Origin of the sequence: Stakelama marina (genome assembly GCF_018122655.1) — a bacterium.
In the GTDB taxonomy this organism is placed as follows: Bacteria; Pseudomonadota; Alphaproteobacteria; order Sphingomonadales; family Sphingomonadaceae; genus Sphingomonas; species Sphingomonas marina.
This window is the reverse complement of the sequence record NZ_JAGRQC010000004.1, coordinates 337994-449668: the sequence shown is the minus strand read 5'-3', so window position 1 is coordinate 449668 and position 111675 is coordinate 337994. Positions and strand designations below refer to the sequence as shown.

At 63.5% G+C, this 111675-nt stretch carries 120 protein-coding genes and 1 tRNA gene (2 of these 121 only partly in view); 49 read left to right on the top strand and 72 right to left on the bottom strand.

Features of this window, described 5'->3' with window-relative positions; genetic code table 11:
* Together panC and J7S20_RS14880 are read left to right on the top strand one after the other, a co-directional pair.
* Positions 1 to 825 carry the 3' portion of a pantoate--beta-alanine ligase gene (panC, locus tag J7S20_RS14885; RefSeq protein ID WP_284055026.1) on the top strand. Its footprint begins 24 nt before the window's first position, so the window shows 825 of its 849 coding nt (coding positions 25-849); its start codon lies off the left edge, out of view; the stop codon is at positions 823 to 825.
* Positions 826 to 898: 73 nt separating this feature from the next.
* Positions 899 to 1195: an SEL1-like repeat protein gene (locus tag J7S20_RS14880; protein WP_284055025.1), complete on the top strand. Its 297-nt coding sequence runs from the start codon at positions 899 to 901 to the stop codon at positions 1193 to 1195.
* Positions 1196 to 1344: 149 nt separating this feature from the next.
* On the opposite strand, the gene topA is transcribed toward J7S20_RS14880, so the two are convergent.
* Positions 1345 to 3873, bottom strand: a complete 2529-nt coding sequence (gene topA, locus J7S20_RS14875; protein WP_284055024.1) for a type I DNA topoisomerase — start codon at positions 3871 to 3873, stop codon at positions 1345 to 1347.
* Between the two features lie 236 nt (positions 3874 to 4109).
* On the opposite strand from topA, the gene J7S20_RS14870 reads away from it, so the two are divergent.
* Together J7S20_RS14870 and J7S20_RS14865 are read left to right on the top strand one after the other, a co-directional pair.
* Positions 4110 to 4700, top strand: coding sequence for a DUF4396 domain-containing protein (locus J7S20_RS14870; RefSeq protein ID WP_284055023.1), 591 nt, complete (start codon positions 4110 to 4112; stop codon positions 4698 to 4700).
* 68 nt (positions 4701 to 4768) lie between these two features.
* Positions 4769 to 6094, top strand: a complete 1326-nt coding sequence (locus J7S20_RS14865; protein ID WP_284055022.1) for an amidohydrolase — start codon at positions 4769 to 4771, stop codon at positions 6092 to 6094.
* Here J7S20_RS14865 and J7S20_RS14860 read toward each other — a convergent pair.
* The 3 genes from J7S20_RS14860 to J7S20_RS14850 form a co-directional block, all read right to left on the bottom strand.
* Positions 6083 to 7078 carry a cation diffusion facilitator family transporter gene (locus J7S20_RS14860; protein ID WP_284055021.1) on the bottom strand — a complete coding sequence of 332 codons (996 nt, stop codon included), beginning with the start codon at positions 7076 to 7078 and terminating at the stop codon, positions 6083 to 6085. The genes J7S20_RS14865 and J7S20_RS14860 overlap by 12 nt on opposite strands.
* A 42-nt stretch (positions 7079 to 7120) precedes the next feature.
* Positions 7121 to 7408: a hypothetical protein gene (locus J7S20_RS14855; protein ID WP_284055020.1), complete on the bottom strand. Its 288-nt coding sequence runs from the start codon at positions 7406 to 7408 to the stop codon at positions 7121 to 7123.
* A 130-nt stretch (positions 7409 to 7538) separates the two neighbouring features.
* Positions 7539 to 8288, bottom strand: coding sequence for a Bax inhibitor-1/YccA family protein (locus J7S20_RS14850; RefSeq protein ID WP_284055019.1), 750 nt, complete (start codon positions 8286 to 8288; stop codon positions 7539 to 7541).
* Positions 8289 to 8407: 119 nt separating this feature from the next.
* On the opposite strand from J7S20_RS14850, the gene thpR reads away from it, so the two are divergent.
* Complete coding sequence (gene thpR, locus J7S20_RS14845; protein ID WP_284055018.1) at positions 8408 to 8959, top strand: RNA 2',3'-cyclic phosphodiesterase; 552 nt, start codon at positions 8408 to 8410, stop codon at positions 8957 to 8959.
* A 633-nt stretch (positions 8960 to 9592) separates the two neighbouring features.
* Here the strand turns inward: thpR and J7S20_RS14840 are convergent.
* Positions 9593 to 10021: a cupin domain-containing protein gene (locus J7S20_RS14840; protein WP_284055017.1), complete on the bottom strand. Its 429-nt coding sequence runs from the start codon at positions 10019 to 10021 to the stop codon at positions 9593 to 9595.
* Positions 10022 to 10158: 137 nt separating this feature from the next.
* Here J7S20_RS14840 and J7S20_RS14835 point away from each other — a divergent pair, with 137 nt between their 5' ends.
* From J7S20_RS14835 to J7S20_RS14820, 4 genes are all read left to right on the top strand, one after another.
* Positions 10159 to 10479 carry a glycine zipper 2TM domain-containing protein gene (locus J7S20_RS14835; RefSeq protein ID WP_284055016.1) on the top strand — a complete coding sequence of 107 codons (321 nt, stop codon included), beginning with the start codon at positions 10159 to 10161 and terminating at the stop codon, positions 10477 to 10479.
* Positions 10480 to 10542: 63 nt separating this feature from the next.
* Positions 10543 to 10914 carry a glycine zipper 2TM domain-containing protein gene (locus tag J7S20_RS14830; RefSeq protein ID WP_284055015.1) on the top strand — a complete coding sequence of 124 codons (372 nt, stop codon included), beginning with the start codon at positions 10543 to 10545 and terminating at the stop codon, positions 10912 to 10914.
* A gap of 1 nt (position 10915) precedes the next feature.
* Positions 10916 to 11341: an OsmC family protein gene (locus J7S20_RS14825; RefSeq protein WP_284055014.1), complete on the top strand. Its 426-nt coding sequence runs from the start codon at positions 10916 to 10918 to the stop codon at positions 11339 to 11341.
* Between the two features lie 49 nt (positions 11342 to 11390).
* Positions 11391 to 12563, top strand: coding sequence for a glycosyltransferase (locus tag J7S20_RS14820; protein WP_284055013.1), 1173 nt, complete (start codon positions 11391 to 11393; stop codon positions 12561 to 12563).
* Between the two features lie 130 nt (positions 12564 to 12693).
* Here J7S20_RS14820 and J7S20_RS14815 read toward each other — a convergent pair whose 3' ends face one another.
* The 4 genes from J7S20_RS14815 to yajC are packed head-to-tail and all read right to left on the bottom strand — an operon-like array spanning position 12694 to position 15980.
* Complete coding sequence (locus J7S20_RS14815; protein ID WP_284055012.1) at positions 12694 to 13068, bottom strand: Mth938-like domain-containing protein; 375 nt, start codon at positions 13066 to 13068, stop codon at positions 12694 to 12696.
* Positions 13068 to 14039, bottom strand: a complete 972-nt coding sequence (secF, locus tag J7S20_RS14810; protein WP_284055011.1) for a protein translocase subunit SecF — start codon at positions 14037 to 14039, stop codon at positions 13068 to 13070. Before secF ends, J7S20_RS14815 begins: the two co-directional genes overlap by 1 nt.
* Before the next feature lie 7 nt (positions 14040 to 14046).
* Positions 14047 to 15639: a protein translocase subunit SecD gene (gene secD / locus J7S20_RS14805; protein WP_284055010.1), complete on the bottom strand. Its 1593-nt coding sequence runs from the start codon at positions 15637 to 15639 to the stop codon at positions 14047 to 14049.
* Positions 15639 to 15980: a preprotein translocase subunit YajC gene (yajC, locus tag J7S20_RS14800; protein WP_284055009.1), complete on the bottom strand. Its 342-nt coding sequence runs from the start codon at positions 15978 to 15980 to the stop codon at positions 15639 to 15641. The genes secD and yajC overlap by 1 nt, the downstream gene beginning before the upstream one ends.
* A gap of 144 nt (positions 15981 to 16124) precedes the next feature.
* Between yajC and J7S20_RS14795 the strand changes: the two genes are divergently transcribed.
* Together J7S20_RS14795 and J7S20_RS14790 are read left to right on the top strand one after the other, a co-directional pair.
* Positions 16125 to 16201 (top strand) — tRNA-Pro (locus tag J7S20_RS14795).
* Between the two features lie 142 nt (positions 16202 to 16343).
* Positions 16344 to 18401 carry a hypothetical protein gene (locus tag J7S20_RS14790; RefSeq protein WP_284055008.1) on the top strand — a complete coding sequence of 686 codons (2058 nt, stop codon included), beginning with the start codon at positions 16344 to 16346 and terminating at the stop codon, positions 18399 to 18401.
* Between the two features lie 115 nt (positions 18402 to 18516).
* Here the strand turns inward: J7S20_RS14790 and J7S20_RS14785 are convergent, their stop codons facing one another.
* The 4 genes from J7S20_RS14785 to J7S20_RS14770 form a co-directional block, all read right to left on the bottom strand.
* Positions 18517 to 19149, bottom strand: coding sequence for a MobA/MobL family protein (locus J7S20_RS14785; protein ID WP_284055007.1), 633 nt, complete (start codon positions 19147 to 19149; stop codon positions 18517 to 18519).
* A 105-nt stretch (positions 19150 to 19254) separates the two neighbouring features.
* Positions 19255 to 20160 (bottom strand): 3'-5' exonuclease, encoded by a 906-nt coding sequence (locus J7S20_RS14780; RefSeq protein WP_284055006.1) that lies wholly within the window; start codon positions 20158 to 20160, stop codon positions 19255 to 19257.
* A 75-nt stretch (positions 20161 to 20235) separates the two neighbouring features.
* Positions 20236 to 20988: a hypothetical protein gene (locus J7S20_RS14775; RefSeq protein WP_284055005.1), complete on the bottom strand. Its 753-nt coding sequence runs from the start codon at positions 20986 to 20988 to the stop codon at positions 20236 to 20238.
* Between the two features lie 227 nt (positions 20989 to 21215).
* Positions 21216 to 21506, bottom strand: a complete 291-nt coding sequence (locus J7S20_RS14770) for a hypothetical protein (RefSeq protein ID WP_284055004.1) — start codon at positions 21504 to 21506, stop codon at positions 21216 to 21218.
* Between the two features lie 171 nt (positions 21507 to 21677).
* Between J7S20_RS14770 and J7S20_RS14765 the strand changes: the two genes are divergently transcribed.
* From J7S20_RS14765 to J7S20_RS14745, 5 genes are all read left to right on the top strand, one after another.
* Positions 21678 to 22094 carry a hypothetical protein gene (locus J7S20_RS14765; protein ID WP_284055003.1) on the top strand — a complete coding sequence of 139 codons (417 nt, stop codon included), beginning with the start codon at positions 21678 to 21680 and terminating at the stop codon, positions 22092 to 22094.
* A 14-nt stretch (positions 22095 to 22108) separates the two neighbouring features.
* Complete coding sequence (locus tag J7S20_RS14760) at positions 22109 to 22756, top strand: hypothetical protein (RefSeq protein ID WP_284055002.1); 648 nt, start codon at positions 22109 to 22111, stop codon at positions 22754 to 22756.
* Between the two features lie 109 nt (positions 22757 to 22865).
* Positions 22866 to 23360 carry a hypothetical protein gene (locus J7S20_RS14755; protein ID WP_284055001.1) on the top strand — a complete coding sequence of 165 codons (495 nt, stop codon included), beginning with the start codon at positions 22866 to 22868 and terminating at the stop codon, positions 23358 to 23360.
* A 10-nt stretch (positions 23361 to 23370) separates the two neighbouring features.
* Complete coding sequence (locus tag J7S20_RS14750; protein ID WP_284055000.1) at positions 23371 to 24033, top strand: hypothetical protein; 663 nt, start codon at positions 23371 to 23373, stop codon at positions 24031 to 24033.
* 20 nt (positions 24034 to 24053) lie between these two features.
* On the top strand, positions 24054 to 24638 hold the full coding sequence (locus J7S20_RS14745; protein WP_284054999.1) for a hypothetical protein: 585 nt from the start codon (positions 24054 to 24056) through the stop codon (positions 24636 to 24638).
* 159 nt (positions 24639 to 24797) lie between these two features.
* Here J7S20_RS14745 and J7S20_RS14740 read toward each other — a convergent pair whose 3' ends face one another.
* Entirely contained in the window at positions 24798 to 25115 is a 318-nt protein-coding gene (locus J7S20_RS14740; RefSeq protein ID WP_284054998.1) for a hypothetical protein, read from the bottom strand.
* 112 nt (positions 25116 to 25227) lie between these two features.
* Here J7S20_RS14740 and J7S20_RS14735 point away from each other — a divergent pair, with 112 nt between their 5' ends.
* The 3 genes from J7S20_RS14735 (at position 25228) to J7S20_RS14725 (ending at position 26840) form a co-directional block, all read left to right on the top strand.
* The gene (locus J7S20_RS14735; protein WP_284054997.1) at positions 25228 to 25407 is read left to right on the top strand and encodes a hypothetical protein; all 180 of its coding nucleotides are present in this window, start codon (positions 25228 to 25230) and stop codon (positions 25405 to 25407) included.
* 175 nt (positions 25408 to 25582) lie between these two features.
* Positions 25583 to 25879, top strand: a complete 297-nt coding sequence (locus tag J7S20_RS14730) for a helix-turn-helix transcriptional regulator (protein ID WP_284054996.1) — start codon at positions 25583 to 25585, stop codon at positions 25877 to 25879.
* Positions 25880 to 26543: 664 nt separating this feature from the next.
* A complete protein-coding gene (locus J7S20_RS14725; protein WP_284054995.1) occupies positions 26544 to 26840 on the top strand; it encodes a hypothetical protein in 297 nt (98 codons plus the stop codon).
* 342 nt (positions 26841 to 27182) lie between these two features.
* Here the strand turns inward: J7S20_RS14725 and J7S20_RS14720 are convergent, their stop codons facing one another.
* From J7S20_RS14720 to J7S20_RS14705, 4 genes are all read right to left on the bottom strand, one after another.
* Complete coding sequence (locus J7S20_RS14720; protein WP_284054994.1) at positions 27183 to 28724, bottom strand: hypothetical protein; 1542 nt, start codon at positions 28722 to 28724, stop codon at positions 27183 to 27185.
* A gap of 54 nt (positions 28725 to 28778) precedes the next feature.
* The gene (locus tag J7S20_RS14715; RefSeq protein WP_284054993.1) at positions 28779 to 29009 is read right to left on the bottom strand and encodes a hypothetical protein; all 231 of its coding nucleotides are present in this window, start codon (positions 29007 to 29009) and stop codon (positions 28779 to 28781) included.
* Between the two features lie 23 nt (positions 29010 to 29032).
* A complete protein-coding gene (locus tag J7S20_RS14710; RefSeq protein ID WP_284054992.1) occupies positions 29033 to 29731 on the bottom strand; it encodes a hypothetical protein in 699 nt (232 codons plus the stop codon).
* Positions 29732 to 29796: 65 nt separating this feature from the next.
* Positions 29797 to 30123 (bottom strand): hypothetical protein, encoded by a 327-nt coding sequence (locus J7S20_RS14705; protein ID WP_284054991.1) that lies wholly within the window; start codon positions 30121 to 30123, stop codon positions 29797 to 29799.
* A gap of 169 nt (positions 30124 to 30292) precedes the next feature.
* Between J7S20_RS14705 and J7S20_RS14700 the strand changes: the two genes are divergently transcribed.
* Entirely contained in the window at positions 30293 to 31699 is a 1407-nt protein-coding gene (locus J7S20_RS14700; RefSeq protein WP_284054990.1) for an AAA family ATPase, read from the top strand.
* Positions 31696 to 32490, top strand: a complete 795-nt coding sequence (locus J7S20_RS14695) for an HNH endonuclease (protein WP_284054989.1) — start codon at positions 31696 to 31698, stop codon at positions 32488 to 32490. Before J7S20_RS14700 ends, J7S20_RS14695 begins: the two co-directional genes overlap by 4 nt.
* A gap of 11 nt (positions 32491 to 32501) precedes the next feature.
* Here J7S20_RS14695 and J7S20_RS14690 read toward each other — a convergent pair whose 3' ends face one another.
* The 5 genes from J7S20_RS14690 to yhhA (J7S20_RS14670) are packed head-to-tail and all read right to left on the bottom strand — an operon-like array spanning position 32502 to position 35430.
* On the bottom strand, positions 32502 to 33395 hold the full coding sequence (locus J7S20_RS14690) for an aKG-HExxH-type peptide beta-hydroxylase (RefSeq protein ID WP_284054988.1): 894 nt from the start codon (positions 33393 to 33395) through the stop codon (positions 32502 to 32504).
* Positions 33340 to 33948: a cyclophane-containing peptide 2OG-Fe(II) oxygenase YhhC gene (gene yhhC, locus J7S20_RS14685; protein ID WP_284054987.1), complete on the bottom strand. Its 609-nt coding sequence runs from the start codon at positions 33946 to 33948 to the stop codon at positions 33340 to 33342. Before yhhC ends, J7S20_RS14690 begins: the two co-directional genes overlap by 56 nt.
* Before the next feature lie 6 nt (positions 33949 to 33954).
* Entirely contained in the window at positions 33955 to 34128 is a 174-nt protein-coding gene (gene yhhA, locus J7S20_RS14680) for a YhhA family cyclophane-containing RiPP (protein ID WP_284054986.1), read from the bottom strand.
* Between the two features lie 10 nt (positions 34129 to 34138).
* The gene (gene yhhB / locus J7S20_RS14675; protein ID WP_284054985.1) at positions 34139 to 35287 is read right to left on the bottom strand and encodes a cyclophane-forming radical SAM/SPASM peptide maturase YhhB; all 1149 of its coding nucleotides are present in this window, start codon (positions 35285 to 35287) and stop codon (positions 34139 to 34141) included.
* A complete protein-coding gene (gene yhhA / locus J7S20_RS14670; protein WP_284054984.1) occupies positions 35284 to 35430 on the bottom strand; it encodes a YhhA family cyclophane-containing RiPP in 147 nt (48 codons plus the stop codon). The genes yhhB and yhhA (J7S20_RS14670) overlap by 4 nt, the downstream gene beginning before the upstream one ends.
* Before the next feature lie 479 nt (positions 35431 to 35909).
* On the opposite strand from yhhA (J7S20_RS14670), the gene J7S20_RS14665 reads away from it, so the two are divergent.
* Complete coding sequence (locus J7S20_RS14665; RefSeq protein ID WP_284054983.1) at positions 35910 to 36428, top strand: hypothetical protein; 519 nt, start codon at positions 35910 to 35912, stop codon at positions 36426 to 36428.
* A gap of 127 nt (positions 36429 to 36555) precedes the next feature.
* Here J7S20_RS14665 and J7S20_RS16370 read toward each other — a convergent pair whose 3' ends face one another.
* Positions 36556 to 36768: a hypothetical protein gene (locus J7S20_RS16370; RefSeq protein WP_430980953.1), complete on the bottom strand. Its 213-nt coding sequence runs from the start codon at positions 36766 to 36768 to the stop codon at positions 36556 to 36558.
* A 265-nt stretch (positions 36769 to 37033) separates the two neighbouring features.
* On the opposite strand from J7S20_RS16370, the gene J7S20_RS14660 reads away from it, so the two are divergent.
* Positions 37034 to 37948, top strand: coding sequence for a TIR domain-containing protein (locus J7S20_RS14660; protein WP_284054982.1), 915 nt, complete (start codon positions 37034 to 37036; stop codon positions 37946 to 37948).
* Here J7S20_RS14660 and J7S20_RS14655 read toward each other — a convergent pair.
* Positions 37945 to 39039: an IS630 family transposase gene (locus J7S20_RS14655; protein ID WP_284054981.1), complete on the bottom strand. Its 1095-nt coding sequence runs from the start codon at positions 39037 to 39039 to the stop codon at positions 37945 to 37947. The genes J7S20_RS14660 and J7S20_RS14655 overlap by 4 nt on opposite strands.
* Before the next feature lie 88 nt (positions 39040 to 39127).
* Here J7S20_RS14655 and J7S20_RS14650 point away from each other — a divergent pair, with 88 nt between their 5' ends.
* Positions 39128 to 39541, top strand: a complete 414-nt coding sequence (locus tag J7S20_RS14650) for a hypothetical protein (RefSeq protein ID WP_284054980.1) — start codon at positions 39128 to 39130, stop codon at positions 39539 to 39541.
* A gap of 30 nt (positions 39542 to 39571) precedes the next feature.
* On the opposite strand, the gene J7S20_RS14645 is transcribed toward J7S20_RS14650, so the two are convergent.
* Positions 39572 to 40935, bottom strand: a protein-coding gene (locus tag J7S20_RS14645; RefSeq protein ID WP_284054979.1) for an IS3 family transposase whose coding sequence is annotated in 2 segments (ribosomal slippage) — positions 39572 to 40587 and positions 40587 to 40935 — 1365 coding nt in all. Because the reading frame shifts where the segments join, the coding sequence is not laid out codon by codon here.
* A gap of 94 nt (positions 40936 to 41029) precedes the next feature.
* Between J7S20_RS14645 and J7S20_RS16390 the strand changes: the two genes are divergently transcribed.
* Complete coding sequence (locus tag J7S20_RS16390) at positions 41030 to 41146, top strand: hypothetical protein (protein WP_488578133.1); 117 nt, start codon at positions 41030 to 41032, stop codon at positions 41144 to 41146.
* A gap of 232 nt (positions 41147 to 41378) precedes the next feature.
* Here J7S20_RS16390 and J7S20_RS14640 read toward each other — a convergent pair whose 3' ends face one another.
* Positions 41379 to 44882 (bottom strand): hypothetical protein, encoded by a 3504-nt coding sequence (locus J7S20_RS14640; protein WP_284054978.1) that lies wholly within the window; start codon positions 44880 to 44882, stop codon positions 41379 to 41381.
* Between the two features lie 474 nt (positions 44883 to 45356).
* Here J7S20_RS14640 and J7S20_RS14635 point away from each other — a divergent pair, with 474 nt between their 5' ends.
* Together J7S20_RS14635 and J7S20_RS14630 are read left to right on the top strand one after the other, a co-directional pair.
* Positions 45357 to 46370, top strand: coding sequence for a hypothetical protein (locus J7S20_RS14635; protein WP_284054977.1), 1014 nt, complete (start codon positions 45357 to 45359; stop codon positions 46368 to 46370).
* A 79-nt stretch (positions 46371 to 46449) separates the two neighbouring features.
* Positions 46450 to 47169, top strand: a complete 720-nt coding sequence (locus J7S20_RS14630; RefSeq protein ID WP_284054976.1) for a hypothetical protein — start codon at positions 46450 to 46452, stop codon at positions 47167 to 47169.
* Positions 47170 to 47204: 35 nt separating this feature from the next.
* Here the strand turns inward: J7S20_RS14630 and J7S20_RS14625 are convergent, their stop codons facing one another.
* From J7S20_RS14625 to J7S20_RS14610, 4 genes are all read right to left on the bottom strand, one after another.
* Positions 47205 to 47570, bottom strand: coding sequence for a hypothetical protein (locus J7S20_RS14625; RefSeq protein ID WP_284054975.1), 366 nt, complete (start codon positions 47568 to 47570; stop codon positions 47205 to 47207).
* 411 nt (positions 47571 to 47981) lie between these two features.
* A complete protein-coding gene (locus tag J7S20_RS14620) occupies positions 47982 to 48905 on the bottom strand; it encodes an aldo/keto reductase (protein ID WP_284054974.1) in 924 nt (307 codons plus the stop codon).
* Positions 48902 to 49147 (bottom strand): tautomerase family protein, encoded by a 246-nt coding sequence (locus J7S20_RS14615; RefSeq protein ID WP_284054973.1) that lies wholly within the window; start codon positions 49145 to 49147, stop codon positions 48902 to 48904. The genes J7S20_RS14620 and J7S20_RS14615 overlap by 4 nt, the downstream gene beginning before the upstream one ends.
* Positions 49148 to 49151: 4 nt before the next feature.
* Positions 49152 to 49565, bottom strand: a complete 414-nt coding sequence (locus J7S20_RS14610; RefSeq protein ID WP_284054972.1) for a (R)-mandelonitrile lyase — start codon at positions 49563 to 49565, stop codon at positions 49152 to 49154.
* Between the two features lie 101 nt (positions 49566 to 49666).
* Between J7S20_RS14610 and J7S20_RS14605 the strand changes: the two genes are divergently transcribed.
* Entirely contained in the window at positions 49667 to 50563 is an 897-nt protein-coding gene (locus tag J7S20_RS14605; protein WP_284054971.1) for a LysR family transcriptional regulator, read from the top strand.
* 371 nt (positions 50564 to 50934) lie between these two features.
* Here J7S20_RS14605 and J7S20_RS14600 read toward each other — a convergent pair whose 3' ends face one another.
* The 5 genes from J7S20_RS14600 to J7S20_RS14580 all read right to left on the bottom strand — a co-directional run bounded on the left by J7S20_RS14600 (position 50935) and on the right by J7S20_RS14580 (position 56060).
* Positions 50935 to 52377: an efflux transporter outer membrane subunit gene (locus J7S20_RS14600; protein WP_284054970.1), complete on the bottom strand. Its 1443-nt coding sequence runs from the start codon at positions 52375 to 52377 to the stop codon at positions 50935 to 50937.
* Positions 52377 to 53903 (bottom strand): DHA2 family efflux MFS transporter permease subunit, encoded by a 1527-nt coding sequence (locus tag J7S20_RS14595; RefSeq protein WP_284054969.1) that lies wholly within the window; start codon positions 53901 to 53903, stop codon positions 52377 to 52379. The genes J7S20_RS14600 and J7S20_RS14595 overlap by 1 nt, the downstream gene beginning before the upstream one ends.
* Positions 53900 to 55126 (bottom strand): HlyD family secretion protein, encoded by a 1227-nt coding sequence (locus J7S20_RS14590; protein WP_284054968.1) that lies wholly within the window; start codon positions 55124 to 55126, stop codon positions 53900 to 53902. Before J7S20_RS14590 ends, J7S20_RS14595 begins: the two co-directional genes overlap by 4 nt.
* 140 nt (positions 55127 to 55266) lie before the next feature.
* Complete coding sequence (locus J7S20_RS14585) at positions 55267 to 55677, bottom strand: PaaI family thioesterase (RefSeq protein ID WP_284054967.1); 411 nt, start codon at positions 55675 to 55677, stop codon at positions 55267 to 55269.
* Positions 55674 to 56060 (bottom strand): PaaI family thioesterase, encoded by a 387-nt coding sequence (locus J7S20_RS14580; protein WP_284054966.1) that lies wholly within the window; start codon positions 56058 to 56060, stop codon positions 55674 to 55676. The genes J7S20_RS14585 and J7S20_RS14580 overlap by 4 nt, the downstream gene beginning before the upstream one ends.
* Before the next feature lie 143 nt (positions 56061 to 56203).
* Between J7S20_RS14580 and J7S20_RS14575 the strand changes: the two genes are divergently transcribed.
* The gene (locus J7S20_RS14575; protein ID WP_284054965.1) at positions 56204 to 57181 is read left to right on the top strand and encodes an MlaD family protein; all 978 of its coding nucleotides are present in this window, start codon (positions 56204 to 56206) and stop codon (positions 57179 to 57181) included.
* Here J7S20_RS14575 and J7S20_RS14570 read toward each other — a convergent pair.
* Positions 57147 to 57455 carry a hypothetical protein gene (locus tag J7S20_RS14570; RefSeq protein ID WP_284054964.1) on the bottom strand — a complete coding sequence of 103 codons (309 nt, stop codon included), beginning with the start codon at positions 57453 to 57455 and terminating at the stop codon, positions 57147 to 57149. The genes J7S20_RS14575 and J7S20_RS14570 overlap by 35 nt on opposite strands.
* 171 nt (positions 57456 to 57626) lie before the next feature.
* Between J7S20_RS14570 and J7S20_RS14565 the strand changes: the two genes are divergently transcribed.
* Genes J7S20_RS14565 through J7S20_RS14555 form a run of 3 tightly spaced genes read left to right on the top strand, consistent with a single transcriptional unit; the run spans position 57627 to position 60184 of the window.
* Complete coding sequence (locus tag J7S20_RS14565; RefSeq protein WP_284054963.1) at positions 57627 to 58313, top strand: TetR/AcrR family transcriptional regulator; 687 nt, start codon at positions 57627 to 57629, stop codon at positions 58311 to 58313.
* A 5-nt stretch (positions 58314 to 58318) separates the two neighbouring features.
* Entirely contained in the window at positions 58319 to 59896 is a 1578-nt protein-coding gene (locus J7S20_RS14560) for an ABC1 kinase family protein (protein WP_284054962.1), read from the top strand.
* A 9-nt stretch (positions 59897 to 59905) separates the two neighbouring features.
* A complete protein-coding gene (locus J7S20_RS14555; protein ID WP_284054961.1) occupies positions 59906 to 60184 on the top strand; it encodes a hypothetical protein in 279 nt (92 codons plus the stop codon).
* Positions 60185 to 60836: 652 nt separating this feature from the next.
* Here the strand turns inward: J7S20_RS14555 and J7S20_RS14550 are convergent.
* Positions 60837 to 61745 carry a sugar phosphate isomerase/epimerase family protein gene (locus tag J7S20_RS14550; RefSeq protein WP_284054960.1) on the bottom strand — a complete coding sequence of 303 codons (909 nt, stop codon included), beginning with the start codon at positions 61743 to 61745 and terminating at the stop codon, positions 60837 to 60839.
* A 204-nt stretch (positions 61746 to 61949) separates the two neighbouring features.
* On the opposite strand from J7S20_RS14550, the gene paoA reads away from it, so the two are divergent.
* The 5 genes from paoA to J7S20_RS14525 all read left to right on the top strand — a co-directional run bounded on the left by paoA (position 61950) and on the right by J7S20_RS14525 (position 67544).
* Positions 61950 to 62585, top strand: coding sequence for an aldehyde dehydrogenase iron-sulfur subunit PaoA (paoA, locus tag J7S20_RS14545; protein WP_284054959.1), 636 nt, complete (start codon positions 61950 to 61952; stop codon positions 62583 to 62585).
* A complete protein-coding gene (locus J7S20_RS14540) occupies positions 62582 to 63532 on the top strand; it encodes an FAD binding domain-containing protein (protein WP_284054958.1) in 951 nt (316 codons plus the stop codon). The genes paoA and J7S20_RS14540 overlap by 4 nt, the downstream gene beginning before the upstream one ends.
* A gap of 3 nt (positions 63533 to 63535) precedes the next feature.
* Entirely contained in the window at positions 63536 to 65722 is a 2187-nt protein-coding gene (paoC, locus tag J7S20_RS14535; RefSeq protein ID WP_284054957.1) for an aldehyde oxidoreductase molybdenum-binding subunit PaoC, read from the top strand.
* Positions 65723 to 65802: 80 nt separating this feature from the next.
* Positions 65803 to 67101: an alkaline phosphatase family protein gene (locus J7S20_RS14530; protein ID WP_284054956.1), complete on the top strand. Its 1299-nt coding sequence runs from the start codon at positions 65803 to 65805 to the stop codon at positions 67099 to 67101.
* The gene (locus J7S20_RS14525) at positions 67101 to 67544 is read left to right on the top strand and encodes a MaoC family dehydratase (RefSeq protein ID WP_284054955.1); all 444 of its coding nucleotides are present in this window, start codon (positions 67101 to 67103) and stop codon (positions 67542 to 67544) included. Before J7S20_RS14530 ends, J7S20_RS14525 begins: the two co-directional genes overlap by 1 nt.
* Here J7S20_RS14525 and J7S20_RS14520 read toward each other — a convergent pair.
* The 5 genes from J7S20_RS14520 to petA all read right to left on the bottom strand — a co-directional run bounded on the left by J7S20_RS14520 (position 67541) and on the right by petA (position 71539).
* On the bottom strand, positions 67541 to 68104 hold the full coding sequence (locus tag J7S20_RS14520) for a hypothetical protein (RefSeq protein ID WP_284054954.1): 564 nt from the start codon (positions 68102 to 68104) through the stop codon (positions 67541 to 67543). The genes J7S20_RS14525 and J7S20_RS14520 overlap by 4 nt on opposite strands.
* A gap of 117 nt (positions 68105 to 68221) precedes the next feature.
* Positions 68222 to 68764 carry an adenine phosphoribosyltransferase gene (locus J7S20_RS14515; RefSeq protein ID WP_284054953.1) on the bottom strand — a complete coding sequence of 181 codons (543 nt, stop codon included), beginning with the start codon at positions 68762 to 68764 and terminating at the stop codon, positions 68222 to 68224.
* A gap of 2 nt (positions 68765 to 68766) precedes the next feature.
* A complete protein-coding gene (locus J7S20_RS14510) occupies positions 68767 to 69609 on the bottom strand; it encodes a cytochrome c1 (RefSeq protein ID WP_284055094.1) in 843 nt (280 codons plus the stop codon).
* A 27-nt stretch (positions 69610 to 69636) separates the two neighbouring features.
* Positions 69637 to 70944: a cytochrome b gene (locus J7S20_RS14505; protein ID WP_284054952.1), complete on the bottom strand. Its 1308-nt coding sequence runs from the start codon at positions 70942 to 70944 to the stop codon at positions 69637 to 69639.
* A 4-nt stretch (positions 70945 to 70948) separates the two neighbouring features.
* Complete coding sequence (petA, locus tag J7S20_RS14500; protein WP_284054951.1) at positions 70949 to 71539, bottom strand: ubiquinol-cytochrome c reductase iron-sulfur subunit; 591 nt, start codon at positions 71537 to 71539, stop codon at positions 70949 to 70951.
* A 184-nt stretch (positions 71540 to 71723) separates the two neighbouring features.
* Between petA and J7S20_RS14495 the strand changes: the two genes are divergently transcribed.
* From J7S20_RS14495 to J7S20_RS14485, 3 genes are read left to right on the top strand one after another with little or no spacing between them, the layout of a single operon-like run.
* A complete protein-coding gene (locus tag J7S20_RS14495; RefSeq protein WP_284054950.1) occupies positions 71724 to 72173 on the top strand; it encodes a tRNA (cytidine(34)-2'-O)-methyltransferase in 450 nt (149 codons plus the stop codon).
* Positions 72170 to 73012, top strand: a complete 843-nt coding sequence (gene hemF / locus J7S20_RS14490; RefSeq protein WP_284054949.1) for an oxygen-dependent coproporphyrinogen oxidase — start codon at positions 72170 to 72172, stop codon at positions 73010 to 73012. The genes J7S20_RS14495 and hemF overlap by 4 nt, the downstream gene beginning before the upstream one ends.
* Complete coding sequence (locus J7S20_RS14485) at positions 73003 to 73587, top strand: GNAT family N-acetyltransferase (RefSeq protein WP_284054948.1); 585 nt, start codon at positions 73003 to 73005, stop codon at positions 73585 to 73587. Before hemF ends, J7S20_RS14485 begins: the two co-directional genes overlap by 10 nt.
* Before the next feature lie 10 nt (positions 73588 to 73597).
* Here J7S20_RS14485 and J7S20_RS14480 read toward each other — a convergent pair whose 3' ends face one another.
* A complete protein-coding gene (locus J7S20_RS14480) occupies positions 73598 to 74326 on the bottom strand; it encodes a hypothetical protein (RefSeq protein ID WP_284054947.1) in 729 nt (242 codons plus the stop codon).
* Positions 74323 to 75147 carry a hypothetical protein gene (locus J7S20_RS14475; protein ID WP_284054946.1) on the bottom strand — a complete coding sequence of 275 codons (825 nt, stop codon included), beginning with the start codon at positions 75145 to 75147 and terminating at the stop codon, positions 74323 to 74325. The genes J7S20_RS14480 and J7S20_RS14475 overlap by 4 nt, the downstream gene beginning before the upstream one ends.
* Positions 75148 to 75209: 62 nt before the next feature.
* On the opposite strand from J7S20_RS14475, the gene lipB reads away from it, so the two are divergent.
* The 3 genes from lipB (at position 75210) to J7S20_RS14460 (ending at position 77129) form a co-directional block, all read left to right on the top strand.
* Positions 75210 to 75902, top strand: a complete 693-nt coding sequence (gene lipB, locus J7S20_RS14470; RefSeq protein WP_284054945.1) for a lipoyl(octanoyl) transferase LipB — start codon at positions 75210 to 75212, stop codon at positions 75900 to 75902.
* 89 nt (positions 75903 to 75991) lie between these two features.
* Complete coding sequence (locus J7S20_RS14465; RefSeq protein WP_284054944.1) at positions 75992 to 76246, top strand: hypothetical protein; 255 nt, start codon at positions 75992 to 75994, stop codon at positions 76244 to 76246.
* Between the two features lie 208 nt (positions 76247 to 76454).
* Positions 76455 to 77129, top strand: coding sequence for a hypothetical protein (locus J7S20_RS14460; RefSeq protein ID WP_284054943.1), 675 nt, complete (start codon positions 76455 to 76457; stop codon positions 77127 to 77129).
* Between the two features lie 19 nt (positions 77130 to 77148).
* Here J7S20_RS14460 and queE read toward each other — a convergent pair whose 3' ends face one another.
* From queE to J7S20_RS14420, 8 genes are all read right to left on the bottom strand, one after another.
* Complete coding sequence (gene queE / locus J7S20_RS14455; RefSeq protein WP_284054942.1) at positions 77149 to 77781, bottom strand: 7-carboxy-7-deazaguanine synthase; 633 nt, start codon at positions 77779 to 77781, stop codon at positions 77149 to 77151.
* Complete coding sequence (gene queC / locus J7S20_RS14450; protein ID WP_284054941.1) at positions 77778 to 78467, bottom strand: 7-cyano-7-deazaguanine synthase QueC; 690 nt, start codon at positions 78465 to 78467, stop codon at positions 77778 to 77780. The genes queE and queC overlap by 4 nt, the downstream gene beginning before the upstream one ends.
* Positions 78468 to 78627: 160 nt before the next feature.
* Positions 78628 to 79047 carry a DUF3617 domain-containing protein gene (locus J7S20_RS14445; RefSeq protein WP_284054940.1) on the bottom strand — a complete coding sequence of 140 codons (420 nt, stop codon included), beginning with the start codon at positions 79045 to 79047 and terminating at the stop codon, positions 78628 to 78630.
* A gap of 87 nt (positions 79048 to 79134) precedes the next feature.
* Positions 79135 to 80052 carry an Hsp33 family molecular chaperone HslO gene (gene hslO, locus J7S20_RS14440; protein WP_284054939.1) on the bottom strand — a complete coding sequence of 306 codons (918 nt, stop codon included), beginning with the start codon at positions 80050 to 80052 and terminating at the stop codon, positions 79135 to 79137.
* Between the two features lie 120 nt (positions 80053 to 80172).
* Positions 80173 to 81117, bottom strand: coding sequence for an ornithine carbamoyltransferase (gene argF / locus J7S20_RS14435; RefSeq protein WP_284054938.1), 945 nt, complete (start codon positions 81115 to 81117; stop codon positions 80173 to 80175).
* Positions 81118 to 81203: 86 nt separating this feature from the next.
* Positions 81204 to 82400 carry an aspartate aminotransferase family protein gene (locus J7S20_RS14430; protein ID WP_284054937.1) on the bottom strand — a complete coding sequence of 399 codons (1197 nt, stop codon included), beginning with the start codon at positions 82398 to 82400 and terminating at the stop codon, positions 81204 to 81206.
* A 121-nt stretch (positions 82401 to 82521) separates the two neighbouring features.
* Complete coding sequence (locus tag J7S20_RS14425) at positions 82522 to 84960, bottom strand: zinc-dependent metalloprotease (RefSeq protein ID WP_284054936.1); 2439 nt, start codon at positions 84958 to 84960, stop codon at positions 82522 to 82524.
* Between the two features lie 57 nt (positions 84961 to 85017).
* Entirely contained in the window at positions 85018 to 85854 is an 837-nt protein-coding gene (locus J7S20_RS14420) for an ABC transporter permease (protein ID WP_284054935.1), read from the bottom strand.
* 76 nt (positions 85855 to 85930) lie between these two features.
* Between J7S20_RS14420 and J7S20_RS14415 the strand changes: the two genes are divergently transcribed.
* The 3 genes from J7S20_RS14415 (at position 85931) to J7S20_RS14405 (ending at position 90137) form a co-directional block, all read left to right on the top strand.
* Complete coding sequence (locus J7S20_RS14415) at positions 85931 to 86605, top strand: GcrA family cell cycle regulator (protein WP_284054934.1); 675 nt, start codon at positions 85931 to 85933, stop codon at positions 86603 to 86605.
* 134 nt (positions 86606 to 86739) lie between these two features.
* Entirely contained in the window at positions 86740 to 88716 is a 1977-nt protein-coding gene (gene parE, locus J7S20_RS14410; RefSeq protein WP_284054933.1) for a DNA topoisomerase IV subunit B, read from the top strand.
* 68 nt (positions 88717 to 88784) lie between these two features.
* Positions 88785 to 90137: a serine hydrolase gene (locus tag J7S20_RS14405; protein WP_284054932.1), complete on the top strand. Its 1353-nt coding sequence runs from the start codon at positions 88785 to 88787 to the stop codon at positions 90135 to 90137.
* Between the two features lie 41 nt (positions 90138 to 90178).
* Here J7S20_RS14405 and J7S20_RS14400 read toward each other — a convergent pair whose 3' ends face one another.
* From J7S20_RS14400 to J7S20_RS14380, 5 genes are all read right to left on the bottom strand, one after another.
* The gene (locus tag J7S20_RS14400) at positions 90179 to 90430 is read right to left on the bottom strand and encodes a hypothetical protein (RefSeq protein ID WP_284054931.1); all 252 of its coding nucleotides are present in this window, start codon (positions 90428 to 90430) and stop codon (positions 90179 to 90181) included.
* Complete coding sequence (locus tag J7S20_RS14395; RefSeq protein WP_284054930.1) at positions 90417 to 90962, bottom strand: GNAT family N-acetyltransferase; 546 nt, start codon at positions 90960 to 90962, stop codon at positions 90417 to 90419. Before J7S20_RS14395 ends, J7S20_RS14400 begins: the two co-directional genes overlap by 14 nt.
* Positions 90959 to 91750, bottom strand: coding sequence for a LysR family transcriptional regulator (locus J7S20_RS14390; protein ID WP_284054929.1), 792 nt, complete (start codon positions 91748 to 91750; stop codon positions 90959 to 90961). Before J7S20_RS14390 ends, J7S20_RS14395 begins: the two co-directional genes overlap by 4 nt.
* Positions 91751 to 91895: 145 nt before the next feature.
* Complete coding sequence (apaG, locus tag J7S20_RS14385) at positions 91896 to 92294, bottom strand: Co2+/Mg2+ efflux protein ApaG (RefSeq protein WP_284054928.1); 399 nt, start codon at positions 92292 to 92294, stop codon at positions 91896 to 91898.
* Positions 92291 to 93496 carry a trans-sulfuration enzyme family protein gene (locus J7S20_RS14380; protein ID WP_284054927.1) on the bottom strand — a complete coding sequence of 402 codons (1206 nt, stop codon included), beginning with the start codon at positions 93494 to 93496 and terminating at the stop codon, positions 92291 to 92293. Before J7S20_RS14380 ends, apaG begins: the two co-directional genes overlap by 4 nt.
* A gap of 72 nt (positions 93497 to 93568) precedes the next feature.
* On the opposite strand from J7S20_RS14380, the gene J7S20_RS14375 reads away from it, so the two are divergent.
* Entirely contained in the window at positions 93569 to 94894 is a 1326-nt protein-coding gene (locus J7S20_RS14375; RefSeq protein ID WP_284054926.1) for a phospholipid carrier-dependent glycosyltransferase, read from the top strand.
* Here J7S20_RS14375 and J7S20_RS14370 read toward each other — a convergent pair.
* The 8 genes from J7S20_RS14370 to J7S20_RS14335 all read right to left on the bottom strand — a co-directional run bounded on the left by J7S20_RS14370 (position 94891) and on the right by J7S20_RS14335 (position 106030).
* A complete protein-coding gene (locus J7S20_RS14370; RefSeq protein WP_284054925.1) occupies positions 94891 to 96009 on the bottom strand; it encodes a glycosyltransferase family 2 protein in 1119 nt (372 codons plus the stop codon). The two genes, J7S20_RS14375 and J7S20_RS14370, sit on opposite strands and share 4 nt — an antisense overlap.
* Entirely contained in the window at positions 96006 to 97052 is a 1047-nt protein-coding gene (leuB, locus tag J7S20_RS14365; protein ID WP_284054924.1) for a 3-isopropylmalate dehydrogenase, read from the bottom strand. The genes J7S20_RS14370 and leuB overlap by 4 nt, the downstream gene beginning before the upstream one ends.
* A 56-nt stretch (positions 97053 to 97108) precedes the next feature.
* Positions 97109 to 97843, bottom strand: a complete 735-nt coding sequence (recO, locus tag J7S20_RS14360) for a DNA repair protein RecO (protein ID WP_284054923.1) — start codon at positions 97841 to 97843, stop codon at positions 97109 to 97111.
* A 31-nt stretch (positions 97844 to 97874) separates the two neighbouring features.
* The gene (locus J7S20_RS14355; protein WP_284054922.1) at positions 97875 to 98792 is read right to left on the bottom strand and encodes a GNAT family N-acetyltransferase; all 918 of its coding nucleotides are present in this window, start codon (positions 98790 to 98792) and stop codon (positions 97875 to 97877) included.
* Positions 98789 to 99745, bottom strand: a complete 957-nt coding sequence (locus tag J7S20_RS14350; RefSeq protein WP_284054921.1) for a polysaccharide deacetylase family protein — start codon at positions 99743 to 99745, stop codon at positions 98789 to 98791. The genes J7S20_RS14355 and J7S20_RS14350 overlap by 4 nt, the downstream gene beginning before the upstream one ends.
* A gap of 59 nt (positions 99746 to 99804) precedes the next feature.
* A complete protein-coding gene (locus J7S20_RS14345) occupies positions 99805 to 102603 on the bottom strand; it encodes a tetratricopeptide repeat protein (protein WP_284054920.1) in 2799 nt (932 codons plus the stop codon).
* 81 nt (positions 102604 to 102684) lie between these two features.
* Complete coding sequence (gene uvrC, locus J7S20_RS14340) at positions 102685 to 104625, bottom strand: excinuclease ABC subunit UvrC (protein ID WP_284054919.1); 1941 nt, start codon at positions 104623 to 104625, stop codon at positions 102685 to 102687.
* A gap of 49 nt (positions 104626 to 104674) precedes the next feature.
* Positions 104675 to 106030 carry a BON domain-containing protein gene (locus J7S20_RS14335; protein ID WP_284054918.1) on the bottom strand — a complete coding sequence of 452 codons (1356 nt, stop codon included), beginning with the start codon at positions 106028 to 106030 and terminating at the stop codon, positions 104675 to 104677.
* Between the two features lie 197 nt (positions 106031 to 106227).
* Between J7S20_RS14335 and J7S20_RS14330 the strand changes: the two genes are divergently transcribed.
* Both J7S20_RS14330 and J7S20_RS14325 read left to right on the top strand, forming a co-directional pair.
* Complete coding sequence (locus J7S20_RS14330) at positions 106228 to 106860, top strand: OB-fold-containig protein (RefSeq protein WP_284054917.1); 633 nt, start codon at positions 106228 to 106230, stop codon at positions 106858 to 106860.
* Between the two features lie 23 nt (positions 106861 to 106883).
* Positions 106884 to 108632, top strand: coding sequence for a flotillin family protein (locus tag J7S20_RS14325; RefSeq protein ID WP_284054916.1), 1749 nt, complete (start codon positions 106884 to 106886; stop codon positions 108630 to 108632).
* A gap of 19 nt (positions 108633 to 108651) precedes the next feature.
* Here J7S20_RS14325 and J7S20_RS14320 read toward each other — a convergent pair whose 3' ends face one another.
* The 6 genes from J7S20_RS14320 to J7S20_RS14295 all read right to left on the bottom strand — a co-directional run.
* On the bottom strand, positions 108652 to 109206 hold the full coding sequence (locus J7S20_RS14320; RefSeq protein ID WP_284054915.1) for a hypothetical protein: 555 nt from the start codon (positions 109204 to 109206) through the stop codon (positions 108652 to 108654).
* Between the two features lie 86 nt (positions 109207 to 109292).
* Positions 109293 to 109613 (bottom strand): DMT family transporter, encoded by a 321-nt coding sequence (locus J7S20_RS14315; protein ID WP_284054914.1) that lies wholly within the window; start codon positions 109611 to 109613, stop codon positions 109293 to 109295.
* Between the two features lie 105 nt (positions 109614 to 109718).
* Entirely contained in the window at positions 109719 to 110285 is a 567-nt protein-coding gene (locus tag J7S20_RS14310) for a F0F1 ATP synthase subunit B family protein (RefSeq protein ID WP_284054913.1), read from the bottom strand.
* A gap of 7 nt (positions 110286 to 110292) precedes the next feature.
* A complete protein-coding gene (locus J7S20_RS14305; RefSeq protein WP_284054912.1) occupies positions 110293 to 110775 on the bottom strand; it encodes a F0F1 ATP synthase subunit B in 483 nt (160 codons plus the stop codon).
* A 33-nt stretch (positions 110776 to 110808) separates the two neighbouring features.
* A complete protein-coding gene (gene atpE / locus J7S20_RS14300; RefSeq protein ID WP_284054911.1) occupies positions 110809 to 111036 on the bottom strand; it encodes an ATP synthase F0 subunit C in 228 nt (75 codons plus the stop codon).
* Positions 111037 to 111072: 36 nt separating this feature from the next.
* Positions 111073 to 111675 carry the 3' portion of a F0F1 ATP synthase subunit A gene (locus J7S20_RS14295; protein ID WP_284054910.1) on the bottom strand. It continues 153 nt past the right edge of the window, so 603 of the gene's 756 nt are visible here — the last part of the coding sequence; its start codon lies beyond the right edge, outside the window — the gene reads right to left on this strand; its stop codon occupies positions 111073 to 111075.

Sequence of the window (111675 nt, the reverse complement as noted above, 5' to 3'; positions counted from 1 at the left end):
GAGCTGAACGAACATCTCGCCGCGCTGCGCAGCGACGGCAAGCGCATCGCGCTGGTGCCGACCATGGGCGCGCTCCATGCCGGCCACATGGCGCTGGTCGAAGCCGCCAAGCACGCCGCGGACCATGTCGTCGTGTCGATCTTCGTCAATCCCATGCAGTTCGGCCCGAGCGAGGATCTCGACCGCTATCCCCGCCGTGAACAGGCCGACTCGCGCATGCTCTCAGACGCCAATGTCGATGTGCTGTGGATGCCGACGGTGGAAGAAATGTATCCCGACGGTTTCGCCACCACCGTATCGGTCGGCGGCATTACCGAACTCTATGACGGCGCCGCCCGGCCGGGGCATTTCGACGGCGTCGCAACCGTCGTCGCCAAATTGTTCAATCAGGTCCGGCCCGATGTCGCGCTGTTCGGTGAAAAGGATTACCAGCAGCTCGCCGTCATCCGGAAGATGGTCGCCGATCTGGATTTCGGAATCGACATTATCGGCGTGCCCACGCAGCGCGAGGATGACGGCCTCGCCATGTCGTCGCGCAACATCTATCTGATCGACGAGGACCGCAAGAAGGCGGTCGCCCTGCCCCGGGCGCTCGGTATCGCCGCGCGCGACATCGCCCGCGGCGGCGACGTGCAGGCGGCGCTGGACCAGGCGCGCGAAATGCTGACCAAGGCCGGGTTCGAAATCGACTATGTCGACATTGTCGAGGAAGGCACGCTCGGCCCGCACGATCCCGAAAAGCCGTCGCGCCTGCTTGCCGCCGCGCGGATCGGCGGAACACGGCTGATCGACAACATTCCCGTGGCTCTGGAACACTACGGTTAATCGAATTAACCATTTGTTGAAAACGTAAGGTCAAAACCGTCCCCATGACGAATTGTCAAAAGGGGATGGCGTCATGGGCAACAGCCTCAAGAGCGCACGATTTCTGATTGAAAGCCGGCTGCAGGATGCAGCGCGTGGTAACGTCGAAGCCTGTTTCGAACTCGGGATGGTCTATTCCAGCGGTGCCGCAGGTGCCGATATCGACCTGATCGAAGCGCATAAATGGTTCAACCTGGCAGCGCTCAACGGCAATTCGCGCGCGCAGGAATGCCGCGCGGAGATCGCCGAGGACATGTCTTCGGCCGACATCGCCGAGGCGCAGAAGCAGGCCCGCGCCTGGCTGCAGACCGCGAACCGCCGCGCGGCGTAAATCTTAATCCTCCCGTACCGGGGAGGTGCCCGCGACGCGGGTCGTAGAAGGAAGCGCCGAGCGTGCGTCGGTGGATCGGCGACGCGACCGCGTGCCGCCACGCCTCTCCACCAGGCTGACGGATGGTCCGCTCCCCGTGCGGGGAGGACTTATTCCTTCGGTGCGGCCTTCTTCTTCGCCGGTGCCTTTTTCTTGGGCGCGGCCTTCTTCTTCGCACCCTTCTTCTTCGCTGGACCCTTCGCCGCCTTGTCGTCGATGAGCTGCGCCGCCTCTTCGAGCGTCAGCGCGTCCTTGTCGATCGTCTTGGGCAGCGTCGCGTTGACCGTGCCGTCAGTGACATAGGCGCCGTAGCGGCCCTCCATCAGCTTGATCTCTTCCTCGGTGCGCGGATGCTTGCCGAGCACCTTCAGCGGTTCGCGGCTGCCCCGCGCACGCGGCCCCTTCTCCGCCGCTTCGGCGAGCTTCACCACCGCGGCGTTCATGCCGGTCTCGAACACCTCTTCGGTCGATCCGAGCCGGGCATATTTGCCGTCATGGCGCAGATAGGGGCCGTAGCGTCCGATCGACGCCTCGATCGGCTTGCCGGTCTCGGGATGGTCACCGATGACGCGCGGCAGCGAGAGCAGCTTGAGCGCCCATTCGAGATCGAGATCGCCAGGCAGATCCTTGGGGATCGAGGCACGCTTCGCCTCCTTGCCCTCGCCAAGCTGGATATAGGGGCCGAAGCGCCCCGACTTGCGCTCGACCGGCAGCCCCGTCTCGGGATCGGTACCGAGCGTCTCAGGCCCCGTATCCTCCGCCGCCACGCCCGGCTGGGCAAAGGCGCGGGTGAACTTGCACTCGGGATAGTTGGAGCATGCGACAAACGGCCCGAACTTGCCGCCGCGCAGTGCGAGCTTCCCGTCGCCGCAATTGGGGCACGCGCGCGGATCGCTGCCATCGGCCTTGGGTGGGAAGAGATAGGGTTCCAGGAACTTGTCGAGTTCGGCCGTCACCTCGGACGGCTTGAAATCCATCACCTCGGTCGTGCGCGGCTTGAAGTCGCGCCAGAACTGATCGAGCACCGCCTGCCATTCGGCGCGTCCGCCCGATACGTCGTCGAGTTCCTCCTCCAGATCGGCGGTGAAATCGTAATTCACATATTTCTGGAAGAAGCGTTCGAGAAAGGCGATCAGCAGCCGCCCCGTTTCCTCGGCGAAGAAGCGGTTCTTTTCGGTGCGGACATAGGAACGGTCCTTGAGGACCTGGATGATCGAGGCATAGGTCGAAGGCCGGCCGATACCCAGCTCCTCGAGCTGCTTGACCAGCGACGCTTCCGAAAAGCGCGGCGGCGGCTGGGTGAAATGCTGTTCCGAGCGCACGCCTTTTTTGGCGGGCGAATCGCCCTCGCGCAGCATTGGCAGGCGGCGCGAATCCTCGTCCTGCGAATCGTCGCGCCCTTCTTCGTAGAGCGCCATGAAACCGGGGAAGAGCACCACCTGACCCGTCGCGCGCAGCGCGGTGCGACCCGTGCCGTCCTCGAGTTCGACCGTGGTGCGTTCGAGCCGTGCCGAGGCCATCTGGCTGGCGAGCGCGCGCTTGAAGATCAGGTCGTACAGGCGACCATGATCGCCCGAACCGGCGCGGTCCTTGGAAAAATCGGTCGGGCGGATCGCCTCGTGCGCTTCCTGCGCATTCTTGGCCTTGGTCTGATACTGGCGCGGCTTTTCGGGAACGTAACTGCCGTCATAGCGCGCAGAGATCGCGCGCCGCGCGTCGGAAATGGCGCTGCCGTCCATCTGCACGCCGTCGGTACGCATATAGGTGATCGCACCGTCCTCGTAGAGCGACTGGGCGATGCGCATCGTATGGCTGGCCGAGAAACCTAGCTTGCGCGCCGCTTCCTGTTGCAGTGTCGAAGTCGTGAAGGGCGGCGGCGGATTGCGGGTGCCGGGCTTGGTTTCGACTTTCGCAACCGAGAAACGCCCTGCCTCGACCGCTTCCTTGGCGCGCTTCGCGGTGGCTTCGTCGCCGATCGACAGCCGGTCGATCTTGTCGCCTTCGAAGCGCACCAGCCGCGCCTCGAAGCCGGTGCCGTCCTGTTCCATGTCGGCGGTGACCGACCAGTATTCCTGCGGGACGAAGGCCTCGATCTCGCGCTCGCGCTCGACGATCAGGCGCAGCGCCACCGACTGCACACGGCCCGCCGATTTCGCGCCGGGCAGCTTGCGCCACAGGACCGGCGACAGCGTGAAGCCGACGAGATAATCGAGCGCCCGGCGCGCGCGGTAGGCGTCGATCAGGTCGGTATCGAGCCCGCGCGGATGCGCCATCGCGTCGGTCACGGCCTTTTTCGTGATGGCGTTGAAGGTGACGCGCTCGACCTCCTTGGGGAGCGCCTTCTTCTTCGCCAACACCTCCTGCACATGCCACGAAATCGCCTCGCCCTCGCGGTCGGGGTCGGTGGCGAGGATCAGGCGGTCGGCCTTTTTCGCCTCGTCGGCGATCGCCTTCAGCTGCTTCGACTTGTCGGCATAGGGCTCCCACTGCATTGCGAAGCCGTCATCGGGATCGACCGATCCATCCTTGGGCGGCAGGTCGCGGACATGGCCGTAGCTCGCGAGGACACGGTAGTCCTTGCCCAGATATTTCTCGATGGTCTTCGCCTTGGCGGGCGATTCGACGATGACAAGCTGCATGGGGGTGTGACGCGGTCCTTGACGTGTGTGCGCATGAGGATGGGGAGCCCCCTAGCGCCTAGTCAAGGCGCTGCCTACCGGGATCATCGCGCCGCCTGATGAGTTAGCTATGCAAAAAGGAGGATCATTTGGTCATTTTTCCTGCATGGCTTCATACACTTGCGACGATATCGCTGGTGCTGGGATTCGTTTGCGCGGCATATATTGCAATAGACGAGGTCCGCCATCCCCAGAAAATGTGGATTATGAATCTGGTCTGGCCGCTGACCGCGCTGTTCGGCAGCGTCGTCTGGCTCGCCTTCTACCAGAGCTTCGGCCGCAACGACGGCAGTCAGTCCGATGAACCACCGATGCATATCGCGGTCGCCAAGGGCGCATCGCATTGTGGCGCGGGCTGCACATTGGGCGACATCATCGTTGAATGGGCAGCATTTGCCCTGCCCGCAATCGCGGTATTTTTCGGCTGGCACGGAATCTTCGCCGAAAAGACGTTCGCCGTGTGGATCCCCGACTATATCCTCGCCTTTCTGATCGGTATCGTCTTCCAGTATTTCACCATCGCACCGATGCGCGATCTGGGCGTCGGCGAGGGCATCTGGGCCGCGGTGAAGGCCGACACGCTGTCGATCACCAGCTGGCAGGTCGGCATGTACGGCCTGATGGCCATCGGCCAGTTCCTGTGGTTCAAGCCCGCCTATGGCGGTGTGGCAGAGGTCAACACGCCCGAATTCTGGTGGCTGATGCAGATCGCGATGCTCGCCGGTTTCGCCACCGCCTATCCGACCAACTGGTGGCTGGTGAAGGCGGGACTGAAAGAGAAGATGTAGGCCGCGTGCCCCCTTGCCTTTGTCCGCGGCGCGCGAAAGACTGCGCCGACAAAGACCAGGGGGCACTCATGATCCGTTCTTTCGCACTCGCCGGCGCAGCACTGGCGCTGCTTTCGACCACGCCCGCCGCGGCCGACGCCGTTCACGATGCAACCGCTGCCAAGCTGCCGCAGCTCATCGACATCTACCGCGATCTCCACGCGCATCCCGAACTGAGCCTGCACGAGACGAAGACGGCGGCGAAGCTTGCCGCGATGGCGCGCGCGGCGGGCTATGACGTGACCGAGCATGTCGGCGGCAACGGTGTCGTTGCGGTAATGAAGAACGGCGCCGGCCCGACGCTCCTCATCCGCTCCGACATGGACGCGCTGCCGGTGACCGAGGAAACCGGCCTCCCCTTCGCGTCAAAGGTCATCGCGACCAGTGGCGAAGGCATCGAAACGGGCGTCATGCACGCCTGCGGCCACGACACGCACATGGCGAGCTGGGTCGGCACGATGCGCAACCTTGCCGCGATGAAGGACAAATGGTCGGGAACGCTCGTCATGATCCTCCAACCCGCGGAGGAAGTCGGCAAGGGCGCGAAGATGATGCTCGAGGACGGACTCTTCAAGCGCTTCCCGCACCCGACCCATGCGCTCGCCTTTCACGACAGCGCGTCGCTGCCGGCGGGCACGATCGGCATCCACCCCGGCTACGCGCTCGCCAATGTCGATTCGGTCGATATCACCGTCCACGGCGTCGGCGGGCACGGCGCCTATCCGCAGGCGACCAAGGACCCGATCGTGCTGGGCGCGGCGATCGTCGGCAAACTTCAGACGCTGGTCAGCCGAGAGGTCGATCCGCAGTCGCCCGCGGTCGTCACCGTCGGCAGCTTCCGCGCGGGCGCCAAGCACAACGTCATCCCCGACGAAGCGAAGCTGCTGCTGACCGTGCGCAGCTACACGCCCGAGGTCCGGCAGCAGCTGCTCGACGGCATCCGCCGTATCGCCGAGGGCGAGGCGCTGGCCGCGGGCATTCCGAAGGACAAGCTGCCGACGGTCGAGGTGAAGGACGAATTCACGCCGTCGGCCTATAACTCGCCCGAATTCAGCGAGCACATGCTCAAGCTGTTCGGCAAGCGGTTCGGCGACAAGCGCGTGATAGAGGCGCCGGCGGTAATGGGCGGAGAGGATTTCGGCCGCTTTCACCTGGCCGACAAGTCGATCGACAGCATGATCTTCTGGGTCGGCGGGGTGCCGAAGGACCAATGGGCGGCATCGCAGGCGGGCAAGCTCGACCTGCCGTCGCTGCACAGCGCGAAATGGGCGCCCGACGCCGAGGCCGTCATCGGAACCGCGACCGAGGCGATGACCGCCGCCGCGCTCGACGTGCTGAAACCGTCAGCCTCCTGAGGCGAGCGCCGGACCGCTGCCGCGCAGGCCGTCGCCCGCATCTTCGTGCTCCATCGTGTCCTCGGCCTTTTCCGGCCGGATATAGATGGAGGACAGATGCGGCATGCGGTCGCGCAGCGCCTGTTCGATCGTCTCGATCATGCTTTCCGCCTCGCCCATCGGCAGGTCGTCGTCGAAATCGGCGCTGATCGCGACGAACACGCTTTCGGGCGAGGTGTGGATCGTGCGGACGTGATTGACCGCGGTGATGCCGCGGTGCCCGGCGACGATCTCGCGGATCGCGACAATGGCCTTGGGATCGGCGGGCTCGCCGATCAGCAGCCCCTTGGCCTCACGCGCGAGCAGCGTCGCCACCAGCGCGAGGATCAGGCCGATCACGACCGACGCCATGCCGTCGATCTTCGGCATGTTCAGCGCATGGCTTAAATATACGCCAAGCGCCGCGACGATCAGACCGGAAAGCGCCGCACTGTCTTCGAACAGTACGACGAACCCGCTCGGGTCCTTCGATTCGCGGACCGCCTGCCACCAGCCGACATCGCCCTTCGCCTTGGAAAATTCGCGCACGGCGGTCACCCAGGACGCGCCCTCAAGCACGAACGCGACGCCCAGCACGACGTAATTGACCGTCGCGCTGGTCAGTTCTTCCGGCTCGACGATGTGCATATAGCCTTCGTACATCGAAAAAGCGGCGCCCGCCGCGAAGATCAGGATCGCGACGATGAAGCTCCAGAAATAGAGCTCGCGGCCATAGCCGAAGGGATGACGCCGGTCGGGAGCCTTTTTCGCGCGGTGTTCGCCGTAGAGCAGCAACACCTGATTGCCGCTGTCGACGACCGAGTGAAATCCCTCGGTCAGCATCGACGACGAACCGGTGATGCTCGCGGCGATGAACTTGGCGATGGCGATGCCGATATTGGCCGCCAGCGCCGCATAGATGACGATATGTTCGCGCCAGCCGGCGCCGCCCTGTCTCGCGGCCATCGGTCAGTCGAGGCCGTTCCGGCGGTGGCAGGTCATCAACGGTCAGTCCTTCTGCCGCTTGCGTTCCGCCTCCTCGTCATATCCCGAGGACGGGGCGGGATCGTGCGAGTGAACAGGCTGCGTCGTCGCAGGCGGATCGGAGGCGTCCATCGATTCCTCGACGCCCTCGTCGAGCCGCGCCTGCTTGCTTTCGGGATTGCGCTGGAGGCGCTCCTCGATCGACTTTTCCTTGTGGCGCTTGGCCACATCGGCTTCGCTTTCGGGTTCGGGCGGTGCCACCGACATGCTGTCCTTGGCGCGCTCGTCGATCCCCGTCTTGTCGTCTGCCATGTCGCTTCCTCTCGTGAAGATTCGATAGGTCAACGGCTGGCGCGAGGGCGCGTTCCGGCAAAACGGTTGCGAAATGAAAAGGCCCGGCGAGTTTCCCCGCCGGGCCGGTTCCTTGTTGCTGTTCGGTTGCTCAGCCGCGGTTGTTACCCATCAGGCGAAGCAGGAACAGGAACATGTTGATGAAGTCGAGATAGAGGTTCAGCGCCCCCATGATCACGACCTTGCCCATCATGTCCGTGCCGGCGACATGCGCGTACATGCTCTTGATCTTCTGCGTGTCATAGGCAGTCAGCCCGGCGAAGATCAGTACGCCCAGCATCGAGATGACCAGACCCATCGTGCTCGACTGGATGAACATGTTGAGGATCATCGCGACGAGCAGGCCGACCACACCCATGATGAGGAAGGTGCCCATGCCCGACAGGTCCTTCTTCGTGGTGTAGCCATAAAGGCTGAGACCCGCGAAGCCGGCCGCGGTCGCGAAGAATGCCTGCGCGATCGAGGTGCCGGTATAGACGAGGAAGATCGTCGAGAGCGACGCGCCCATCAGGACCGCAAAGCCCCAGAACAGCAGTTGCAGCGTCGATGTCTGCATGCGTCCCTGGCCAAAGCTCATCGCGAAGACGATACCCAGCGGCGCGAAGGTGACGATCCAGCCAAGGCCGGACGGCGCACCCGTCATCGGGTTGATAAGCGACATCACCGCGCCGCTCATCACCATCAGCATGGCGACGATGCCGGTCAGCAAAACGCCCGACGCCATATAGTTGTAAACCGAAAGCATATAGGACCGCAGCCCGGCATCGTACGCGTCGGAGCGCGTACCTGCGCCCGTCGCATAGTTAGCGGCGGTCGTCCGGGGATCAGACCAATTTGCCATCTTGAACTCCTTTGCCCGACATCAGTGCCGGATGCATTTGAATATCGCTATCCACGCCCGGATTTTCAAGCAAAACCGGTTCGCGATTTCGGCCATGATTGGTTAAGCTTGGACACATTATGCATCGTCTCTTTGTGGCGCTTCGCCCGCCGTCCGAAATGCGCGACACGCTCCTCGCCGCAATGGGCGGGATAGAGAATGCACGCTGGCAATCGGCCGAACAGCTTCATTGCACTCTACGCTTTATAGGAGATGTCGACCGTCCGGTTGCCGAAGATGTCGAGGCGGCGCTCGGTTCGGTGCGCTTTCCGGGCCTCGATCTGGCCCTGTCGGGCGTGGGAGCATTTGGCGCGGACGGCAGGCGCAAGGCGGTCTGGGCCGGCGTGTCGCCGCACGACCAGATCACAAAGCTGCACAAGAAGATCGACCAGGCGCTGGTGCGGGCCGGGCTCGCACCCGAACGCCGCGCCTATCTGCCGCACATCACGCTTGCGCGGCTCAATCGAAGCTCGGGGGCGATCGACCGGTTTCTGGCCGATCAGGCCAGGCTCGCATCGCCTCCGTACCGTTTCACGCATTTCCTGCTTTTCCGCAGCACGCTGGGCAGCGACGGCGCGACCTATGAGGCGATCGCCCGGTACGCGCTCGAACCGGCGGCAGCCGCCGGATAAAGCCTCGGCACGGCAGCGGACGTAAAACGGGGAACGTAAAGTGGAGGGCGTAAAAAGGGGGCCGGCATCGCTGCCAGCCCCCTATGTCGCCGGACCTTTGCATCCCGCATCGCGAACGAAGCGCAGACGCATGGTTTCGGCGGCATCGCTCGGCCCGCGCCGGCAAGCGGCATCGGACCTTGCGTCGGCCCCCGGGCCGGAAACCAGTTCCCGAAGGAACGGCGTCCCGGCCACGGCGGCCTGCTTCGTCCGAACCGAAGTCCGAACTCCGCCGGATCGAATTCCGATCGCGTTTCCATCCGAAGACGGTCGCGCTTCTTCCTTCGATCGACACCATTCCGATCCGAAGAACTTCATGATGCCTGCGAGCCATTTTCGCGTGTCGGTTACTCGTGCCCGCAGCCGAAGCAGCGACCACGCCTCACCGGGCGTTCCGATGGCTCTCGCTTTCGGCGATCTGCGGTTTCCAAAAGGCACCAGCATATCACCTTGGCGTCGTAACCTTCTGTTTCTTCAGCAATTTCTTGCTTCCGATCCGTCCGGCTACAGGAAGGATGGTGTCACCGAATCCGAGTCGCACAAAGCGTTAAATGCACGGCCGACCCTGTTGATAACGTGGATATCGTGGGTAACTCAGCGCCCCGGCGTCCAGTCGGGTGGCGCGAGTTCAAATCCGGAAAAGTCGAAGCCGGGTACGACGACACAACTGACGAGCGTCCATCCCCCGATTGCCTCTGCCGCCTGCCAGTTGCCGGCGGGCACGATTCCCTGCGCCGCATAGCCGCTGACATCCGCCGGGCCAAGCCGTGTCGTTCGCACCGGGCCGCGATCATCCGCAGCGATATGCAGGTCGAGCGGTGCGCCCGCGTGCCAGAACCACAGCTCGGTCGCGTCGACGCGGTGCCAGTGCGAGGGTTTTTCCGCATCGAGCGCGAACAGGATCGCCGTGCCCGCCGAACGGTCTCCCTCCCGCGCCGGTGCGCGCCATGTCTCCCGGTACCACCCTCCTTCGGGGTGCGGAGCAAGACCAAGCTGGGCAACGATCGCTTCGATATCGGGCATCTGTCGTTGTTTCCTCAAAATTTAAGCGCGGTTTCCGGTCGTTTTACCGCCAGCGACCGCTTCCTGTCGTTTCGTTCATGAAACTCTGCGCCGCCTCGGCACGTTCAGGGACCACGTTCGACGAAACGGAGTGTGGAATGCGTAGCTTTGTCATGGCCCTTGCGGCAACGTCGCTGGCGGTTCCCGCCAGCATGGCGCTGCCGACGACAAGCGCCGAAGCCGCCCCGCAGCGGCACCACGAGCATTATCGTTACAAGGAATGGCGCGGCCGCGACGGCCGTCTTCACTGCCGCAAGCCCGACGGAACGACAGGACTGGTGATCGGCGGTGTCGCCGGCGCGCTGGTCGGCCGGACCATCGACACGCATGGCGATCGCACCGCCGGAACGCTGCTCGGCGCAGCGGCTGGCGCGGTTGCCGGACGAGCGATCGAACGCAGTTCGAAACGCTGCAAATAATACGCCCTGAGCGGCGGCAGTACTCCGCCGGAACTTCAAGAACATCTATCGAGGAGACATATTATGAAGAAGCTTGCCATCATGATCGGCGCCGCCGCTATGCTGCCGCTTGGCGCATGCAGCCAGTACGGGCTTGGCGGACAGCCCGCCTATGCCAGCAACGGCTATTCGAGCCAGTATCCGGCCAGCCAGTATAACTATTACACGATGGGCCGTAACGACACGATCTATCGCGGTTCGGACGGTCGCTATTACTGCAAGCGCGATGACGGCACGACCGGTGCGATCGTCGGCGGTATCGGCGGCGGTGTCCTCGGCAACATCATCGCCCCGGGCGGTTCGAAGACGCTCGGCACGATCATCGGCGCTGGCGCCGGTGCGATCATCGGCCAACAGGTCGACAAGGGCGACGTCAAGTGCGCGACGCGTCGCTGATATGACGACCCGGACAGCATCCGCCCGCTATGACGGCCTTGGCAAGGACGGCAAGGGTCACATTTCGACCCAGTCGGGCGTGCTGTCCGATCAGCCCTATGGTTTCGGTACCCGGTTCGAAGACGAGCCGGGTACCAATCCCGAAGAGTTGATCGCGGCAGCGCATGCCAGCTGCTTCACCATGGCGCTCAGCTTCGCGTTGGCGAAGGAGGGCTATGACACAGGGACGCTGGAAACGACCGCGAAGGTCACGCTCGAAAAGGACGGCGACGGCTTCAAGGTCAGCCGTTCCGACCTGACCCTGACCGGCAAGGTCGAGGGCATCGACGCCGACAAATTCGCCGAGCTTGCCAACGGCGCCAAGGCGAACTGCCCGATTTCGAAACTTCTGAACGCGGAAATCACGCTCGAGCACAAACTCGGCTGAACCCGCGAGAGTAAGCGCAGCATTAACCCACTGCTGATAAGGCGGTGGGATGCTGCGCATACTCACGCTTTCGACGCTCTTTCCCGATGCGTCGCGCCCCAATTTCGGCATTTTCGTCGAGCGCCAGACGCTCGGTCTTGCAGCGCATCCCGATGTCGAGCTGAAGATCGTCGCCCCCCGCGGCCTTCCGCCCTTCCCGCTATCACGCCTGTCGCGCTATTCCGCCCTTGCTGAACTTCCCGAGCGCGAGGACTGGAAAGGCGTCGACTGCCATCGCCCACGCTTCGCCAATCTGCCTGGCACTGGCGGACGCTGGCATGGCGATATGCTCGCCCGAGCGGTCGCCCCGCTGCTCGATGAACTGCGCCACGATTTCGCGTTCGATATCATCGACGCCGAATTCTTCTTTCCCGACGGTCCCGCCGCAACGGCGCTTGGCCGGCGCTACGGCGTGCCGGTTTCGATCAAGGCGCGCGGTGCCGATGTCCATCATTGGGGGCACAACCCGGCAACCGCAAAACAGGTGCTCCGCGCCGGGAGGAGTGCCGACGGGCTGCTCGCCGTGTCGCAATCGATGGCCGACGACATGGCGGCGATCGGGTTGCCCCCCGATCGGATTCGCGTCCACAATACCGGCGTCGATCATCGGCGGTTCGGGACTGTCAGCCGCAGCGAAGCGCGAGCGCGGCTCGGCCTGTCGGGACCGCTGATCGTGTCGGTCGGTGCGCTGATAGCGCGCAAGGGCCATGACATCGTCATCGACGCGGTGCGCCACCTTCCCGATGCTCAGCTCGTGATCGCCGGAGAGGGCGACCAGCGCGGACAGCTTGAAGCGCAGATCGAAAGGCTTGACCTTCAGGGCCGCGTTCGTCTGCTCGGCTCGGTCGCGCATGACGACCTTCCGCCGCTCCTCGCCGCGGCCGATGTCATGGCGCTCGCCTCCGCGTCGGAGGGACTGGCCAATGCCTGGGTAGAATCGCTGGCGAGCGGAACGCCAATCGTCATCACCGATGCCGGCGGCGCGCGCGAGGTCGTGTGCGACGATACCGCCGGACGCATCGCCGCCAGAGCGCCGGAAGCCTTCGCCGCAGCCATCGCCGATCTTCTTGAAGCCCCCCCCGCCGCCGACACCGTCCGGCGGGCGGCGGAGCGTTTCACCTGGGAAGCCAATACCGCCGCGCTGTACGATCATCTGGCCGGGATCGTCGGTGACCATCGTTAGAGCTGAGCGTCCGCAAAGCCCGCGCTCAGGCTGAGCTTGTCGAAGCCACCACCGGACAGGCGCCCTGCCCAAACACCCTTCGACAGGTTCAGGGTGAGCGCTGGACATGGAGGCGCACGTCCGCCCGCCGTCAATCGAGCGGGTACAGCGCTCCCGCGACCCAGCGCTGTTCGCTGCGCAAAACGCCCCAGGCGCGCGCGGCGGCGCGGCTGTCCATCGGCTCGATCCCGATCCCCTTCGCCTCCAGCGCGGCGACCAGCGCGCGCGGTGGACGCACCAGATCGTTGCCGGTGCCGAGCAGGATGAATTCCGGTTGCGGATCGAGCGACAACAGCGCGGAAAGGTCGCGCTCGCCCAGCGCCTCGATCGGCGGCGGCGACCAGCCATCGGCGCGTTCGGGCGTAATCGTCAGCCCTTCGTAAACGCCGTCATCGACACGGAAACCCCGCTCGACGATACCGCTGATCGTCGGCCCCGAACCGCGCATCTCGCGGTCGAGCCGCATCAGGGAAGCTCCTTGCTCCCGACGCGCTCGGCCCCTTCCATGCCGCTCTTGGCCTCTGTCGGCACGAAGCTGTGCGTGCCGACCTTCAGCCAGATCAGGATGGGGTTGGCGATGTAGATCGACGAATAGGTGCCGATCACGATGCCGAGCAGCATCGCCGAGGAAAATCCGAAAATGACTTCCGGCCCCAGCAGCACCAGCGTCGTCAGCGCGATGATGAGCGTCAGCGAGGTAACGATCGTGCGCGCCAGCGTCTCGTTCGCCGACAGGTTGAGGAGCGGCGTGATGTCCATCTTGCGGTATTTTCGCAGGTTTTCGCGAACACGGTCGTAGACGACGATCGTGTCGTTCAGCGAATAGCCGATGATCGTCAGGATCGCCGCGATGATGTTCAGGTTGAACTCGAGCTGAGTCAGCGCGAAGAATCCAAGCGTCAGCACCACGTCGTGGAACAGCGAGAACAGCGCGCCGATACCGAACTGCCATTCGAACCGGATCCAGATGTAGAGCGAGATCGCCGCCATCGCGAGCGCGAGCGAGATCGCGCCCTTGCGGAACAGTTCGTTCGACACCTTGCCCGAAACCGCGCTGATCGAGCCGACCTGCGCGCCGGGATAGTTGGTTTCGATCAGCTGGCGAAGCTGGGTCGCGGCCTTGCTTGCCGCGGCATCGCTGCCCTTGGGCACCGGCAGGCGGATCGAAACTTCGTTGGTATTGCCGAATTCCTGAATCGACGCTTCGCCGAGATTGAGCCCGTTCACGCGCTTGCGCAGATCTTCGAGCGGGACCTTCTTGGCGAAGGTCACGCGGGCCATCTGGCCGCCTTCGAAGTCGATGCCGAAGTTGAGGCCGCGCATCGCGACCAGCGCGATCGACGCGATGATGAGCGCGATCGATATCACGGCCGCGATATGGCGGACCCGCAGGAAATCGATGTTGGTATGGTCGGGTACGAGTTTGAGCGGTCGCATGATTACCTCAGATCACCAGCTCGCGCGGGCGTTTTTTCAGCCACTCGGCGACCATCAGGCGGGTGAAGGTGACGGCGGTGAAAACGCTCGTCACGATACCGATGGTCAGCACGACGGCAAAGCCGCGCACCGGGCCGGAGCCGAAGATGAACATGATGAACGCCGCGATCACGTTGGTGATGTTGGCGTCGAAGATCGCGCGGCTGGCTTCCTTATAGCCGACCTCGACCGACTGGATGATCGACCGACCGCGCCGCTGTTCCTCGCGAATGCGTTCGTTGATCAGCACGTTGGCGTCGACGGCCGCACCGATCGTCAGCACGAAACCCGCGATGCCGGGCAGCGTCAGCGTCGCGTTGAACAGCGCCATGATCCCCAGAATCATCAGGATGTTCACGATCAGCGCGATCGTCGCGTACACGCCGAACCGGAAATAGGTGATCAGCATGAACGCGATCACCAGAATCGTCGCGAGCCCGGCGGCAAGCGCGCCCTTCTGCTGCGAATCGATGCCGAGTTCGGGGCTGATCGTCGACTGGTCGATGACGTTGAGCGCGATGGGCAGCTTGCCCGACCGCAGTGCGATCGCGAGTTCGTTGGCCGAATCGACGGTGAATCCACCTTCGATCATCGCGCTTCCGCCCAGAATCTGCTGATTGATGACGGGCGCGGAGATCACGACATTGTCGACGATGATCGCAAAGCGCTTGCCGACATTTTCCTGTGTCGCGCGCGCAAAGCGGCGGCCGCCCTGCGCGTCGAACTTCATCGTCACGATCGGCTGGCCGGTCTGCTGGCTGAATTCCTGCCGCGCATCGGTCAGCATGTCGCCCGAAATCAGGGTCGAACGCTTGAGCGCGATATTCTGGCCGGCACTCGGATAGGGCAGCACGACATCGCCGATCGGCGCATTGCCTTTGGCGACCTGCGCAGGATCGGCATTTTCGTCGACCATCTTGAATTCAAGCTTGGCGGTCTTGCCGAGCAGATCCTTCAGCGCCTTGGGGTTCTGCAGGCCCGGCACCTGGACGACGATCCGGTCATTGCCCTGACGGACGATGGTCGGTTCGCGCGTGCCGAGCGCGTTGATGCGGCGGCTGACGACCTCTCGCGCATCCTTCATCGCGCGGTCCAGCGCGTCGCTGTTGCCCGCCTGGGTCGGCGTGATGACGAAACGCGTCGAATCGACGACCTGAACGTCCCATTCGCGCTGACCGGAAAGCCCGGCGCCGCTGCCCGTGACCTTCAGCAGGCGTTCGCGCGCGGCATCGACCTGGCTCGCGTCTCGCACCATGAAGCTGACCCGGCCTCCGCGCGTCGAGATGTCGCCGATGGCGATACGCGGGCTCGCCCGCATCTCGTTGGCGACGGTGTCGCGCATCTGCTCCAGCCGGTCGCTGGCAAGCTGCTTGGTATCGCCTTCGAGCAGGATATAGCTGCCGCCGGCAAGGTCGAGCCCGAGATTGACCGACGGCGTCGGAATCCAGGACGGCCATTTGGAACGGGCGGTCTGCGGTACGAAGCTGGGAATGGCGAGGACGATCGCGACGATAATCGTCACGAAGACCATCCAGATCTTCCAGCGCGGGAAATCCAGCATCAGTCGTTCGCAGGCTTGGAGCCGCCCGCGGGCAACACCTCGGTCAGCGTCGATTTGACGGCGCGAACCTTGTTACCGGGCGAAAGCTCGATCTCGACGAACTTTTCCTCGACCTTGGTCACCTTGCCGACAAGACCGCCGCCAGTGACGACCTGATCGCCCTTCTTCACCGAAGCGACCGCGTCCTGAAGCGCCTTCATCCGCTTTTGCTGCGGGCGAATCATCAGGAACCAGAAGGCGATGAAGATGAGGACCAGCGGCAGGATGCCGCCGATGAAACCGAGTGGCCCACCGCCCGATTGGGCACCGGCGGTCTGGGCAAAGGCTGGGGTTGCGAACATGTTTTCCTGAACGACTATGTGGAACGGGGCGTGAAACACCCCTGCGTCAAGCGCCGCGCGCTATCACTTGGCGGCGGATTTCGCAACTATTCGGACATGGCTTGCATCGCGCGGCGCATCGGCATACATGCGCGGGCCTTGGTTCGGGACGTAGCGCAGCCTGGTAGCGCATCACACTGGGGGTGTGGGGGTCGCTGGTTCGAATCCAGTCGTCCCGACCAAGGATCTCCTCACCAAAACCAGAAGCCGCAGATTTCCTCGCCAAAGAGGACCTATGCACGGCTATTTGCGTCACCGGAATCCCAGATTGTGCACCTGTGTGTGCACCTCGCTGTGCCAATCGCGCCTCCTTTGGTCACGATCATGAGCGTGTACCGTCGCGGCGCCATCTATTGGTGGCGACGCCAGATTCGCTTGGGCGCAACTCAGGCTCAGCCTATAATGCTCCGGATATCGCTCAAAACTTCGGATCGCGCTGAAGCGAAGAGGCGAGCGCTCGCACTCGATCTGGAGCTGGAAATGGTTGCCGTTAGATTCCCCGACCAGCAGGCCTGCCCGGCACCGGAGAAACTGCGCGCAATCTACAAGGAGGCGCTCGAATATAAGCGCGACCAGATCGTCGCCATTCAGCGCCGCCCTCCGTTCGACGACGCGCAGCACCGCCTTTATAATTCCGCCTATTCGCGAATCTTCGGCGCAATAGCCAGAGTCGGTGCCTGGCCTTCCGATCCGAACATGTGGCGCAGGGAAATGTCTGGTAGCGAAATCGGTGATGAGGAACGCGGCTTGATAGCCGATCTCATCGAATCGCATGCTCCAGCGGCGTTCGCTTTCGAAACCAACTCCGCTGCGCTCGAGCAAACCAAGACCGTCGCGCAAAACGGGATCTCGCCATGTGGTCGCCCGGCTATCGCTCCGAGGATTTTACTGCATCTCATGGCAAATGCTGGCCTCGATGATACGTCCGCGAACAGACGGCTGGCATTATCGATTGTTGCCGCAGCGTATGGACAAGCATGCCGTGAGGCTAACAGGCGACTCGACGAGCACGTAGCCACAGAAATCGGCCCCGACATTCCCCGTGTACTAGCCGAACTCCTTGAAAGCCGCGATCAGGCGAATACGGACTGCGCAAAAACCACGGTGCCCTCGACGGCCCCGGTCGATCTGGTAAGCGCAGCCCTTTCGGCGACATCGTTGGAGCCAACTCCCGCTGCAGATCAGCTTGGCGGCCTGATCGACCTACGCATGTCTCAGCTTTGCGCACTGGTCGTCGAAGAAAATAGCAGAAGTGGCGACTGGCAGGATTCGGCCTGCCGAAACGCCAAGGCCATCAGCGATATCTTCATCGCCGAAAATGGCGACCTGCGCATGAGTCAAATTGATCGGCGCCATCTGCTGGCACTCGACCGGCGGCTCAAACGTCTTCCGGCAATCTGGGGCAAGAGCCGCGAGGATCGTGCCGGCGGACTGAAGCATGTGTTCGCGCGCGGAGAACAGCTTGCGGCGGAGTGGGACGCCGATCCCGAAGCTGCCAACCGCAACAAGGTCCCCAAAGTCGGACTGTCTGCAACCACGCACAATCGGCATATCAATACCTTAAAGCAGCTATTCGACTATGCGCGCGATCTGGAAGATGGCGACGGAAACGCAACACACGTACATCCGCGCGTGGGCTTTCAGAATCTTCGGCAAAAGGACCGCCGAAAGAAAAACGCGCGTAAGCCGGTTCCATCGGAAGAAGATCTGCGCTCGCTAGTCAGCGGTCCGGTCTTCACCGGTTGCGCCGGACAGAACGACCGACTCACACCGGGTTCCAGCGTCATCCACGACAGTTTTTATTGGGGACCGCTGCTGCTCATCGTTTATGGCGCCCGTTCAAATGAACTCTGTCAAATGCCCTTGGCGAATATCTACGAAGATGCCCTGGTCGCGCACTTTAAGATTCGAGCTAGCCGCGATCAGACCATAAAGACAGCGGCGACCGACCGGGACCTTCCGATAGCGCCGAAACTCATTGAGCTTGGGTTTCTCGATTACGTCCGGGCGCTGAGGTCCAAGGGGGAATATTGGCTCTTTCCTGAACTCAACACGACAAAAGTACCGGCGCGAAAGCGGTTTCGTGAGGACGTGTTCGTACCGCTCCTCCAGCATCATTTTCCAGACGGCACATCGAGCCTGCTCGATGGCAAGGACATCGATACCCAGTCGCTGAGAAAATTTGCCACAACCTATCTGCGAAAGGCGACACCGAAGATCGAACTCGGAATTCGTCAGGCATATTTCGGTCACGAACGCGCGACAACGCTGGAGGGCACTTACGAAGACGACCCTTCGCTTGAAGAGTTGATGCCGTGCGTCAAGAGGATGGGACTCCTCATCGAGGCAATCGAGCACTACCCCCTGCGACTTCGGCATTAGTTCGCACAAAGCATAGCCGTCGAGCCTAGCGGACCATGTTCATGCAAAGTCCTTAGATATTAAGCCGGTTAGCAGGTAGCGCGAGGTTCCGAACAGCTCCGGAACCGCGCCCGTTTCACGCTGCGATCGGCATCAGCATATTGCCGGGCGGATAGATACCGGTGATCGCATACCATTTCTCGGCGAGCGAGCGGCAGGCCGCGGGCGTTCGCAGCCAGTTCTGCCTGCGCTTTCCGAACTCCGGGCTCGAAGGATCATAGACCCGGGTCGTGATCAGCATGTGCGCATGCGGATGAACGCCGGGCCGATCATCGCGATCGACGCGATAATGGACCGCCCAGTCCGCGACCATGCCCTGGGCAGCGATATGGTCTTCGAGGAACCCCTCGACCATCTCGCGCCACACGGCCTCGCCCTCATGCTCGGGCAGTGAGCCGACGCAATGTGCCATTATCGCTTCGCTCGGCCGCATCTGTTTGGCGGCGGCGTCGAGCTTCTCCCACAGCGCCACCCCTTCGAGCTCAGGCACCTGCGAACGCTTCGGGCCACAGCGCCCGGCCATAACCAGGTCCTGCTTGTGCGACCAGTCGGGCATCGGCCCGACATCGTCGATGCCATGCAAGCGGTGAATATAGCAATAGCTACATTTACCAGTGCGATGCGTGCTGCGCACGTCCTCGCCGCGGGCGTTGACCGGGTTCCAGACGACATAGCGGATGTTGAACGGACGGTGGATGTGGATGCTCATCGGATCTTCCTTTCTTGTAGGTTGCGCACGGCAAAAGGCCCCGCCGTGCTGGGGATGGGAGATTGGTCTTGATCGGATAGGCGCGGCGCAGACCCCGCGCGGGTGTCAGCGGTGGCGCTCGCGCCAGCTGATCTTGCGGATATCGGGCGAACGGCACTGCGCATCTGCGGCGAGCCAGTCGGTCTCTGCCTCGAGCGCGGCCTGGCGCACCTCGATCCACCAGCATTTGCGCTCGGGCGACCAGCGGTAGCCGCGCGCCTTGAGCCGATCCTTGACTTCGAACGGTGCCCCGGTCGCGCTGACGAGCCAACCGGGTTTCGAAGCGGAAATGAGTAGTTCGGCCATGCCGCTGCGACCGCCGGGGAGCGGGCTCGCCAGCAGCGCGACCAGCGCCTCGACATCGGCGGCAGCACGGTGGCGCGCGTTGAACCAGCCGCATAGTTCGGCAAGCAGATGCCCTAGCTTGCGACTCTCCACCCCGTGCGCCGCCCAGTCGATATCCTTGAGCGAACAGGCCCACGGCTTACCAGCGATGTCCGGATACCTCGCCTCGATCCAGAGCGCGTCGAACGCACAGTGATGCGCGATCATGACGTCCGCGCCTTTAAGCAGCCCGAGCACCGCATCATCGTCGATGCGCTGGCCGGCAAGCTCGGCATCGCTGAGACCGGTCAGCCGTTCGATCGCGGGCTCGAGCGGTTCTCCCGGGTCCTCAAGCCAGCTTTGCGTCTTACCGATCCCGGTGATGCGTCCGCGGCGGTCGAACCGAACCGGACACAAGGCGACCTCGATAATCTTGCCGGTTCGGTGATCGAGCGACGTGGTCTCTATATCGAGGACGATGGCGGTCCGCTCGCGACCCTCGGGCGCGAACCGCGGGAGATAGTCGAGCGGCGGCAGGCTGCGCAGCACCCGATAATCAGGATGGCGGTCGAGCGCTGCGGCAAGCCGCTCGGTTTCTGCCGGCAACCAGGCTGCGGTTCGCTCAAGCTCTTCCAAGTCGGTGATCATAGCATATCTCCAGCGGCAGATACGCAAGACCCCGCCGGAGCGGGGTCTTGCGAGATGGTGCGATCGCGGGATCGGTCAGACGATGCTCAAGCCACTCTCGAACGTGATCCACGGCTCGCCCTGCCCCCTTTTGAGCGCCTGGCGATAGTCATGCTCGAACGACTGGGCGCGAAGGACCGGGCGCGACGTCGCCCATCCGTAAAGCTCGGGCGCGCTGTCGACCTGGCCGTGCATCCAGTCGCGAAGCGCGAGCATCGTTTCGAAGAAAATCCCGGCCTCGGCTTCGCGGAACGCCCCAAAATGCGCCCAGAGCATCAGCCGCGAGACCGCCTCGGCAAGGGCGGCGGTCTTGAGCGGTAGCGTCAACCGCTTGTCCCAGAGCGCGGCGTTGCTGGCATCGCTCCTCGCCAGCGTCGGGATATGGAGCCGCTGGTAGAGCACCGCCTCGTCGCCATAGATGTCGCCGGCAAGCGAGGCCGGGTCGATGACCGTCTCGCCACTCGTGAGGCGGGCAAGGCTGGGTTCGACGAAGAAACGCCGTGCCGACGCATCGGCGGCGAGCACCGCCCGGTCGGCGGGCGACACGATCGTCTCGGCGCCTGCAACAAGCGCTTCGTTGACCAGATAGGGCAGCGGGAACTCGGGATCGCGTGCCGCGGTCGGGCACGATGCAGTGATCGTTGGCCTACCCTCGGCGTCACTGGCGATGCTTACCACCGCCACGGCGACGGAGCGCCGTGCCATGATCTCGACATCGGGCAGATGGTCGACGGGCACGCAGGCAAGTCCGATCGCCTGGACGGGGGTGGCAAACTGGTAATAGGTCATCGTCATACTCCTTGGTTGACGAGAACCAGGGCGCGAGGCGCGTCCTACGCTTTTTCCTCTCTTTCCTGATTCTCGCCCTCCCCGCCCCTCCAGGGCGGCACGCGCGCGCCGGAGCGCTGCGCGTTTTTCCTTCGCCTGCGTACAGGCGGTGGCATTCGCAGGGGTTCATGGGGCTCTCCAATGAAGTCTGGGTTGAGCATGGTCTACTCGACGGGGTCGGCGTCCGGTCACCGCACATGCGTTGGAAACATGCTGCGCAACGCGGTTCGCTTGAGTGCGATGTCGAGGCTGGCACGCAATAGCGCGCGGTCGGCGCGCGATGGCTCCGCCCAAAGATCAGTTCGATCCTGTGCGCCAGCTTCGACGAGCTGCGCCCGCAGTCGCTGCTCGCGGCGGCGATGAAGGTTGGCGCTTACGCGGATGATCGTCTTCGCAAGCCAATACGGCATGGCGGCGACAAGTCTTGCCAGAAGGCACGCTACGCACAGCAGCATCAGTGTCGGCAGTATCTCGCTCATGATGGTCTCCTTTTCCCCGCCCCTGTGCCGGCTACTCAACTTTTCACTTTTTCATTTGCGCGAAGCCGACGGGGTTCGCCTCGCTTGCCGACCCGGCTATGCAGTCCCAAAAGGTCGCGTCCGGGGAGAATCGCATTGGCAAAATCATGGGTGTCGCAGCCGCTTGCCGACTTGCTCCAGCGCACGGACCTGCTGGCCAGCGACGTCGATGCCGAGCTCAGCGCCCGGATCGCACGCAGGGTAGCGGCGGTGCTGGGCCATCGCGATGCCATCCCTACGCGGATCCGCGCAGCTAGCGGGTTCGCCGTCGTCGCGCTCAAAAGACACCACGGAAGACTGCTGGTCGAAATCGAACAACGGGACGGCGACCTGCTGCGTTGGACCTATCGCGAGCGGAGCCGCAACCACTGCATGTTTGCCTGTCGCGGTGATCTGCTTGCGGTCGCCATCCCTGCCCTCGTCGGCAAGTCCCTGGCGGCACTCGCGGATCCCGGCTTTGCCGTTTCCGATACCCGCATCCAGTCGATCGAGCCGTGTTCGGATGGGTGGATCGAAGCCTGTATCGACCCTGGCTGGCAGCAATTTTGAAGGAACGCACTACCGTGACCGAACCCGCCCGGCTCGCCTCCGCGCATCTCGAAGATCTGGCCATCGTCGCGATCACCACCCCGCCGGACGCCGAGACGATCGCGCTGTACCCCGAACTCGGTGCAAGCGAGCGCGGTAAGCTACGCGCGCGGCTGAAACAGCTCCTGCGCTACGGCCTTCCAGCGACTTCCAAGGACGATCCAGGCATTCGCCGTGGTTACACGCTGCGGCAATGCCTTGTCCTGTCGGCGACCCTCTGCCTGATCGACACCCATCTCCCGCTCGGTCTCGTCGTCGATCTGGTGAAGGCAAACGAGCGCGAGATCGTCCGCTGTGGACTCGATGCAATCAAGCGCGGTGCGGTGGACAAGGAACAAGACGATCTCGCGGTTATTGTTACCGGTGAACTCTGGGCGATTCTCGATGCGAACGCATATTCGAGCAGCGAACCCATGCGTCTGCGCTGGATCAAGCGAAACGCACTCACCGACGCTTGGGCCGAGGCATGCGACCTGGAAGCCCGAGGCCAGCGTGTCATCGTCGACCTTGGCTTCGCTGCCCGTACGGTCTGGGGCTGGGTCGCCGAGCGCCGGCTTTTGCCTGGCGATCAGGTCGATCTGCTCTACGCGGCATTGTCAGCCGAAAAGGAGGGTTTGCGCTAAAGTTTAGCGGTCTATCAGACCCACCCCGCGATATCTAGGATAGCGTGCTATCTTTTGTTTTGACTTTCTCTTCCATTCGGCTATGCTGGACGGCAAGAGGAGCAAATCAATGGCCCAGTGCGACCTGACGCTTGCCAATATCCGCCCCTGGGGTGCCAGCCTCAGACCCGTGACGATCGGACGCAGCACCGAAAAGCTCGAAGATCCCGCCGGCCGGTTTTGGGACAGCGTACGCGACTGCCTGTGGGGCGCGCATCTCGACATGTGCATGTGCGAGGATCAGGACGACCAGCTCGAACTGTTGCGCGCTACTTTGCGCTGCATCGCTGAAGATATGCACCGCATCGATCCCGATGCGATGGTCGAGCATTTGTTCGATGGCAGTCTGATGTTCTTCCGCCATTACCTGCTTACGCTTGGTCACCACCAGTTCGTCGAGCACGAGGCGGTGGTCTTCAAACATGCGCAGCTTTCCCCCTTGGGATGGAGCGTGCTCGCCATGCTCGAAGCCACCAAGCCCGTCATTATCGAAAATCGCGCTGACCCGGCGGCAGACCGCGCCGCCGCCATCCAGCGCGGCGAAAACCGTATCCACATCGACTGAGGAGAACGCCATGCCCTTCCCCCCCTTCACCGGCCAGAGCGGCGCGACCGAGTTCGAGCAGATGCGGCGCGACGCCAGCACCACGCTGGCGCAGGACCCCCACGCCTCGTTCAAGCGGCCAAGGGTAGCAGAACAGACCGGGCCGAGCGATCTGGTCGTCGTCGATACCGATGAGATCATCGGTAGCGATTCCAGGTTCGTCCGCACCGAGGTCGGCGGTAAGCCCGCAATCGCCCTTGAGGAGCGCGCCGCCGACGGTAGCTGGCGCGTGGTCTGGAACCTGCCGAGCGAATCCGCCGACGCCCGTGAAGGCATGATGGGCTGGCTCAATACCCAGCAGCATCGCTGGTCACGCTTCGCGACGATGTACCACCGCCGCGGCGGCGACGAACTCACCCAATGGATCTTTGAGTTGATGGTGGTCCCGACCACCGCTGCCGCTCGGGCGCCGCGACTCGAACCTGGCGGCGGGTCAAGGCAGCGAGCATCGTTCGCCCCGCGTCCAGCCTCTTCCGTCGATATCGGACAGGCAATTCGATACGGCCGGCACGCCGACGCCCAGAACGCCTATCGCTCCCAAACCGCGTCGCGACCACGCCCGGTCTGGGACGACGGCTGTTCGTGCCGAGGCGGCGGTGTGCGCGGCGCCGGTCGCTACACGGCCGGCTACTGAACGATAGCGGAGTTCGCTCGATGTGGAACGATCCTGAATGGTTCTTCACCGACGAGCCTCACATCATGTGGGGCCGCCAGTTGCGATACGGCAAATACAGCAACCGCGACATGTATTTTATCGACACGCCGGATGGCCGCCGCCACGCTACGTTGCGCCGGGCGTTTGCCAGCTATCGCGCTGGGGTCGATGGTCGAGGCCCCGATAATGACGAGCTCGAGGTCATGCGTAGGACGCTCGCGTGGATCAACGTGCAGCGCTACGAGATGGAAGTGGTGGCGCCGGGCGGGAAATGCCCGTCAAAGCCGCGCGGCGCGCGGATCGATCACCGGCGCGTCATCTGCGACGTGTTTGGCGGTTCCCCTGCCCTGTTCGAAAGCTACCGCCGCTATCTCCAGATGCTCGGCTTCGCGACCCCCATCGAGAAGGACGTCTTCGGCCTGACCCGCGAAGGCCAATCCGCGCTCATCATGCTCGAACTGACCCGCCGTACTTCGCCGACCTTCATTTACACCCAAGGTCTGTTCGACGACCAGCGTGAGAACCGCTGGACCACCGTTGATCCCAACCGTTGGGCGACCGGACTGCTGCTGCCGGTCGACTAATTCCGAGTCCAGCGCCCGCAGGCGGTGCGTTGGTTACCGGCACGGCCACTACGCCCAAAGTCCCAACCGCCCTCGACCGCCGATTGAATGCTCCGCCGCCGACGGCGCGCGTTTCGACCCTTGAATGCGCGATATGGCACCGTGCCACTCGTGCGAAAATCATCCTCGTTCGTGTCTGAACTGGAAGTTCGAAGAGAGGGGAAAAATTCTCTCTGTCGGCTCCGCCGCCCAGAAATGCCGCGCGCCGCGGAAACGGAAAAAGGAAACAGAATGAGCAACAATCTCGACCATCAAGGTATCAATCACGGCACCGTCGCCCTCGGTCAGGAGATGACTCAGAGGGGCGAAAGGCACAGTGACGCCGATCTGCTGTTCCTGGGCGGCCCGCGTCCGTCCGGAGACCAGCTGACCAGCCTCGCGCACTTCGCGTACGCGAAGAGCCGTGAACACGCTGACCGACAGACCAGTCAGTGCCACCTATGTCCAGCGTTACAGCGAGCTCCGCGCGCAGCGCAAGCCCCCGCTTCATCAACTCGGGCTTCGAGATCGGAACCCACACCACATCGCTGGCCCCTGTCTCATCAACTAATTGGCGTATGCCACCTGGCGGGAGACCAACAGCCGGGTCGACGACAGGAACAGGACCCTGGCGATGCTGGGCGCCATCATGGACGCGCCGCAGTCGCGTCGTTTCTCGGGTTACTGGCAGCATCCTGGCGCCGGCCGCGGCGACCGGGCGGCCGATGACTTCTTCGCCAACTTCAACTGACCGACGCCGGCGATGATGTTCGTGGCGTCTTTCCCGCCGCCGAAGCAGAGATGCAGGAATTCGTAGTCGACCGCCTGCGCTCAAAGACGTGGCAGAACGAAACGGGACCAGCTATAATAACCGACGTCGCCAGCTTAGGTGGCTCGTGGGCCATGGACCGGCAGCAAGGAGAAGCGTGATGACCGAATACAGTATCACCGAGTCTGGCAGCCTAAGCGATATCGGCCGGCGCGCGCGGCGCCTTCGCGACCATCTCGGCATGACCATCGATCAGGTTGCGGCTGAAGCGCGGGTCGAAAAGCGCGACGTCACAAACCTGGAAAGAGACGCAGACGTCGCTCTTGGAACCGCGCTAGCCATTCATGAGGTCCTGAGTGGTAACGGGCCGGGGGACACGCTGTTCACCCAGCCGCGGCTGCGGAGCATCGACGAGGTCGAGGCCTTCGAAAAGCGCAGGCTGGCAAGCAGATGAAGCGCTGGAAAAACGTTGGACGGATCGAGGCTTCGCGATCCAGGCCGGAAGGCTAATCCGACTTGCAGCCGAATCGCACCAGTCTGAGCGGAGTCACGCGGGAACCAAGCAGGAGTAGACGTGGTGCAGAAACAAAATACGGAAAGCTCGGTCGACCTCATTTCACCAGTCGGAATGCGATGGCTCAAGAAGCACCGGATCAACTGCGGATGCCTCCAGCGTGAATGCACCGTAAGCCAGATCGGAAATCTTTACGTCACTAGGCCGCGCATTGATCCGCGCAGATATCATCCCGACGACGGATTCGGATGTCGCGATCTGCTTATTCGAAAAGGCTCTCACTGGCTTTTGCGGCATCAATATAAAAACTGCCTCTATGAAGATCAGAGAACTGGTCACGGCAAACTGACGATATCTGGCGCTTCAATCCCACCGTCGGCGTGCATCGCTCTGAAAGACAGCCTCAAGCCGCTCGCTGAAGTTGTTGAGATTCCTGATCGATGTCTGGCATCGCGGGTTCAAGGCCAGGTAGTAAGTGCGAAATGCGTCCGCGGTGACGTGGTGTTCAGATTTAGGATCAAGTGGCTCGAATTGCAGCGGCCGTGAGCCTACGAGGAAATCCCAGGCTTGCCTTCGTCAATCCTCCGTTTTCGGCGCTGCTCATATGGCTGCGCCGCGCTCACAGTGGCGAGCCGGCAATGTGCAGACGGTCGTCTCCCTCGTTGCGGTTCGAACGGACTCGAGGTGGTTCCATGAGAAGCTGAGCCCCGATGCAGACGTTTACCTGCTGCAACGCCGGGTGCGCTTTTTGAATGCGCACAGCAAGGGGCAGCACACGCCCTTTTCACTCATGGTGCTGACCCTGGGCGCAACCGCCGAACAGAAGGCGCGATACGCCGAACTGGTGCCAGGCTTCTGGTTGGCGCGCAGCACTGCGGGTCCGGCCGGGATCCGGGAATGAGCGTTAGTCCAGATTACAGCCTTCCGCTGTTCGCAAGTTTTGGGCCGGAAAAAATACGATAGCTGCCCGTCCGCAGGACGATTCAACGGTGACGGCAGCCGCTAACAGAGCTGCCGATGAACGGCACAGATCGAATCCCTGATTGCAGCCGATCGTTCATGTGTCCGACTGACGCGCGAACAACTGGTACCACATAGCTCGCTCTGAGTGTAGCGATCCCAACCTTGCGGAATCGTCCAGTCGGCGTGGTGGCTCAGAGTTGTCTGTTGCCATCCGTCCTCCCTGAACCTTTTGCCGATTCTTCCAGGGCTTGATGCCTGGAAGGCGAGCGCGATCCCTGATTCAGTCGGTCGACATCCGTTCGAAATCGTCCATCCATGGGAGCAGGTCGGCAATCTTGTCCATGAAGGGATAATCGCGCTGCTGGCCTAGATCAGCTCCATGGGCCACCGACAGCATGAAATGCTTCTTCTGGCCTGATGCGATCTCCCGCGCCGCGGCGAGGAAACTCTCCGCATTGCCGTTCTGGAGCGCGAACTCGACGTCGTCGATCTGGCAGAATGCGACATCGCGCCGATCGACTGGCTCAATGCCGCCGTCGGCATCCGCCAGTTGATGGGCTGCCGAGACCACCTTCTCGGCCTGGTTCCGCGCCATCGTGAGCCAACTGTCGGCAGTGACGATGATTGCCTGGCAGTGCGTTGACATTGCCAATGACCCGATCACGCCCTTCCTGGCATGGGCGAAGAAACGCCAAAGCTGGAACATGCCCTTCGCCAGCTCATCGAAGCCGAGCGCGGCGTCGGCAAGCGGGTCATCGGCATAGCGCGCCGCGAAGCTCATGCGCTTGGCCTTGCACTCGATGGCAGCGACTACGCAGCTGTCCTGGTGCACGAGAATGTCCGGTGTGCGATATTGCGTCTTCTTCGGTCCATAAGTCGTCTCGCCAGTGACGTCGAACGGCGCCATCATTGCTTGCAGGTAGTCGTGAACGTAGGCTTCGAAGCGCTTGCCGATATCGGCCCAGACCGAAGCGCCACCGCGCACAACATCGAGATACAGGCCCGACGTATAGCGATACATGATCAGCTCGGGGATTGGCGCGCGTAGGCGCTCGCCGTTGTCACCGAACGCGATGATCGGAAAGTCACGCAGGATGCTGGGGCTGTAGCCGGTGTGACGCTGGCCTTCGCGTATCTTAGCCGTACGCGCACGCGCCGCACCATGCCCGATCGACAGCTTGGCCAGTGCCGCTTCGCGGACCTGCGCTCCAATGCCGATCATCGACAGATCGCGGTTGCGGTCACCATAGTCCCGCCCGGTCAGCGCGCCCGAAAAGCACGCGCCGACCTTTACGAAATCGGGCAGCGACATAGCGGCATCTGCTTCGAAGAAGCTGCGGGCGCTTCCTGTACCATACAGCAGGATAGACCGGTACAAATGCGGTGCGTTGGCGACGCCGCGTTGCCAGGGAAACTGGCGCTGCGCGATGCGGGCCATCTCATAGAACACATCGTGGTTCTCGAGAAAAATTCCGTCCTCGGCATTTTCCACCTTCACGAGAATACCGTGCAGCACGCGCAAGGTTTGGAAGCGTGACGTATCGAGCACCCGGGTTCGGCCGATCCCGAAGTTCCTCGGCTTGGGGGCGGCGAGCAGTTCGTTGACCAGTGTCTCCAGCGACCAGAGCGGGATATGATAGGGAGAGCCAAGCTCGGCCCCGAGCGCATCGGCAGGCAGGTCGGGCAACGCCTTCAGCGCTGCGGCATGGCCAGTCTGTACGGCGACCAGGGCCGAGATCATCGAAATCACCTGCTCGTCGAGGCTGTGCGACAGATAGCGCGCCAGCTTCCTGCGATAGACGTCCCGACCGAGCTTGCTCATTTGCGGCGAGCCTTTCCCGTAAAGCCCATATGTCCGGAATTCAGGCGCCGCACCCTAACCGAATAGTGATCGATGCGCCTCGCGCTCTGGCAGGTTGAATCGGCGCTTAATGAATTCGATCAGTTTCTGACCCGCTTCGGTCGGCGCGAGTGTATGGCCCTTACACTTAGGGCAATTCAAGCTGGCCCGCGGTTCGTAAGGAGTGGCCGGCGGCGCGTCTCCAGTGCCGTTGCAGGCGTCGCACGGCTCTTCGAGTTCAGGTAATCCGCTGTCCGTCCCACTCATCTTTGATCCTTCGCTGGTCCGATTTATTTGAGTTGAACATGCCGCCCGCGCCGCGCAGGATCAAGGAGGTGGACCTCACTGAAGGGCAGTGCTGCCGCCTTGGCACCATGCCTAGCCTGCAACTCCTGCGCGCCACGGTCTGGCGACGAGCCGAGCGGCACCGTGATTACCAGGATCTGCTCCGCGAACTTCTGCTGATCCTTTGCGGAAAGGCGCGCCGTGATCGCGTTATCGATGGCGGCATCGATGCCCTTTTTCGAGTGAAGGACTCGCCCGCGCGCGCGGGCCGCGGTGAATTGCTGCGATGTCGCATTGTCCTGCAGCCCGATGAAACCCGGAACAGCGCCGCCGCCTGCCATGCTCTTCGCCACTTCATGGCCAGCACGCGCTAGCGCGGCAGTCACTTCAATTCCGACGGGTGGTTCACCATTGACCATCAGCCAAGCATCGGGCGGCTGGTCATCGAGAGGAAAGCGCACCCGCGAGTCCTCTGGATAGCGCCCGTCTAGGAAGTGCCCGACCGCAACGACTTCGTCGTGTAGTTTCTTCCAGGCGCCCCGGCCCTCACGATAGGCCTGGAGATCCGCTTGGGCGATTGGCAAGCTGCTGAATTCAGCGAGATGACGCCTCAGCGCGGCAACCGTCACGCCCGCCTGCGCAGAGATATCCGCATAGAGCGCTGCCAGCGACTGGGCAGTAAACGGGGACGGCAGGTGTGGCATCGATCGGCCCATCCATATTCTCGCAAGCCACCGCCATGCGCCTTCGATCCATCGGCCAAGGCGCATCACGGACGACCGATCCCATAGAGCTCGGCGGCGAGTCTTGCACCGGCTTTCACTTCCATCGCGGTCGACGAGCACCGGAACGCTTCGATCAGGCGTCCGGCATAGTCTGCGCGACCGCGCAGCCAGCCCCGGCGATCGTCGTACAGCGAACCGAGACATGTGATCGCCATGGTCTCCTTGGCGAACTGCCGATCGAACCCCATCAGCGCTTCGTAGCGGTGCTGAGCGTGGGTCAGTCCCTCGGCAAGGGCAACAATTTCGGCGTTACGATGAGCCTTGTGAAACGCCTCCCAGAAGCCACGCGCGCGGCGAAACTTGCGGGCCACCTCCAGCCCACCCGGCCGCAACAGTCGATGGATAACTCCGTGCATATTGGTCTCACTTCGCTATATCGGTAGTCGAATGGGCGGGTACGCCATGGCTGGATTCGGGTGACGGCGCCGAGCTCCCGTCAGCCAGCGCACGCAGCCACATAGTCCATGGGAAGGTAAGCCGATGAACGCCAGCAAGGCAGCGCCAGTCTATTACAGCGAGCTGCGCCTTTCCAACGTGAAAGCGTTCCTGCCCGGTGTCGTGCTTGATCTTCGACTGGATGGCGGACCTGCGCCCTGGACCCTCGTGCTGGGCGAAAATGGCCTCGGCAAGACGACACTCCTGCAATGTTTGGCACTAATGCGGCCGATCCTCAACGTGGAGCAAAGCGCACGCACCGACGCACGCGACCCCGATCGCGTCGAACCGGCGATTCCCGCCTATGAAGATGCGCTGCTGGTCGAGATTGCGCGGGTCGGCGAAGGATTGCAGGTCGGCATCGAAGCGGAATTCTCTATCGGACGGGAACTTCGGCCGGCGGAACGGCCCAAAGGGCGCGGGAAACACGTCGCGACCAAAGCAGCATATCGCGTCGATAAGCAGGATCTCACCGAATTCGATTTCAGCAAGACCAAACGCAAGCCATTCCTGCCACCCCTAGTCGTTGGCTACAGTGCGGCCCGCCACCCGCCATACCGGCGCAGCGATGTCGTTTCCGATCAAGAGGACTCGACCGCCTCGCTGTTCAACGCTGAGATCGAACTCGCCGATGCGGTCCAGATTCTCGAAGATCTCGATCATATTGCGCTGCGCGAGGATCGCAATCGTAATGACAAAACCGATAGCACCGCAGAAAGCCGCGCGGCGATCCTTTACCGCGAGATCCGGCAGGCGCTCGCCTGCATCCTACCCGAAGTCGAGCTTCCCGAGCGCATCCACGTCTATGGTCCGGCACTTCCCGGCTTTGCCGAGGAAAAGACCGGCGTCTGGATCGAAACTTATTCAGGCGAAGTCCCGCTCCACTCGCTGAGTATTGGCTATCAGACGATGTTCGCCTGGACCGTTGACCTCGCGTGGCGCATGGCCGAATATCACAAGGACAGCGTCGATCCGCTCCGCGAACCTGCGATTGTTCTGATCGACGAACTTGATCTTCATCTCCACCCCAAATGGCAACGCCGCGTCCGTCTTGACCTGTCCAGCGTCTTTCCCAAAGTGCAGTTCATCGTCACGACGCACAGCCCGGTGCTGGCGCAAACTTATCTCGACACGAATATCGCGGTTGTCATCCGGGAAGGCGATCACGCAATCATCGACAACGACCCGCAGACCGTGCGCAGTTGGCGGCTCGACCAAGTGAGCGTTGGGTTGCTGCACGATGCGAACCCCTATGCCCCTGAGATTGTCGATGCCTTCGAGACACGCCGGACTCTGCTCGGCAAGCAGACGCTTAATCTGGAAGATCGAGAACGGCTCGAGGCCGCCAATGCTCTGGTGGCCGCCATCCCGAGCGATCTCGCGCCCGAGGACGACAAAGCCGCCAAGCTCATTCGCGAAGCTGCAGCGCTGCTGGCGACGCGCGCGTCGTGATCCGCCATACCAAGTCTACCGAGGTGCCGTCGTCTCTCGGGCGCGGGGGCCAAGCTAATGAGGGCAACTGCACCGCCTATGATGCCGCAGCAGCGGACTATCGAAGCGGCGCGCGAAGCTTCGACATCCGTAAAGGGATTTACGGCACTGACGTCGTGAAACGCCAACTGAAGGCCGACCAGCACGACAAATGCGCGTTCTGTGAGGCAATTTTCGACGCCAATGTCGCCGGAGATGTTGAGCATTACCGCCCGAAGGGCGCGGTCGATACCGATGCAGGACGAATTTATCCGGGCTATTATTGGCTTGGTTACACTTGGGAAAACCTCTGCTACGCTTGTCCGGACTGCAATTCCTACCGCAAGCGCAACTGGTTTCCCTTGGAGGACGAAGCCAACCGCGCCCGCGATCATCATGCCGACCTCACGCTCGAACAGCCGCTGCTGTTAGACGCCTATGGTCCGCGCGACCCGCGTGAGCATATTACCTTTCGTGGGGAAGCGGCGACCGGTTTGACCACAGCGGGTGAGGCGACAATCGATATTCTTGCGCTTGGCAGGACAGCGCTCGCCCGTGATCGTCTTCAGCATCTGCGGAGGCTCACCCTGGTGCATGAGAGCGTATCCGTATTCGGTGACGATCCGCGCCCCGAGGCTATCGCTTATCTCGAGCGCGCCCGGGCTGAACTCGCCGCCGCCATCCTGCCCGGTGCCAAGTACAGCGCGGCAACAGCCGATCATCTGGCGGCGCTTGATGCGGGCCAGAACTTCCTGCCCGCCTCGGCATCGTAGCTGTCGACCTTCTAGCGAGCGGCTTGATGCGAGGGCGCGCCTGTACGCTCTTGCGACGTCAGCAGCCAGCTCGCGAGATGGTGGCCGGTCGGCGTTAGACTTGGGGCATCGGCAAGTGTTGCAACATCGGCGATTTCCTCTGCGATCTCGGCCCGGCGGCGGGTGAGGTAGATGCGGTCTTCCGAGGAGGTCGAAGGCGCTGCGTCAAGCAGCGCCAGCCACTGGTCGATCGCCGCAAACACATAGAGACCGTGGAGCAGTCCGGAGAGCGGACGTTGGGATTGCTGCCAAGGCGAATAGCCGGTCGCTGCGGTGTCGAGCACCATCGGAACATGACGTTCGAGCAGGGTCAGCTGGAGATGCAAGGCCTCATGCAGCAACGATTCCGCGAGGCGGAGCGTGCCATGCCGCTCGCCGACCGGCACCGATACAAAGATGGAGAAGGGGATCGAGGGTTCCGAATGGCTGATATCATAGCCGGGCCCGGGCGCCTCGATCACATGGATTGCGCGCACCAAGTGTGTGACCGTTCCGCCTGCGTCGCCCGCAGTCAGCTGCGTCAGCGTAGTGTCGATCGCGGCGCGAATTGCTATATGGCTCCCCATTGCGGCCGCATCGCGAAACCGGCCCTGAAATACCTTCGGCAATGGCTCGATCGTCAATCCCTCGCGTGAGTTATGCGGAGCGTCGGCAAACGGTGGCATCTCGCCGAGCCACCGCGCAGTAGTATAGCCGGTTTGGGTGGTCGCCTGTGGTGTCGACCAGAAATCCTCGACCAGGGCGTCGGCAAGGCCTGGGAGCCAGAATGGCTCACCAGCGGCGATGCGAGCGTCGAGCTCCACGCCGATATCAGCCATCGTGCTGCGCGTAAAAGGAATAGACCAGTGTAAACCGCGTCCCGCCATGCAGCCGCGAGACCGCGTGATGTGACGCCGGGCTGATCGCGAAGCCGATCGCGCTCCCCGATACCGGCCGCAGGATTCGGTGGACGTCGCCGGCGTCATCGCTGTTGAACAGCATGAAGAAACCGCCATCCGCGTCAGTGAGGCCACGATTGAGCTGCACGGTCAGCCGGTGCGTTTCGCCGCCCTCGCGCATATCATTATGGATGGCGATGCGCTGGCCGGGGTTGAGGCGGTGCGCAACCAACTGAACATGCTGGGCGAGTGCATCGCCCAGCGCCTGCTCCATCTTTCGCCGCAAGCGCTCGAGCATCTCAGGATCGACAAGGCACACAAGCGCTGGCGGCAGATCAGCATCGCGCAGGTCGAATTCGAACTGCTCGTAGAAATCGGTCTCAACCAGTGACCAGGGGGCACCCGTCTCAAGCCAGTCAAGCAGCACAGGCTCGATCGCAGCATCCAGGCAATGCTCCGCCACGAAATATCGAAACGGCGCCGTTGCCGATTCCACCGGTTCGAGCCGCGCATAGGGGTCAAGGCTATCCAAGACCGGCATCTCGCGCTAGCGGTTATGCCGGTGATAGGTGCGGTTGTAGAGGGTGGTGTCGGCGACGATGCTGGCATCGCACTGGCGCACCTCGGCGATCAGCCGCTGCAGCGCTACGCTGTCGGTGAGCGGGAGATCGCGGGCGGGCGCCGCCGCATCGCGGGGTAATGGAATGGGCTCGTTACGCATGGTTCAATCCTCAGTCAGCATGGGGTAGGGCGGCTTCGGCCAGTCGACGCATTTTTGCAATCAGATGGCGCTGGTCGGCGCAGAAGATGGTCGGATTGTCATAGCCGCGAGTTTCGCTCCAGCGGTGCGCGACCATGCCGCCGCCACAAATGCCGAGATCGGGACAGACCTGGCACGCTGCGGCGCTCGGCCGTTGCTGGCGATAATAATCGGCGAAGGCCGGGCTACCCAGGATTTGGTCGAAGCTGTCCGTCAGCACCGACCAGCGTTCGCCGAAGCGATCCTCGCCGGCGCCGGCGACTTTGAGCGTGTCGTTCTTGTCGACCGTGCCGTCAGGCTCGATCACCAGGATCCCGTAATCGGTGGTGCCGACGCCTTCCTTGATCGAACGGCCGCCAAGAACGAGCCGCAGCATATCGTCCAGCAGCCGCACCCTTGGCGGCTCGGGGTCGGACAAATAGCTGTCCAGAAACCCTTCGAGCCACCGGCCATATTCGGTCGTCCCCGGCGCCGACTTGCCGAACGGCAGCGTGTCCCAATTGCCGTCTCGCGGTAGGATGTCGAGGCCCGGAGCGCCCAGCGCCTTGAGCGCCGCATAGACCTCGGCTGGATCGCTCTCGGGGTCAATCACGGCCAGCACGCCCGCAAGCAAGGGCCGCGCGTCCGCCCGCGCAGTCACATTTTCGATCCCGGCGCGGACTCTCGAATAGGATCCCTTGCCGCGATGGTCGATTCGAAACCGGTCATGGACACGTTGCGGGCCGTCGATACTCACGGATATGCCGACGTCGTAACGCACCAACACATCAATGACTGGATCGCTCAGCAGCGCGCCGTTGGTCTGGATATGGATGCCGCACGGGTGCGGCAGGGCATCCCTTAGTCTGGCGCAGAACCGCTCGAGCTTTGCTGCACCGAGAAGCAGGGGCTCCCCGCCGTGCAGAACGACGCTAAACGGAGCGGATTGCAGCGCATATTGGTCGGCAAGACAGCGGGCGACGGCATCAAGTATCGCATCCGACATCTGCTTGGGCTGATCGCGCCACGCGGTGTCGCCCATGTGATAGACATAGCAATAGCTGCAATCGAGATTGCAGCGGCTCGCAACCTTGAGCAGAACCGTGTCGAGCTGGCGTGCGCCGCTCTCCGGCCTGGTCACCGATTGTGCCGATTGTAGGTTCGGTTATACGCGCCTGCCGCCGCCCGCACATCGCCGGCGCGCACTTCGGCGATCACCCTTGCGAGTGCTACGCTGTTCAGAGGGGCGTCGACGCTCGTCGCGATCTGGTTGTCCGTCTGCATGGAGTGCTCCTTTCTATGATCTATCATAGCGAAGGATGAGGCTGAATTCCAGCAATAAATTTCCCAGAATCTTGGGCGAATTTAGAAATATGAATGCACAAATATTGCAATTAATTGCACTCATAACCATCAATGTTTTAAACACCATTAAATATACATATAATTTGGTATAGAAATTATCTTGGCATAATTTAGTAATATCGAGTTATGGAACGACGTTAAACTCAATTAAATTTACTCATCGACTTATAAATGGGGTGACGGTAAAACTGCAGAGTGCGTCACGGCGCTAGAAGATCGATGGAGCGAAGCGTGCATAACAAGACGGCGGCCGCAAAGACTGTTACGCGTTGTTGCCGATCAGGCGTCGCTGAAAAATTGAAAGCGAGACTGGCGTAATATTGTAAGGGCCATGGGAGTTGCAAGCTGTCGCGCCTACATACCTGTGGGTGACGATTGACAAACGAAGAGGGCGTCGAATGAGCAACCAGACGAATATAGAAGCACTGGATCTGCCAATGTCCGCTGTCGCGCCGGTTCGGCTCGGCAAGAACGCCGACGAGAAATCGTGCGGATTATTTCTGCCGTACCGGTCCAATCTCCCGATGGGACTGGTTGTGGATTGGGATGACCAGAAGCATATGATCCACTTGGATGGATCGTATGCTTTTAAAGAGGCTGCAGTTGGTGCCGGCAATCCCATCCGTGGCGTAATAGTTAGTCAGGTTGAGTATCGGGTGGATGCCACGTCCCGTTACAATTCCGAGGAGGAATTTGACCCTGCTGGCGCGCTTGTCCTCAGGAGTGGACAACTCTTCATCAGTTGTCGGAGGCTCGGGGATCAATTTCACGACGACCCATATCGGGTGCCCTTGATGAAGGGTTTCGCCGAAGGCAGTGCGGATGAAGCGTGTGGATTTACCCGTTGGAGCATCGCTGTCCGGGAGAGCGGAGATGTGAAGGTAATTCGTTCGTTTGAGGCTCAACCCAAGACTTAGCCAGTATTTCGGCCTGTACAGGCGGACGATCAAGAACAGTCATCGAACGACTTCTCGGCGTCTGTTGTCCGAGAAATGGACGATACAAATGTAGTGCCTTCGGATCGAAATCCTCGCATCGTACCTTTCAATGCCGGTTCCAGCGGAGGAATTCGAGAAGCCTTTTGCCGTCCTCAGTCGGGACAGCGCCGCCGCCGTTACATGCATTACAGTGGCCGCCGTACTCTATTCGGTTGCCGTCCCTCCGATTGGGGATGCGACCTTCGCCGTCGCAAGCGGCACATCTTGTCTCGAGTGCTGGCAGGTTCCCTGAACCGTCAGCGATAAGGGTGCGACGCATCAAATTACCTCGTCTTGGAATGGTCTGGCACGACCTTTCGGTGTGCAAAGCATTGGACTTAAAGCCTGCGACCTCCGTCAGTTCAGACGATCGGAAATACGGTGTCCAACAGCAATGTCGCCTTCAGGGCGCGCCTGAGATGGCAGCGTAGATATAGTTTGCAACACCCTTGCGCAATCTCGTTTTGTTCTCCACCATGATTTCCAAATTTTTGGGGTTCCAATGATATCTGTCTTCTTCTCCTATTCCCACGAGGACGAGCTAGTTGCGCAACCAGTTGGAGCAGCAACTCGCCATTCTCAAACGCCAGAATGTCATCGCCACTTGGCATGACCGTCGCATTACGGCGGGTGAGGTGATCGACCACGCCATCAGTAGCAATCTCGAAATGGCGAATATAATTCTCTTGCTGGTCAGCCCCGCATTTCTGGCCTCGGACTACTGCTATGACCGCGAAATGCAGCGTGCCATGGAACGTCACGAGGCTGGCGAGGCAGTCGCTATTCCGGTGATCCTCCGTCCCTGCGACTGGCATGGAACGCCATTCGGCAAGTTGCTGGCTACGCCTACGGACGGAAAGCCTGTCACCCAATGTGCTGATCGCGATCAGGCGTTCCTCGAAGTAACGAAGGCTATCCGGGCCGCTGCAGCGAAGCTTGGGCCACAGCAGCGGGAATTACCAGCGCATACTTTCTCACCAATGCAGTCGCGACCGAAGTCATTGGTCGCACCGGCTTCGCGGTCTAGCAATTTGCGCCTCGCGCAGACTTTCACGGAGCGCGACAAGGACCATTTTAAGGTCGAGACTTTCGAGTTCATTGCCCGCTACTTCGAGGGCTCACTTGAGGAGCTTCAGGCCCGTAATCCCGGCATCGAGGGCACTTTCCGGCGCGTTGATGCAAACCGCTTCAATGCGGTGATCTATCGCGGCGGGAAGGCCCTGACGCGCTGCACGGTTTTCATGGGCGGCGGCTTCATGAACGGCATTGCCTATACTGCCAATGAAACCAGCGAGAGCAATTCCTTCAATGAAAATCTTAGCGTCGAAGCTGATGACCAGATGCTCTACCTGAAATCCATGGGGATGAGTTTTAGGGGCGGAGCCGGTGAAAAGCTTTCTCAGGAAGGAGCCGCTGAGTTGTATTGGGGAATGCTCATCCAACCACTTCAGAGCCGCTAGTGTCCTGTCCCGCAAATAGCTTTACATAGGCGTTCGACTTTTTCGAGGATTGCTTCGCTTGTCGCGGTCCAGGCAAATGGTTTCGCCTTGGCGTTGTATGCCTGCACGAAGGCGTTGATTTTATCGACGAGGTCCTTGGCGCTGACGAAAGAAGCGCGACGGATCTGGCGCTGGGTGAGAAGCGCGAACCAGCGTTCGACCTGGTTGAGCCAAGACGCATAAGTCGGCGTGTAATGAACATGGAAGCGCGGTCGCGCAGCAAGCCAGGCGCGGACTTTGGGATGCTTGTGCGCGGCATAGTTGTCGACCACCAGATGAGCGTCGAGGTCAGGCGGGACATTCGCCTCGATGTGTTTGAGGAAACCCAAAAATTCCTGGTGCCGGTGACGGGCGCGGCACTGGGTGAGAACCTGGCCATTCGCGATATCGAGGGCCGCGAACAGGGTCGTGGTGCCATGCCGGACATAGTCGTGCGTGACACCTTCGAGATATCCAAGACCAAGCGGCAACACGGGCTGCGTGCGTTCCAGCGCCTGGATTTGCGTTTTCTCATCCACGCACAGGACAACCGCGTGATCCGGCGGATTGAGGTAGAGCCCGACGATGTCCTTGACCTTGTCGACGAACAGCGGATCAGTCGAGAGCTTGAAGCTCTTCGAACGATGCGGCTGAACGCCGAATAGCGTCAACATGCGTCCCACAGTGGTCTTGGACAGGCCCGTGGCCGCAGCAGCGGAGCGAACTGTCCAATGCGTACCATCTGCAGGCTTGCCCTCGAGAACCGTGCGCAGCAACTGCGCTACCCTCTCTTCGTCATGGGTTCTCGGCCGCCCTGGCCGGGCTTCTCCGTAAAGTCCCACGAGCCCCTGTTCGAACCAGCGCTTGCGCCAGTGGCAGACCGTTGGGTTCGTGGTTCCGAGCCGGCGCGCAATTGCGGTGTTGGTCTCGCCATCGGCTGAGGCCAGAACGATCTGCGCACGACGAACCACACTGTGCGGGGCGGAATGGGAACGACTGATCCGCTCCAACTCTTCGCGCTCGCCATCACTCAGGCAAAGCACCCGTTCCTGCGGCCGACCGACACCCACCATATTCGTTCTCCCTCGAGACAACGAATCTTCCACCTGCTTCGACTTTATGTAAAGCTATTTGCGGGACAGGACACTAGGAGGCACAGGCATGATCGATCCGTCCGAGTGTTTTGCCGCCCCGATTTCAGCCGCGCAGGAGATGACTCTTGTCCTGCCTCGTGGGGACTATGAACACCGCTGCCTGATCGTGATGAGCGAGGGCAAGCCCGTGGTCGTTTGTCTTGACGAACTCCATCAGCTCGGCCGGTTTTTTGCGTTCGAATGTGACGGCCAGAATAGTTGGAATGGCCTTCATATTCCCGGCGTCCGTATCGAATTGGACGAGGCCAGCCTGAGTGAGCCGCAGGGGCATTTTATTCCGCGAGGCACAATGGAACGCTCCGAGGACAAGCTATCCTTGCGGGTGCAGTTTGAGAGGCGTTTTCACTCGTCGGCTAGCTCTATCACGATCCTAGATGTGTCCGTCGTCAGATCATTTGGCTCAACTCGCGGTGTAAATTAGCGGAGTGCGGGCCTCGTCTGGGGGTTGATATTATGCGGCGAGCTTGCGGTGTTGCAAGCGCCGATATTCGATGGTTTGTCGTTTGATCTTTTCGCGCTGTTTGATGATGGCGGGTGCCCTGCCGAAATAGGCGTCGGCGGGCGTCACGTTGTTCAGGCTCTCGTGGTAACGCTGGTGGTTGTAGTGCTCGACGAAGGCTTCGATCTGGGCCTCAAGGTCGCCGGGCAGGAAGTAATTTTCCAGCAGGATGCGGTTTTTCAGGGTCTGGTGCCAGCGCTCGATCTTGCCCTGGGTCTGGGGGTGCAGCGGGGCACCGCGGACATGGCTCATCTTGTTGGCCCCGATGTATTCCGCCAGTTCGCCCGCGATGTAGCTGGGACCATTGTCGCTGAGAAGCCGGGGCTTGTGCAGCACCGTGGCGCTGTCGCAGCCGGAAGCCGCAAGCGCGAGGTCCAGCGTGTCGGTCACATCCTCGGCCCGCATGTTGGTGCACAACTTCCAGGCGATGATGTAGCGCGAGAAGTCGTCGAGCACGGTTGAAAGATACATCCAGCCCCACCCGATGATCTTGAAGTAGGTAAAATCGGTCTGCCACCTCTCGTTCGGTCCGGTGGTCTTGGTGTGGAACTGATCGGCGGCCTTGATCACCACATAGGCCGGACTGGTGATCAGGTCGTGAGCTTTCAACAGGCGGTAAACCGTGGCTTCTGACACGAAGTAGCGTTTTTCGTCGGTGAAGCGCACGGCCAGTTCGCGGGGTGACAGATCGGACTGTTCCAGCGCCAGCTCGATGATCTGGTCCTGGATGTCATCGCCGATCCGGTTCCACACCCGGCTCGGTGCCGATGGCCTATCTTCCAGCGCCTCCGGTCCGCCTTCGAGGAACCGGTCATACCAGCGGTAGAAAGTACGACGGGCGATCCCGAGCTGGTCCAGCGTCCGCTTGGCGGGCAGGTGCGACTGCTCGACGATCCGGATAATCGCGAGCTTTTCCGATGCGGGATACCTCATTCGTCGTCGCCCCCATCCGCGATCATGCTTTTTTTCAGCAGACGGTTCTCGAGCGTCAGGTCGGCCACGCACTCCTTCAGAGCGCGGGATTCGCGGCGCAGATCCTGCACTTCGCCGGTGGTCGCGGCACGGGCGGTGTCGCCGGCAAGCCGCCGCTTCCCGGCCTCCATGAACTCCTTGGACCAGGTGTAATACAGGCTCTGGGCGATGCCTTCCTTGCGGCACAACTCGGCAATGCTGTCGTCACCGCGCAGGCCTTCCAGCACGATGCGGATCTTGTCCTCAGCCGAGAAATGGCGTCGGGTTGCACGCCGGATGTCCTTTACTACCCGCTCAGCAGGAGCCTTGGTCGGCGATTTTGCAGTGGTGGATTTGGGCTTCATCTTCGTTCCTTCGTCACTACGACGAAGCCCAAATCCACCTTAAATCACAACCTCAAATCTGTGCCATAGGCGCTGACGGGGAACACTAGATGGATTGCGTACCTGCGCGGCGTACCAGTCAGCCTGCTTCCTTAAATGGCAGATCGTACTGGGAGTAGGTGAGGAGAAACGAGTGTTGGCTACAGTCGATGCGACTCCGATCACCAACTAGCGGTCGCAGTGATGTTCCGGCTGGTCAAGGTTAAGGTCCACAAAGGGTCGGACCCGGAAGCCCACACCAACGCATCCGAATGTCGGCTATTTCATTTGTGCGGCTGTAACCTGCCTTTCCGGAGTGTCGAACATTTCTGCCGTCGGGCGGCGCGCAGCCAGATGTCCGCTCTCGGGAATTCGACCAAGACATCCGCACGGAATCATTTGAGGGCGCAAAGCCATCGACATGTTCACCAACCTCTTCCCGGCTCGGTCGGGATGGCCCACTGCCTTCCGCGTCGAAGTCTCCCGATGTTCTCAAGTGACGTTTGAGGCCTGAGCAGGTCCTGCAGATATTGCTGATCACGCGGTTCGAGCGGCGCAATGTCAGTCAATCGCTCCGCGACCTCTCGGCCCAACCGAAGCAATACCGCGGATGCGACATTCTTCTCGCCACGAGCATTCAGCAGCGCACGAACTGCGGCATCCGAGTGCTGCAATGGCTTGACCCCCTTCCCCGCCCCCTGCGCATGGCGGCAAGCACGATAAAAGAGAGTGTCACCACGATGGCGCTCGATGACCGCTCGCTCCTCTTCATTCCCATTCTTCGCGCTGACCCGGACGTCATTCTCATCCGACATCGGTTGTCGTTCGATCCGCGCTTCAATTTTCAAATCGCCCCTGGCGATCCGACGAAGCAGTGCGCGCTTTTCTTCACGCTGGATCCGCGCCACGACTTCGAGCCGAGTCTGGCTCTCCGGATAAAGCAATCCGACATAGTTGTAGTCCGACTTGTACAGCAGGCGATCATCATGCAGCCCAAACGGGCCAACGTCGAATGACACCGCGAGTTCGCCACGTTCGGCTGCGGCCAAAATGGGTTCAGCCCATGCCGATGGATGTTTGACCTCTGGCGCATGGCCACTGGCATGCTGATGGCCAAAATCGAGCCGACCGTAGCGGCTCGGCACACGGCCGGACAGATTGGCCCCCTCTACCGGGGCATCATCATCCACAATTAGTTTAAGCAGCTGCGGATCTTTGGCCTGCGCGAGCTTCATCCGCTCCGCAAAAATCGGATGCTGCTTCAGCACTTCGATTTCAGCTGCGTCTCGCTGATCAAGCGACGGCCCGGTAATCGGCTTCCGGGAGTCGATCTTCTCAGGATCCCAGCCCTCGGCAAGCTTTCGTAACAACCGCGCGGCCAACGGGGTGACGAAACGCTCATCGCCGGCACGCGCCGCCAGCGCCTCGATCATTTCCTTCCGCCGCCGGTCACGCTCGCGCTTGCGAAGTCGCTCCTCTAGCGCAAACAGCGCGAGTTCTTCGCTACTAAAGGCCTGCGCCGGAGCCGGGTCTACGGGCGCTGGCAGTGAGCGGACTGGCTTGGGACGCTTCTTTTGTAGCTTGTCTTGATCGCCTTGCTCAGGCCCGCGAGCCATATCCGGAGATCCGAGAATAACACCGTACCGGTCAAGAAGCTCTTGCGAGAGATCAGCGAGCGTTCGCGGACGCTCCGGTAGCACCTGCGGAAGCTCTGCCGCCAGATCTGTTGCCATTTCTTCTTTTTGCGCTTCCGTAATCATCTTGCGCCGGATTTGCCGGGACCGCTCGATGCGCCGCGTCTCTATCAAACGCTGCCACGTGGGCGTGTGCGACCATTTTACTGCGCAGCGCGATAACCAGTCGTGCGCCTTCGGATCAATCAGATCGGTCAGCTCCTTCTCACCACGCTTGGCGAGGTAGGCGCGCAGCTGGGCTAGCTCACGCTGCTGAGCCTTGAAAATACCCTCCACTCGACGCTGATCGGCCGGCAACGGCTTATCGTTCAGCAAGCCCTCTGGATCGTCCTCGGCACGGACGACATAGCGCTTGCCTTCTTGCGAGAGCAGAAGCGGTGCGCTGCTAACCAGATCGAGAATCTGGTGTGGCCCAAGGTCCGGCCTCGCGACCGGACCGGGGGTTGGAACGCGCGCGATTTCTGTTTCCGGCTGAAGATCGGCGACACGCTTAATAAGTGCTTGATACCGCTGCGTAGCTTGGGCTTCGAGTTCCTCGGCGCGGACCAGACGCTCCTCGATCGCCTCGCGTTCCTCGTTCAATTCGACGTCGATCCGCTGGAGATAGTCTTCCGCCTCGCGTCCGCGCTTCGACCAGCAATCGGCCAGAAATGTCTTTCCGCGCGCCTTGGCGCAAACCTTGGCGGCGTATTCCGGCGCATATCGCGCAGTTCGTGCCGCCCTACTCTTCGCCATTTCGGCGAACAGGGAAATCTGCTCGGCCTCATAGCGGAGATCGATGGCCTCCTCTGCATCGCTACGCGCACGCGACCGAGCGTCTTGCAGGGCCGGGATATTCTGCTCGTCCAAGCCTGCGATCCGGGTGCGCACTTTACCATCGCGCCGGTCCAGTTCGTCGCGGGCCAGATCGCGGTGCCTCGCAGCAGCATCGAATTTCCGCTGCCAGCCTTCCGCTGCGTTGTAGAGATCCGGCGGCGGCACATCGCCCGCCCGCGACAGCACCGTCGCATTCGTTTCGAGCTTCCGCTGCGCGCGGACATTGATGCCAAGTTTGGCATAGCTCGCCGGGCTGAGCCGATACTCAACCCTAAGACGCTCGAGTTCGATATTGATCAGCCGCGCGGCTTCGCAGCGTAGCGCCATCGGATAGCCGATCCTCGTCAGCCCACGCGATTTGTTCTGCGCAAACACCAGCTCACCATCGTCGCCCCATCTCGCTCGCCGGAGGCTATGCTGCAGATGGGCGTGCTGGTTGCGCGCGTCGTTGAGCGCATCGGGTTCGTGGAGCACCAGCATGAGCGGAATGAAATCGCGAGGTCCAGCCCGCTCGGCATCGGTCTTTGGGGCCTGGCCCTGCACGAACGTATCAAGGCCAGCCAGCACGGCCAACCTACCTCGGCGGTCCAACTCCGTCGGCAGTTCGAGGTCGGCGGCAAAGACGGTCGATGCCCGACGTCCTTTTGATAGCTTCGCGGGTGGCTTCTTATCGTCTCGCCATTTCTCGAACCCCGGCAGCTGCTTAAGCCACTTGAAAGCTGAAGCGGCATCCTCGTTGATCCACGGCACCCCGATTTTCGCCAGATGCTGCGAGAGTGTGGAGCCTGTTTCGACGCGTGCTGCCTCGGCCAGAATGACGTCACGCAAGCCCGCTGGACAATCGTTGCGACGGGCAACCTCGATCAAAAATTCCGGATCGCGTTCGAACCGGATGTTGATACGGCCGGATCCCGCCTCGGTGGTCTTGCGGTATTTGGCTTCCTCGGCTTCGATCGCGTCCCATTGCTTAACACGCACCGCATCATCTGGCGAAAGCGACGTGATCATATCCGGCCGCGACCGTTCGCCGCCGCCATGATTTCGCGTATAGCCATCGAATTCGGCAGCGGGACGCTCGCGTTGAAGTCCACTTTCCGGCCCGCCCTTTTGGGTCCCGTATCGATCGAACTGCGCCGCGCTCCGCGCCCACGTGATGTTCTTCGCAAAGTGGAAGGGACGCTCACCGGTCGACGATGTTTCGCGCGATGAGATCGCACAACTAGGTATGTGGAACCACGCGCGCCGCATCGGCGCCGGCTTCCCCTGCTCCCACTTTCTCACGCTGCCCAATGCCGCCGGAACCTTGCTTCGCAATAAGCCTAGCGGATCGGTCACCTCAGCCTCAGCCAAGTCTATCGGCAGATCGCCTATCAGACGCCTGACCGTTCGCGAGCGGAAATATCGAAGCGACTTTTTCACTACCTACTCACTCTCAGGCCGGTCCGCCCCGTGCCTTTTGGAAAGCCCGCGGCAGGCGCCCGCTCGACCAAAGGGCGAGCGCTAGTCCCATGACCGAATGATATCAGGTAGCAGCAAAGACAGGCAAGTCGTCTTTGCGTATTGCGCAAAACAACTAAGGTAATATCGCAATGACCTTACGACCATATAAAATGATCGTATTCTCGACTCAACATTGTGTTCAAATACGCAAGGCGGGTTTTCCTAGGCCTCGTACAAAAAAAGAGATGTGTGAGGCAATAATGCGCTTGCCTTACAGCGCCGTCAAACACCAAATGTGACAATATTGCAACACAACCGCAATATTTCCGCATTGTAAAGTAACGGTTCTTGTAGAAACAGGCTTGCTATTCGAATAAATGGTTGCCCGCCCGAGACGGCGGCCCATGGCGAATCGGTTCGTCACGCCAGATCGTCCCGGTGCAGGAGGACGATTTGGATCATCTGAGCGGCGTCTTCGACGCGCTTTGCAATGTGCTCATCGAATCTGTTGTCGCTGGCTTCGACGCAGTTGTCGATCAACATGAAGCATCGCGAAATCGTGGCGCGCATCTCCGCGGCCATGCCGCCGCGCTCGCACTGTTGGGACCGAAGCTCCATCAGCTCGCCGAAGAGCTTGGTGATGAAGTGGTACGCAGAACGGTTCCTCGTTACGAGGCCTATCTTCGTCACCCGCGCTTCAGCAGCGATGCGCTGGTGGTCGAAGTGGAGGACGCGGAAAAGACACTAAACGACCTGCTGCTCGATCAAACAGGCAGCCCCACGGCGTCGCAAATGCTGTACTTGTGGATGGCGATCCTCCGTATGCGCGCGATTACGATCGCGCTCGGGGCGGAATGTGTCGCTGAGCCCATCCCATCTCGCGCGCGAAAGCAGACTGCGCCCTCGCCGCGCCGGCGCGAGATAACAGCCGCCGACATTCCTAATGAGATCGCGGCAATCCTGCTCAATGCCACGGACGGCCCCGATCAATGGGCAGAAGCAATCGCGGGGCTTGCGGCGCATCGCGGCACCGCTCTGGATCGGGGTGGCATTGCCACCAAACTCTCGGCGCTGGCCGAGTGCGATGACGGACCCGAATATTTCAATCGCATTATCACCCGCCTGCGTTCGGCGGGCTATGTCCCCGACGCGGATACCAGGGCGGCCAATGATGTCCGCAACGCGGCGTATGATTCCATGCCAGCGCCGACGTCATCTCTTTCGGCTCGCTCGGAACCGCAGGCTCTCAACAAAGAATCCCGGTCGCAAGGCGCAGCTGCCCAGCTAATTGGCGACACGCTGGAACGGTCGTCGTCGGGTGTCTTACCTGACCGCACGATAAACCAGGCGGTCACAAACCGCGGGAGCAGCCTCGCCAGAAAATTCGCGGAGCGATCGCGATCGCGTGGTGACGCGCGGCAGCGCCTCGCGGACGCTCACGCTAGGCACACCGGGAGCGAGACATGATCTCGCGCGGATCACGTGCGCCGCCACCCGATCGCCGGCGAAAACAACCCCAACGTGAGAGTCAGAAGGAAAGTGAATCATGGTACTCAAGAAGCACGCGGTCGAACGCGCACGCAAGCGGCTCGTTCTGTTCGAAAAGGAAAAAGGCGGGGTTGGCAGCACCGGCACGCTGGTGACCCTTGCACATCTGTTGATGCTTCGCGAAATCCCCATCGTCTTTATCGAGGCGAGCCTCTCGCAGCGCGATGTCGAGCATGCGTATGCGGATCGACACCGGGTTGAGGCGATCGACCTCGGCGACGACGCGGATCAGGAAAAGCTCGTCACCATCATTGACGAGGCACCTGATGGCGCGCGCGTTCTGGTCAACGTGCCGGGTGGGCGCTTCGAAGACCTCGATCGGGCGCATGAATTTATCCGCTTCGTCATCGAAGACGAGGAAGAAGCCATCGATATCGGTGTCGACATCGTATGGACGATGGGCCTTGACCAGGCTTCGCGTGCTACCCTTGATGCGATGCTGGCGGGAAATCCGCCGGGACGCGTCCTGCTCAACCTGCCCGAATGGCATGGGCCGCCTGAGAAGTTCGCACTCATCGACGACGATGTACTCGGCAAGATCGAAAAAACTGGCGGTGACCTGTTCTGCTGTCCTGCGATGCCCGAGCATATCTACGACAGGTTTCGCTCCAGCAACATCGGGCTCGATCAGATCCTCGGCCATTTGTCGCGTGGAGAACGCGCGCGGTTTCGCAAATGGCAACGTGACGTCGAGGCGGCAATGGAAGGCCTGTTCTGATGGGAGAAATCTCAAAGGCGGCCGGCATTTATCGGCTAGTGTTTCGCGAAGACCCGCCGCCCGAAACCGTCCATATCCTCGAGACCATGGAAGCTGCGTTTGGATTGCAGCGGGACGAGTTGCTCACCCATGTCGTGGTGAGCCAGCTCAGGATGGCGGACCGATTCGAGGCGCTGTTCAACAAGAGAGGCAGCGATGAACGTTTGCACATCGCCGCGCTCGCCGAGCACCGCGGCGAGCTTGCCCGTCTGCGAGACGATCTGAGCAGGCTCATGGATGACGTCGCCGTCGAACGCAATCGAGTTCCCCGGCGAATGCCACGGACGATTGATCGGTTCGTCCGTCAACCACAGCAGATGGATGCGACGCGAGCATTCCCGATACTCGGTTATCTGGCCCACGCTTTTATGTTTCGGAATGGCGTGGTTGAGCGCGATGAACGCATCAGCGCCGCACGGTGGAGTCTTTTGCTCGGAACGCTCACAGCAATGCTGTTTGCTATTGCGCCTTTCTTGATTTGGCGAGCAATTGGCGGTGCCTAGCTCCACTTTGGTACATTGATGCCGTCGGGGGGCGTCCACCCCATCAGCTTTCCGTTGTCCGCCCGCCACTACCGGACAGTCGGCAGGCGCCCCCTGACGCCGACTTAGCGGACGTTGGCGGCATTTCGCTCGGCCGTTGAAACCGGCCGCTCATTCAGGCGGAGAACTCTGACGTCTGGGAGACCAGAATGAACTGGCGGCTATGCGATTATCGAAGGGAAGCCGCCAGCCTCTCTTTATGATCGCCTATAGACATGCAAGATTGCTGGATCAGTCGCTGCGCGCATTATCGCCATAGACCGGGAAGGCGCCAGCCTCGCCATAATCCTTGATCGGCGCAGCGTTCTTTAGCGCTTCCATGTCGGCATCGTCGATCGTGAAGTCGACCGCGGCGTTGCTTCGCATGTGCCCCGGCGTTGCCGTTTTCGGGAGCGGCAGCAGTCCGAGTTGCAGGCAGTAGCGGATGCATAGCTGCGGTACACCGACGCCGTATTTCGCCGCCATCGTCCCAAGCTCTCGATTGTTCAGCACCTCGCCGTGCCCGATCGGCGAATAGGCCTCGACCAGCACGTCCTTGCTCGTTGTGTGCTCGATCAGCTTGAACGGCGTGTTGGTGACGTGCGCCAGAATCTGATTGACCGCCGGCTTCACGCTGCCGTTTTCGAGGATGTTGTCGAGATCGACCTGTTCGAAATTCGAAACGCCGATTGCGCGAAGCTTGCCCGATGCAAGCGCTTCTTCGAGCGCGCGCCACGCCTCGAGATTGCCCTCGAAGTAATGCTCGCCCTGACGGAATTCGGCCCAAGGCTGTGGGCTGTGAATGATCATCATGTCGATCATGTCGAGGCCCATCGTCCTGAGCGAGCCGTCGATCGCCTCCCGCGCCCCGGCCAGCGACTTGATCTCCGCGGCGAGCTTCGACGTGACGAAGAGATCGTCCCGCGCGACGCCGCAATCTCGAATGCCTTCGCCCACGCCATGTTCGTTCCCGTATGCCTGCGCGGTGTCGAAATGGCGGTAGCCGATTTGGACGGCATCGCGCACGACCTGCGCTGATTTCTCATCGTCGATCATCCAGGTCCCGAGCCCAAGCTTGGGAATCGTGACGCCGTTATTCAGGGTGTAGATTTCGTTGAGAATCATCTGTTCGACTTTCGTGGTTCGGCGAACATCGTCGCCGGAGAGACCGGTCATATTCGTTGTCCGTCGCGCCCAACATAGCCGGGCGTCTTGGCCAGCGTGTCCCACTTGGCCAGAATGTCGGGCTCGACGACCTTTTCGGTCCAGTCGTCGGCCGACACCTCCTCGAACGCCACCGATACCGCGGCGTCGCCATAGCCGAGGATATCGGTCACGTTATTGACGATCGCCTCGGCAAGCGCCTGCTTCTGCGCATCGGTCTTGCCGGGCCAGACTTTGACGATGACGTGCGGCATCGGATCAGCCTTTCTTCGGTCCCTTGAGATATTCGTCGTCGGTCACCTTCTCCATCCACTCGACATTCTTGCCGTTCTCGTCGGTCTCCTGGATGGCGACATGGGTCATCGCATCGTGCGGCGTCGCGCCGTGCCAGTGCTTCTTGTCCGCCGGGCACCACAGCACATCACCTTCGTAAAATTCGTGGATTTCGCCGTCTTCGAGCGCGGTCCAGCCGACGCCTTCGGTGACGATCAGCGTCTGACCACGCGGATGCTTGTGCCACGCGGTGCGCGCGCCGGGTTCGAAATGGACGATCGCGCCGGTCACGTTCGATGGATCGGGACGGCTGAACTGGCCGGTGATCGTCGCCTTGCCGGTGAAATATTCCTCAGGGCCGTCGACGGTCTTCATGTTTTGCTTGCGAGCGATTTCCATATCGGGCTCCTGTGATGTGTTTTGAGTGAACACATATGGCGGTGAAGTGCCCCATCGATTAGAGGCGGTAATTCGCAAGAGCCTTTGAATTGGATTCAGCAATGGCCCGACGCAACGTCAACGACCTGCTCGCGTTTCGTGCTGTGGCGCAGGAAAGGAGCTTCACCCGCGCCGCCGCGCAGATGGGACGCTCGCCTTCGGCGCTCAGCCATGCGGTGCGCGGGCTGGAAGAGCGTGTCGGCGTGCGCCTGCTCACCCGTACGACACGAAGCGTGTCACCAACCCAGGCGGGCGAACGGCTGCTTGCGACGATCGCGCCGCGCTTCGACGAGATCGAGGCGGAACTCGGCGCCATTGCCGAGATGCGCGATCGGCCGGCCGGCATGATCCGCATCACCACGGGCATCCACGCCGCCGAGGCGATCCTCTGGCCCGCGCTGGCGACCTTCCTTTCCGCCTATCCCGACGTAACGATCGAGGTGAACGTCGATGCCGGCCTGATTGATATTGCGGCGGAGCAGTTCGACGCGGGCATCCGGATGGGGGAGACGCTCGAGCAGGACATGGTCGCCGTGCCGATCGGCCCTAACCTGCGCATGTCAGCGGTCGGTTCGCCCGACTATTTTTTAGAACGCAAGGTGCCGCGCACGCCCCATGACTTGGCCAAGCACAGTTGCATCAACCTGCGTTTTCCGACGCTGGGTGGGCTTTATGCCTGGGAATTCGAAAAGGGCGGACGGGCTCTGAACGTCCATGTCGAAGGACAACTCATCGTCAACGAGATCGCGATGGCACGGCAGGCTGCAATCGACGGGGCCGGAATCGCCTATCTGCCGCGCGACTATGTCGAGGGGGAGGTCGAAGACGGGCGGCTTCGCCATGTGCTCGAAGATTGGTGTCCGCCATTCTCAGGGTATCATCTCTACTATCCTAGCAGGCGGCAGCAATCGCAGGCATTTGCCCTGCTGGTCGAGGCGCTTCGATTTCGGGCGGGTTGATCGGGCGCGAGCGTTCCGATCCGTATGGCCTCCGGGCACAAATCTAATGACCGCTTTTAACGCGTGTGGCCGCCGATTAATCTAGAGCGCCTCGGATCGCCAAAATAGCCGACCTTAGCGGCGCTTTGCTTGGCCGTTGAAACCGGCCGTTCATTCACGCGGCCAATTATGGCGCCTCCTGGGCCGCGAGCGGACAGTCGGCCTTTGGCCGCTGCATCCAGATTTCGGACATTGGTTTGCTTTGAAGCGAATGGTGACGCCTTAGACAGCGAAATCAGCCGCGCGGATCTGACGCCACCGGCGATTCCGCGCGATCAAGACCGGAGCCGCTGACGGCACCCGAGAACGATGTTCAGCGCCGTGATAGCGGATCAGCGCTTCGCTTGCTGGACCGGCTCGCTCCACCCTAGTCCCAACGCCTTTTGGAGGGTAATGAATGCACGGACGAATTGTCCTTGTGCTTCCAGACTTGACCCTTCCGACGCGAGGGCCGCGCGTTGCGCTTCTAGCGAGGAGGTCATCGGTACGGCGCCGCGGTCGTATCGTTCTGCTGCAAACCGTGCCGATCGCCGCGCGCCTTCGACGGTGCTATATGCCGATAGCAGATTTGCGCGCAGATTGCCGAACCGAGAAAGGCTCGTCTCGGCATCGGACAGCGCGGCCAGGACCGCCTTGCGGTATTGAGCCTCCGCTTCATCGCGCCCAGCCCGCGATTGATTGACCCGCGCCCGGTTACGGCCGAAGTCGAGGAAGCTCCAGTTGATGCGCGGCAGGAGCAACGTGGAGACGCTGTCCGTATCAACCACATCGCCAATGTTGGGCCCGCCGAGCCCGATGATCCCCATGATACTGACCGATGGAAACTGACGGGCGACGTCGACTCCGATTTGCGCTGTGGCTGCGGCGAGCTGCCTTTCGGCGGCACGGACATCCGGTCGGCGACGCAGCATAGCCGCCGGGTCGCCGATCGTGATGCTGGCGGGGATCGTCGGGATCGCGCCAGGCGCAGCGAGCGCCGCATCATGCGCGCCAGGCTCGTCGCCGGTTAGTAGTGCCAACTGGTCCAGCGTCACCGCGATCTGACCTTCCAGCGGCAGCAGGCTTCCCCGTGTCCGGTTCAGTTCCGTTCGCAAGCGGACGACGTCGTCGACCGACGAGGCACCTCGGCTCTCACGCTGCTCCAGCAGCGTGAGAGCGCTGGCCTGCAGCGCTGCGGATTGACGGGCGAGGCCAAGTCGCTGCTGCAGTTCACGGAGTGTCACGTAATTGCTGGCGATCTCGGCGGACAGCCGCACCTGCGCGTCGGCGAGCTGCGCCTCGGCCGCGTCAGCCTGCGCGGACGCGCTCTGGGCGGCCCGGCGACGGCCCCCGAACAGGTCTATCTCCCAGGACGCGTCTAGTCCGACGTTGTAGAATTCCGCTTTGATGCGGTCATCCTGCTGTCCTTGAGCTGGAAGTGCTAGCGATCCAGCCGGCAAGTCGGCGATTATGGCGGTTCCTGTCGCCGAGACGGAGGGAAGCTGGTTCGCGCGCTGTTCCCGAACGGCGGCGCGTGCTTTGCGGACGCGCGACTCGGCGGCAGCGACGTCGGGGCTCGCAGCCAGGCCTCGTTCGATCAGCGTGGTGAGCAGCGGGTCGGACATCGCCTCCCACCACTTGGCCAAGGGCGGCTGCGGTGAGGTCAGCAGAGGGTCGGCGCGGCGAAATGTCGCGTCTGGACGCTCGGCGCTCGCGACGGGTCTGGGACCTGCGTAATCGGGACCGACGGTGCAGCCTGTGAGTGCGAGGGAAGCTAGGATCAGGTAACGGTTCATCAGTGCATCGCCATCTGGGTGCCGGAAGGAATCGGCCGGAGGAAAAGCGCCAGTGGTGTGGTGATGGCGATCGCGACACCCAGAACGAAGTAGAGGTCGTTGTAGGCCATCACCGTTGCCTGCCGGAGCATCTGGCCAGCCAGCTGCCGATACGCCCCGGCTTCGCCGCCCGAGCTCGCCATCGCGCGGGCGAACCACTCCTGCGTCGTGACGGCGTTCGTCGACACCGTTTCCGCGAGGCGGTTGAAGTGGAGAAAAGTTTGCCGGTCCTGGAGCGTCGCCATAAGCGCAAGTCCGATAGAACCGCCAAGGTTGCGGCCGGCGTTGAAGAGCGCAGAAGCGTCGCCCGCATCCTCTTTCGAAACTGCGCTAATCGCCGCCTGGTTCAGGAACATCATCGCGAAGATCTGACCGAAGCCGCGGACAAGCTGCGACGGCGTTAGATCGCCGCCAGCCGTATCTGCGGTCATGCTCCAATCCATTACGCAGCTGACTCCAATTGCAGTCATACCGATGATGACGGCGAGGCGCACGTCGAGATATTTGAATGCGAGCGGCAGGAAAGGCATCATCAGAAGCGCGGGCAAGCCGGATATGAACACGACCTCACCCGACTGCAGTGCGCTGTAGCCCGCCATGACGGCGAGAAACTGCGGAATGAGAAATGTGACGCCATAGAGCACGACGCCGATCACGAGGCTCAGCACGAAAACACTGCCGAAGGCCCGACTGAAGACGAGAGAAAGCTTGAGGACGGGCTGAGGCGCCCTGACTTGGCCTATCGCAATCAACAAAAATCCGAGCGCGGTGGCAATCGCCAACTTTATGATCATGGCCGATTCGAACCACATCTCACGCTGGCCCTCCTCGAGCATAACAGTGAGCGAGCCGAGGCCGATTGCTAGGCCGGCGATACCGAGCCAGTCCGCGTTACGCAGCTGGTCGAGCCTCATCCGCTCGTGGCCGAGTCCGAACAGGAGCAGGATCGCGAGTCCGGCACAGACGGGCACATTCAGGAAGAATGCGTAATGCCAGCTGTAATTGTCGGTGAGCCAGCCGCCGATGATTGGCCCCAGCACCGGGCCGAGGATCGCAGTCCCGCCGAACGCTGCAGTGCCGATCGGTTGTTGCGATGGCGGCAACCGGGTGGCGATAATGGTCATGGCGGTGGGGATCAAGGCGCCGCCCGTGAAACCCTGGCCGACGCGCCCGGCGATCATCATCGGCAGGGATGTCGACAGACCGCAGACGATCGAGAAGCCGGTGAACGACACAGCAGCCGCGAGAAGGAAGTTCCTGAGACCTAATAGCCGCACGAGAAAGGGGCTGAGCGGGATCATTACGATCTCGGCGACAAGATAGGACGTCGCCACCCATGTGCCTTCAGTGCCGCTGGCGCCGATCTCTCCCTGAATTGTCGGCAACGCCGCGTTCACGATCGAGATGTCCAGCAGCGCCATGAACGATCCGATCGTGCCCGCTGCGACCGCGAGCCAGTCGCGCGCGCTCGCGCGTTCGCGCGTCATTGTCGGCTGACCTGCGCCCCGACGCGCCTCATTCGTTCCGCCTCGTCCTCGATCCGCTTGCGGCTGCCCTTCGCGCCGATGGTGTCTACGGTCACTTCGACTGAGAGGCCGGGGCGCAGCACCTTGCGCGCTTCCGGTCCAGCCTCGATGCCAATGCGAACGGGTACGCGCTGCACAATCTTCGTGAAGTTACCGGTCGCGTTCTCGGGCGGCAGCACGGAGAACTGAGCGCCGGTTCCGGGCGCAAAGCTCTCGATCCGGCCGCGAAGTTCGGCACCGTCCAGGGCGTCGACCTTGATGGTGACAGGCTGGCCGACTCGCATTAACGCGACTTGAGTCTCCTTGAAATTCGCCTCGATGTAGAGCTGGTTCTCGGGCACGATCGACATGAGCTTGGTCGCCGGTTGCACGAACTGGCCGACGCGGACCGACTTGTCGGCGACAACCCCGTCGATGCTGCTGCGAATCTCCACTGCGCCGAGGTCGGTCGAGGCGCGGGCTAGCTGTGCCCTCGCGGTCTCGCGTTGGGCGACCGCTTGACCAATCCGCGCACCCTGCGTGTCGAGCGCCCGTTTCCCAGCCACCGACGCGGCGCGCTGGGCGCGAAGGTTCGCGAGTGCCCGGTCGCGCTCAAGCACCAGACCCGCCAAGCGCTCGCGTGATTCCGCGCCGGAGCGGGCGAGCGGCTCGTAGCGCCTGACCTCTGTCTCCGCGGCGTCAACGGCAACCTTGGCGGCAGCGACCTGGGCGTCCGACTGCACCAAGGCGGCACGTTGCTCGTCCAGCGCGCTGCGGGCGGTGCGGATGCCCGCATCGGCGACGGCGACCTGCGCCCGCGCCTGGTCGACGCTGGCGCGGTAGTCCCGCGAGTCGAGCACGGTGAGCAGCTGCCCTCGCCTCACTGGCTGGTTGTCACTGACCAATACCCGCTCGACGTAGCCGCCAAGTTTCGGAGCCACGGTAACGAAGTCGGCGCGCACATAGGCGTTGTTCGTCGACTGGCGATACTGGCCGCGTTCGCGGTAGTCCGCATACCAGAGCGCCGCCACGACAACGCCCGCGATGAGCGCCGCAATGAGAAGATATCGGATCAGCGGCTGCCGCTCTAGGAGGCCCGGTTTCTTCACGGCGGATCCGCCGTCACCGCCGTCTTCGTCCCTTATTGGGCCGTCTTTACGGTCGGTTGCGTGCTCCTCAGCTTCGATGTCATCGCGGTTAGCCACTAATCGCCCTTGAGATATGTAAACCGCCCCGTATCATAGACGCGTGGAGAGTGATGCGCCAGAGCAAAATCTTTTGGAGTTTGGCGATGCCCCCGCACGGGGTCCTCGCACCCCTATGCGCAATTGCCGCGCGGCATTAATTACGATGGCGCAATAAAAAATTCGAACTGTGCGGCGCAGACGACGGTGGCGGGGTGGCCCTGCGAGGCCTTGGTGTGGACCACCGCCACCCGACGCCCCACCCTGATCACGCGCGGAAAGGCGATCAGTTGGTCGAGGCGCATCGACGCGAGAAATTGGATGTTCACGCTAACCAGACGTGGAAGGTCGTCACGTTCGAGGCGTCGAGCGAGCTCGATCCCGCTCGCGAGCTCAAGGAAGGCTGTGACGGCACCGCCGTGGAGCGCCTGGACGATTGGGTTGCCGATCAGTTCTGGCGTTGGGGATAGTGTCCACATTGCACCCGCTTCGGCAACGTCGATCATCCCGCCGAGCTTGGCCGAGAAGCCCGACGTCATCATGCAGGCGGCGCTGTGCGGGTCCAGCGTCATCTCGCAACCGGCCTGTTCATCGCGAAAACCCCCTGCGCTGCGGCGAAAATGTCTGCGGGTTCACGGTCCCACGCCTCGGCCCGGACGAACGCCATCGTCTCCGACAATTTGTAGCAATGGGCCCAGGCCGTCACGGCGCAGGTCGCGATCGGAGCTCGCACGTGGTCGATCTTCAGATTCAGGGTGGAGATCGACAGGCCTTGTGATCGCGACATGATCGCTCCACCGCAGGCATGATCGATCAGGCTCGCAACGACGCCAGCGGCGATCGCGCCGCCGCCGTCAGTGAGATCCGGGCGGCACGAGAGCCGCATCGAGCAGAGGCCGTCACCGAGGGACAGGGTCTCCAGGCCGAGCTCCTCGCTCCAGGGGATGGCGGGCATTGCGTGTTCCGGGTCCAAGTCATTCTCCTGGCAATGCGAAGCAGGCAAGTTCCATCAGAACGAACACTCGGTCAACTTCAGCCATCAAAAACGGAACCACGCGGTTTACATATTTGTATTAGCACGGTAGTTCGAACCAGTCTATGGAGACTAGTTCGAACCGACTGCTCGTGTTCGCCGTGGTGGGCGTACTACTGTTCACGCTGGTGGTCTTCACCCTCTGGATCGTCTCTGCCCGCAATCCCGACGGAAGAGATTATCTGATCCGGTTCGATCAGAGCGTCGCCGGCATAAATAAGGGATCCTCCGTAACCTATTCCGGAGTGCCCGCCGGGTCGGTGACGTCGATTCGCCTAGACGCCCAGGAGCCGTCAATGGTGCTCGTGACGGTCCGACTCGACCGGAACATTCCGGTCCTGCAAGGCGTCAAGGCGTCGATCTCGCGCTCGTTTTTCAGCGGCGACGCGACCGTGACTCTCGACGGCGCAACCAAGGGTGCCCCGCCGATCGTCCAGGCCGCTGGCCAGGACTTACCTGAAATCCCCTCCAAGAAAGGAGGTCTGCTAGGATCGGGCGGCGACCCGATGGCACTCGTCGCCAAGATCAGCCGGACGGTGGACGACGTGTCGCGCAATCTCGACCCGAAGGGGCAGGAACGGCTGAGCCGCCGATTGGCGGCGTTCGCGGCCGGTTCAGCCGTTTGGCCGAGACGGGCCGCGCGCGTAACTGATCGCCTGACAGGCCTGGACGGACGCGTCGCGCGTTTCGGCGACGCGGCTGCTGGCGCCGGTCTGGGCGCGGACCGCCTGCGAAAACGACTTGCGTCCGGGCGGGAGAAAGGGTTCGCAGGGCTGAACGACCGGTTGGTTGGCGCCCGGCGCGGCATTGAGAAGTTCGGCGACAATGTTGCTGCGGCACGGCCGAAGATCCGGGCGTTCGATGATCGACGTCGCGCCATCACCGACCGCATTCGCTCTGTCCGCTCGACGACCCGGGATCTTCAGGAGAAGGCGGAGGACATCGATCGCGGTGGCGTGCGCCTCGGCGCACCCCGCCTCCCGGATTACCGCCCCCGCGCAAATCCGGTCACCCCGCCCAGCGTCCAGCAGCCCAACCGATGAGCAAGCCGCCGATCAGGCCGGTGCCAAGCACGGGCACGAAAGCCTTGGTGATCACAGCGTACGGCAGACTTACGAGGGTTGCGACGATTGCCCCGACCGCCCAGGTCGGCAGCGGCATCTTGACCAACGAGATGAGGAAGCCGATCGCAAATCTGCTTAAGAAGGCCCCGGTTAGCGCGGCCCGCTTGTCGGCGAATGCCAAGGGCAGCATGAGGGCCACGTCGATCGCTCCGAAGACCATTCCGGCCACCACGCCAAACACCAGTGGATTCATAATTCCCCTCTGAGCGGCTTTGAGCACGGCCAACTATCGCCAGCGCCTAGATCTTGGGATCTTCAGCTTGTGACCGCCTCGGCAGATGCGGATTTCCGATTAACATCGGATCGCGCGACTCTTCTATCGTCAACGATAGACCTGGTGCTATGGTAGTTAGAGGAGGCGAGGTTGGCAGGCGAGGCGAAGAGGATAGGCGTGGCGCGCGCGCGGCGAACCGGAAGGCCGACCGCCGCCGATGCGGTCCGGCTAACAGGTCATATTCTAAAATGCGCCCGGGACGTCTTCTTCGAACACGGCTTCGACGAGGCAAGCGCCGACATGATCGCCGCGCGCGCGCGCATCTCGAAGCGTACGCTCTACGCGAGGTTCGGCAGCAAAGCGCGGGTGTTCGAAGCCGTCATCCTGGATGAGATCGACACGCAGCTAAGGGCGCTGGAGCCCGCCGTCGACAGCAGTCTCAACGTAGTCGATCAGCTGCAGTCAATCGCAGACGTATTGCTGGAGTGGCTGTTGACACCGCGGATCGTGTCGATGGAGCGTGTCGTGACTGCCCAAGCAGTCCGGTTTCCGGCGCTTGCGGCCAACATCCACGAATTCGGCTTCCAACGTGCCGTCCAGTGGGTAGGTAGCATCCTCGCGCACGCCACGGCAAAGGGAGAACTCGCACTGGCCGATCCGGTGTTCGCGGCCGAGCAGTTCGTCAATCTGGTGGTCGTCGCCCCCATGCGCCGGTCGGCGCTCGGACTCGCACCTGCCAGCTACGACGCCAGCGCAAGAGACCGCATCCGCCGGGGGATCAGGCTATTCGTCGGCGGCTGCATGCCTCCGGGGGCTCGCGAGGCGAGTGGGGGGTGAGCCGCGTGATCGACGATATCCCGCTAGGCGAGCGGGCGAGGCTGGCCGAACTCGCCCGCATCTTTGCTCGCCATGGACTCGTTGGCCTGGCCGTTCGGATAGGACTGGAACCCGGTCGTGTCGGCGCGCCCGTGGCGCCCGACGCGCCCACGCGCGTAGTCGCCTTGCTCCGCGATCTGGGGCCGGTCGCAGTGAAGCTCGGTCAGCTGCTGGCGACGCGGGGAGATCTGATCGGCCCGGAATGGGTCGCGGCCCTTTCAACCCTGCAGGACCAGGCCGCGCCGCTGCCGTTCGATCAGATCGAGCCGGAGCTGGTCGTCGCGCTCGGTTCACCAATCGACGAGGTTTTCGCGCGTTTCGACCGCGAACCGTTGGCTGCGGCGTCCATCGCGCAGGTTCATGCGGCGGCGCTGCCGGACGGCACCGAAGTGGTCGTCAAGATCCGACGCCCTGGTATCGCCGCCCGAATTGACGCAGATCTACGGCTGCTACGCCGCCTCGCTCGATTGGCCGAACGGCGCTCGCCCGAACTGCGTCGCCTCAAGATCGACGACTTGCTGCGCTTCTTCGCCGAAAGTCTGTCGCAGGAGTTGGACTTGAGCGCGGAAGCAGCGGCGTGCGAAGACATGGGATCGTTTCTTGGCGCGTTGGGTGTGCGGACGCCCCGGTTCTTCTGGAGTCACGTCGGTCGCCGAGTGAATGTGCAGGAACGGCTGCAGGGTGGCTCAGTCCGGAGCCTTGTCAATGAAATGGAGCAAGGTCAGGCATCGGCGGTGGCGCGCCAGTACGCCGACGCCGTGCTGCGGATGATTATTTTCAACGGCCGGTTTCATGCCGACCCCCATCCCGGCAACGTTTTCGTGCTGAAGGACGATTTGATCGCGTTCATCGATTTCGGAGCAATCGGCACGCTAACCCCGGCTCGTCGATCGGAACTCGTCGCCCTGGTGCTGGCGATTGCCGGTGACGATCCGCGAGCCGTAGCACGCCTTCTCCTGCGCTGGTCCGGCGATTATTCCGTCGATGCGGGCGCGTTGGAGCGTGAGCTAGAGGCCCTGATCGGTCAGTTCCGGGGTGCGGTGCTTGAACAGATCGACCTGTCCGACATTTTCAGCCGGGTCTTCGCCCTGCTTCGGCAATACCGCCTTGCTTTGCCGCCAGACCTGGCGCTCCTCCTTCGCACTCTGCTCACAGCGGAAGGCTTCGTGCGCGGTCTCGATCCTCAGTTCGACATTGCGACTAGAGCGATGCCGATCGCTCGCGAACTCGCTCGTGAAAGGTTGAGCCCGGCCGAACTCGGCAGAAGCGGGCGCAGGCTTGCGGCCGGTCTCGGACGATTGGCAGCCGCTTCTCCCGAATTGATAGAATTGGTAGAAAAGATAGCCCGGTCTGGAGCGATACCAGTCCAGGTATCGAAGGACCTCCCAGGGTCGGTTGCCGGCCGGCGGGCCCCCTTGTCGGACGTGCTGGTCGCGGGCCTGCTCGTCGCCGGCGCCGTGCTTCTAGAGCGAAGCCCGCACGCTGCGGCGGTAATGTTCGTGTTTGCTGGTGTCGGCTTGGCGGCGAGATGGCTGAAGCGCTGAGTAGTCGGGGTGGACCTGGACTCGGTTCGGATCAGCGGCACGACCGCTGATGTATCAGGCGATGCAAGCTTGGCGGTGGCAGTGCAGACCGGGGCTGGCGAGGAGATCGCCTCCGAGTTATTTCCCTTCGCGTTTTCTGCCAAGCTCGATTTGGTGGCGCAGCACGCTGACGATGTGGTCGTGCTCGAGGTAGATTTGTCGAGCTGGTATGGCGACGAGCCAGATGATGACGACGATGATGGGCCGGCAGATCAGGTATCATCCGACGAGGATAGAGAGCCGTTCTGATGCAGCAATGAGGGTAACGCCAATGGGCGGCTCCTGACGAGACCAGCCAAGCGGTATGTCACGACAGAAACGGCCAATTAATCCAAACGACAGTCGTTCACAGCCACGACGCCAAGCGTGTGAACCGATGGCAGCTTTCAGGGGCGCGCCGACTTGACCCGAACGACCGAGGTGAGGGCGCGTAGCTGCCATCGAACATAGCCACATCGAACGGCAGCTATCCGCAAGCTACGCCCCAATACCTGCCGTTCCGGATCGTCGAACATTGCTGCCGCTGGGCGGCGCGCGGCCAGATGTCCACTGTCGGAAATTCGATGCGGACCCTCGCAAGGAAAGGATTGAGGTCCCAAAACCGCTGCCATCCTCACCAACCTCGTCCCGGCTCGGGCGGAATCAAAAGCGATCATGAACGGACAGCGCACTGCTCTTCCCCAATGTTTTAAGTCCGCCGAGTGCTCGCGGCAATTGTGCACTTGACTGTGCACCTGCGCTGATTCACAGATTAGTCGAACGACCAAAAACGATGGAAATCTGCCGTAGCTTACCAGATTTCGGATGAGCGCAATCTCTCGGTCGGGAATCCAGTCGTCCCGACCAAGGATTTCCCCCAGCATATCGCCGCCAATTTCCGCGACGCCCCGCGAATCGGGGGTCAGAGCGTCAGCGCGCGCAGATAATCGCGGCATGCGGCGAGCGATTGCAGGATCGGCTGGACGTGCGGCGGCTCCTGCTCGACAAAGCCATGCATGACCCCGGCGCGCTTCGCCGCGCGCAGCACCCTTGGCCAGTCGATCACGTCGTCGCTCCCCACGACACCGGTCGAAAAGTCGCTGCCATAGCTCCCCGCTTCAGGACGGCTGTGCAGCCCCTTCACGTGAATCAGCCGGATACGGTCGCCGTGCCGATTGAGCATATCGACCGGATCTGCGCCGCCCGCGACCGCCCAGGCGATGTCGAGTTCCAGCTTCACCAGTTCCGGATCGGTCGCCGCTATCAGCATGTCGAGCCCGCGCTTGCCGTCATAGCGCGCAAGGTCGAACGGATGGTTGTGATAGGCGAGCATCAGCCCCGCGCGCTTCGCCGCCGCGCCGAAGCGGGTCAGATCGGCGGCATTTTCCGCCCACGCCGTCGGCGTCATCGCCTCGTGCATCGCGTCGATCCAGTCGCGGCCTTGCGGCAACGGTCGGTCTGGCTGCGGCGAGGATACGACCAGCCATTTGGCGCCGAGCGCTTTCGCATCGGCGATGCGGCCCGCCGGGTCGGCGCGAAGATCGCCCATCGCGACATGGGCGCTGACCGCCCGCAACCCCGCCCGGTCGAGCGATTCGCGAAACGCGTTCGCGCTGCGTCCATGCAGCCCCGCCGTCTCGACCTCGCGAAAGCCGAGCCGCCCGAGCGCGCGGAGCGTGCCGTCGAAATCGGCGTCCATCTCCGGCTTTACCGACCATAGCTGCACGCCCAGCGGCCAGGGATAGGAATCGTTGTCGGCGGCAAGTGCGGGCGCGGCGGCAAGCGAAGCTCCGGCCGCGAATGCCTCGATCAGTGTTCGCCTTGAAATCATGGGCCGAGTGTCGGCAGTCGCAGTCGATGGCGTCAATCGAAAAAACTCGTCCGAACGGGGAGCGATTTTGCGCGGGGCCATGCTATGTTCTGCCGGAAATCAGGGAAGAGATTTATCCGGGCGGCGCCTGATCGCCCGAACAATGGGGCGATGGACGGTCTTACAGGCTGTGACGCGCCGTCTCTCCAACCAGGGGACCGGACCATGAACGACGACAATCCGATCGGTATCAACCGGCGCGAAATGCTGGCCAGCGGTTTCGCAACCGCCGCGGCGACCAGCGTGCCGATATCGGCCCAGGCGAAACCGCAACCCGCCGATCAGCCGAACCGCATGAAGGTGACGATGACCGTCAACGGCGAAAAGCGCACGCTCGACCTCGACACGCGCACGACGCTGCTCGACGCGCTGCGCGAGCACCTTGAACTTACCGGCACCAAGAAGGGCTGCGACCATGGCCAGTGCGGCGCGTGCACCGTCATCGTCGATGGCCGCCGAATCAATTCGTGCCTCAGCCTTGCCGTGATGCACCCGGAGGCGGAGGTGACGACGATCGAGGGGCTCGGCAAACCCGACAAGCTCCACCCGATGCAATCGGCCTTCATCAGGCATGACGGCTATCAATGCGGATATTGCACGCCGGGGCAGATCTGCTCGGCGGTGTCGACGCTTCAGGAAATGCGCGACGGCATCCCCAGCCATGTCACTGCCGATCTGGAGGGCACGCCCCCCTTCTCCGTCGATGAACTGCGCGAACGGATGAGCGGCAATATCTGCCGTTGCGGCGCCTATTCGAACATCATGGAAGCAATGCTCGACGTTGCGGGAGAACGGGCATGAGGGCGTTTTCGTTCGAACGCGCGACCTCGCCGGCCGAAGCGGCGGCTGCGGTCGCGCGCACGCCGGGCGCGAAATTCATCGCCGGCGGCACCAACCTGCTCGATCTGATGAAGCTGGAGATCGAAACGCCGACGCATCTCGTCGACGTGAACGATCTTGGCCTCGACAAGATCACGCCTACCGATGATGGCGGGCTGCGCATCGGCGCGCTGGTGCGCAACACCGATCTTGCCGCCGACAACCGCGTGCGGCGCGATTACGGCGTACTCAGCCGCGCGCTGCTTGCGGGCGCATCGGGCCAGCTTCGCAACAAGGCGACGACCGCCGGCAACCTGTTGCAACGGACGCGCTGCCCCTATTTCTATGACCCGGCCATGCCCTGCAACAAGCGCAAGCCCGGCAGCGGCTGCGCGGCGATCGGCGGGTTCAATCGCAACCTCGCGATCATGGGCGTCAGCGACAAATGCATCGCCACGCATCCCAGCGATATGGCGGTGGCGATGCGCGCGCTCGATGCGACGGTCGAAACGGTGAAGCCCGACGGCAAGACCCGCGCGATCCCGATCGCCGATTTCCACCGCCTGCCCGGCGATACGCCGCAGATCGAAACCAACCTCCAGCCCGGCGAATGCATTACGGCGGTCACGCTGCCCAGGCCGATCGGCGGCAAGCATGTCTATCACAAGGTTCGCGACCGTGCGTCCTATGCCTTCGCGCTGATCTCGGTCGCGGCGGTGGTCCGCGACGACGGCACCGGGCGGCTGGCCTTTGGCGGGCTGGCGCACAAGCCATGGCGCGTCGAAGCGGCCGAGGCGAAGATCGGAGACGGCGCCAAGGCGGTTACCGACATCGCGCTCGCCGGCGCGAAAACGACACCACAAAACGCGTTCAAGCTGCCGCTCGTCGAGCGCACGCTGGGCGGAATCCTTACGGAAGCGAGGGCCTGAGCCATGAAGTTCGACAAGCCCGCAGGCACAAACCCCATCGACCGCAAGATGGTCATCGGCAAGGCCACCGACCGCATCGACGGCCCGCTGAAAACCACCGGCACCGCGCCTTATGCGTATGAACGCCACGATGTCGTGGCGAACCAGGCCTATGGCTATATCGTCGGATCGACCATCGCCAAGGGTCAGATCGCGTCGATCGACACCGCCGATGCCAAGGCGTCGCCCGGCGTGGTCGGCGTCGTGACATGGGAAAATGCCGGTAAGCTCGGCACCTCGCACTGGCATACCGCGCGGCTGCTCGCCGGGCCGAAGGTCGAACATTACGACCAGGCGGTCGCAATCGTCGTTGCCGACAGTTTCGAAGAAGCGCGCGCGGCGGCAAAGCTGATCCGCGTCCAGTACAAGCGCGCCGACGGACAGTTCGATCTTGCCGCGCAAAAGGCATCGGCAACCAAGGCGGGGGACGGCGCCGACAGCGCGGTCGGCGATTTCGCATCGGCCTTTGCTAGCGCGCCGATCCACCTCGACCAGCAATATACGACGCCCGACCAGAGCCATGCGATGATGGAACCGCATGCCAGCATCGCCGCCTGGGACGGCGACAAGCTGACGCTGTGGACATCGAACCAGATGATAAACTGGGCGGTTGACGCGATGAGCGATCTGCTGCTGATCCCCAAGGAAAATGTCCATGTCATGTCGCCGTTTCTCGGCGGCGGCTTTGGATCGAAGCTGTGGGTTCGCGCCGACGCGATGCTTGCGGCGGTCGGTGCGCGCGTAACGGGCCGCCCCGTCCGCGTAACGTTGACGCGGCCGATGGTCTTCAACAACACCACCCACCGCCCGGCGACGATCCAGCGCATCCGCATCGGATCGGACAAGGACGGCAAAATCACCGCGATCGGCCATGAAAGCTGGTCGGGCGACCTGCCCGGAGGCGGCCCCGAAGGCGCCACCAACCAGACGAAGAAGCTCTACGCCGGCGCCAACCGCATGACCGCGCTTCGGCTCGCGGTGCTCGACCTGCCGGAGGGCAACGCCATGCGCGCGCCGGGCGAGGCGCCGGGGCTGATGGCGCTCGAAATGGCGATGGACGAATTTGCCGAAAAGCTCGGTATGGACCCGGTCGAGGTTCGCATCGTCAACGACACACAGGTCGATCCCGAAAATCCGAATCGTCCCTTTTCGCAGCGCAATCTGGTCGGATGCCTGCGTAAAGGTGCAGAAGCGTTCGGCTGGAACAAGCGTAATCCCAAGCCTGCGAGCGTGCGCGACGGCCGCTGGCTGGTGGGCATGGGCATGGCCTCCGCCTATCGCGGCGCGCCGGTAATGAACTCCGCCGCGCGCGTCGATATCGACAGGAACGGCGTCGTGACCGTCGCCACCGACATGACCGATATCGGCACCGGCAGCTACACCATCATCGGCCAGACCGCGGCAGAGATGATGGGCGTTCCACTCGACAAGGTCGTGGTGAAGCTCGGCGATTCGAGCTTTCCCGTCTCCTCGGGCTCGGGCGGGCAATGGGGTGCCAACAGCTCGACGGCGGGTGTTTATGCCGCGTGCATGGCGCTGCGCGAAAAGGTCGCGGCGAAGCTGGGGCTCGATCCAAAGAGCGCGGTGTTCGAAAACGGAACCGTCAGCGCGGGCGGCAAATCGGCCCCCCTCACCGATGCGGCGGGGCTGTCGGCCGAAGACAGGATCGAATTTGGCGATCTGTCGCGCAAATATGTGCAGGCGACCTTCGGCGGTCATTTCGTCGAGGTCGCGGTCGATGCCTATACCGGCGAGATGCGTATTCGCCGGATGCTCGCGGCCTGCGCGGCGGGGCGTATCCTCAACCCCAAATCGGCACGCAGCCAGGTGATCGGCGCGATGACGATGGGCGCTGGCGCGGCGCTGATGGAAGAACTCGTGGTCGACAAGCGCTTCGGCTATTTCGTCAACCATGACCTCGCCGAATATCATGTGCCCGTCCATGCGGACATTCCGCATCAGGAGGTGATCTTCCTTGAGGAAGAGGACCCCACCTCCTCTCCGATGAAGGCGAAGGGCGTCGGTGAGCTCGGCATCTGCGGCGTCGGTGCGGCGATCGCCAACGCGATCTACAACGCCACCGGCGTTCGCGTGCGCGAATATCCGATCACGCTCGACAAGTTCGTCGAACAGATGCCGCGCGTCGCCTGATCCGGGTATCACCCGGGCGCATTGTCGAAATTACCGGGCGGCGCTTCCGCCTGTCACATGATCGTGGCAGAAGCGCCGCCATGCGACCTTTCCGATTCCTCGCCGCGCTCGCGGCCGCCACCCTCCTTCCCGCCTGCGTTACCCAGCCCGCCGCCGCACCACCCCAGCCAGCGGCGCAAAGCGCAGCGGTCGAGGCGAAACAGCCGGTCACGATCCTCGTGTCGATCGACGCGTTCCGCCCCGATTATCTCGACCGCGGCGTGACGCCCAACCTGTCGCACCTCAAGCAGACGGGCGTCTTTTCGGCGATGCGCCCGTCCTTCCCGTCCAAGACCTTCCCCAATCACTGGACGCTCGTCACCGGCGAATATCCCGACCATCACGGCATCACCGCCAACAAGATGGAAGATCCGGAACGCCCGGGTGAAACCTTCACCATGGCGACCGACGATCCGTTCTGGTGGAACGCGGCCGAGCCGGTCTGGGTCGCCGCCGAAAAGGCAGGCATCCGCACCGCGACGATGTTCTGGCCCGGATCGAACGTCGCCTGGGGCGGCACGATGGACGCCAAATGGCCGCACGACATCACCGGCGGCACGCGGCCCGAGGACTGGCAGCAGTTCAACCAGGCGATCAACGGCACGCAGCGCGTCAATGCGGTGCTCGACTGGCTGCGCCGTCCCGCTGCGACGCGGCCCAAATTCGTGACGCTTTATTTCGATACGGTCGACACCGCCGGTCACATGTACGGGCCGAACGATCCACGAACGACGAAGGCTGTCGCCGGTGTCGATGCCGATATCGGCATGCTTGTCGAGGGGCTGAAGCGGCTCGACCAGCCGGCCAATCTCGTCATCGTCGCCGATCACGGCATGGCGGCGATCTCCAAGGACCGCGTCATTCCGCTCGACCGCTTCGTTCCGGCTGCGGAATACCGCGTCGTCGAAAGCGGCAGCTATGCCAGCCTGTGGCCGACCGAAGGGCACAAGGCCGAGGTCGAAAAGGCGCTGCTCGGCAAGCACGATCATATGACCTGCTGGCGCAAGGGAGAGATTCCGGCGCGGTTTCATTACGGCACCAACCGCCGCATCCCGCCGATCTTCTGCCTTGCCGATGATGGCTGGACGATCACCCCCGACAGCACGATGGCCGGCCATGACGGCGGCAATCACGGCTATGACAACAAGGCGCCCGACATGGCCGCGCTGTTCATCGCCCATGGCCCGCGCTTTGCCCGGGGCGTCACGCTGCCGTCGTTCGATAATGTCGATGTCGAACCGTTGTTGCGCGACCTGATCGGCCTGCCGCGCAACCCGCATGACGACGGCAGCGATGCGCCGTTCAAGGCGGTCCTCAAACCCCGGGCGGCGAACGACTGATGCAGTATTTCGAAGATATAGAGGTGGGCGCCAAAGACCGTTTCGGCAGCTATGCCGTGACCCGCGAAGAGGTCGTCGACTTCGCGCGCAAATACGACCCGCAGCCCTTTCACCTGTCCGACGAGGCAGCCGCCGAAACGCATTTCGGGCGCCTGTCGGCGAGCGGCTGGCACACCTGTGCGATGACGATGGCGATGCTGGTCGAAAATATGAAGACGAAGCAGCAGGCCGGGCTCGGATCGCCCGGCCTCGACGAATTGCGCTGGCTGAAACCCGTCTATCCCGGCGACACGCTGCGTTGCGAAAGCGAGGTGCTCGACAAGCGTGCATCGAAAAGCCGCCCGGAAATGGGCAGCTTTCGCAGTCGCACCACCGTCTTCAACCAGGACGATGTGCCGGTGATGACCTTCGTCTCCACTGGCCTCATCCGCCGCCGGCCTTAGGGCCGGTCGCCGCCGTCGCGTTCGCGGGCCTCGCGCCGCGCGCGAAATTCTCCGGCCGCGTTGCGCCGCTGATAGGTTCGGCTGCTCGATCGACGATCGCCGTCGCGGTCATGATCTCTCCATTCGCCGCGATCGGGCCGTTCGCGACCGCGCCATTCACGGCGGTCTCCATCGCCGTCGCGGCGGCGGTCGAAGCCGCGCCAGTTATTGTCTCGCCGGTCCCCCCGCCAATGGTCGCGGCGCTGCTGCCAATAGCGCTGCTGCGTCTGGTTCCAGCGATAGGGCCGGCGGTAGCGGTCATAAACATAATAGCCGGTGCCGGGGTAATAATAGCCGTTGTACCAGCCCCAATAGGGCGCACCATAGCTGTCGTAATAGCCGTTCCCGTAATAGCCGCCGTCATAATAGCCGCTGTTATAGGGGTCGTAATAGCCGTCGTAATAACCGCCCGATCCATAGCCGACCGAAACGCCGCTATAGCCGTAACCATCGGTACAGGCAGCAAGGCCCAGGCCGGCGGCGAGAACCAGACCGGCGGTAGTCAAACGCTTTGCGAACATGGGTTTCGTCTCCCGAAACGAACCGACATCCGGTGGCGTCCGCGCACCTGCGCGACCGAGTCGATTATCGTTTATACCATGTAAACGCAGTTATTTGACGGGCTGTTCCCGCAGCACTCAATCGCCGTCGAAAGCGACCAGCGCGCTGACGCGGATACCGTCACTGCGCAGCGCCTCGGCGCCGCCGAGATCGGGCAGGTCGATCACGAATGCCGCCTGTTCGACCGTCGCCCCGGCCTTGCGCAACAGCCGCACCGCCGCCCGCGCGGTGCCGCCGGTTGCGATCAGGTCATCGACGAGCAGAACCTTCGCGCCGGGTGCGCATGCATCGGCATGAATGGTGATCCGGTCCGACCCATATTCGAGGGCATAATCCTCGGCGATCGTCGCGCCGGGCAGCTTGCCGTCCTTGCGGATCAGCAGCACGCCCGCGCCCAGCGCCAGTGCAATTGCCGGTGCGAAGACGAATCCGCGCGCCTCTATGCCGGCGACCAGGTCGATCTCGCCCTCGACCTGTTCGAGCATACGCTCGACGGAGAGCGAAAGGCCCTCGGGATCGAGCAGCAATGTCGTGATGTCGCGAAACTGTATCCCTGGCTTGGGAAAGTCGGGGATGGTGCGGATGCGCCGCCTGATATCCTCGTTGGCGGCGCCGTCCACGATCAATGCTTCACGTCGCGCCAGATATTCTTGTACGCGCCGAACGTCAGGCCGATGAAGATCAGCAGGAACAGCACCGCCGCATAGCCGGTACGGTGGCGGGTCATCATGTCGGGCTCGGCAGTCCAGGTCAGGAACGCCGCGACATCGGTCGACATCTGGTCGATCGTCGGCTTGGTGCCGTCCTCATACTGCACCTGTCCGTCCGACGTCAGCGGCGGCGGCATCGCGAGGTTCAGCGTCGCGAAATACGGGTTGTAGTGCAGTCCCGGCGGCGTCTTGGCGGTCGGGAACTTCTCGAGCAGCTCGGCCGGCTGCGGACGATAGCCCGTAATCAGCGAGTGGATATAGGCCGCACCGCCCTCGCGCGCCTTCACCATCAGCGAAAGGTCGGGCGGTACCGCGTTGTTGTTGGCGGCCTTGGCCGCGGTTTCGTTGGCGAACACCAGCGGGAAATAATCCGACGGCTTGTTGGGCCGCGTGTCGGGCTCGCCGGTATCCTTGTTCACTGACGGCTGCGGGATCTGCCACTGTTCGGCAATCGCCTTCACCTGCGCTTCGGAATAGCCGATGCCGGTCAGATCGCGGAACGCGATGTGGCGCAGCGAATGGCACGCCGAACAGACTTCCTTGTACACCTGAAAGCCGCGCTGGAGCTGCTGCTTGTCCCAATGGCCGAAGGGGCCGTCGGATGCCAGGTGCAGCGGCTTGGGTTCGAGGTGGAATTCCTCGGCCGCGCCTTCCTGGGGCGGGTTGTGGATGAGCTCGCTTACCGTACCCCACAGCGCGATCAGCAGAACGAACGCGAACGCGGCGCCGATAAGATAGTTGAGATATCGCAGGATCAGCGAAACCATGATTGTCTTTGCCCCCTATTCGGCCGGCGCGGCTTGTTCGCCGCCGACCGCCGTCTCGCTCATGCGCGAACCGCTCTCACCCTTCAGCACCGCCTCGGTGATCGAATTGGGCAGCGGGCGCGGACGCTCCAGTGCCGACACGATCGGCAGGATGACGAGGAAGTGCAGGAAATAATATGCGGCGCTGATCTGCCCCAGGATCAGATAGGTGGGCGTCGCTTCCGAACCGCCGACCCAGCCGAGCACCAGCACATCGATCAGCAGGATGCCGAGGAAGATACGGTACACCGGGCGATAGTTGCTCGACCGCACCGGCGACTTGTCGAGCCACGGCAGGAAGAACAGGATCAGGATCGATCCGAACATCGCCAGCACGCCCCACAGCTTCGCCGGCAGGATGAAATCGGCGGTAAACGAACGCAGGATCGCGTAGAACGGCCAGAAATACCATTCGGGAACGATGTGCGCCGGCGTCGAAAGCGGGTTCGCCGGGATGTAATTGTCGGGGTGGCCCAGATAGTTCGGCGCGAAGAACAGGATCAGCGCGAAGACCAGCAGGAACACGCCCACGCCGACACCGTCCTTGGCGGTGTAATACGGGTGGAACGGCACCGTGTCCTGCTCACCCTTCACCTCGACGCCGGTCGGGTTCGACGACCCCGGAATGTGCAGCGCCCAGATGTGCAGGATGATGACGCCCGCGATCACGAACGGCAGCAGATAGTGCAGCGAGAAGAAGCGGTTGAGCGCCGCCTGGTCAGGCGCATATCCGCCGAGCAGCCAGATACGGATATTCTCGCCGACGATCGGGATCGCGGAGAAGAAGCCGGTGATGACCTGCGCGCCCCAGAAGCTCATCTGGCCCCAGGGCAGCACATAGCCCATGAAGGCGGTCGCCATCATCAGGAGGAAGATGACGACGCCGAGCAGCCACACCATCTCGCGCGGGGCCTTGTACGAACCGTAATAAAGGCCGCGAAAGATGTGCGTATAGACGACGATGAAGAACATCGACGCTCCGGTCGCGTGCGCATAGCGCAGGAACCAGCCGGCGTTGATGTCGCGCATGATGTGTTCGACCGAATCGAACGCCACAGCCGAATCGGCGGCATAGTGCATCGCGAGCACCACGCCAGTAATGATCTGGATCGCCAGCGCGGCGCCGGCGAGCACGCCGAAATTCCAGAAATAGTTGAGGTTGCGCGGCACGGGATAGCCCGCGCCGATCGCGTTGTACGCCAGCCGCGGCAGCGGAAGCTTTTCGTCCAGCCACCGCATGACCGGGTTTTTCGGCCGATACTGCTCTGCCCAGGGAAAACTCATGATGTCAGGCCTCGCCTACCAGAACGGACGTATCCGAAGTGAATTTGTAATCCGGCACGAAGAGGTTCTTCGGCGCCGGACCCTGCCGGATACGCGCGGCGGTGTCGTACATCGACCCGTGGCAGGGGCAGAAATATCCGCCATAGGGGCCGCGATTCTCGCCCTCGCCCGCGCCCAGCGGAACGCAGCCGAGATGCGTGCAGACCCCCAGCGTGATGAGCCAGTTCTTGTGGCCCTCCTTGGTGCGCTGCTCGAGCGTTTCGGGATCGCGAAGGTCCGACAGCGGCACCGCATCGGCCTCTGCGATTTCCTTCTGCGTCAGGTTGCGGACGAACAGCGGCTGCTTGCGAAAGCTGGTCGTGATCGCCTGGCCCGGTTCGATCGAGGAGAGATCGACCTCGGTCGTAGAGAGCGCGAGCACGTCCTCCGACGGGTTCATCTGGTTGATCAGCGGCAGCGCGATCACGCCTGCACCGACGCCGGCAAAGGCGACAGCGCCGATCGACAGATAGTCGCGACGCCGTGGATTCTCTACCGTTTCTTCGAAAGGTTCCGGACTCTCCCCGGGAGGGACAGCATTATCGACCGTTGCCATGCATCAACCCTTGCAAACCATTTCTCACGCTTCAACGCCCCCCAGCGGAAATGGCGCGGAAGGCCCCCTGCGCCGAGCCACTCGAATGGCGGCTGCCCGGGGTGATAAACACCAGCGAGCCGTTTTGCCAACAGCAATTTCCCATCATTGGCGCAGCACCCGGCTTGCGGCTATGCGATGAAGCATGCGCATCGCCCTGTTTCAGCCCGATATTGCCGGCAATGTCGGCACCATCCTCCGCCTCGCGGCATGCCTCGGCACGCCGGTCGACCTTATCGAACCCATGGGCTTTGCCTATTCGGATCGCGCCCTGGCCCGCGCGGGAATGGATTATGCGGCACTGGCGCAGGTCACGCGCCATGCCGACTGGGACGGTTTTTCCCAGGCACTGCGCGGCCGGCTGGTCCTGTTGACGACACGCGCGCAAACGCGGCTGCCCGATGCGGGTTTTCGCGAAGACGACACGCTGCTGATGGGCTCCGAAAGCGCGGGCGCCCCCGATTTCGTCCATGACCGCGCCGATCTGCGCGTGCGCATCCCGATCGCATCCGAATTTCGATCCTTGAACGTCGCGGTCGCGGCGGGCATCGCTCTCGGCGAAGCATTACGCCAGACCGGAGGATGGCCCGCATGATCGAACTCGACGCCGAACAGCAGCGCGCGCGCGACTGGTTCGAAAGCCTGCGCGATTCGATCTGCGCGGAGTTCGAGGCGATCGAGCGGGAGGCCGGCTCCGACGCCGGTTTCGAATATACGCCGTGGGACCGCACCGATCCCTCCGGCAGGCCCGGCGGCGGCGGGGTCCGCGGCGTGATGAAGGGTAAGGTCTTCGAAAAGGTCGGCGTCAACGTCTCGACCGTCGGCGGCATGTTCGAAGGCGAGTTCGCCAAGACCATCCACGGCGCGGGCGACGATCCGCGCTTCTTTGCGACAGGCATCAGCCTCGTCGCGCACATGGCCAATCCGCATGTACCGGCGGTTCACATGAACACGCGCTTCCTGGTCACGACGAAACGCTGGTTCGGCGGGGGCGCCGACCTCAACCCGCCGATTCCCTATGACGAGGACACGGCCGATTTCCACGCGGCGCTCAAGACCGCCTGCGACGCCCATGATCCCGACCATTATCCGCGCTTCAGGAAATGGGCGGATGAATATTTCTACATCCCCCACCGCAAGGTACATCGCGGTGTCGGCGGGATTTTCTACGACCATCTCGAAGGCGATTTCGAAGACAATTTCGCCTTTACCCAGGATGTCGGCCGCGCCTTTCTGTCGATTTTTCCCAAGCTTGTCCGACGCCGGATGGGCAGCGAATGGACTGCGGGCGACCTCGACCGCCAGCGCGCATGGCGCGGGCGCTACGCCGAATTCAACCTCGTCTATGATCGCGGCACTCTGTTCGGGCTCAAGACCGGCGGCAATATCGACGCGATCCTGATGAGCCTGCCGCCGGTCGCGACATGGGACTGATCCCCGTCCGCGGCAGCGATCTCGCCACCGTCGTCACCTCGCTGGAAATGACCGAGCGACCGCGCCCCCGGCCGATGCCCGATGCGCCGCTCGACCTGGTGCGCTGGCCCTCGCCGACGCTGGCGCGCTACCGTGAGCTGTTTCGCCGCGTGGGTTCGCCATGGCTATGGTATTCGCGCCTCGCGATGGCCGATGCCGATCTTGCCGCCATCGTCGAACATGCTGGCATAGAGATTTTCGCCGTGGTCGACCGCGACGGGGTAGAGGTCGGCATGCTCGAACTCGATTTCCGCGAGGCGGGCCAGTGCGAGCTGTCCTATGTCGGGCTGGTGCCCGAACTGACCGGAAAGCAATATGGCCGGTGGCTGATGGCGCATGCACTGGGAATGGCATGGCGCGCCGACATCGGGCGCGTGTGGGTGCATACCTGCACGCTCGACCATCATCACGCGCTGGGCTTCTACCGCGCGAGCGGGTTCGCGCCGTTCAAACGAACGCTTGAGACCTTTCCCGACCCCCGCGTCACGGGGCTGCTCCCGCGCGACGTCGCGCCGCACATTCCGCTGATCGACTGACGCGCGCCGCTCAGCTCATGCGGCGGTAGATCGCGATCTTTATCAGCGCTTCGGCAATCGCGATGACCGTGCCGATCGCCGCCGTCGCTGCGGCGAATATCGCCTCGAAAACGGGGCTGGCGCTCCCGCTGCCGAGCAACGCGTCATGAAAGCCGCCGATGACCGAGGTGGCGACCAGCCCGGTCATGAAGATCACCGCGGTCACGAAGAACAATATCCAGCCATGGCCGCGCGTCAGTTCGATGCTGCGGCCCAGCGCGTCGATCGGGTTGGTGCGCCGCTCGGCGATGACGACGATGCCGACCAGAAAGGTCCGGCCCATCGCGTACAGGCCCGGAATGATGAACAGGATCGTGCCACCGAACACGAGCAGTTCCATGCCGATCAGTGCCAGCACCAGCGGCAGGAACAGCGCGGCGACCTTGCCCATCGCCTCGCCGACGCGCGGCCGTTCGCGCTGGAACAGCATGTACAGCAATGCCGCGCCGAACGTCGTCACCAGTGCGCCGGCGATCACATAGGGCGCGGTGGCGAGATAGTAATCGAACAGCGCGCGCGTCGCCTCGATGCTTCCCGCGCCCTGGTCGGACTGGAGCGCAAGCGGTGGATCGGGCCGGAACAGCCCCGTCGCGAACAATGGCAGAAAGAAGAATACTCCGCCGACGCGCAGCAGCAGATCGCTGTTCTGCCGCCAGATGGCGAGCGCGTCGGCCAGGGCGGCGCCGATGTCGAGTTTCATGCGGGTACGGTTGCTCCTCTCGCCGGCCCCGAAGCGGTCGCGACATATAATTTGGCGACGAAGGCCGCCTGGATCACGCTGAATACGGTCGCGACGATGCCGACCGCAATCGCGGTCAGCACATGCGCCACGTTGATCGTCCCGTCGCCGCCGAGCAGCAGCAGCAAGACCGCGCCGAACGCGCTTTTCGCCGCGATCTGCGCGACCAGCGAAACGACGATGTAAAGCAGTACGACGCCGATGATGCCCGCGGTCAGCCCGCGCGTAAGCGCCCAGGACCGCGTGATCGCACGGATGCCCGCTCGCTCCGCGACCAGGACCGGCGTCGTCAGGATCACGCGTGCGCCGAGGATCAACAGCACCGGGACGAGCAGGATGCCGTAAAGGACCGCGGCCGCCAGTCCGCCGGGCGACATCGCGCCCGCCGGCGCTTCCGCTCCCGGAAGATTGACGCCCGACGCCCACAGGATCGCGAACAGCGGCGCAAGCAGCAGGAGCAGCGCCACCAGCAGCACCAGCCCCACCCCGATCACCGCCGGCAGCCGGCGAAGCGCGATGCGCGCCGCGGTCTGCCCGCTGACGATTTCGATCGCGAGCGCGGTGATCGCGACCTGCGCCCAGACGGTGACGAGGATCTGGGCGATGCGGATCACGACCAGCGCAGCCCCCAGCGAAGGCTCCGCATGCATCTGCAGCGGCTCCAGCGTCTGCCATATCGTCGCGGGCACGAATATGCCGGCCAGCGCGATCGGCAGGACCTGCCCCAGGTGATTGCCAAGGAATTCCGTTGTACGGTCCCAGACGGTTCCCATCTTGACCATGGTTCCACCCACCCTCAATTGCTCGTTGATCTGCGGTCTACTCGCGCCTCCCGGAAATGCCAATGCTCCCAACCGTCCTGGAAAACAGTCAGTCGATCGTCCGCGACGGCGTCGAATGGCGCATCGCGCGCGAACCGGTCGGCTATCCCGAAGCGGTTGCGGCGATGGAAGCGCGCGTGGCGGACATTCAGCGCGGAGAAGCGGACGAACTGGTCTGGCTGCTCGAACACCCCCCGCTCTACACAGCCGGCACCAGCGCCGAGCCCGGCGACCTGGTCGATCCGCGCTTTCCGGTCTTTCCCACCGGACGCGGCGGCAAATATACCTATCACGGCCCGGGCCAGCGCGTCGGCTATCTGATGCTCGACCTCGGCAAGCGCGGGCGCGATGTGCGCCGATTCGTCCATTCGCTGGAAAACTGGCTGATTTCGAGCCTGTCCCGGCTTGGGATAGAAGCATGGGCGGCGCCCGAGCGGGTTGGCATCTGGACCGACGATGGCGGGCAGGAGGCAAAGATCGGCGCCATCGGCATCCGGGTAAAGCGGTGGGTCACGCTGCACGGCTTTTCGATGAACATCAGCGCAAATCTTTCAGATTTCGGGGGAATAATCCCTTGCGGCCTTCCCGAATTTCCCGTCACCAGCGCCGAACGGCTGAACGATGCGATTTCGCTGGAAACCTTTGACGCGGCGCTGGCGTTTACCTTTGCCGAGTTTCTCGCCAGCCTGTCCGGCGGCGCAAAAAACGACTCTTGAGGCAGATGGCCTAAGCGATTAATGTCCAGCCCGGTTTGGGTTATTAACGGCGATCAAGCCAGCCAATCCATTAGATTAGGGAGCTCTAAATGCGTGCACTCATCTCCAAAGTCGTGACCGGTTCGATGATCGCCGGTGCGGCGCTTATGGTTTCGGCCTGCGGCCAGACCGAGACCACGACCGACAACACCACCATCACCGACCTCAATTCGACCGATGCGATGGGCACGATGGGCGACAACATGTCCATGGTCGACGGCACGATGGGCAACGACGCCATGATGGCGAACGACATGATGTCGAATGACATGATGGCCAACGACATGATGACGAACGGAATGTAATTCCTTTCGTCCATCGACGTTATACGGAAGGCCGTCCGGACGACCGGGCGGCCTTTTGTTTTGCCTGCGATCCGATCTGCGGCTCGCCGTATTTCCAGCCCGGCGACCGCCCGCTTTATCGCTAATGACCGGTAAAAATCGCTTGGGAAGCCATGGAAAATTCCGTACTCTTTTGCAGCGGTCCGCACGTCGCGGATGAGAGGATTGTATGCGCGTTCTACGAATTTTCGCGGCGCTGTGCGCCATGGCCCTTGGCTTCGCCGCAACACCGGCATCGGCCCAGTTCTTCCTGAAGCCGGTCGATCTTTCCGGCCCGCGCGTCACCGGCGCCGAACCCGGCATGGTCGGACAGGCATTCCCCGGCGCCACGCCCGAAGAGCTGAACGCCGCGCTGGTGTGGAACCTGCGCGCCGCGCTCAACGTCGCGGCGTTACAGTGCCAGTTCGCGCCTTCGCTACTGACGGTCGAGAACTATAACGCGCTGCTCGAAAATCACAGCGATGAGCTGGAAAACGCCTACAAGACGCTCGCCCACTATTTCGACCGCACGGCGGGATCGAAACGCGCCGGTCAGGCCAAGCTCGATCAGTACAGCACGCGCGTTTATTCGGGCTTTTCGACCGTCGGCGGGCAGTTGAGCTTCTGCCAGACCGCGAACGATATCGGACTGCAGGCCGAATTCGCCCCGCGCGGCGGGTTGAAGGACCTTGCCGAACGCCGCATGCACGAGCTGCGCCGCAGCCTCCTGTCGTGGGGCGAACAGCGGTTCCGCGACCGTTTCGGCTGGGAAGTCCCGCGCCTCATATATTTCGCCAACGACGAATGCTGGAAGGACGGCGAATATTACACGAAGCGTTGCGGCCCCTACCCCGCCGCCGGCTGATCCGCCGGCCGGGCCGCGTCTAACGTAGCCCCAGCAGCTTGTGCGTCTGAAGCGACAACCGCCAGCGCGGTCGTTCCATGGCAAGCGCGATCGCGGCCTCGCGATTGGCCTCGGCTTCTTCGCTGTCCATCGGCTGGACAAGGAAATGCCGGAAATCCCAGCCTTCCAGTTCGTCCAGATCGGTTCCCGCCTGCGGCCAGACGAGCTTCAGCTCATCGCCTGAGCGCTGAACCACCGAACTCCCCGCCTTGGGGCTGACGCACACCCAGTCGATGCCGGGATGAACCGGCAGGGTCCCATTGGTTTCGATGGCGATGGTGAAGCCTTCGCCGTGCAACGCCTCGACGAGCGCGTCGTCGACCTGCAGCATCGGCTCGCCCCCGGTCAGCACCGCCAGGCGTTTGTCGCGGCCCGCGCCCCAATGGCGCGCGGCGGCCTCGGCCAGCGCCTCGCCATCAGCGAACTTGCCGCCGCCAACACCGTTCGTGCCGACGAAGTCCGTGTCGCAAAAGCGGCAGATCGCGGTCGCCCGGTCCTGCTCGCGCCCCGTCCACAGATTGCACCCGGCAAAGCGGACGAACACCGCGCGCGCGCCGGCATTCACGCCTTCGCCCTGGAGCGTCAGGAACATCTCCTTGACCGAATAGGTCATGGCGCCTCGGCATAGGCGGTCGGGTCGGCCACACCTGCTTCGACGAAGCCCTTGTGGCGCAACCGGCAACTGTCGCACAGTCCGCAATGCAGCCCGCCCGGCGCGGGGTCGTAGCACGACCAGCTCATCCCCGCGTCCAAGCCCAACCGGACGGTTTCGCGCACAATATCGGCCTTGGTCATCGTCTGGAGCGGCGCGCGAATCCTGAACGGGGCGCCTTCGACCCCCGCCTTGGTCGCGACCTCGGCAAGCCTTTCGAACTCGGCGATGAATTCGGGCCGACAATCGGGATAGCCCGAATAATCCATCGCGTTTACGCCGATATACAGGTCGCGCGCGCCGGCCGCCTCGGCCCAGCCGAGCGCCAGCGACAGAAAGATCGTGTTGCGCGCGGGGACATAGGTGACGGGGATATCCTCGCCCACGCCCTCTTTCGGCACGTCGATATCGGCGGTGAGCGCCGATCCGCCGAACCCGGTCAGGTCGAGCGGGAGCACGATATGCCGTTCGGCGCCCAGCGCCCTGGCGATACGCCGCGCTGCAGCGAGTTCGACCTGGTGGCGCTGGTTATAGTCGATCGACAGCGCGAGCAGGCGGTGCCCGTCCTCCACCGCGCGCGCGGCGGAGACCATCGAATCGAGTCCGCCCGATACGAGCGCGACGGCAATAGATTGGGAATCGGTCATGTTCGGCTGGCTAGGCGCGATCGCGCGCCGCTGCAACGGAAAGAAAACGGGCCGCCCTTGCGAGCGGCCCAGATGATTTGGGAAGATCCAACAAGAGAGAACTATGCGTGCTCAAAACAGGAGCAATGACGAGTCTTACCCGGCCTTGGTAAACACAGGCTTAACGTGCGGCTGGGGAACATTGCCCGATCTTGCGCGCCTGATACTGGTGCTGGAACGGTGCCCCGTCGGCGACGCCCTGCGTCTCGATATGCACGCTGCGCGGCGTTTCCACCTTCAACGTCGTCCGGCCATGCCCCTTGCCCGGGCAGGTATAGTGCACGACCGCGTCGCGCGGATCATCCTCGATCACGAAGCGCGAACATTGCGCATCGGCGTGCTGCACCTGGATCAGCGCGGTCGCGTCAGGCAGACATATCGTCTCGCTGGCCCCGCCCGCTTCGCGCAGCTGCCACCTGCCGCTCTCCAGACCGGCGAGCGCCTTCAGCGTCGGGGCTTGCGCCTGCGCCGCGCCCAGCCCGAACCCGAATGCGAGCACCGGCAGCGCCACCGCAAGGCGGGTCGCGATCTTTCGTGCCATAAAGGACTCCCAAAGCGCAGGCCGTGACAGAAATGAACGCCTGCGTTCATTATAGGTGGGAAGCCTGTTCGCAGATGCAATATCCGCCTAGCTGGCAAGCCCTTCGACCGGGACCGGGAATTTGCGCGCACAAAATGCACAATCTACTGAAATAACGCCATTTTCATCGGCCATTTCGCGGCGCTCATCGGCCGGGAATTTTGCCAGAACCTGCGAAATATAATCCGCGTCGCAGCGGCAGCCGCGGCGGAATTCGACCGCGCTCAGCGTCCTCACTTCGGTTTCTTCGTTGAACAGCCGCCAGATCAGCGCCTCCAGCGTCACCGCCGGATCGGTCAGTTCCTCGGCGCTCATCGTCGCGCCCAGCGTTTCGACATGCTGCCATTCGGGATGGTCGAGCCGCGTATGGAGCCTTTCGCGCCCTTCCTCTCCTTCGGGCAGATGCTGAAGGAACAGCCCGCCGCCGATCAGCTTGCCGTCGTCGCCGTGGCGCACCCCCAGCCGAACCAGGCTCGGAATCTGCTCGGACTGCAGGAAATAACTCTCCGCCGCATCGGACAGCGAGGCGCCGTCGAGCGGAACGATGCCCTGATAGCGCTCACCGCTCGTCGCCTGGTCGAACGTCACGCCCAGAAAGCCGTTGCCGAACAGCGCGAACAGCGTCGGTTCGTCCGGCGCCTCGGCCAGCTTGTCGGCATCGAACTGCGCATAGCCGCGCAGCTCGCCGGCCTTGTAGTCGCACACCAGCAGGCTGACGATGCCGTTCTGCGTCTGCGCCTGCAGCGTCAGCTGGCCGTCGACATCCTTGAGCGTCGAACCGAGCAGTGCGGTCAGCACCAGCGCCTCGCCAAGCAGCTTTTCGATCGCCGGCGGATAGTCGTGCGCTGCCATTATCTCGTCGATGACCGGCCCGAGCCGGGCGATGCGCCCGCGCGCATGCTGATCGGGAATGGTGAAGCCGATCGCCCGGCCGATATCGGGGGTGGAAACTGGCTGAGAACTCAAATCAAATTCCTCGTCATCCCGGCGCAAGCCGGGATCTCGTGCCGCATGCGCGTGCCAAACTCTGGAGATTCCAGCGTGCGCTGGAATGACGGAAATAGGATCGGATCGCGCAGTTGCAACTCAGCCGATCTGGCCGAAGCACCAGCGCAGGACCGATTTCTGCGCGTGCAGCCGGTTCTCGGCCTCGGGCCAGATCAGCGACTGCGGACCGTCGATCACCTCGGCTACCACCTCTTCGCCGCGATGCGCGGGCAGGCAATGGATGAAGACCGCATCGGGCTTCGCCTTCGCCATCAGCTCTGGCGTTACCTGATAGGGCATCATCGCCGCGAGTTTTTCCTCGGCATGCGCCTGCCCCATCGAGATCCAGGTGTCGGTGACGATGACGTCGGCATCCGCCACCGCGCGCGCCGGATCGCGCTCGATCGCGACGCGGGCGTTGGTGCCCTCCAGCCGCGCATTCGCCTCGTCGAGCCAGCGCGCCTGCGGGTCGTACCCTTCCGGACAGCCGATACCGACCGAGAACTGGAACAGTCCCGCCGCCTCGACGATCGAATGCAGCACATTGTTGCCGTCGCCGAGCCATGCCCATTTGAGCCCCGGCAACGCCTTGCCCGTCTCGATCACGGTCAGCAGGTCTGCGGCGATCTGGCACGGGTGCGAATCGTCGGTCAGGCCGTTGATGACCGGGACGCTGGCATATTCGGCCATTTCCTCAATCTTCGTATGGTCGTCGGTGCGGACCATGATCGCGTCGCAATAGCCCGACAGGACACGCGCCGTGTCGGCCACCGTCTCGCCGCGCCCGAGCTGCGTCGACGCGGCATCGAGCACCAGCGCGCTGCCGCCGAGCTGGCGCATCGCCATGTCGAAGCTGACGCGCGTGCGTGTCGAGGATTTCTCGAACACCATCGCCAGCGTGCGGCCGGCAAGCGGCGCATCGGCGTCGGACTTGCCCTTCGGCCAGCCGGCGCGCGCTTTCTTGCGGTCGAGCGCATCGGCGATCATCGCCGCGACACCCTCGCCGCCGGCATCGGACAAGTTCAGGAAATTACGAACCGTCATCGCGAAACTCCCCCGGGCGTTCGCTTCGATCATCGTCGAGAAGCGTGTCTCGACTGCGCTCGACACGAACGGGTGTGGACCAAATCTCAGTCGTCGGCAGGCGGGCTGTACACCCGAGCTGCGTCGCTCAACTTCTCGGCGAATTCGGAGATATGCTTCTCCTCGATCACCAGCGGCGGCAGGATGCGCAGCACGTTTTCGCCCGCAGCGACCAGCAGCAACCCGTGATGTTCGCGCGCAAAGCCCATGAAGTCGCGCGCCACCGCCGGTTCCTTGAGCTTCAGCCCAAGCATCAGCCCCTTGCCGCGAACGCTGTCGAACAGATGGTCGTGATTGGGGATCATCTGTTCGAGCGTCGAACGCAGCCGTTCGCCCATCGCCTTCACATGATCCAGGAACCCGTCCTCGAGCATCACGTCGAGCACCGCTTCGCCCGCCGCCATGGCAAGCGGGTTGCCGCCATAGGTCGATCCGTGCGTGCCGAACACCATGCCCTTGGCCGCCTTCTCGGTGGCGAGGCACGCGCCCAGCGGGAAGCCGCCACCAATGCCCTTGGCGGAGGCGAGGATGTCGGGTTCGATCCCGTATTGTTCGTGCGCGAAATAGGTGCCGGTCCGGCCATAGCCGCACTGCACCTCGTCAAGCACCAGCATCAGCCCGTGTTCGTCGCATGCCTTGCGCAGACCCTTCAGGAACTCGTCCGATGCGACGCGGATGCCGCCCTCGCCCTGCACCGGCTCGACCAGGAAGCCCGCGGTGTTCTCGTCGATCATCGCCAGCGCGGCGTCGAGATCGTTGAAGTCGCAATATTTGAAGCCCGGCAGCAGCGGCTCGAACCCGTCGCGCATCTTCGCCTGGTTGGTGGCGGAAATCGTCCCCAGCGTGCGGCCGTGAAAAGCCGAGTTGAAGGTGATGAGATCGTGGCGCTGGGGATTCCCCTCGGCATGGTGATAGCGCCGCGCAGTCTTGATCGCGCATTCGACCGCCTCGGCGCCCGAATTGGTGAAGAACACCGTGTCGGCGAACGAATGATCGACGATCCGCTTGGCAAGCTTTTCGCCCTGCGGGCTGCCGTACAGGTTCGACACGTGCATCAGCGTCGCGGCCTGCTCCTGCACCGCCTTGGTCAGATGCGGGTGGCCGTGCCCCAGGCAGTTGACCGCAATTCCGCTCGCGAAATCCAGATAGCGCTCGCCATTCTCACCGATCAGATAGCAGCCCTCGCCTCGCACCGGACGCACATCGCACCGTGGATAAACGGGCATGAGCGGCGTGATGGTCATGGGAACTGCTCCTCGAAAAAGGGTAAGGGAAAACTCCGAAACGCAAAGGGGCGGCCATTGCCGGACCGCCCCGGAGCGCGTGTTTACGGGGCCGCGGCCACTCCCGTCAATGGGCGCGCCTTCAGAGGTCCATCCAGCCGCCCTCGCCGCCGCCGATCGGGTCGGCGGGCGGGATCGGCACGCTGCGCGGCATGTCGTCGGCAAGCTTCGCCCGCTCGCCCGGATCGAGCAGCTTGCGCGACAGGCTCGCCGCCCAGGCATCGCCGCGCCGCTTCGCGAGCATCGTGCCGATATCGACAAGCTTCTGGTCGATCAGCGCGGCCACGCCCGGCGCTGTCGCCTTGTCCCGCTCGGTGCCCGCGAGCGTCACGATGGTACGATAGGCGATACGCTGCGACAGTGCGTCGTTCGCGTGCCCCAGGGTCGCCGATGTCAGCCGGTCGAGGATTTCCTCAACGCCCGGTATCTGCCCATCGACCATATGTTGCGCTGAAACCCTTGCCAGCCGAGCAGGCGCGAGCAGCGATTTCAGCGTGATCTCGGTCGCGGCATCCGCGGCAACGAGCGGATCGAACAGCGGACCGCCGGAGCTGTCGAACACCTCGATATCGAACTGGCGGTTGGTGCTGCCGTTACGCGGTACCGACAACATCGGCACCAGCCGCGCCGGAACGCGCAGCGCATCGGGCGAAATCGTCGCGAGCAGCGCATCGAGCGCGGCGCGCTGCGCATCGGCGGGCACGGGTACTGCGCGTTCACGCCCCCCGCCCTTCACCGCATAGCCGAATTCGGCGCCGCCGATCGCCTTTGCCGCCGCTACGACCTCGTAGCGGTGGAGCAGCCAGATCGGCACGAACCGGCGGCGCAGATCGGCGACCGGCTCGCCGGGCTTGAGCGCGTTCAACCCGAACCCCTCGATCGCCGCCGCGCGCACACGCATCATGCGGTTCAGCTCGGCGGTCGGATCGGCGCCGTCGTCCCACAATCCGCCCCAGCGCTGCGCCGTGTCGGGCGATCGCGCATTGTCGTCGGGCACATAGCGCAGTCCCGATGCGACCACCGCCGCGGCCTTGGCCCGCGCCGCCGCATCGCTGGGTTCGCCGTAAAGCCAGTCGACCGTCGCCATGTCCCACGCGCCCACGCCGACGCCATAGGCGTCCGACAGGTCGGGCTTGCCGTCGACCAGCCCGATACGCGGCGCGGGATAGTCCATTACAGAGGCGCGGTCCTGCGTGCTCGCGGCGAAATTATGCGCAAAGCCCAGCGTATGCCCGACCTCGTGCGCGGCAAGCTGGCGCAACCGGGCGAGTGCGGCGCGGACCGGATCGTTCGGCCCGCCGCTATTGAGCTTGTCGGCGCCGACCAGCCCCTCGAAAATCTGGATGTCCTGCCGCGCGCGCAGCGATCCGAGCACGACCATCCCCTTGACGATCTCTCCGGTGCGCGGATCGACGATCTCCTGCCCGTAGGACCAGCCACGCGTCGCCCGGTCGTCCCAGTTGACGACATTGTAGCGCACGTCCATCGGATCGATGTCGTCGGGCAGCACCTTCACCTGAAAGGCGTCGATAAAGCCCGCCGCCTCGAACGCCTTTTTCCACCAGCTTATGCCGTCGATCAGCGCCTGGCGGATCGGCGCGGGTGCGCGGCTGTCGACATAATAGACGATCGGCTGCTTCACCCGCGACGGCGCGGGGCCCGGATTGACCTTTTCGAGCCGGAAGCGGTTGGCGAAATCGCGCACCACATCGTCGCCCAGCGGCGCTGCGAAATCGACCACCTGCGTCGAAAAGCCGCCGATACGCGGGTCGAAGGCGCGCGGGCTGAAGCCCGGTCCGGGCAGCGCCACGAAGCTCGAATGGACGGTGAAGCTCACCTGCCGCGGATCGGGCGCGATGTTCGACACCTCGTCGCCCGGCTTGTCGGACGTGTAGGTCTGGACCGCGTCGATCTCGATATTCTTCGGAAACACCTTCACCGACGCGGGCACCGCGGCAGACAGCTTGTCGGCAAGCTTGAAGCCCTTGCCCGCGCCTTGCGCGGCGTCGCCCGTCCCCGCGAAGTCGCTCGACTGCGACAGCGAATCGGCGATGCCGAGCGTGTCGGCGGTCAGGAAATCGGAAATATCGACCACGATGCTGCCATCGGGTAGCGTCTTTACGATATCGCCCATCCACACGGTTGAAACGGCGAAATCGCCGCTTCCCGCCGGGTCGGCGCGTTCGGCACCCTTGGCGCGGAAGCGGGGGTTTTCATACTGAACCGCGATCCGTTTGCCGATACGGCGAAAGGCGACGATCTGCGTGTTGCCGACGCGTCCGCGATCGAGAAAGGTCGGCGCGGAGCCGAGTCCGGTGCGCAGCGAGGTGGTGTAGAGATAGCGCGCCGAAACACCGTCCTCGCCCGGCGGCGGCAGCGTCAGGAGGATGCGCCCGCCCTGCGTATCGACATGGACCGGCATCAGCCCGTCGCTGGCGACCGTGTCGGCAAAGACCGGCTTGTCCTTGGGAGCATCCGCGAGTGCCGGGCTCGCCAGCACCAGTCCGATTGCGGTCAACAAGCCCAGTCGCATATGCCCCCCGATATCGTTCGTCGCCCCGCGCCTGAACCGCGCCGGTCAGTTCTTGATCTTCCACCCGGTCCTGAGCAGTGCGTAGCACAGCAGACCGATCGCCACGTCGATCGCCAGCACGACGACCGCGCCCACCGCGACGGGCGAGTCGGACACGCCGAGAAAGCCGTAGCGGAAGCCCGAGATGATATAGAAGAACGGGTTGAGGTGGCTGACCACCTGGAATGCCGGCGCCAGCCGCTCGACCGAATAGAAGGTGCCCGAAAGCAGCGCGAGCGGCGCGACGACGAAGTTGGTCACCGCTGCGGCATGATCGAACTTTTCCGCCCAGATCGACGTCAGCACGCCGAGAAAGGCGAGGAACAGCGACCCGAGAAAGCCGAACCACAGGATCGCCCAAAGGTGCATCGGGCTGGCATGGACGCCGGGCCACAGCGCCATCGCGATCCACACCGCGCCGCCCACGCAGAACGCCCGCGTCACCGCCCCACCGGCAAGCCCCGCGAGCAGCTCGGCGGTCGACAGCGGCGGTTGCAGATAGTCGACGATCGTTCCCTGGATCTTGCCGACGAGCAGCGAGAAGCTCGCATTGGCGAACGAATTTTGCAGCATCCCCATCACGATAAGGCCGGGCGCGATGAAGTCGGCGAACGGAACGCCCATCACCGCATGGCGTCCGCGCCCGCCCAGTGCGACCGTGAAAATCACGAGGAAAAGCAGCGTCGTAACCGCCGGTGCCCATACCGTCTGGAGCTGCACCTTGAAGAAACGGCGTACCTCCTTGATATAAAGGGTCTTGAGGCCGCCCCAGTTGACGTTCCGGATTTTCGGTTCGCCTGGCGCGGAAATCATGGCTTCGCCGGATTTGGGCTGGTCGTTCATGGCAGCATCGCGTAATCGCTGCCGCGCAGACCCGCAACCCGGCATCGCCGATTGAGTTGCTGTTTGAGGAATACGGATGAGCTGGACCGAAGAACGTATCGAAACGCTGACCAAGATGTGGGAATCGGGCAGCACCGCCAGCCAGATCGCCGAAAAGCTGGGCGGCATCAGCCGCAACGCCGTGATCGGCAAGGCCCACCGGCTCGGTCTGAAATCGCGTCCGTCGCCGGTCAAGGCGGGCGATTCGGATGCCAAGCCGGCGGCAAAGGCATCACCGACACCCACGCCAAAGCCTGCGCCCAAGCCAAAGGCATCGCCGGCGCCCGCCGCACCTGCCGCCGCCGCGCCGAAGCCAGAGCCTGCTCCGGCTGCCGCAGAGGCCAAGGACGATGCGGAAGAGGAAGGCAGCAAGAAGCCCGTTGCGCGCTCGATCGGACCCGGCGGCTTCCTGCGTCAGAATCCGGGCGATCAGGGCCCGCCGACGACACCCGCACCGCCGCGCCGCCTTGTGCCCGCACGTCCGTCGGAGGAAATCGCCGACAAGACCAGCCTGCTCGATCTCAACGACCGAATCTGCAAATGGCCGATCGGCCATCCGGGCGAGCCGGACTTCCATTTCTGCGGCGACAAGGTGAATCCGGGCTTTCCCTATTGCGTCGAACATTGCGGCCACGCTTATCAGGCGCAGCTTCCGCGTCGCGACCGTCGCCCGCCTCCGCCGCTGCCCTATGGCGGCCCGCGCGTCCGCTGAACGGCTGGCGCCGCTCGCGCGCAACCGTTCACCGCGCGGCATAGCGACCAGCGCAAAATATCGCACACCGGTTCGGCGCGGCCGATACCGGTGGCGCTTGCGCGTCCGACTCCTGCGACCCTATAGCTGGACCCATGTCCGAAGACCTGTTCGCGTCCAAAACGCCCGCCGACAACAGCTATGACGCTTCCTCGATCGAGGTGCTCGAGGGGCTGGAACCCGTGCGCCGCCGCCCCGGCATGTATATCGGCGGCACCGACGAACGCGCGCTCCACCACCTCGCCGCGGAAGTCATCGACAATTCGATGGACGAGGCGGTCGCGGGCCATGCGACGCGGATCGAGGTCACGCTGGAGGCGGGCAACCGCCTGACCGTCACCGACAATGGTCGCGGCATTCCCGTCGACCCGCACCCCAAATTTCCCGACAAGTCGGCGCTTGAGGTCATCCTTTCGACGCTGCATTCGGGCGGCAAGTTCTCGGCCAAGGCCTATGCCACCTCGGGTGGCCTTCACGGCGTCGGCGTCAGCGTGGTCAACGCGCTGTCGTCGGACACGGTAGTCGAGGTCGCGCGCGACCGGCAGCTCTATCGCCAGCATTTCTCGCGCGGCGTAACGCTCGGCCCGCTCGAACATCTCGGGCAAACGCCCAACCGCCGCGGGACGATGACCGCGTTCACCCCCGATACCGAGATTTTCAAGGAGCTGCAGTTCAAGCCGGCGCGGCTCTACAAGCTCGCCCGGTCGAAGGCCTATCTGTTCGCCGGCGTCGAGATTCGCTGGAAATGCGACCCCGCGATCATCACCGACGATACGCCGTCCGAGGCGGTGTTCCAGTTCCCCGGCGGCCTTGCCGACCATCTGAAGGAACAGGTGAACGGCCGCGAATGCGCCACCGCCGACTTCTTCACCGGCAGCCAGGATTTTCCCGACGGTCAGGGCAAGGTCGAATGGGCGGTCGCCTGGCCGCTGTTTTCCGACGGCAGCTATAGCTGGTACTGCAACACCATCCCGACGCCCGACGGCGGTACGCACGAAAACGGCCTGCGCGCCGCGCTGACCAAGGGCATCCGCGCCTTTGGCGAACTGGTCGGGCAGAAAAAGGCGAAGGACATCTCCGCCGACGACATGATGACAGGCAGCGAGCTGATGCTGTCGGTCTTCATCCGCGATCCGCAGTTCCAGTCGCAGACCAAGGACCGGCTGACCTCGCCAGAGGCGGCAGGCCTCGTCGAGCGCGCGGTGCGCGACCATTTCGACCATTTCCTCACCGACAATATGGAGCGCGGCAAGGCGCTGCTCGGCCTGATCCTCGAGCGGATGGAAGAACGCCTCCGCCGCAAGCAGGAGCGCGAGGTCAAGCGCAAGACCGCGACCAGCTCGCGCAAGCTGCGCCTCCCCGGCAAGCTCACCGACTGTTCGAACGACGGCAACGAAGGCACCGAGCTGTTCATCGTCGAAGGCGATTCGGCAGGCGGGTCGGCCAAGCAGGCGCGCGACCGCAAGACGCAGGCGATCCTGCCGATCCGTGGCAAAATCCTCAACGTCGCCTCGGCGACCAGCGCCAAGATCCTCGCCAACCAGGAAATCGCCGACCTGATCCAGGCGCTCGGCTGCGGCACGCGCAAGGATTGCGACGCGTCGAACCTGCGCTACGAACGCATCGTCATCATGACCGACGCCGATGTCGACGGCGCGCATATCGCGACGCTCCTGATGACCTTCTTCTTTCAGGAAATGCCCGATGTGGTGCGCAAAGGGCATCTGTTCCTCGCCCAGCCGCCGCTGTACCGCCTGACCGCCGGTACCAAGAGCCTCTACGCCCGTGACGACGCGCACCGCGCCGAACTCGAAGCGAGCGAGTTCAAGGGCAAGAAGGTCGAGGTCGCACGCTTCAAGGGCCTTGGCGAGATGAACCCGGGGCAGCTTCGCGAAACGACGATGAACCCCGAAACGCGCAGCCTGATCCGCATCATGCTGCCGCAGGAATATGAAGAACGCGCGGGCGTGAAGGATCTGGTCGACCGGCTGATGGGCAACAACCCCGCCCACCGCTTCGCCTTCATCCAGGAAAATGCCGGCCGCATGGATGAAGAGGCGATCGACGCCTGACCGGGCGGACTTGAACGGGCGACATCGCGGCAGGCTATAAGGGCGCAACGCCGAACCGGGAGATTCCGATGCTTCGCCGAACCTGCCTGCTGCTTCTGGTATCGCTTGCACCACTGCTTTTGCCTGCCGGTGCGTCGGCGCGGCAGGCCGCGACTGCATCTGTCCCGCTCGAGCAGCGGATCGCCCAGCTTCCCGAAATCCTGGCGGGCGAAGGCGATTATCAACGCTATTTCTCCGCCGCTTTTCGCGGACAGGTGCCCAGGGCGAAATGGGACATGTTGATGGAGCAGATCGAAAGCGCGATCGGCGCCCCCACCGGGATAGAGAAAGTCACGCCATCGTCGCCATGGGCCGCCGCGATCCGGATCGGCTATGAACATGGAATCGCCACCGCGCGCATCGCGGTCGATCCCGCAACCCCGCACAGCGTCACCGGCCTGTTCATCACCGGAACCGAACCGCGCGACGACTCACCGGCGATGCTCGACGCCGCATTCCAGGCGCTGCCCGGCAAGGCAGGCTACGGCATCTACGCGCTGGGGAACGACACCCCGCAAACAGTCCGGGAATGGCGCGGCGACAAAGCGGCGCCGATCGGCTCTTCCTTCAAGCTCTGGGTATTGGGCGCGCTTTCACGCCAGATCGTCGCTGGCGAGCGTCGATGGGACGAGGTGACGGCGCTTCTCCCGGCTGCCTTTCCCTCGGGCATCGTCCATGACTGGCCGGCCGGTTCGCCGATGACGCTTCACAGCCTCGCCACGCTGATGATCTCGGTCAGCGACAACACCGCGACGGATACGCTGATGCAGCTTTTGGGTCGCGACCGGATCGGAAACATGGTCGCCGCCATGGGCACCGCCGATCCCGACGCTACGCTGCCGGTGCTGACCACGCGCGAAGCATTTGTGCTGAAGTCGCCCGACAACGCGCAGTTGCTGACAGCGTGGCGCGGCGCTTCGGACCCCGCCGCGCGCGCGCGCCTGCTGGACCAGAATCGCGGGATACTCGCATCCGATCCCGAACCCGCCGGCTTTGGCAACCAACCGCTTGCGACCGAAAGCGTCGAATGGTTCGCAAGCCCCGGCGATGAAGCACGGGCGCTCGATTGGCTTCGCCGCAACGGCGACGAACAGGCACTCGGGATTCTCGCCGTCAATCCGGGCGTGAGCGCCGATACCGCGGCACGGTTCGATTATATCGGCTACAAGGGCGGGTCGGAGCCCGGCGTCATCGCCGCGAATTTCCTCGTCCGCCGCAAGGATGGCCGCTGGTATGCGGTGACCGGCAACTGGCACCGCCCGGATGCCGCTGTAGAGCAGGCGAAATTCGTCGGCCTGATGCAGCGCGCGCTGAACCTTGTCGCTGCCGATGATGGTGCCGGACACGCCGAAGGAAGCGCCGCCGCCCCCCGCTCACGCTGAACTCGCCGAAGCGCGGGCCGTGATCGGTTTCGAGAAAGGAACTATTCGCCGCGCATCCGGCGCCTGTGATAGCTTGTCCGCTGGACGATGGCCGCGACCATGAACGCGCCGCCCGTCACGATGAAGAGCAGCGGCACCCATTGCGGCAACCTGTCGTACCGCGCCGCGGCGGCAAGCAGTACGCCGATCAGCGTGATCCCCAGAGCAAAGGTGCGCAGCGGTCGGCCGATCCTCCGCAATTCGCGGATATAGGCCTTGCGCGCTTCGGGATCGTTCAGGTCAGGCCTGCTCACGAATCCATTCCTCGCGCAACATGCCGTAGATCATGCTGTCGCGCACGCCGATATGCGTTTCCCATTCGCCGCGCAGCTTGCCTTCGTGCTGGAACCCCAGCCGTTCGAGCAGCGCGATCGAGGCCGCATTGTCGGGATCGGTATCGGCGAATACGCGCCGCTTGTTCTCCTCATTGAACAGATAGTCGATGACGCCCGCCACCGCTTCGCGCGCGCGGCCCGAACCCCAGGCTTCGCGGATGAGGAAATATCCGATCTCGCAGACATCGCCCTGCCGTTTTTCGCCGACCGATACCCAGCCGATCGCATGATCGTCGTCGTTGCGCGTGATCGCCCAGGCGCGCCATTCATCGTCATCGACGCGGCCCAGATATTCGCGCGTTTCCTCGATCGATTCGAGCGGCGGGCGCGACCACCAGCGCATTACCTCGTGGTCCGAAAGGCTGGGATAGACCGCCTCGGCATCGTCGGGGACGAGCGGGCGGAGCCTCAGCCGCTCGGTCTCGATCACGGGAATATGCTTCTCGATCATGCTGCCAACGCGTCAACCAATGCACGCACCTTCTGCTGGCGCCACTGCGGAAGCGGCGCGACCATCCAATATCCTTTGGCGAACGGTTTCGGCTCACCGATTATCGCCACCCGCCCTGCCGCAACATCCGCGCGCGCGATGAGTTCCGGAACGGTCGTCCGGCCCAGGCCCTGCGCCGCCGCCTCGATCGCCAGTCCGGCATCGCCGACCCGCACCAGCGAACGGCTTTCCTCGGTCATGCAGCCGGGCCATGAAATCCGCGTATCGGCGCCGCCACCGGGGCGTTCGACGGTCACCATGCCGTCCGATTCCAGCGCCTCGCCCTCATGTTCTCCCGGCCCCTCGCCCCAGCGGATCGCCAGGTCGAGATTGGCCTCGGTGAAATCGACATCCTCGTCGGCGGGCAGCAGGACGAAGCGAATCTCACCGTCGCTCTCGGCAATGCGCGCAAGGCGCGGCATCAGCCATTTCTGCGTCAGGTCGCGCGGTGCGGCGATGGTCAGCGACTTGGATGACTGCCCCGCCTGCATCGCGCGCACCGAATCCTCGAAATGCAGGAATCCGCCGCGCAGCGCATCGAGTCCGGCCGCCCCTTCCGGCGTCAGTTCCAGCCCGCGCGTCGTGCGCCGGAACAGCACGACGCCCAGCGTATCCTCGAGCGCGCGAATCTGCTGCCCGACCGCCGCCGGCGTCACCGCCAGTTCGTCCGCCGCGCGCGTGAACGACAGATGCCGCGCCGCCGCGTCGAGCACGCGCAGGCCGTTGAGCGGAAGATGCGTGCGCTTCACGTCCGCGCCTCCAGCCGCTCCCCCGCGACAGGACCGAACCGCCGCCCCGGAACCTCCGCGCTCAGGCTGAGCCTGTCGAAGCCGGATGGCGGCAACCACCCTTCGACACGCTCAGGGTGAGCGCGATCTGTTGGCCGCACGCCGCTCACCCCGTCACCGCCGGCGCGACCAGCGCGAATTTGGGGATCGCCACGTCGAACACCGATGCGTCTGCGGCGATCATGCGATAGCTGCCCTGCATCGACCCCGTCGGTGTCGCCAGCGGACAGCCCGAGACATAGTCATAGCTGTCGCCCGGCTCGATGCGCGGCTGTTCGCCGACCACGCCTTCGCCCTCGACAGAGTGGCGCGCGCCGCGGCCGTCGGTGATGATCCAGTGCCGGGTCAGAAGCTGGATCGCCTGATCCCCGCCATTCTCGATCCGGACATGATAGGCCCAGAACCACCGCCCGCGCTCGGGCTCGGACTGTTCGGGCAAATAGCTGACCGCGACGCGAACCGCGATCGCGCCGGTCTCCGCCACATGTTCGAACAGTTCCTTCACAACCCCACTTTCGATAGCGCGGCATCGAGATCGTCGATCAGGTCCTGCGGATCTTCCAGCCCGACATTGATCCGCAGCATCCCTTCGGAAATACCCATTTCCAGCCGCTTGTCCTCGGCAACGCCCGAATGCGTCGTCGATGCAGGGTGCGTCATCAGCGAGCGCGAGTCACCGATATTGTTCGAAATGTCGATCAGCGTCAGCGCGTCGAGCAGCCCGTGCGCCTGCCCGCGCCCTTCGACCTCGAACGAGAATACCGATCCGCATGCCGACATCTGCGCCATGGCGAGGTCGTGCTGCGGATGGCTCGGCAGTCCGGGATGGAGGATGCGCGGCACGCGGCCTTCGAGGAAGCTGCCGATCTTTACACTGTTCTCGCTCTGGCGACGGATGCGCATGTCGAGCGTCTCGAGGCCCTTCAGCACCACCCAGGCGTTGAACGCGCTCAGCGTCGGGCCGGTATTGCGCGTGAACGGCAGCAGCGTTTCGTTGACGAACTCCTCGGTCCCGCACACCGCTCCCGCCAGCACGCGGCCCTGCCCGTCCATCATCTTGGTCGCCGAATATGCGACGATATCGGCGCCGAATTCCATCGGCCGCTGCAAGGCCGACGTGGCGAACGCATTGTCGACGAGCGTCAGGATGCCGCGTTCCTTCGCGATGCCGCACACTGCGGTCAGGTCGACAACGTCCATCGTCGGATTGGCCGGCGTTTCGAAGAAGAACAACTTGGTATTGTCCTTGGCCGCGTCGATGAACGCCTGCGGATCGCGCGCGTCCACCGTCACCGTCTCGATACCGAATTTGGGCAGCAGCGTATCGACCAGCCAGCGGCACGAACCGAACGCCGCGCGGCCCGCAACGACATGGTCGCCCGCCTCGAGCTGGCAGAGCAGCGCGGCGGTCATCGCCGCCATGCCGCTCGCCATCGTGCGGCACGCCTCGGCGCCTTCCATCAGCGCGATGCGCTCCTCCAGCATCTCCACGGTCGGGTTCTGGAGGCGCGAATAGGTCATGCCCTGCTGATCGCCGGCAAAGCGCGCCGCAGCGTCGCCCGCACAGTCATAGGCATAGCCCGATGTCAGGAACATCGCCTCCGACGTCTCGCCCCATTCTGAACGTGCGGTGCCGCCGCGCACGGCTTGCGTCGCGGGGCGCCAATGCTTGGTGATGCTGCGGTCTTGGCCGGTTTTGCGCTTCATGGCGAAAAGCTTTGCCGGTTGCGGCGCGGTCGCGTCAAGGCAACGACTCCTATTAGGTTGCGATACCCTTCTTTGTCGCTGGAAAGCGCGCTACAGCCGCTCGCGATGCTCGACCGTCTTCGCCAGCGGCCGCTCTGGGTCGCCGTCATCATCGCCGTCTTTGCGCAGGCGCTGTTCAGCTACCGGCTGGGCAGCCCCGACAAGGTGATGTTCGACGAGGTGTATTACGTGCCCGCCGCCCGCGCGCTGCTGGCGCTCAACCAGCCGTTCAACAAGGAACACCCGCTTCTCGCCAAGGAATTCATCGCCCTCGGCATGGCGCTGTTCGGCGACAATCCGATCGGCTGGCGGGCATTTTCGACGCTTGCCGGGACGGCGACCATCCTCGGCGGCTTCTCTGTCCTGTGGCAACTTTTCGGGCGGATGCGCACCGCCGTCTTCGGTGCGGTGCTGCTGATCTTCAGCCAGACGGTTTTCGTCCAGGCACGCATCGCGATGCTCGACACCTATATGGCGGCGTTCCTGACGCTGGCGATCGCGGCGATGCTGTGGTCGATGGCCGCACCGACGACGGCCAGGGCGCACTGGCGCCTTGTACTCACCGCGGTTCTGCTCGGCCTTGCAACGGCGGCGAAATGGGCTGCCGCACCCTATGTCGCCTTCGCATTCATCGCGTTCGTCGCCATCCGCCTGCGCGACGCGCGGGCAAGCGGTCGCCCGATCGTCGCCGCGCTTTCGGGCCGCAACCAACGCCATTGGCCGGGCGTCGGCGCGCTGTCGGCGATGCTGATCCTCGGGCTCGTCAGCATCCTCGTCTATTTCGCGACCTACGCCCCGCAATTCTTCTACCGATACGACCCGCTGACGCTCTCTCAGCTCATTCCCTTTCAGGAGCAGATGTATGCGGCGCAGACGCAGGTGCTGCGCCATCATCCCTATCAGTCGCCCTGGTGGAGCTGGTCGCTCGACCTGCGCCCGATCTGGTATCTGTACGAAATCAACGCCGGCGCCTGGCGCGGCGTCCTACTGCTCGGCAATCCTGCGGCGATGTGGGGCGGGCTCGCCGCGCTGGCCGCCTGCCTCTATGCCGGGCTGCGCGACCGTGCGATGCGGCCGCTGGGGCTTGCGCTCATCTGGATCGCGTCGCTCGCGATGTGGGCGGTGATCCCCAAATCGCTCGGCTTCTATTATTACTATTATCCCTCGAGCATCTTCCTGTGCCTCGCCACCGCCGGCGCATTCGCCCATTTCGGGCGCGGTCGATGGGCGCAGGCGGATGAATGGTATGCGATCCCGGTCATCGCGCTGTTCGTCTATTTCTACCCGATCCTGTCCGCATCGCCGCTATCGGGGCGGATGGCCTTTGCGCATTGGACGTGGCTGGCCAGCTGGCGCTAGACGCCCGGCTTGCGGCCATAGCGCCCCCAGGTGAAGCGCGACGAGAGCGCGAAATTCCACACCGCCGCGACCAGTATCCCGGCAAGCGCCGATACGGCCCATCCGCCATTTTCGACGCCGTACAGAAACGCCGCGATACCGACATTGGCGACCGCACCGACCGAACAGACGATACAGAACGACACCCACCCGTCGAACAGCTCGCGCGCACCCTTCAAACGGCGATCGCGATAGGTCAGCGCGTTGTTGAGGAAGAAATTGAACGTCATCGCCACCAGCGTCGCGATCGCGGTCGATGGCACGAACGGCAGCGGCGTCCCCGTGTACAGCAACGCGACCACGATCATGTGCACCGCCGCGCCCAGCCCGCCGACGGCGGCGAACATCGCGAAACGCACCGGCACGATGCGCCCGAACATGCGGTCATAGAGCGCGATCAGGAATTCGAGCGCGACGACATGGTCGAGCTTGCTTTCGCCCCGCTGTCGCGAGCGAAAGACGTAAGGGAGTTCGCGAAAGCGCAAGCGCCGCGGACTCGCCGTCATGATGTCGAGCAGGATCTTGAACCCGATGCCGGACAGCATGGGCACGAGGTCGCGGACCAGTGCCGTGCGGATCATGAAGAACCCGCTCATCGGGTCGGTCAGGTCGGCCTTCAGCACCTGCCGGGACAGCTTCGTCGCGATGGCCGATTTCGCCGCACGGTCGCGGTCCCAATCGCCGGTTCCACCGCCCTCCATGAAGCGCGATCCGATGACGAGGTCGAGCTCGGGGTCCTGCTCGAGCATGTCGAGCATCATCGGCAGCAGCGTCTCGTCATGCTGCAGATCGCCGTCAATCACCGCGACCAGTGGGGCGGCGGTCGCGCACATCCCCTCCAGACACGCCGTGGACAGCCCTCGCCGCCCGATCCGCTGAATCACGCGCACCCGCGCATCGGCCAGCGCCAGATCGCGCGCGGCCTCGGCGGTGCCGTCGGGACTGTCGTCATCGACGAAGATCGCTTCCCAGCGGCGCCCCGCCAACGCCTTGTCGAGACGTTCGACCAGCAGTGCTACATTCGCCCGCTCGTTGAAGACCGGCACGACGACCGCGAGTTCAAGGCCGCCATTCACCCCAGCTTCGACAGGATGGCGTCGCCCATCGCCCCGGTCGAAAGCGATCCGCCGAGATCGGCCGTGCGCGCACCGTCGCGCAACGCGTCCGCCACCGCCGCCTCGATCCGGTCGGCATCGTCGCCGCGCCCCAGCGAGTGCCGCAACAGCATCGCCGCGGACAGGATCGCGGCGCACGGATTGGCCTTGGCTTCGCCGGCGATATCGGGCGCGGAGCCGTGGATCGGCTCGTACATGCCCTTGCCAGACCCGTTGAGCGCGGCCGACGGCAGCATCCCGATCGAACCCGCGCACATGCTCGCCTGGTCCGACAGGATGTCGCCGAACAGATTGCCCGTCACGATAACGTCGAACGCGCCGGGATTGCGCACCAGCTGCATCGCGGCATTGTCGACATACATGTGCGTCAGTTCGACCTCGGGGAAGTCGGCCGCCACCCCGATCACCACGTCGCGCCACAATTGCGAGGTTTCGAGGACATTGGCCTTGTCCACCGAACACAGCTTGCGGCCGCGCGTCATCGCCGTTTCGAACCCGACGCGCGCGATCCGGCGGACCTCGCCTTCGGTATAGGACATCAGGTCATAGCCTTCGCGCTCGCCATCCGCGGTCGTGCGCTGCCCCTTTTCGCCGAAATAGACGTCGCCGGTCAGCTCGCGCACGATGACGAGGTCGATCGATTCCGCCACCTCGCGCTTCAGTGCCGAAGCATCTTCCAGCCCGGGGAACAGCTTTGCCGGGCGCAGATTGGCGAACAGCCCCAGCTCCTTGCGCAGCCCCAGGATCGCCGCTTCGGGCCGGAAGGGCCGTGCAAGCGCATCGAATTGCGGATCACCGACCGCGCCGAACAGCACCGCGTCGGCACGTTTGGCAAGCTCCAGCGCCTGCGGCGGAAGCGGCTGGCCATATTCAAGATACGCCGCGCCGCCCACCGGTTCGGTTTCGAAGCCGAATGCCGGATCGATCGCCTCCAGCACGCGCCGCGCCTCTGCCGTCACCTCCGGTCCGATCCCGTCGCCGGGCAGAATCGCGATCAACGCCATGTCTTGCTCCTTCCCCCTGATATTCGCCGCAGGCCGCAATGCCGCGCGCGCGGGGCTCACGCAACTGCCCTTTTCAGCCTTTCGACCAGCCGCTCGCGCGCGGCGAGCGTTTCCGCCCTCCGATCCGTCAGCAGGTCGCGCGCGATGAAGTGACCGGTGATCGCCAGGCCGGCGATGACATCCTCCCACGACGCCTCGCCGCCCCCGCCGCGCAGAAACGCGGGCAACCGCAACAATCGCGCCTCATATCCCGTCGCCGCCGCGCGGCTGACGGCGCCGCCGCTCTTCGGACTGACGAAATCCAGGTCCTCGCTCTCGCCAGTGACGGTGCAGCGGTCGAGCGCCAGACCGAAGCCCAGTTCGGCAAGTATCAGCAGCTCGTATCGCACCAGCGCGACCGCCCAGCCGCGCGCGGCGGGCGCCGCATCGACCGCGTCGATAACCGCGCCCAGCGCCGCGAACAGGCGTGGATAGGGGTGCCGCTCGGGCAATGCCGCAGCGCTCAGCGCCGTCACCCAGTCGAGCGCCGCCGCCGCCAGCGGCTCTCCGTACAGCGGCGCGCGGCTGTCTGTGAGTTCGACCGTCAGCCCCGCCAGTTGTTCGTCGCTGCGCGCACGCCACTCGCCCGTCACCGCATTGGCGGGCTGCAGGACGGGGCGCAGCCGCCGCGAATGCCCGCCGCGGACATAGCCCGCGACCACGCCCGCCTCCTCGGTCAGCGCGCGCACGATCGCGCCGTGTTCGCCATGCGACCGGACCGACAGGATGATGGCGGATGCGCGCAACTGCATGATCGGTGCCTAGCCGCACCGGAATCGCCCGTCACCCCCGTCGGATGCGCGCCACCGCCTTTTGCAGGCCAAGCCGCTCGACAAGCGCCTTTGCACCCGCCACACCGGCATCGAACGCGCCGAGCGCGGCCAGCGCGACCCGGTTGGTCAGGCTCGGCCGCAGCAGCAGCAGATCGACACAATCGACGCCGCCGCTCGCCATCTGGCGCTTGTGCTGCCCCTCGCCCTCGGTGAAGTCGAACCGCGCAAAACGGCCCTCCGCGCATAGGTCGCGGATCGCCTCGAGCTGAAGGACCGCCCCCGGCGACAGCGCGTTGCAGGCCGGATCGTGCCCGACATATTCATAGATCACGTCACGGCCATGAACCGGACAATAGAGATAGGCGGCGGGCATATCGCCGATATGCAGCAGCCATGCGCGCACCTCGTCCGCCGCGCCCATTCGGGCCATGTCGTGCAGGAACTCCGCGTCCTCGGGCAGTCCGGCGTCGAGCAGCCTTTCCTGATAGGTCCGCCGCGATATGCCGCGCGCGACGCCGTGAAATCGCTCCAGCTCGTCGGGCGTGCGGAAGCGCTCGATATGAAGCGCCCCGCCCGACGCCGCCGCCAGTTTCTTCCGCTTTCGCTTCAGTTGCGAGCGCGCATTGCCCGAAAGCTGTGCGAACCACGCGTCGAAACCCGCCGACAGATCGGCGAAATAGCGGCTATAGCGCTGCCGCACGAAGACCAGCTTGCCCTCAGCCGCCGCGACAAGCGCGGGCATCTGGTTGGCGGGTAACGACGTTACGACATATCCGTCGGCACCCGGCGGCAGCGACGGCAGTTGCGGGACACGCCCCGAAAGCGCCTGTTCGAGCGACAGGGGAACGCGCACCAGCCAGCGCGGCACGGTCATCAGCGTCCGCGCGCCGATCCGGAACTGAAGCGGCAACGGCGACGCGGTCGTCACGGGGTGCGTTCCGACACCAGGTTCGACCAGAGCTGTTCGGCCTGGCGCAACCGCGTGCGCATCATATTGGGCTCGAGCGGCGTATCGTCGGGGTCGAGCGTCAGGCGCGGCCGTTCGGCGAAATGCGTCGTGCGCAGCGTTTCGCGCCGTTCGGCCAGCATCTCGCAAAGCGCTTCGAAACGCCGGACATGAACGCCGTTCTGCGCGGTGCCGTCGCGCGTCGCGAGTTCGAAACCGTGGCTGACGATCGTCACCGCGGCATGGTCCTCGCGGTCGGCATGGTCGAGTGCCGCGCGCATTTCCGCCGCCGACAGCGCACAGATCTGAAAGTGGCGCAGGCTGTCCGGCTTGTCCTCGATCAGTGTGACCGGCACCTCGATGATCCCGCAATGGCGGACCGGTGCGATCTGCGTGACCGGCAATCCGATCGCGCTCGGCCACGGATGTTCGGACCCGTTGTGCGAACTGTCGTAGATGAATCCCAGCTCGGCGAGCGCGAGCAGCGTTTCGTCCGACGCCGAATAGCTTCCCGCGCGAAAGGCGACCGGATCGTTGGCGCCTGCCGCGACCAGCAATTCTGCCGCGCCCGCGATCAGGTTGCGCTGCTCGTCACGCGTATGGTCGATCAGTTCGAACCGGCCATGCGCAGCGCCGCCATCGCCGATCTTCGCCCCCGCCCAGTTCGCATGGAGGTGCAGCTGAACCTCCTGCCCGGCCTCAAGGATCGTTTCCACGACGCGCTTGATCGGATCGAGGCCGTACACCAGCGCCGGCATGGGATCGACGAAGAAACACGCCTTCAGCCCATGCCGCCGGAGTTGTTCGAGCTGCCACGTCACGCCCACGCCTGCGGGCTCGAGCGAAAGCTCGGCGATGTCGTCGATCGGCCGTCCCTCGGCATGGTGTCGCCACGCCAGTTCGGTATCGACGGTAAGGAATATCCGTGTCGCCATCCCCCGACCCTAGCGGCCGGGGGTGAACATTCCGCAAAGACCGGCGCGATTTCGTCGAATCAGGGCTTTACACCATATTTGGCATAGCGCTCGTCGATCCGCGGCGACATCAGCCGCGCCGCCGAAAGATCGGCCTCGCCCGCCTTCTTGTCGCCCTGGCGAAGCCGGATGACACCGCGCAGGAACATGCTCGCCGGAAGATCGGGAACAAGGTTCAGCGCGGCATTGAGGTCGGCCAGCGCGTCGTCATACCGGTCCATCTTGAAATAGACCATCGCGCGACTGTCGAGCTGCCCGGCGGGCGATTCGGCCAGTTCGATCGCCTTGGTGCAGTCCTTCAGCGCGGACGGCAGATCGGTCGAGGTCGTCCCCTTTACCCAGCAGCGCTGGTTGAGCAGTTGCGTATTGCCGGGCTTCTTCGCGATCATGGCATCGACCGCCGCGATCGCATCCTGCGGACGCCCGGCGCGTGCGAGCACTTCGGCCTTTTGCGTGATGAGATTGCTCTTGTCGTCGCCGCCCGAGGCAAGCTGTTCGTCGAGCAGCGCCAGCGCCTTGTCGGGCTGGCCCATGTCCGAATAGACGCCGGCGAGTTGCAGTACCGGGCCGGCCGCGCCCGGCTCCAGCTTGCGCGCCGCCTCGATATCCTTGACCGCGGCCTCATGCTCGCCAAGCATCGAGCGTATCGCCGCCCGCGAAAGATAATTGTCGGCGGTCGCGTTCAGCGCGATCGCCTTGTCGTAATCGGCGATTGCCCCCTTCCAGTCGAAGACCTGCGACCGGAAATATGCGCGGTTCAGATAGGATTGCGCATCGTCGGGCTCCTTCTCGATCGCCTTGGCATAGGCAGCCTTCAGCGCGTCGAGCCGTCCGTCGGCGCGGTCCTGCTGAACCTCGGCCCAGCGCGCCGCATAGTCGGCGGGCGCGACACCGCGCAGCAGGTTGGCATTGGCCTTGGCAAGCGCGGCGCGCGTTGCGGCGATGTCCTCGACCGGCAGTTCGCCACCCGCTGAAAGGCTCTTTTCATCGACCTTCATCACGCCGTCTTCGATGGTTGCGGTGCGCGAGAAATGCGTCGTCGCGATTTCCTGCGGCAGCGTCCTGTCGCCTTCGAATGCAAACCCCTTCCCCTTGTCGGGCAGCGCTACGCTCGTATGAACGACAAGGCTCGACGGCCCGCCCATATTGACCGGGATGTCGCGCCAGTCCTGCTTCGCGCGATCGACATCGAAGGTGAAGCCCGACACGACATGGTCGAGGCCGATCTGATAGCGATTGTCCTTCTTGTTCCAGGGGCTGCCGACAATGCCGGAGGCATGCACCGTCGCGACCGCTGCATCGGCGTCGTAATCGACCGAATGATCGGTCATCACCCCGCCATCGATATAGTCGGAGATGATCGATTCGACCATCTGCTCGTTCTTGTCTTCGTCATTCTGCGTTTCGGCCGAATGCACCATATCGGCGAGCGGACCGCGCAGCTTTACCGCGATGGTGTACGGCGTGGGCAGGCTGAGCCCCGCCGTCTGGTCGTAGCGGATCGCGACATCCACCGCGGGCCGCGCGTCGGGGTGGAGCTGGATCGCCAGAAGCCCCGCCCCGTCGCTGCGCAGCGGCAGGACATGGTCGAAATTGGGCGTATCGGTCATGTCGGCCAGCCGGTCGCCGGTGCGCGTACCGTCGAGCCACAGCGTCTCGCCGCCGACCTTCGCGCGGATCAGGACGTGGTCGAACGCCGCCGCGCTCGGCAGCCGCATGGCGACCAGGTCGCCCAGCTTGCTGTTGGCGAGCACCGGCTCGGCCTCGATCCCCATCTTGCGCAGCAGCGCCAGCAGCAGGAGCGACTTCGCCTTGCAGTCGCCATAGCGAAGCTCCCAGGTCTTGGCCGGCGATTGCGGTTCGTAATTGCCGCCGTCCATACCCTTGAAGAGATAGCGTACCTTGTCCTGCACCAGCCGCAATGCGGCGGCGGCGCGAACCTTCGGATCACTGCTCGCCTGCTCGATCTTCGCGACTTCGCGCGCAAGGTCGCTGCCGTCGGCGATCGTTCCGTCGGTCGCATAGAGCGGCGCCATCACCTCGGATACCTGCGCCCAGTCGCCAAAGGTGCTCGCCTCCAGCAGCGGTACCCGGTGGAAGCGCATCGGCGCATCCTTGGGCATGTCCTTTTCCTTGGGCAGCGGCACCGGAAGGTCGAGTATCTCGTATCCGTCCTTTTCCACCGGCTTCGCCTCGACACCGTCGGCGAGCGATTTCCAGTGCAGGTCGAGCGTCTTGGGCCAGGTCAGGCGCGTCCGCGCAAAGCGGATCGGCGCCGGTTTCGCCATCAACTGCATCAGCGCCTGTGCATTGCCGCCCAGTGCGCCATCCTTGCGCGTCGTCGAAACGACCATGCGCAGCACATCACCGACACGCAGCCCCTCGACCGTCATCGTCGCGGTCAGCACGCCGTCGAGCATCAGCTTTTCCATCTGCTGCTCGCGGTGCAGGACCGTGAATTTGGCGCCCTTCGCCAGCAGGTCGATATGCTGGTCGCCGCGAATGATCTCCGCCTTGTGGATAATCAGGTCGCCCTGATCGGGCTGCCACGGAAGCTGTACGGTGCCCGCCTGATTGAGCATCTGCATCGAATTGATGCGGATCGCGGTGTCGCGATATTCCCAGACGGTTCCGTTCTCGATCCGGTCCTGCTGGTCGAATGTCTGCAGAATCGGCGAACTGTCGTCGAGCTTCGCGCCGTCGACCGGCGGCGCCGCTACGACCCAGTCGGGCGCGGGTGCATATTTGGGCGTCTCGCTCGCCAACGCGACACTCGAACTCGAAACCAGCAGCATCGCTGCGGCGATTTTCAATTTCACCGATTATTCCCCCTTGAGCTCCCGTGTGCCAGCCTAGCGCCGGGCGAGCCGGTGACAAGGGAGATTACGCGGCCAACATGCTCAACGGGCGTGGTAAAAATCGTAAACCTGGCGCGCGACCGCGGTGCTGACGCCGGGCGCGCGCTGCAAATCCTCGAGGCTCGCATTTCGCACCGCCCGCGCGGTGCCGAAATGCATCAGCAGCGCCTTTTTGCGCGCCGGGCCGATCCCCGGCACCTCGTCGAGCGGGCTCGCGCCCATCGCCTTTGCGCGCTTCTGCCGGTGCGCGCCGATCGCGAAGCGGTGGACCTCGTCGCGCAACCGCTGGAGGTAGAACAGCACCGGCGAATTGGTCGGCAGCGTCAGCTCGCGCCCGTCCATCAGGTGAAACACCTCGCGCCCCTCGCGGCCGTGATGCGGCCCCTTGGCCACGCCGATCAGGCAGACATCCTCGATCCCCATATCCTCGAGCACCTCGCGCGCGGCATTGAGCTGCCCGCGCCCGCCGTCGATCAGCACCAGATCGGGCCAGTCGCCGGCATCGCGGTCGGGATCGTCCTTCAGCGCGCGGGCGAAGCGGCGCGAAAACACCTCACGCATCATCGCGAAATCGTCGTCGGTCGCCGCCTGCTTGATGTTGAACTTGCGGTACTGGTTCTTGCGGAACCCCTCCGGCCCCGCGACGACCATCGCGCCCAGCGCATTGGTGCCCTGGATATGGCTGTTGTCGTAGAGTTCGATCCGGTCGGGCGGCTCACCGAGGTCGAACAGGTCGGCGACCTCGCGCAGCAGCTTCGCCTGCGTCGTCGATTCGGCCATGCGCCGGTCGAGCGCCTCTTCGGCATTGCGCTTCGCCTGATCGAGCAGCCGCTTGCGCGTGCCTCGCTGCGGCACCGACAGCGCGACCTTGTACCCCGCGCGCTCGCCCAGCGCCTCGCCGAGCAGTTCGCCTTCCTCGAGATTGCGGTCGAGCAGGATCGTCTTGGGCGGTGGCACCTGTTCGTAGAACTGGGTGAGGAAGCTCGCCATCACCTCGTCCTCGGGCACGTCGGCGGTATGCGCGGGGAAGAAACTGCGATGCCCCCAATTCTGCCCGCCACGAATGAAGAAGGCCTGGATGCCGATCGTGCCTTCCTTGCACGCCAGCGCGAAGATATCGGCGTCGCCCACCCCCTCGGCATTGATCGCCTGGCTGCCCTGGATGAAGGTCAGCGCGCGCAGCCGGTCGCGCAGGATCGCCGCCAGTTCGAAATCGAGCGCTTCCGACGCCGCCTCCATCTGCGCGCCGAGCTTCGCCTGCACCTGGGTCGACTTGCCGGCGAGGAAGTCCTTCGCGTCGCGGACCAGCTCGCCATATTCATCCTCGCCGATCCGCCCCACGCACGGCGCCGAGCAGCGCTTGATCTGGTAGAGCAGGCACGGCCGGTCGCGATTGCTGAAAAAGCTGTCGGTGCAGCTGCGCAGCAGGAACAGCTTCTGCAGCGCGTTGAGCGTTCGGTTGACCGATCCGGCGCTCGCGAAGGGCCCGTAATAATTGCCCTTCGCCCGCCGCGCGCCGCGATGCTTCTGGATGCGCGGAAAATCATGATCGGCGCGCAGCAGGATGAAGGGAAAGCTTTTGTCGTCGCGCAGCAGCACATTGTACGCGGGCCGGTAGCGCTTGATGAGCTGCGCCTCGAGCAGCAGCGCCTCGGCCTCGTTGTTGGTGGTGACGATCGTCATCGACCGCGTCTGCGCGACCATCCGCTGCAACCGCCGCGGCAGCCGGTTGACCTGCGTATAGTTGGTCACGCGGTTCTTCAGCGCGCGCGCCTTGCCGACATACAGCACATCGCCGCGCGCATCGTGCATCCGGTACACGCCGGGCCGCGCGGGCAACGTCTTCAGCACATTGCGGATCGCCGCCACCCCGGCCTCGATATCGGGCTTCCCCGCCCCGCGCACGGTATAGGTCTGCTTCTCCTCGTTGAAGCGCGAGGCGGCGTTGGGCAGATCGGGTCGGTCGGCTTTGCTGGGCGGCATGGCGGTCAATGTAGGAAGAATTGCGGCGCAGTCACGCGGGCGGATTCGGTCACTCGATCGGGCGCTTGTTGTCGAGCAGATCGTCCTCGGGGCCTTCGGCGCGTTCTTCGGCGACCAGCTTTTCGATATGCGCTTCGGGCGCGGTGTCCTGCGCTTCGGCACCAGTCTCCGCCTTTACAGGCGCCGGTTTCGTCCCGCCCGCGCCCTCGACGCCCTTCAGCGGCAGTGGCGCGCCTTCATCGAAGCGCAGGCGATAAATCGGCTCGGGCAGCGCGAATCCGGCGTCTTCCAGTGCCGATTTCACCGTCTGGATGGCGACGCTGCGCCCCTTGAAGAAATCGGTGCGCGTCTGATCCACCCATCCATAGAAACGCAGCACGATATTCGAATCGCCGACATCCTGGATGATCGCGCTCGCCTTGGGTTCGTCGAGGACGAAGTCGATGTCGCGCAGCGCCTTCAGCCCTACCGCCATGCCATCGACCGGATTGTCATCGGCATCGACCCCCAGATCGAACTGAAAGCGCCGTTCGGGGTTGCGCGTATAGTTCAGGATCACCGCCTTGAAGACGACGCTGTTGGGAATGCGAAGGTGATTTCCGTCGAGCGTCATCAGCACCGTCGCGCGCGACGTCAGCCGCACCACGCGCCCCTCGCTTCCCTCGATCACGACATGATCGTTGGCGCGAAACGGCTGACGCAAGCTCAGCATCAGACTGGAGACATAATTGTCGACCGTATCGCGCACGGCAAACCCAAGCGCGATACCGATCACCCCCGCCCCGCCCAGAACCGCGCCCAGCAGCGCCGTCGCGCCGAGCAGCTCTAGCGCCGCGACCAGCCCCAGGATGACGAAAACGAACCGGATCGATGTCTGGACCAGTTCGGCAAGAAAGCTGTTGGGCGTCACCCAGCGCCAGAACCGCTCCCGCGCGGCGATAAGATACCCCAGCAGCGCGATCAGCACCGCGATCGCCAGTGCCACGCCGATCAGCGGCAGCGCGCGCACCAGCCCGCGCAGATCGTCGCGGAGCTGGCCCAGCACGGGCGAGATATTCTGGTTCACCGCAAGGTTGCGCGAAAGCTGGTTCTGGACGGTCACGACCCCCGAAACGCGCCCGGCAATCGCCTCGGCCTTCTGGACATCGGCCGCGGTCGGCACCGTGCCGCTCAGCGTCACCACGCCCTGCGACGCCTGTACCGTGACACCGGTCAGCGCATCGATCTGCGAAAAGATTCCGCGAATACGCTCGGCAATCGCCGCGTCCTGCTGCCCCGCCGGTTTCGCCTCGATCGTCGATGTCGCCTGCGGCGGCGCAGAGGCGGCCTGATTCTGCAACAATTGCGCAGAAGCACCGGACGCGCCCGTCACCAGCGCCAGAAAAAGAAGCAAAGCCCGCAGCATCGCCCCGATCATGCCCGATCGGAAGCGCGCTGATAAGGCCGAAACGGGATGCGCCGTCGGCGTCCGGAAATTACCGGCGATACGAACCCGATTTTTCCCCGCAGGCGAAGAATCCACGCTAACAAATGTTCCGGGGGGTGATTCGTGTTTGGGCCGTATTTCAACAATTTCGCCAGGCGGCCTGAGCCGAGATGAACATGCTCGATCCGGCAAACCTGCCCTTTGCGGTAGCGCTTGCGCTGATGCTGATGCTCGCGCTCAGCCAGCTCATCGGGCTCGGCGATATGCTTGGTGGTGCCGACACCGATATCGATGTCGATATGGGCGCCGACATGCCCGAAAGCGGCAGCATTCCCGACGGCATGTTGACGTTGCTGGGTCTTGGGCGATTGCCGCTGATGATGTGGCTCGCGCTGCTCCTGTTCCTGTTCGCAGCGCTGGGTAGCGGAATACAGGCTGTGGCGACGCATCTCGCGGGTGCCCCTTTCTCACCGCTGCCCGCTGCGCTGCTCGCGCTCGTTCCGGCAGTGCCCCTGACCGGAATCCTGGCCCGTCCGCTTTCGCGGGTCATGCCGCACGACGAAACGACCGCGGTCGGCCTCGACACGCTGATCGGTCGGCGCGGCGTCATCGTCATCGGCCGCGCGACTGCGGGTTCCGCGGCACGCGCGCGCGTCGTCGATCGATACGGGCAACCGCATCACGTCATGGTCGAACCGCATGATCGCGACGCCGTTCTGGCGGAGGAGGCGCAGGTTCTGATGGTCCGCCGCGACGGGGAGACATTCTTCGCCGTCGCGCTCGACGACAACCCTTTTACGACACGATAATTCGCAGAAACGGGGAGCAATAAATGTTCGGGAGTGTAGTTGATATCGCGATCTGGGCGGGGGCGATATTCCTTGTCCTGGTGATTTTCGCGATCACGATCACCAGGCTCTATCGCCGCGCCACGAAGGAGGTCGGGTTCGTCCGTACCGGCTTCGGCGGAGAACGCGTGGTGATGAACGGCGGCGCGCTCGTTCTGCCGGTGCTTCACGAAACGATGCCGGTCAACATGAACACCGTCCGGTTGGCGGTGGAGCGCAAGAATACCGACGCGCTCATCACGCTCGACCGCTTGCGCATCGACGTGAAGGCCGAATTCTACGTCCGCGTGCGCCCTGACGCGGGCTCGATCGCGATGGCGGCACAAACGCTCGGCCAGCGAACGATGAACCCGGAGGCGTTGAAAGACCTTGTCGAGGGCAAGTTTGTCGATGCGCTGCGCTCGGTCGCGGCGGGCATGACGATGAACGAACTGCACGAACAGCGCGCCGAATTCGTCCAGAAGGTGCAGCAGGTGTCGTCGAACGACCTGTCGATGAACGGTCTCGAACTCGAATCGGTTTCGCTGACCGGGCTCGACCAGACCTCGATCGAACATTTCAACGCCAACAACGCCTTCGACGCCGAAGGTCTGACCAAGCTGACCGAGCAGATCGAGGCGCGCAAGAAGCTGCGCAACGACATCGAACAGGACACGCGCGTCCAGATCGAGACCAAGAATCTCGAGGCCGACAAGATGTCGTTCGACATCTCGCGCGACAATGAATTCGCACGCCTCGATCAGGAGCGCGAGGTAGAGGTAAGGCGCGCCGAACAGGCCGCCGAAGTCGCCCGCCAGCAGGCTATCCGCAATCAGGAAGCCGAATCCGCACGCATCGAGGCGAAGCGCGAGATCGACGGCCGTCAGATCGAGGCAGACCGCCAGGTCGAGGAAGCACGGATCAAACAGGCCAAGGCGCTCGAAATCGCCAGGCAGGAACAGCAGATCGCGATCCAGAACAAAAGCCGCGAGGAAAGCCAGGCGCGCGCCGAAGCCGATGACGCGCGCGCCAAGGCAGTCGCCGCCGAAGAAGCCGTGACTACGGCGCGTGACACCGAGATCGCCGACCGTGAAAAGCGCATCGAACTGATCGAGGCATCGAAGGCGGCCGAGCGCGAGGCGATCCGAGTCCGGGTCGAGGCGGAGGCGGAGCGCGATGCCGCAACCAACCGCGCAGAAGCCGCCAAGCTGGAAGCGGAAGGCGAAGCCGAATCGGCCAAATTGCGCGCCGAGGCAGACCGTGTCCGCTTCGAGGTCGAAGCAGCAGGCCAGCGCGCGGTCAACGAAGCGGCCAACATTCTGTCCGACGGGCAGATCTCGCTTCAGACCAAGCTGGCGCTTCTCAAGGTACTTCCGGAACTGGTGCGCGAATCCGCCAAGCCGATGGAGGCGATCGACTCGATCAAGATCGTGCAGGTCGACGGGCTTACGCGGCAGTCAGGAAACGGCGTCGCGGCTGGCGGCATCGGGGGTGCTTCCGGCAGCGGCAACCTCGCCAGCGATGCCGTCGCAGCGGCTCTGGCTTATCGCGCCCAGGCGCCGGTGCTCGACGGGCTGATGAAGGAACTCGGTCTCGACGGCAGCTCGCTGGCAAACATGGTCGAAGGACCGGCTGGCACTTCCGTGCATACCGCGCCCGAAAGCGATAGCGCGAACGATGATGGTTCGGGCGACAATGACCAGACGCCGCAGATCGACGGCGAAACCGAAACGGACCAGCGAACCGGCTCCTAGGAACCTGTGCGGCGGGGGTTCAGCGACCCTCGCCGCCAGCCGTTGCGGTGTCGTCGCCCTGCTTGGCCCCGATTGCCTTTAGATCGGTCTGGACCTTCAGCAACAGCTCGTCGGTCAGCTGGCCGCCGGTCTTGGGTTGGAGCTGGCGCAGGCTAAGCGTCTTGAACTTGTCGTAATTCTCGTCGGTGCTGAGGCCGGGCATGTCCTTGTCGAGCACTGCCCTGGCGCGCTTGTCGGCGACCAGCAGCATGATCGGCGTGTCGATCGAATAGGCAGATGCCAGCTTGTCGCTCGCGGCCTTTTCGACCGCTGCATCCTGTTCGTCGGCTGCGAGCATGTCGTTGACCGCGCTCGCCGCGGGATCGGATGCGCTCGTGCTCGCCTCGGCCTCGCCTTCGGTCTTGGCGTCGGCCTGGACATCGCTGTCGGCCGCTGGCGTATCCGCTGCCTCCGCAGGACGGTCGAGATCCAGTTCCAACGGAGCACGCGGCGCCTTTGCGGTGTCGGAGACGGTTTGCGCCGCGGCGGGCGTAGCGAGCGCTGCCAGCAGCGAAGCGGTGATGAAGGCCTTCATGGTTCGCGTCTCCTTTTCGCGTTCGCGCCCTTCGACGGCTGGCGCGATCGTGCACCGGCACAAAGCGCGGCGCGGGGGCAAAAGGTTCACCCCTGCGCGAACAATTTGGTGCCGACCACGCCGATTACGGTCACCGCCATGAAGACCGCCTGAATGGTGCCGACCTTGTCACCAAAGACGATCACGCCGCCGATAATCACGCCGACGGCACCCAGCCCGGTCCACACCGCATAGGCGGTACCGGCGGGGATTCCGCGCATGGCGAGCGCGAGCAGTCCCATGTTCAGAAACGACAACAGGATCGGCACCGACGACGCCTGCCACGTCGCCTGCATCGCCGCCCATTTCAGGCTGAGCGCCCAGCAGATTTCGGTAAATACCGCGATGAAGAGGATCGTCCATGCCATGGATAGGCTCCCGACACGGGCTCGTCATGGGAATCGCGCCGCCGCCGGAAACCCGTAAAGAGGCGGCGCGCGAAGGGATGGGCAGCGGATCGCCGCCCACCGGGATCAATTGACGCGGTTCAGACCCGCGATGGTGCGGTCGACCAGCACCTTGTCGGCGGCGCGTCCGTGCTTTTCGGCAATGATCCGCCCGGCAGCGGCGGTGGCCGCCTCGACCGCCTTGGCGCGAACATCGGCAATCGCCTGACGCTCGGATGCCTCGATCTTGTCCTCGGCCATCTTGGCGCGGCGCGCGGTCAGTTCAGCGGCGTCCTTTTCGGCCTTGGCGAGCATCGCCTTGGCCTCTTCCTGCGCGTGCGCGACGATCGCCTCGGCGTCGCCCGCGCTCGCGGCGTGGCGCTTCTTCGCCTCGGCGAGCAGCGCTTCGGCCTCGGCACGGATGCCCCGCGCCTCATCGAGCTGGCTCTTCGCCTCCGCGATCTTCGCGTCGAGCGCATTCACCAGCATCTTCGGCATCTTGAAGACGGTCGCGGCCAGGATCAGGAAGATCGTGATGCCGACATAGACCCAGCCCTCGGCGCTCAGGCCGAGCAGCGTGGGGCCGTGCTCGCCATGCTCCACCGCCCCGTTGGCTTCGGTGGTCGCGACAACATGTCCGGTATCGACGGTCATAACGTCCTCAAGCCAGCGCCGCGCGCGCCGCGGAACTGGCCTCGGCCTCGTCCGGGCGGGTGCCGGTCAGCTTTTCCACGATGGCGGCGGCTGCCTCGGCGGCGACCGCCTCGATCTCGCCCACCGCCTTGGCTCGCGCTTCTTCCAGCGAGGCCTCGGCGGCATCCATCTTCTTGTTCAGCTCGGCATTGGTCTCGGCGAGCTTCGCTTCGATCGCCTTGGCCGCCTCGCTGCGGGCATCGGCCAGCCGGGCGCGCGCCTGCTCCTGCGCGGACGCGACGCCGGCTTCATATTCCGCCTGGATGCGGTCGGCCTCTGCCTTGGCATTCCCGGCGGTGTCGAGGTCGCCCATGATCTGATTTTCGCGGGCATCGATCGTCCGCCCAAGCCGCGGCAGCGTCGTCTTCACGATCCCGAAATACAGGATCGCGAATGCGACGACGAGCCACACCATCTGGGGGAGGAAATTTGCCGGTTCAAACTGAGGCATGGGTCAGACCTTCGGCCGTTCTCGTGTCTCTGCTCAGCCCGCGAAGGCGAGGTAGAGCGCGACAACCGCGGCGATCAGGCCGAGCGCCTCGACCACGGCGAAGCCCAGGAACAGGCGGCCGGCGATGCGCGGCTCGGCATCGGGATTGCGGAACGCGCCGAGGACGTGCGAACCGAAGATGTAGCCCACGCCGATGCCGGCGAGACCCGCACCCATCGCCGCAAGGCCGGCGCCGATATATTTTGCTGCTTCTGCGTCCATTTTCGATACCCTTTTCGTAAAAGTAGGTTGCTTGGATTAGTGAAGGTTGATCGCGTCGTTCAGATAGATCGACGCCAGAAGCGCGAACACATAGGCCTGGATCAGCGCGATCAGAAGCTCGAGCGCGGACAGCGCGACGTTGACCGCCAGCGGCACCGCGCCAAAGACATAGGGCAGCGCGCCGAACGAACCCAGCGACACGACGAAGGTGCCGAACACCTTCAGCAGCACGTGGCCGGCGGTCATGTTGGCGAACAGCCGGATGGCGAGCGTGAACGGGCGCACCAGGAAGCTCACCACCTCGATCGGCATGATGAACAGCGCGAGCGGCCACGCCATGCCCTTGGGCCAGAAGAAGGTGAAGAAGTGCAGACCGTGCTTCACCAGGCCGACGATCACGACGATCGAGAACACGATGAGCGCGAGCGCCAGCGTGACGGCGATATGGCTGGTCGGCGTGAACGAGCCGACCCACGGAATGAGGCCGAGCAGGTTGCAGGCCAGCACGAACACGAAGATCGAGAAGATCAGCGGGACGTAGGTCTTGCCCTTCGGCCCGACATTTTCATCGACCACGCCGACGACGAAGTCATAGACATATTCGAGCGCGGCCTGCCAGCGGCCCGGAACGAGCTGCGG

Excerpts from the sequence above, each read along its gene's own strand:
- J7S20_RS14790 (WP_284055008.1), top strand. The coding sequence starts at position 16,344 with ATGAGCGTGTACCGTCGCGGCGCCATCTATTGGTGGCGACGCCAGATT.
- J7S20_RS14830 (WP_284055015.1), top strand. The coding sequence starts at position 10,543 with ATGAAGAAGCTTGCCATCATGATCGGCGCCGCCGCTATGCTGCCGCTT.
- J7S20_RS14710 (WP_284054992.1), bottom strand. The coding sequence starts at position 29,731 with ATGCCACACCTGCCGTCCCCGTTTACTGCCCAGTCGCTGGCAGCGCTC.
- J7S20_RS14860 (WP_284055021.1), bottom strand. The coding sequence starts at position 7,078 with ATGGCCGCGAGACAGGGCGGCGCCGGCTGGCGCGAACATATCGTCATC.
- lipB (WP_284054945.1), top strand. The coding sequence starts at position 75,210 with ATGCTCCCAACCGTCCTGGAAAACAGTCAGTCGATCGTCCGCGACGGC.
- J7S20_RS14825 (WP_284055014.1), top strand. The coding sequence starts at position 10,916 with ATGACGACCCGGACAGCATCCGCCCGCTATGACGGCCTTGGCAAGGAC.
- J7S20_RS14320 (WP_284054915.1), bottom strand. The coding sequence starts at position 109,206 with ATGAAGGCCTTCATCACCGCTTCGCTGCTGGCAGCGCTCGCTACGCCC.
- J7S20_RS14880 (WP_284055025.1), top strand. The coding sequence starts at position 899 with ATGGGCAACAGCCTCAAGAGCGCACGATTTCTGATTGAAAGCCGGCTG.
- J7S20_RS14665 (WP_284054983.1), top strand. The coding sequence starts at position 35,910 with ATGAGCAACCAGACGAATATAGAAGCACTGGATCTGCCAATGTCCGCT.
- J7S20_RS14380 (WP_284054927.1), bottom strand. The coding sequence starts at position 93,496 with ATGAAGCGCAAAACCGGCCAAGACCGCAGCATCACCAAGCATTGGCGC.
- J7S20_RS14480 (WP_284054947.1), bottom strand. The coding sequence starts at position 74,326 with ATGAAACTCGACATCGGCGCCGCCCTGGCCGACGCGCTCGCCATCTGG.
- J7S20_RS14815 (WP_284055012.1), bottom strand. The coding sequence starts at position 13,068 with ATGCGGCTCGACCGCGAGATGCGCGGTTCGGGGCCGACGATCAGCGGT.
- J7S20_RS14465 (WP_284054944.1), top strand. The coding sequence starts at position 75,992 with ATGCGTGCACTCATCTCCAAAGTCGTGACCGGTTCGATGATCGCCGGT.
- J7S20_RS14870 (WP_284055023.1), top strand. The coding sequence starts at position 4,110 with ATGTGGATTATGAATCTGGTCTGGCCGCTGACCGCGCTGTTCGGCAGC.
- secF (WP_284055011.1), bottom strand. The coding sequence starts at position 14,039 with ATGCGACCGCTCAAACTCGTACCCGACCATACCAACATCGATTTCCTG.
- J7S20_RS14835 (WP_284055016.1), top strand. The coding sequence starts at position 10,159 with ATGCGTAGCTTTGTCATGGCCCTTGCGGCAACGTCGCTGGCGGTTCCC.
- J7S20_RS14855 (WP_284055020.1), bottom strand. The coding sequence starts at position 7,408 with ATGGCAGACGACAAGACGGGGATCGACGAGCGCGCCAAGGACAGCATG.
- J7S20_RS14395 (WP_284054930.1), bottom strand. The coding sequence starts at position 90,962 with ATGATCGAGAAGCATATTCCCGTGATCGAGACCGAGCGGCTGAGGCTC.
- J7S20_RS14690 (WP_284054988.1), bottom strand. The coding sequence starts at position 33,395 with ATGGCGGGACGCGGTTTACACTGGTCTATTCCTTTTACGCGCAGCACG.
- secD (WP_284055010.1), bottom strand. The coding sequence starts at position 15,639 with ATGCTGGATTTCCCGCGCTGGAAGATCTGGATGGTCTTCGTGACGATT.
- J7S20_RS14785 (WP_284055007.1), bottom strand. The coding sequence starts at position 19,149 with ATGAGCATCCACATCCACCGTCCGTTCAACATCCGCTATGTCGTCTGG.
- J7S20_RS14755 (WP_284055001.1), top strand. The coding sequence starts at position 22,866 with ATGGCCCAGTGCGACCTGACGCTTGCCAATATCCGCCCCTGGGGTGCC.
- J7S20_RS16370 (WP_430980953.1), bottom strand. The coding sequence starts at position 36,768 with ATGCGTCGCACCCTTATCGCTGACGGTTCAGGGAACCTGCCAGCACTC.
- queE (WP_284054942.1), bottom strand. The coding sequence starts at position 77,781 with ATGACCTATTCGGTCAAGGAGATGTTCCTGACGCTCCAGGGCGAAGGC.
- J7S20_RS14445 (WP_284054940.1), bottom strand. The coding sequence starts at position 79,047 with ATGGCACGAAAGATCGCGACCCGCCTTGCGGTGGCGCTGCCGGTGCTC.
- J7S20_RS14580 (WP_284054966.1), bottom strand. The coding sequence starts at position 56,060 with ATGCCCGCCATCCCCTGGAGCGAGGAGCTCGGCCTGGAGACCCTGTCC.
- J7S20_RS14615 (WP_284054973.1), bottom strand. The coding sequence starts at position 49,147 with ATGCCGCACGTCATCGTCAAAGTCTGGCCCGGCAAGACCGATGCGCAG.
- J7S20_RS14605 (WP_284054971.1), top strand. The coding sequence starts at position 49,667 with ATGGCCCGACGCAACGTCAACGACCTGCTCGCGTTTCGTGCTGTGGCG.
- yhhA (WP_284054984.1), bottom strand. The coding sequence starts at position 35,430 with ATGCAGACGGACAACCAGATCGCGACGAGCGTCGACGCCCCTCTGAAC.
- J7S20_RS14650 (WP_284054980.1), top strand. The coding sequence starts at position 39,128 with ATGATCGATCCGTCCGAGTGTTTTGCCGCCCCGATTTCAGCCGCGCAG.
- J7S20_RS14655 (WP_284054981.1), bottom strand. The coding sequence starts at position 39,039 with ATGGTGGGTGTCGGTCGGCCGCAGGAACGGGTGCTTTGCCTGAGTGAT.
- hemF (WP_284054949.1), top strand. The coding sequence starts at position 72,170 with ATGATCGAACTCGACGCCGAACAGCAGCGCGCGCGCGACTGGTTCGAA.
- J7S20_RS14745 (WP_284054999.1), top strand. The coding sequence starts at position 24,054 with ATGTGGAACGATCCTGAATGGTTCTTCACCGACGAGCCTCACATCATG.
- J7S20_RS14540 (WP_284054958.1), top strand. The coding sequence starts at position 62,582 with ATGAGGGCGTTTTCGTTCGAACGCGCGACCTCGCCGGCCGAAGCGGCG.
- topA (WP_284055024.1), bottom strand. The coding sequence starts at position 3,873 with ATGCAGCTTGTCATCGTCGAATCGCCCGCCAAGGCGAAGACCATCGAG.
- J7S20_RS14475 (WP_284054946.1), bottom strand. The coding sequence starts at position 75,147 with ATGGTCAAGATGGGAACCGTCTGGGACCGTACAACGGAATTCCTTGGC.
- J7S20_RS14865 (WP_284055022.1), top strand. The coding sequence starts at position 4,769 with ATGATCCGTTCTTTCGCACTCGCCGGCGCAGCACTGGCGCTGCTTTCG.
- J7S20_RS14630 (WP_284054976.1), top strand. The coding sequence starts at position 46,450 with ATGGTACTCAAGAAGCACGCGGTCGAACGCGCACGCAAGCGGCTCGTT.
- J7S20_RS14520 (WP_284054954.1), bottom strand. The coding sequence starts at position 68,104 with ATGTTCGCAAAGCGTTTGACTACCGCCGGTCTGGTTCTCGCCGCCGGC.
- parE (WP_284054933.1), top strand. The coding sequence starts at position 86,740 with ATGTCCGAAGACCTGTTCGCGTCCAAAACGCCCGCCGACAACAGCTAT.
- paoA (WP_284054959.1), top strand. The coding sequence starts at position 61,950 with ATGAACGACGACAATCCGATCGGTATCAACCGGCGCGAAATGCTGGCC.
- J7S20_RS14700 (WP_284054990.1), top strand. The coding sequence starts at position 30,293 with ATGAACGCCAGCAAGGCAGCGCCAGTCTATTACAGCGAGCTGCGCCTT.
- J7S20_RS14420 (WP_284054935.1), bottom strand. The coding sequence starts at position 85,854 with ATGAACGACCAGCCCAAATCCGGCGAAGCCATGATTTCCGCGCCAGGC.
- queC (WP_284054941.1), bottom strand. The coding sequence starts at position 78,467 with ATGACCGATTCCCAATCTATTGCCGTCGCGCTCGTATCGGGCGGACTC.
- J7S20_RS14325 (WP_284054916.1), top strand. The coding sequence starts at position 106,884 with ATGTTCGGGAGTGTAGTTGATATCGCGATCTGGGCGGGGGCGATATTC.
- J7S20_RS14600 (WP_284054970.1), bottom strand. The coding sequence starts at position 52,377 with ATGAACCGTTACCTGATCCTAGCTTCCCTCGCACTCACAGGCTGCACC.
- J7S20_RS14820 (WP_284055013.1), top strand. The coding sequence starts at position 11,391 with ATGCTGCGCATACTCACGCTTTCGACGCTCTTTCCCGATGCGTCGCGC.
- J7S20_RS14495 (WP_284054950.1), top strand. The coding sequence starts at position 71,724 with ATGCGCATCGCCCTGTTTCAGCCCGATATTGCCGGCAATGTCGGCACC.
- J7S20_RS14485 (WP_284054948.1), top strand. The coding sequence starts at position 73,003 with ATGGGACTGATCCCCGTCCGCGGCAGCGATCTCGCCACCGTCGTCACC.
- J7S20_RS14460 (WP_284054943.1), top strand. The coding sequence starts at position 76,455 with ATGCGCGTTCTACGAATTTTCGCGGCGCTGTGCGCCATGGCCCTTGGC.
- uvrC (WP_284054919.1), bottom strand. The coding sequence starts at position 104,625 with ATGCCGCCCAGCAAAGCCGACCGACCCGATCTGCCCAACGCCGCCTCG.
- yhhC (WP_284054987.1), bottom strand. The coding sequence starts at position 33,948 with ATGCCGGTCTTGGATAGCCTTGACCCCTATGCGCGGCTCGAACCGGTG.
- paoC (WP_284054957.1), top strand. The coding sequence starts at position 63,536 with ATGAAGTTCGACAAGCCCGCAGGCACAAACCCCATCGACCGCAAGATG.
- leuB (WP_284054924.1), bottom strand. The coding sequence starts at position 97,052 with ATGGCGTTGATCGCGATTCTGCCCGGCGACGGGATCGGACCGGAGGTG.
- atpE (WP_284054911.1), bottom strand. The coding sequence starts at position 111,036 with ATGGACGCAGAAGCAGCAAAATATATCGGCGCCGGCCTTGCGGCGATG.
- J7S20_RS14570 (WP_284054964.1), bottom strand. The coding sequence starts at position 57,455 with ATGAATCCACTGGTGTTTGGCGTGGTGGCCGGAATGGTCTTCGGAGCG.
- J7S20_RS14770 (WP_284055004.1), bottom strand. The coding sequence starts at position 21,506 with ATGAGCGAGATACTGCCGACACTGATGCTGCTGTGCGTAGCGTGCCTT.
- J7S20_RS14715 (WP_284054993.1), bottom strand. The coding sequence starts at position 29,009 with ATGAGTGGGACGGACAGCGGATTACCTGAACTCGAAGAGCCGTGCGAC.
- J7S20_RS14430 (WP_284054937.1), bottom strand. The coding sequence starts at position 82,400 with ATGACCATCACGCCGCTCATGCCCGTTTATCCACGGTGCGATGTGCGT.
- J7S20_RS14530 (WP_284054956.1), top strand. The coding sequence starts at position 65,803 with ATGCGACCTTTCCGATTCCTCGCCGCGCTCGCGGCCGCCACCCTCCTT.
- J7S20_RS14405 (WP_284054932.1), top strand. The coding sequence starts at position 88,785 with ATGCTTCGCCGAACCTGCCTGCTGCTTCTGGTATCGCTTGCACCACTG.
- J7S20_RS14550 (WP_284054960.1), bottom strand. The coding sequence starts at position 61,745 with ATGATTTCAAGGCGAACACTGATCGAGGCATTCGCGGCCGGAGCTTCG.
- J7S20_RS14840 (WP_284055017.1), bottom strand. The coding sequence starts at position 10,021 with ATGCCCGATATCGAAGCGATCGTTGCCCAGCTTGGTCTTGCTCCGCAC.
- thpR (WP_284055018.1), top strand. The coding sequence starts at position 8,408 with ATGCATCGTCTCTTTGTGGCGCTTCGCCCGCCGTCCGAAATGCGCGAC.
- J7S20_RS14305 (WP_284054912.1), bottom strand. The coding sequence starts at position 110,775 with ATGCCTCAGTTTGAACCGGCAAATTTCCTCCCCCAGATGGTGTGGCTC.
- J7S20_RS14575 (WP_284054965.1), top strand. The coding sequence starts at position 56,204 with ATGGAGACTAGTTCGAACCGACTGCTCGTGTTCGCCGTGGTGGGCGTA.
- J7S20_RS14310 (WP_284054913.1), bottom strand. The coding sequence starts at position 110,285 with ATGACCGTCGATACCGGACATGTTGTCGCGACCACCGAAGCCAACGGG.
- J7S20_RS14775 (WP_284055005.1), bottom strand. The coding sequence starts at position 20,988 with ATGACCTATTACCAGTTTGCCACCCCCGTCCAGGCGATCGGACTTGCC.
- J7S20_RS14595 (WP_284054969.1), bottom strand. The coding sequence starts at position 53,903 with ATGACGCGCGAACGCGCGAGCGCGCGCGACTGGCTCGCGGTCGCAGCG.
- J7S20_RS14610 (WP_284054972.1), bottom strand. The coding sequence starts at position 49,565 with ATGGAAATCGCTCGCAAGCAAAACATGAAGACCGTCGACGGCCCTGAG.
- petA (WP_284054951.1), bottom strand. The coding sequence starts at position 71,539 with ATGGCAACGGTCGATAATGCTGTCCCTCCCGGGGAGAGTCCGGAACCT.
- J7S20_RS14750 (WP_284055000.1), top strand. The coding sequence starts at position 23,371 with ATGCCCTTCCCCCCCTTCACCGGCCAGAGCGGCGCGACCGAGTTCGAG.
- J7S20_RS14330 (WP_284054917.1), top strand. The coding sequence starts at position 106,228 with ATGCTCGATCCGGCAAACCTGCCCTTTGCGGTAGCGCTTGCGCTGATG.
- J7S20_RS14505 (WP_284054952.1), bottom strand. The coding sequence starts at position 70,944 with ATGAGTTTTCCCTGGGCAGAGCAGTATCGGCCGAAAAACCCGGTCATG.
- J7S20_RS14850 (WP_284055019.1), bottom strand. The coding sequence starts at position 8,288 with ATGGCAAATTGGTCTGATCCCCGGACGACCGCCGCTAACTATGCGACG.
- J7S20_RS14620 (WP_284054974.1), bottom strand. The coding sequence starts at position 48,905 with ATGACCGGTCTCTCCGGCGACGATGTTCGCCGAACCACGAAAGTCGAA.
- argF (WP_284054938.1), bottom strand. The coding sequence starts at position 81,117 with ATGACGGTTCGTAATTTCCTGAACTTGTCCGATGCCGGCGGCGAGGGT.
- J7S20_RS14335 (WP_284054918.1), bottom strand. The coding sequence starts at position 106,030 with ATGCTGCGGGCTTTGCTTCTTTTTCTGGCGCTGGTGACGGGCGCGTCC.
- J7S20_RS14780 (WP_284055006.1), bottom strand. The coding sequence starts at position 20,160 with ATGATCACCGACTTGGAAGAGCTTGAGCGAACCGCAGCCTGGTTGCCG.
- J7S20_RS14415 (WP_284054934.1), top strand. The coding sequence starts at position 85,931 with ATGAGCTGGACCGAAGAACGTATCGAAACGCTGACCAAGATGTGGGAA.
- J7S20_RS14585 (WP_284054967.1), bottom strand. The coding sequence starts at position 55,677 with ATGACGCTGGACCCGCACAGCGCCGCCTGCATGATGACGTCGGGCTTC.
- yajC (WP_284055009.1), bottom strand. The coding sequence starts at position 15,980 with ATGTTCGCAACCCCAGCCTTTGCCCAGACCGCCGGTGCCCAATCGGGC.
- J7S20_RS14315 (WP_284054914.1), bottom strand. The coding sequence starts at position 109,613 with ATGGCATGGACGATCCTCTTCATCGCGGTATTTACCGAAATCTGCTGG.
- J7S20_RS14720 (WP_284054994.1), bottom strand. The coding sequence starts at position 28,724 with ATGAGCAAGCTCGGTCGGGACGTCTATCGCAGGAAGCTGGCGCGCTAT.
- recO (WP_284054923.1), bottom strand. The coding sequence starts at position 97,843 with ATGCAGTTGCGCGCATCCGCCATCATCCTGTCGGTCCGGTCGCATGGC.
- J7S20_RS14725 (WP_284054995.1), top strand. The coding sequence starts at position 26,544 with ATGGCTGCGCCGCGCTCACAGTGGCGAGCCGGCAATGTGCAGACGGTC.
- yhhA (WP_284054986.1), bottom strand. The coding sequence starts at position 34,128 with ATGCGTAACGAGCCCATTCCATTACCCCGCGATGCGGCGGCGCCCGCC.
- J7S20_RS14525 (WP_284054955.1), top strand. The coding sequence starts at position 67,101 with ATGCAGTATTTCGAAGATATAGAGGTGGGCGCCAAAGACCGTTTCGGC.
- J7S20_RS14350 (WP_284054921.1), bottom strand. The coding sequence starts at position 99,745 with ATGGCGACACGGATATTCCTTACCGTCGATACCGAACTGGCGTGGCGA.